Origin of the sequence: Paucimonas lemoignei, from assembly GCF_004342585.1 — a bacterium.
GTDB lineage: Bacteria > Pseudomonadota > Gammaproteobacteria > Burkholderiales > Burkholderiaceae_D > Paucimonas > Paucimonas lemoignei.
Map to the genome: position 1 here is coordinate 115344 of NZ_SLZQ01000001.1, position 112765 is coordinate 228108.

Annotated in this window: 107 protein-coding genes, 4 tRNA genes and 1 pseudogene (2 of these 112 only partly in view); 60 read left to right on the forward strand and 52 right to left on the reverse strand. The window is 59.2% G+C overall.

Features of this window, described 5'->3' with window-relative positions; genetic code table 11:
• From flhA to EDC30_RS00550, 10 genes and pseudogenes are all read left to right on the forward strand, one after another.
• A protein-coding gene (flhA, locus tag EDC30_RS00505; RefSeq protein WP_132256302.1) for a flagellar biosynthesis protein FlhA crosses the window boundary here: on the forward strand, window positions 1-91 show its 3' end. The gene continues 2012 nt to the left of window position 1, outside the view; only the last 91 of its 2103 coding nucleotides appear in the window; its start codon lies off the left edge, out of view; it ends in the stop codon at window positions 89-91.
• Window positions 92-333: 242 nt separating this feature from the next.
• Window positions 334-1719, forward strand: a pseudogene (flhF, locus tag EDC30_RS00510) (flagellar biosynthesis GTPase FlhF); the annotation flags it as partial.
• Between the two features lie 253 nt (window positions 1720-1972).
• A complete protein-coding gene (locus EDC30_RS00515; RefSeq protein WP_132256305.1) occupies window positions 1973-2569 on the forward strand; it encodes an antiactivator of flagellar biosynthesis FleN protein in 597 nt (198 codons plus the stop codon).
• A gap of 22 nt (window positions 2570-2591) precedes the next feature.
• Window positions 2592-3326 (forward strand): RNA polymerase sigma factor FliA, encoded by a 735-nt coding sequence (locus EDC30_RS00520; protein WP_132256307.1) that lies wholly within the window; start codon window positions 2592-2594, stop codon window positions 3324-3326.
• Complete coding sequence (locus EDC30_RS00525; RefSeq protein ID WP_132256309.1) at window positions 3308-4048, forward strand: flagellar motor protein; 741 nt, start codon at window positions 3308-3310, stop codon at window positions 4046-4048. Before EDC30_RS00520 ends, EDC30_RS00525 begins: the two co-directional genes overlap by 19 nt.
• A gap of 22 nt (window positions 4049-4070) precedes the next feature.
• On the forward strand, window positions 4071-4853 hold the full coding sequence (gene motD, locus EDC30_RS00530; protein WP_132256310.1) for a flagellar motor protein MotD: 783 nt from the start codon (window positions 4071-4073) through the stop codon (window positions 4851-4853).
• A gap of 203 nt (window positions 4854-5056) precedes the next feature.
• Window positions 5057-5791 (forward strand): molybdate ABC transporter substrate-binding protein, encoded by a 735-nt coding sequence (gene modA / locus EDC30_RS00535; protein ID WP_132257194.1) that lies wholly within the window; start codon window positions 5057-5059, stop codon window positions 5789-5791.
• A 39-nt stretch (window positions 5792-5830) separates the two neighbouring features.
• The gene (modB, locus tag EDC30_RS00540; protein ID WP_132257196.1) at window positions 5831-6511 is read left to right on the forward strand and encodes a molybdate ABC transporter permease subunit; all 681 of its coding nucleotides are present in this window, start codon (window positions 5831-5833) and stop codon (window positions 6509-6511) included.
• Between the two features lie 8 nt (window positions 6512-6519).
• On the forward strand, window positions 6520-7296 hold the full coding sequence (locus tag EDC30_RS00545; RefSeq protein WP_132256312.1) for an ATP-binding cassette domain-containing protein: 777 nt from the start codon (window positions 6520-6522) through the stop codon (window positions 7294-7296).
• On the forward strand, window positions 7286-8095 hold the full coding sequence (locus tag EDC30_RS00550; RefSeq protein WP_132256314.1) for a TOBE domain-containing protein: 810 nt from the start codon (window positions 7286-7288) through the stop codon (window positions 8093-8095). Before EDC30_RS00545 ends, EDC30_RS00550 begins: the two co-directional genes overlap by 11 nt.
• A gap of 73 nt (window positions 8096-8168) precedes the next feature.
• Here the strand turns inward: EDC30_RS00550 and EDC30_RS00555 are convergent, their stop codons facing one another.
• The 3 genes from EDC30_RS00555 to flgA all read right to left on the reverse strand — a co-directional run bounded on the left by EDC30_RS00555 (window position 8169) and on the right by flgA (window position 9801).
• Window positions 8169-8642 carry a flagella synthesis protein FlgN gene (locus tag EDC30_RS00555; RefSeq protein WP_132256316.1) on the reverse strand — a complete coding sequence of 158 codons (474 nt, stop codon included), beginning with the start codon at window positions 8640-8642 and terminating at the stop codon, window positions 8169-8171.
• Window positions 8643-8648: 6 nt separating this feature from the next.
• Entirely contained in the window at window positions 8649-8966 is a 318-nt protein-coding gene (flgM, locus tag EDC30_RS00560; RefSeq protein WP_132256317.1) for a flagellar biosynthesis anti-sigma factor FlgM, read from the reverse strand.
• Between the two features lie 127 nt (window positions 8967-9093).
• A complete protein-coding gene (gene flgA, locus EDC30_RS00565; RefSeq protein WP_132256319.1) occupies window positions 9094-9801 on the reverse strand; it encodes a flagellar basal body P-ring formation chaperone FlgA in 708 nt (235 codons plus the stop codon).
• Window positions 9802-9992: 191 nt separating this feature from the next.
• On the opposite strand from flgA, the gene flgB reads away from it, so the two are divergent.
• From flgB to EDC30_RS00625, 12 genes are all read left to right on the forward strand, one after another.
• The gene (gene flgB / locus EDC30_RS00570) at window positions 9993-10406 is read left to right on the forward strand and encodes a flagellar basal body rod protein FlgB (protein WP_132256321.1); all 414 of its coding nucleotides are present in this window, start codon (window positions 9993-9995) and stop codon (window positions 10404-10406) included.
• Between the two features lie 2 nt (window positions 10407-10408).
• The gene (flgC, locus tag EDC30_RS00575) at window positions 10409-10813 is read left to right on the forward strand and encodes a flagellar basal body rod protein FlgC (protein ID WP_132256323.1); all 405 of its coding nucleotides are present in this window, start codon (window positions 10409-10411) and stop codon (window positions 10811-10813) included.
• A 14-nt stretch (window positions 10814-10827) separates the two neighbouring features.
• Window positions 10828-11505, forward strand: coding sequence for a flagellar hook assembly protein FlgD (locus EDC30_RS00580; RefSeq protein WP_132256325.1), 678 nt, complete (start codon window positions 10828-10830; stop codon window positions 11503-11505).
• Between the two features lie 33 nt (window positions 11506-11538).
• Window positions 11539-12819, forward strand: a complete 1281-nt coding sequence (gene flgE, locus EDC30_RS00585) for a flagellar hook protein FlgE (RefSeq protein ID WP_132256327.1) — start codon at window positions 11539-11541, stop codon at window positions 12817-12819.
• 41 nt (window positions 12820-12860) lie between these two features.
• Window positions 12861-13601, forward strand: coding sequence for a flagellar basal-body rod protein FlgF (gene flgF / locus EDC30_RS00590; protein WP_132256328.1), 741 nt, complete (start codon window positions 12861-12863; stop codon window positions 13599-13601).
• Window positions 13602-13680: 79 nt separating this feature from the next.
• Window positions 13681-14463 carry a flagellar basal-body rod protein FlgG gene (flgG, locus tag EDC30_RS00595; protein WP_132256330.1) on the forward strand — a complete coding sequence of 261 codons (783 nt, stop codon included), beginning with the start codon at window positions 13681-13683 and terminating at the stop codon, window positions 14461-14463.
• A 24-nt stretch (window positions 14464-14487) separates the two neighbouring features.
• Window positions 14488-15159, forward strand: a complete 672-nt coding sequence (locus EDC30_RS00600; protein WP_132256332.1) for a flagellar basal body L-ring protein FlgH — start codon at window positions 14488-14490, stop codon at window positions 15157-15159.
• 29 nt (window positions 15160-15188) lie between these two features.
• Entirely contained in the window at window positions 15189-16313 is a 1125-nt protein-coding gene (locus EDC30_RS00605; RefSeq protein ID WP_132257198.1) for a flagellar basal body P-ring protein FlgI, read from the forward strand.
• Window positions 16314-16323: 10 nt separating this feature from the next.
• Complete coding sequence (flgJ, locus tag EDC30_RS00610; RefSeq protein WP_132256334.1) at window positions 16324-17358, forward strand: flagellar assembly peptidoglycan hydrolase FlgJ; 1035 nt, start codon at window positions 16324-16326, stop codon at window positions 17356-17358.
• 117 nt (window positions 17359-17475) lie between these two features.
• Entirely contained in the window at window positions 17476-19419 is a 1944-nt protein-coding gene (gene flgK, locus EDC30_RS00615) for a flagellar hook-associated protein FlgK (RefSeq protein WP_207907190.1), read from the forward strand.
• 11 nt (window positions 19420-19430) lie between these two features.
• The gene (flgL, locus tag EDC30_RS00620) at window positions 19431-20645 is read left to right on the forward strand and encodes a flagellar hook-associated protein FlgL (RefSeq protein WP_132256338.1); all 1215 of its coding nucleotides are present in this window, start codon (window positions 19431-19433) and stop codon (window positions 20643-20645) included.
• Window positions 20646-20883: 238 nt separating this feature from the next.
• Window positions 20884-22185 carry an HD-GYP domain-containing protein gene (locus tag EDC30_RS00625; protein WP_132256340.1) on the forward strand — a complete coding sequence of 434 codons (1302 nt, stop codon included), beginning with the start codon at window positions 20884-20886 and terminating at the stop codon, window positions 22183-22185.
• Between the two features lie 2 nt (window positions 22186-22187).
• Here the strand turns inward: EDC30_RS00625 and fliR are convergent, their stop codons facing one another.
• From fliR to fliF, 13 genes are all read right to left on the reverse strand, one after another.
• Window positions 22188-22964 carry a flagellar biosynthetic protein FliR gene (gene fliR / locus EDC30_RS00630; RefSeq protein ID WP_132256342.1) on the reverse strand — a complete coding sequence of 259 codons (777 nt, stop codon included), beginning with the start codon at window positions 22962-22964 and terminating at the stop codon, window positions 22188-22190.
• A gap of 19 nt (window positions 22965-22983) precedes the next feature.
• The gene (gene fliQ / locus EDC30_RS00635; protein WP_132256343.1) at window positions 22984-23253 is read right to left on the reverse strand and encodes a flagellar biosynthesis protein FliQ; all 270 of its coding nucleotides are present in this window, start codon (window positions 23251-23253) and stop codon (window positions 22984-22986) included.
• An 8-nt stretch (window positions 23254-23261) separates the two neighbouring features.
• A complete protein-coding gene (gene fliP / locus EDC30_RS00640) occupies window positions 23262-24044 on the reverse strand; it encodes a flagellar type III secretion system pore protein FliP (protein ID WP_132256345.1) in 783 nt (260 codons plus the stop codon).
• Window positions 24034-24507, reverse strand: coding sequence for a flagellar biosynthetic protein FliO (gene fliO / locus EDC30_RS00645; protein ID WP_243656593.1), 474 nt, complete (start codon window positions 24505-24507; stop codon window positions 24034-24036). Before fliO ends, fliP begins: the two co-directional genes overlap by 11 nt.
• Window positions 24504-24923, reverse strand: coding sequence for a flagellar motor switch protein FliN (gene fliN / locus EDC30_RS00650; protein ID WP_132256347.1), 420 nt, complete (start codon window positions 24921-24923; stop codon window positions 24504-24506). The genes fliO and fliN overlap by 4 nt, the downstream gene beginning before the upstream one ends.
• The gene (gene fliM / locus EDC30_RS00655) at window positions 24916-25914 is read right to left on the reverse strand and encodes a flagellar motor switch protein FliM (protein WP_132256349.1); all 999 of its coding nucleotides are present in this window, start codon (window positions 25912-25914) and stop codon (window positions 24916-24918) included. Before fliM ends, fliN begins: the two co-directional genes overlap by 8 nt.
• Window positions 25915-25921: 7 nt before the next feature.
• Window positions 25922-26446, reverse strand: a complete 525-nt coding sequence (fliL, locus tag EDC30_RS00660) for a flagellar basal body-associated protein FliL (RefSeq protein ID WP_132256351.1) — start codon at window positions 26444-26446, stop codon at window positions 25922-25924.
• A gap of 141 nt (window positions 26447-26587) precedes the next feature.
• Window positions 26588-27730 carry a flagellar hook-length control protein FliK gene (locus EDC30_RS00665; protein ID WP_132256353.1) on the reverse strand — a complete coding sequence of 381 codons (1143 nt, stop codon included), beginning with the start codon at window positions 27728-27730 and terminating at the stop codon, window positions 26588-26590.
• 53 nt (window positions 27731-27783) lie between these two features.
• A complete protein-coding gene (gene fliJ, locus EDC30_RS00670; RefSeq protein WP_132256355.1) occupies window positions 27784-28224 on the reverse strand; it encodes a flagellar export protein FliJ in 441 nt (146 codons plus the stop codon).
• Between the two features lie 33 nt (window positions 28225-28257).
• Window positions 28258-29661 (reverse strand): flagellar protein export ATPase FliI, encoded by a 1404-nt coding sequence (fliI, locus tag EDC30_RS00675; RefSeq protein WP_132256356.1) that lies wholly within the window; start codon window positions 29659-29661, stop codon window positions 28258-28260.
• Window positions 29661-30323, reverse strand: a complete 663-nt coding sequence (gene fliH / locus EDC30_RS00680) for a flagellar assembly protein FliH (protein ID WP_132256358.1) — start codon at window positions 30321-30323, stop codon at window positions 29661-29663. Before fliH ends, fliI begins: the two co-directional genes overlap by 1 nt.
• Window positions 30316-31311, reverse strand: coding sequence for a flagellar motor switch protein FliG (fliG, locus tag EDC30_RS00685; protein ID WP_132256360.1), 996 nt, complete (start codon window positions 31309-31311; stop codon window positions 30316-30318). The genes fliH and fliG overlap by 8 nt, the downstream gene beginning before the upstream one ends.
• Window positions 31304-32965 (reverse strand): flagellar basal-body MS-ring/collar protein FliF, encoded by a 1662-nt coding sequence (gene fliF, locus EDC30_RS00690; RefSeq protein ID WP_132256362.1) that lies wholly within the window; start codon window positions 32963-32965, stop codon window positions 31304-31306. Before fliF ends, fliG begins: the two co-directional genes overlap by 8 nt.
• Window positions 32966-33184: 219 nt before the next feature.
• On the opposite strand from fliF, the gene fliE reads away from it, so the two are divergent.
• Window positions 33185-33535, forward strand: coding sequence for a flagellar hook-basal body complex protein FliE (gene fliE / locus EDC30_RS00695; RefSeq protein WP_132256364.1), 351 nt, complete (start codon window positions 33185-33187; stop codon window positions 33533-33535).
• A gap of 27 nt (window positions 33536-33562) precedes the next feature.
• Here the strand turns inward: fliE and EDC30_RS00700 are convergent, their stop codons facing one another.
• From EDC30_RS00700 to EDC30_RS00760, 13 genes are all read right to left on the reverse strand, one after another.
• Window positions 33563-34333, reverse strand: coding sequence for a flagellar brake protein (locus EDC30_RS00700; protein WP_132256366.1), 771 nt, complete (start codon window positions 34331-34333; stop codon window positions 33563-33565).
• Window positions 34334-34409: 76 nt separating this feature from the next.
• Window positions 34410-34697, reverse strand: coding sequence for an EscU/YscU/HrcU family type III secretion system export apparatus switch protein (locus tag EDC30_RS00705; RefSeq protein WP_132256368.1), 288 nt, complete (start codon window positions 34695-34697; stop codon window positions 34410-34412).
• Window positions 34684-35787, reverse strand: coding sequence for a flagellar hook-length control protein FliK (gene fliK / locus EDC30_RS00710; RefSeq protein WP_132256369.1), 1104 nt, complete (start codon window positions 35785-35787; stop codon window positions 34684-34686). The genes EDC30_RS00705 and fliK overlap by 14 nt, the downstream gene beginning before the upstream one ends.
• A gap of 2 nt (window positions 35788-35789) precedes the next feature.
• Complete coding sequence (locus EDC30_RS00715) at window positions 35790-36125, reverse strand: flagellar protein FliT (RefSeq protein WP_424446886.1); 336 nt, start codon at window positions 36123-36125, stop codon at window positions 35790-35792.
• A gap of 7 nt (window positions 36126-36132) precedes the next feature.
• Complete coding sequence (gene fliS / locus EDC30_RS00720) at window positions 36133-36609, reverse strand: flagellar export chaperone FliS (protein ID WP_132256371.1); 477 nt, start codon at window positions 36607-36609, stop codon at window positions 36133-36135.
• Window positions 36610-36621: 12 nt separating this feature from the next.
• Entirely contained in the window at window positions 36622-38631 is a 2010-nt protein-coding gene (gene fliD, locus EDC30_RS00725) for a flagellar filament capping protein FliD (RefSeq protein WP_132256373.1), read from the reverse strand.
• 91 nt (window positions 38632-38722) lie between these two features.
• Window positions 38723-39088 carry a flagellar protein FlaG gene (locus EDC30_RS00730; protein ID WP_132256374.1) on the reverse strand — a complete coding sequence of 122 codons (366 nt, stop codon included), beginning with the start codon at window positions 39086-39088 and terminating at the stop codon, window positions 38723-38725.
• A gap of 72 nt (window positions 39089-39160) precedes the next feature.
• Window positions 39161-40585 carry a flagellin N-terminal helical domain-containing protein gene (locus tag EDC30_RS00735; protein ID WP_132256376.1) on the reverse strand — a complete coding sequence of 475 codons (1425 nt, stop codon included), beginning with the start codon at window positions 40583-40585 and terminating at the stop codon, window positions 39161-39163.
• A gap of 394 nt (window positions 40586-40979) precedes the next feature.
• On the reverse strand, window positions 40980-42608 hold the full coding sequence (locus EDC30_RS00740; protein WP_132256378.1) for a GGDEF domain-containing protein: 1629 nt from the start codon (window positions 42606-42608) through the stop codon (window positions 40980-40982).
• A 288-nt stretch (window positions 42609-42896) separates the two neighbouring features.
• Window positions 42897-43547: a response regulator gene (locus EDC30_RS00745; protein ID WP_132256380.1), complete on the reverse strand. Its 651-nt coding sequence runs from the start codon at window positions 43545-43547 to the stop codon at window positions 42897-42899.
• A 116-nt stretch (window positions 43548-43663) separates the two neighbouring features.
• A complete protein-coding gene (locus EDC30_RS00750; RefSeq protein ID WP_132256382.1) occupies window positions 43664-44749 on the reverse strand; it encodes a sensor histidine kinase in 1086 nt (361 codons plus the stop codon).
• 32 nt (window positions 44750-44781) lie between these two features.
• Window positions 44782-45273, reverse strand: coding sequence for an acyl-CoA thioesterase (locus EDC30_RS00755; protein WP_132256384.1), 492 nt, complete (start codon window positions 45271-45273; stop codon window positions 44782-44784).
• A 389-nt stretch (window positions 45274-45662) separates the two neighbouring features.
• Window positions 45663-45739, reverse strand: a tRNA-Arg gene (locus EDC30_RS00760).
• 230 nt (window positions 45740-45969) lie between these two features.
• On the opposite strand from EDC30_RS00760, the gene EDC30_RS00765 reads away from it, so the two are divergent.
• The 4 genes from EDC30_RS00765 (at window position 45970) to EDC30_RS00780 (ending at window position 51966) form a co-directional block, all read left to right on the forward strand.
• A complete protein-coding gene (locus tag EDC30_RS00765) occupies window positions 45970-48228 on the forward strand; it encodes an alpha,alpha-trehalose-phosphate synthase (UDP-forming) (protein ID WP_132256386.1) in 2259 nt (752 codons plus the stop codon).
• 2 nt (window positions 48229-48230) lie between these two features.
• Window positions 48231-49037, forward strand: coding sequence for a trehalose-phosphatase (otsB, locus tag EDC30_RS00770; RefSeq protein WP_132256388.1), 807 nt, complete (start codon window positions 48231-48233; stop codon window positions 49035-49037).
• Between the two features lie 75 nt (window positions 49038-49112).
• Window positions 49113-50975 (forward strand): glycoside hydrolase family 15 protein, encoded by a 1863-nt coding sequence (locus tag EDC30_RS00775; protein WP_132256390.1) that lies wholly within the window; start codon window positions 49113-49115, stop codon window positions 50973-50975.
• Window positions 50976-50979: 4 nt separating this feature from the next.
• A complete protein-coding gene (locus EDC30_RS00780) occupies window positions 50980-51966 on the forward strand; it encodes an ROK family protein (protein ID WP_243656594.1) in 987 nt (328 codons plus the stop codon).
• A gap of 4 nt (window positions 51967-51970) precedes the next feature.
• On the opposite strand, the gene EDC30_RS00785 is transcribed toward EDC30_RS00780, so the two are convergent.
• The gene (locus EDC30_RS00785) at window positions 51971-52633 is read right to left on the reverse strand and encodes a YiaD family glycine zipper/OmpA-like lipoprotein (RefSeq protein WP_132256393.1); all 663 of its coding nucleotides are present in this window, start codon (window positions 52631-52633) and stop codon (window positions 51971-51973) included.
• A 359-nt stretch (window positions 52634-52992) separates the two neighbouring features.
• Here EDC30_RS00785 and EDC30_RS00790 point away from each other — a divergent pair, with 359 nt between their 5' ends.
• A complete protein-coding gene (locus tag EDC30_RS00790) occupies window positions 52993-53517 on the forward strand; it encodes an ImmA/IrrE family metallo-endopeptidase (protein WP_132256395.1) in 525 nt (174 codons plus the stop codon).
• A gap of 82 nt (window positions 53518-53599) precedes the next feature.
• On the opposite strand, the gene EDC30_RS00795 is transcribed toward EDC30_RS00790, so the two are convergent.
• Entirely contained in the window at window positions 53600-54613 is a 1014-nt protein-coding gene (locus EDC30_RS00795; protein WP_132256397.1) for an AI-2E family transporter, read from the reverse strand.
• Between the two features lie 395 nt (window positions 54614-55008).
• Between EDC30_RS00795 and EDC30_RS00800 the strand changes: the two genes are divergently transcribed.
• Window positions 55009-56376, forward strand: coding sequence for a sensor domain-containing protein (locus tag EDC30_RS00800; protein ID WP_165973677.1), 1368 nt, complete (start codon window positions 55009-55011; stop codon window positions 56374-56376).
• Between the two features lie 117 nt (window positions 56377-56493).
• Complete coding sequence (locus EDC30_RS00805; RefSeq protein ID WP_132256400.1) at window positions 56494-56697, forward strand: cold-shock protein; 204 nt, start codon at window positions 56494-56496, stop codon at window positions 56695-56697.
• A 66-nt stretch (window positions 56698-56763) separates the two neighbouring features.
• Here the strand turns inward: EDC30_RS00805 and EDC30_RS00810 are convergent, their stop codons facing one another.
• The gene (locus tag EDC30_RS00810) at window positions 56764-57666 is read right to left on the reverse strand and encodes a LysR family transcriptional regulator (RefSeq protein ID WP_132256402.1); all 903 of its coding nucleotides are present in this window, start codon (window positions 57664-57666) and stop codon (window positions 56764-56766) included.
• A 138-nt stretch (window positions 57667-57804) separates the two neighbouring features.
• Here EDC30_RS00810 and EDC30_RS00815 point away from each other — a divergent pair, with 138 nt between their 5' ends.
• The 4 genes from EDC30_RS00815 (at window position 57805) to EDC30_RS00830 (ending at window position 61823) form a co-directional block, all read left to right on the forward strand.
• Entirely contained in the window at window positions 57805-58572 is a 768-nt protein-coding gene (locus EDC30_RS00815) for a sulfite exporter TauE/SafE family protein (protein WP_132256404.1), read from the forward strand.
• Window positions 58573-58625: 53 nt separating this feature from the next.
• Window positions 58626-60857: a malate synthase G gene (locus EDC30_RS00820; protein ID WP_132256406.1), complete on the forward strand. Its 2232-nt coding sequence runs from the start codon at window positions 58626-58628 to the stop codon at window positions 60855-60857.
• A gap of 307 nt (window positions 60858-61164) precedes the next feature.
• Window positions 61165-61413 (forward strand): AbrB/MazE/SpoVT family DNA-binding domain-containing protein, encoded by a 249-nt coding sequence (locus EDC30_RS00825; RefSeq protein WP_132256407.1) that lies wholly within the window; start codon window positions 61165-61167, stop codon window positions 61411-61413.
• On the forward strand, window positions 61410-61823 hold the full coding sequence (locus EDC30_RS00830; RefSeq protein ID WP_132256409.1) for a type II toxin-antitoxin system death-on-curing family toxin: 414 nt from the start codon (window positions 61410-61412) through the stop codon (window positions 61821-61823). The genes EDC30_RS00825 and EDC30_RS00830 overlap by 4 nt, the downstream gene beginning before the upstream one ends.
• A gap of 5 nt (window positions 61824-61828) precedes the next feature.
• On the opposite strand, the gene EDC30_RS00835 is transcribed toward EDC30_RS00830, so the two are convergent.
• From EDC30_RS00835 to EDC30_RS00850, 4 genes are all read right to left on the reverse strand, one after another.
• Window positions 61829-62704, reverse strand: a complete 876-nt coding sequence (locus tag EDC30_RS00835) for a DUF4123 domain-containing protein (RefSeq protein ID WP_132256411.1) — start codon at window positions 62702-62704, stop codon at window positions 61829-61831.
• A gap of 136 nt (window positions 62705-62840) precedes the next feature.
• Window positions 62841-63269, reverse strand: coding sequence for a thioredoxin family protein (locus EDC30_RS00840; protein ID WP_132256412.1), 429 nt, complete (start codon window positions 63267-63269; stop codon window positions 62841-62843).
• Window positions 63270-63291: 22 nt separating this feature from the next.
• Complete coding sequence (locus EDC30_RS00845; protein ID WP_132256414.1) at window positions 63292-64740, reverse strand: response regulator; 1449 nt, start codon at window positions 64738-64740, stop codon at window positions 63292-63294.
• A gap of 46 nt (window positions 64741-64786) precedes the next feature.
• Window positions 64787-65476, reverse strand: a complete 690-nt coding sequence (locus EDC30_RS00850; protein WP_132256416.1) for a sensor histidine kinase — start codon at window positions 65474-65476, stop codon at window positions 64787-64789.
• A gap of 171 nt (window positions 65477-65647) precedes the next feature.
• Between EDC30_RS00850 and tsaB the strand changes: the two genes are divergently transcribed.
• The 4 genes from tsaB to EDC30_RS00870 are packed head-to-tail and all read left to right on the forward strand — an operon-like array spanning window position 65648 to window position 68853.
• The gene (gene tsaB, locus EDC30_RS00855; protein ID WP_132256418.1) at window positions 65648-66358 is read left to right on the forward strand and encodes a tRNA (adenosine(37)-N6)-threonylcarbamoyltransferase complex dimerization subunit type 1 TsaB; all 711 of its coding nucleotides are present in this window, start codon (window positions 65648-65650) and stop codon (window positions 66356-66358) included.
• Window positions 66355-66840: a ribosomal protein S18-alanine N-acetyltransferase gene (rimI, locus tag EDC30_RS00860; RefSeq protein WP_243656596.1), complete on the forward strand. Its 486-nt coding sequence runs from the start codon at window positions 66355-66357 to the stop codon at window positions 66838-66840. Before tsaB ends, rimI begins: the two co-directional genes overlap by 4 nt.
• Window positions 66837-67895 (forward strand): uracil-DNA glycosylase, encoded by a 1059-nt coding sequence (locus tag EDC30_RS00865; protein WP_243656597.1) that lies wholly within the window; start codon window positions 66837-66839, stop codon window positions 67893-67895. Before rimI ends, EDC30_RS00865 begins: the two co-directional genes overlap by 4 nt.
• A complete protein-coding gene (locus tag EDC30_RS00870) occupies window positions 67876-68853 on the forward strand; it encodes a DUF1853 family protein (RefSeq protein WP_132256419.1) in 978 nt (325 codons plus the stop codon). Before EDC30_RS00865 ends, EDC30_RS00870 begins: the two co-directional genes overlap by 20 nt.
• 24 nt (window positions 68854-68877) lie before the next feature.
• Here the strand turns inward: EDC30_RS00870 and lplT are convergent, their stop codons facing one another.
• Window positions 68878-70158, reverse strand: coding sequence for a lysophospholipid transporter LplT (lplT, locus tag EDC30_RS00875; protein WP_132257207.1), 1281 nt, complete (start codon window positions 70156-70158; stop codon window positions 68878-68880).
• A gap of 149 nt (window positions 70159-70307) precedes the next feature.
• On the opposite strand from lplT, the gene alr reads away from it, so the two are divergent.
• The 3 genes from alr to thiD all read left to right on the forward strand — a co-directional run bounded on the left by alr (window position 70308) and on the right by thiD (window position 73788).
• Window positions 70308-71399, forward strand: a complete 1092-nt coding sequence (gene alr / locus EDC30_RS00880) for an alanine racemase (protein WP_132256421.1) — start codon at window positions 70308-70310, stop codon at window positions 71397-71399.
• Between the two features lie 59 nt (window positions 71400-71458).
• On the forward strand, window positions 71459-72832 hold the full coding sequence (gene radA, locus EDC30_RS00885) for a DNA repair protein RadA (RefSeq protein WP_132256422.1): 1374 nt from the start codon (window positions 71459-71461) through the stop codon (window positions 72830-72832).
• A 95-nt stretch (window positions 72833-72927) separates the two neighbouring features.
• Window positions 72928-73788, forward strand: coding sequence for a bifunctional hydroxymethylpyrimidine kinase/phosphomethylpyrimidine kinase (gene thiD / locus EDC30_RS00890; protein WP_132256424.1), 861 nt, complete (start codon window positions 72928-72930; stop codon window positions 73786-73788).
• Here thiD and hpnE read toward each other — a convergent pair.
• The 3 genes from hpnE to hpnC form a co-directional block, all read right to left on the reverse strand.
• The gene (gene hpnE, locus EDC30_RS00895; protein ID WP_132256426.1) at window positions 73775-75121 is read right to left on the reverse strand and encodes a hydroxysqualene dehydroxylase HpnE; all 1347 of its coding nucleotides are present in this window, start codon (window positions 75119-75121) and stop codon (window positions 73775-73777) included. The genes thiD and hpnE overlap by 14 nt on opposite strands.
• Window positions 75122-75133: 12 nt before the next feature.
• Window positions 75134-75967: a presqualene diphosphate synthase HpnD gene (hpnD, locus tag EDC30_RS00900; RefSeq protein WP_132256427.1), complete on the reverse strand. Its 834-nt coding sequence runs from the start codon at window positions 75965-75967 to the stop codon at window positions 75134-75136.
• Between the two features lie 90 nt (window positions 75968-76057).
• A complete protein-coding gene (hpnC, locus tag EDC30_RS00905; protein WP_132256429.1) occupies window positions 76058-76873 on the reverse strand; it encodes a squalene synthase HpnC in 816 nt (271 codons plus the stop codon).
• Between the two features lie 214 nt (window positions 76874-77087).
• On the opposite strand from hpnC, the gene EDC30_RS00910 reads away from it, so the two are divergent.
• From EDC30_RS00910 to EDC30_RS00965, 12 genes are all read left to right on the forward strand, one after another.
• On the forward strand, window positions 77088-78272 hold the full coding sequence (locus EDC30_RS00910; RefSeq protein ID WP_132257209.1) for an efflux RND transporter periplasmic adaptor subunit: 1185 nt from the start codon (window positions 77088-77090) through the stop codon (window positions 78270-78272).
• Window positions 78269-81352, forward strand: a complete 3084-nt coding sequence (locus tag EDC30_RS00915; RefSeq protein ID WP_132256431.1) for an efflux RND transporter permease subunit — start codon at window positions 78269-78271, stop codon at window positions 81350-81352. Before EDC30_RS00910 ends, EDC30_RS00915 begins: the two co-directional genes overlap by 4 nt.
• A 248-nt stretch (window positions 81353-81600) precedes the next feature.
• Window positions 81601-81687: transfer RNA gene (locus tag EDC30_RS00920), tRNA-Leu, on the forward strand.
• A gap of 30 nt (window positions 81688-81717) precedes the next feature.
• A complete protein-coding gene (gene tig, locus EDC30_RS00925) occupies window positions 81718-83067 on the forward strand; it encodes a trigger factor (protein ID WP_132256433.1) in 1350 nt (449 codons plus the stop codon).
• A gap of 31 nt (window positions 83068-83098) precedes the next feature.
• Window positions 83099-83725 carry an ATP-dependent Clp endopeptidase proteolytic subunit ClpP gene (gene clpP, locus EDC30_RS00930; RefSeq protein ID WP_132256435.1) on the forward strand — a complete coding sequence of 209 codons (627 nt, stop codon included), beginning with the start codon at window positions 83099-83101 and terminating at the stop codon, window positions 83723-83725.
• Window positions 83726-83893: 168 nt separating this feature from the next.
• Window positions 83894-85159, forward strand: a complete 1266-nt coding sequence (gene clpX / locus EDC30_RS00935) for an ATP-dependent Clp protease ATP-binding subunit ClpX (RefSeq protein ID WP_132256436.1) — start codon at window positions 83894-83896, stop codon at window positions 85157-85159.
• Window positions 85131-85310, forward strand: a complete 180-nt coding sequence (locus EDC30_RS00940) for a hypothetical protein (RefSeq protein WP_132256438.1) — start codon at window positions 85131-85133, stop codon at window positions 85308-85310. Before clpX ends, EDC30_RS00940 begins: the two co-directional genes overlap by 29 nt.
• Window positions 85311-85402: 92 nt before the next feature.
• Complete coding sequence (gene lon / locus EDC30_RS00945) at window positions 85403-87820, forward strand: endopeptidase La (protein WP_132256439.1); 2418 nt, start codon at window positions 85403-85405, stop codon at window positions 87818-87820.
• A 317-nt stretch (window positions 87821-88137) separates the two neighbouring features.
• Window positions 88138-88410, forward strand: a complete 273-nt coding sequence (locus tag EDC30_RS00950) for an HU family DNA-binding protein (RefSeq protein ID WP_132256441.1) — start codon at window positions 88138-88140, stop codon at window positions 88408-88410.
• 126 nt (window positions 88411-88536) lie between these two features.
• A tRNA-Val gene (locus tag EDC30_RS00955) sits at window positions 88537-88612 on the forward strand.
• Window positions 88613-88641: 29 nt separating this feature from the next.
• Window positions 88642-88718 (forward strand) — tRNA-Asp (locus EDC30_RS00960).
• 77 nt (window positions 88719-88795) lie between these two features.
• Entirely contained in the window at window positions 88796-90718 is a 1923-nt protein-coding gene (locus EDC30_RS00965) for a SurA N-terminal domain-containing protein (protein WP_132256443.1), read from the forward strand.
• Window positions 90719-90880: 162 nt separating this feature from the next.
• Here the strand turns inward: EDC30_RS00965 and mnmH are convergent, their stop codons facing one another.
• On the reverse strand, window positions 90881-91942 hold the full coding sequence (gene mnmH / locus EDC30_RS00970; RefSeq protein WP_132256445.1) for a tRNA 2-selenouridine(34) synthase MnmH: 1062 nt from the start codon (window positions 91940-91942) through the stop codon (window positions 90881-90883).
• 4 nt (window positions 91943-91946) lie between these two features.
• Window positions 91947-92609, reverse strand: coding sequence for an arylesterase (locus EDC30_RS00975; RefSeq protein ID WP_424446887.1), 663 nt, complete (start codon window positions 92607-92609; stop codon window positions 91947-91949).
• Between EDC30_RS00975 and EDC30_RS00980 the strand changes: the two genes are divergently transcribed.
• Window positions 92608-93294 (forward strand): ABC transporter ATP-binding protein, encoded by a 687-nt coding sequence (locus EDC30_RS00980; RefSeq protein ID WP_243656599.1) that lies wholly within the window; start codon window positions 92608-92610, stop codon window positions 93292-93294. The two genes, EDC30_RS00975 and EDC30_RS00980, sit on opposite strands and share 2 nt — an antisense overlap.
• On the opposite strand, the gene EDC30_RS00985 is transcribed toward EDC30_RS00980, so the two are convergent.
• A complete protein-coding gene (locus EDC30_RS00985) occupies window positions 93263-94819 on the reverse strand; it encodes an NAD(P)H-hydrate dehydratase (RefSeq protein WP_132256450.1) in 1557 nt (518 codons plus the stop codon). The genes EDC30_RS00980 and EDC30_RS00985 overlap by 32 nt on opposite strands.
• Window positions 94820-94849: 30 nt before the next feature.
• Window positions 94850-96115: a D-amino acid dehydrogenase gene (locus EDC30_RS00990; RefSeq protein ID WP_132256452.1), complete on the reverse strand. Its 1266-nt coding sequence runs from the start codon at window positions 96113-96115 to the stop codon at window positions 94850-94852.
• Between the two features lie 359 nt (window positions 96116-96474).
• On the opposite strand from EDC30_RS00990, the gene purL reads away from it, so the two are divergent.
• A complete protein-coding gene (purL, locus tag EDC30_RS00995; RefSeq protein WP_132256454.1) occupies window positions 96475-100485 on the forward strand; it encodes a phosphoribosylformylglycinamidine synthase in 4011 nt (1336 codons plus the stop codon).
• A gap of 145 nt (window positions 100486-100630) precedes the next feature.
• Here the strand turns inward: purL and EDC30_RS01000 are convergent, their stop codons facing one another.
• The 6 genes from EDC30_RS01000 to EDC30_RS01025 form a co-directional block, all read right to left on the reverse strand.
• Window positions 100631-101086, reverse strand: a complete 456-nt coding sequence (locus EDC30_RS01000) for a hemerythrin domain-containing protein (RefSeq protein WP_165973679.1) — start codon at window positions 101084-101086, stop codon at window positions 100631-100633.
• A 278-nt stretch (window positions 101087-101364) separates the two neighbouring features.
• Window positions 101365-102141 carry a peptidylprolyl isomerase gene (locus tag EDC30_RS01005; RefSeq protein ID WP_132256458.1) on the reverse strand — a complete coding sequence of 259 codons (777 nt, stop codon included), beginning with the start codon at window positions 102139-102141 and terminating at the stop codon, window positions 101365-101367.
• Between the two features lie 51 nt (window positions 102142-102192).
• Window positions 102193-102468, reverse strand: a complete 276-nt coding sequence (locus tag EDC30_RS01010; RefSeq protein ID WP_132256460.1) for a BolA family protein — start codon at window positions 102466-102468, stop codon at window positions 102193-102195.
• Window positions 102468-103097 carry a septation protein A gene (locus EDC30_RS01015; RefSeq protein WP_132256462.1) on the reverse strand — a complete coding sequence of 210 codons (630 nt, stop codon included), beginning with the start codon at window positions 103095-103097 and terminating at the stop codon, window positions 102468-102470. The genes EDC30_RS01010 and EDC30_RS01015 overlap by 1 nt, the downstream gene beginning before the upstream one ends.
• A complete protein-coding gene (gene msrB / locus EDC30_RS01020) occupies window positions 103094-103513 on the reverse strand; it encodes a peptide-methionine (R)-S-oxide reductase MsrB (protein WP_132256464.1) in 420 nt (139 codons plus the stop codon). Before msrB ends, EDC30_RS01015 begins: the two co-directional genes overlap by 4 nt.
• Window positions 103510-105021: a protein adenylyltransferase SelO gene (locus EDC30_RS01025; protein WP_132256465.1), complete on the reverse strand. Its 1512-nt coding sequence runs from the start codon at window positions 105019-105021 to the stop codon at window positions 103510-103512. The genes msrB and EDC30_RS01025 overlap by 4 nt, the downstream gene beginning before the upstream one ends.
• A 375-nt stretch (window positions 105022-105396) precedes the next feature.
• On the opposite strand from EDC30_RS01025, the gene EDC30_RS01030 reads away from it, so the two are divergent.
• From EDC30_RS01030 to EDC30_RS01050, 5 genes are all read left to right on the forward strand, one after another.
• Window positions 105397-106635 carry a branched-chain amino acid ABC transporter substrate-binding protein gene (locus tag EDC30_RS01030; RefSeq protein WP_132256467.1) on the forward strand — a complete coding sequence of 413 codons (1239 nt, stop codon included), beginning with the start codon at window positions 105397-105399 and terminating at the stop codon, window positions 106633-106635.
• A gap of 81 nt (window positions 106636-106716) precedes the next feature.
• Window positions 106717-107664 (forward strand): branched-chain amino acid ABC transporter permease, encoded by a 948-nt coding sequence (locus tag EDC30_RS01035; RefSeq protein ID WP_132256468.1) that lies wholly within the window; start codon window positions 106717-106719, stop codon window positions 107662-107664.
• A 4-nt stretch (window positions 107665-107668) separates the two neighbouring features.
• On the forward strand, window positions 107669-109024 hold the full coding sequence (locus EDC30_RS01040) for a branched-chain amino acid ABC transporter permease (RefSeq protein ID WP_243656600.1): 1356 nt from the start codon (window positions 107669-107671) through the stop codon (window positions 109022-109024).
• Window positions 109021-109785, forward strand: a complete 765-nt coding sequence (locus EDC30_RS01045) for an ABC transporter ATP-binding protein (RefSeq protein WP_132256470.1) — start codon at window positions 109021-109023, stop codon at window positions 109783-109785. The genes EDC30_RS01040 and EDC30_RS01045 overlap by 4 nt, the downstream gene beginning before the upstream one ends.
• Window positions 109782-110495 (forward strand): ABC transporter ATP-binding protein, encoded by a 714-nt coding sequence (locus EDC30_RS01050; RefSeq protein WP_132256472.1) that lies wholly within the window; start codon window positions 109782-109784, stop codon window positions 110493-110495. The genes EDC30_RS01045 and EDC30_RS01050 overlap by 4 nt, the downstream gene beginning before the upstream one ends.
• Before the next feature lie 8 nt (window positions 110496-110503).
• On the opposite strand, the gene EDC30_RS01055 is transcribed toward EDC30_RS01050, so the two are convergent.
• Together EDC30_RS01055 and EDC30_RS01060 are read right to left on the reverse strand one after the other, a co-directional pair.
• Window positions 110504-111301 carry a ferredoxin--NADP reductase gene (locus EDC30_RS01055; RefSeq protein WP_132256473.1) on the reverse strand — a complete coding sequence of 266 codons (798 nt, stop codon included), beginning with the start codon at window positions 111299-111301 and terminating at the stop codon, window positions 110504-110506.
• Window positions 111302-111425: 124 nt separating this feature from the next.
• Window positions 111426-112765 carry the 3' portion of a SpoVR family protein gene (locus tag EDC30_RS01060; RefSeq protein ID WP_132256475.1) on the reverse strand. Its footprint extends 67 nt past the window's final position, so 1340 of the gene's 1407 nt are visible here — the last part of the coding sequence; the start codon falls outside the window, past its right edge; its stop codon occupies window positions 111426-111428.

Sequence of the window (112765 nt, forward strand, 5' to 3'; positions counted from 1 at the left end):
CGCCATTCCGCAGCTGAAGGTGTTGTCGCATAACGAAGTACCCGAAACCAAGACGATCAAGGTCACCAGCCTGGTCGGCAACATGGCCTGATCCCGGGCGGCTTTTCTGGCCGCTCCTCCCTCCGATGGGTAAAACCCTGCAAATGATGATGCGGAATTGCAGGGGGTTTTCCCGGCTATTCCTTCGATGGCAAATCTTACTTCCAATCAATAATCCTATTAACGCGAAGTCCGGTAATTCATTCTTCATACCGGACGACCGAGAAATCGACGCAAGCGATTACTGGAACAAGCAGGCAGCACATTGAAGTGAAAGCCTAGTTGGAGGCAAGCATGAACGTAAAAAAATTCACCGGCGCTACATCACGCGAAGCATTGCGCAAGGTCCGCGATGCACTTGGCGCAGACGCCGTGATTTTGTCCAACCGCAGCGTGGATGGTGCAATCGAGATTCTCGCACTGGCGCCAGAGGACATGGCGGCACTGGCCGAGCCGGTTGTGGAAACCCGCGCCGCGGCTCCCGTTTCTGCTCCTGCCATCTCGCAATCGACATTGGCGGCACTGACGACTCGCCGCAAGGCTGAGTCCGCAGTCGAGACCCCGGCTCCTTCGCTGCAGCCTTCGATTTCCCAATCGACCCTGGCCGCGCTGGCGCCGCGCCATATGTCTGAAAACAATCAGGCTTCCCGCCTGGCTGAAACGCTGCATGCCGCACGTGAAGCCAATGCCGCTGCCGGGCAGTCCGCCACGGCTGAAATGTCCCGGATGATGGCCGAGATTCGCGCCATGCGCGGCATGCTGGAGTCGCAGCTGGCCGAGCTTTCCTTCAGCAGCCAGCAGCAGCGCGAGCCGGCCAAGTCGGCAGTGCTGCGCGAAATGCTGTCGGCCGGCTATTCCGCCAGCCTGGGCCGCTTCCTGACTGAAAAAATGCCATCGGGACTGACCGCTGAAGCCGGCATGGCCTGGATGCGTTCGATCCTGTCGCGCAACCTGACGACGCTGGATAATGAAAACGATATCCTCGACCGCGGCGGCGTGTATGCCCTGGTTGGCCCGACCGGCGTCGGCAAGACCACCACGACCGCCAAGCTGGCGGCGCGCTGCGTGATGCGTCATGGCGCCGGCAAGCTGGCGCTGATCACCACCGACGGTTACCGTATCGGCGGCTACGAACAGCTGCGCATCTACGGCAAGATCCTCGGCGTGATGGTGCACTCGGTGAAGGATGAAACCGACCTCAAGATCGCCCTGGCCGAACTCAAGAACAAGCACATGGTATTGATCGACACGGTCGGCATGAGCCAGCGCGACCAGATGGTGGGCGAACAGATCGCCATGCTGTCCGGCACCGATACCAAGGTGAATCGCCTGCTGTGCATGTCGGCGACGTCGAGCGGCGAAACCCTGAATGAAGTGGTGCGCGCCTATCAGGGCAGCGGCCTGGCAGGCTGCATCATGACCAAGCTGGACGAGGCCGCCACCATCGGCGGCGTGCTGGACGTGGCGATCCGTCAGAAGCTGAAGATGTATTACGTGGCTAACGGCCAGCGCGTGCCGGAAGACCTGCACGTCGCCAACAAGGATTACCTGGTCGACCGCTCCTTCAAGTTGAAGCGCGAAACCGCGCCGTTCCAGGTCCGCGATGCCGAGCTGCCGCTGGTGGTGGCCAACGCCGTGCGCGGCATGAACGACTCCAGCCTGCGCGAGGTGTCACTTGGCCAACTTCCGTACCGATCAGGCCGAAGGCCTGCGCCGCATGCTGGCAGGGCCGCGCCCGCGTATCTTCACCTTCCTCTCGGCGTTGCCAGACGAAGAAAAAAATGCGATGCTGGCGAACCTGGGCGCCTCGCTGGTGCGTTCCGGCAGCGACGTGCTGCTCGTGGATGCGCGCGGTGCGACCGGCAGCATCGCCGACCGCCTCGATGCGCCGCGCCGCGCCAGCCTGCTGGACGTGGCGCGCCAGGAAGGCAGGATGAGCGAACTGGTGCAAGCCATGCCGCAGGGGTTCGGCGTGGCGAGGCTGGTACATGCGACCACGCAGTCCCGCACGCGCCTGCAGGCGGCTGCTCAGGATGACTTGCTGATGCGCCGCCTGGACCAGGCTTTCACGGCGCTGGCGAAGGAGCACGATATCGTGCTGGTGGATGGCGAGCTGGGTGCGGATGACGAATTTTCGCTGCCCTTGCTGGCCAACGGCGAAGTCGTGGTGCAGGTGTCGAACAGCGCTGCGTCGATCAAGTCGGCGTATGCAATGATCAAGCGCCTGACGGCCAGCCAGGGGAGGCGGCCGGTCAGCGTGCTGGTCAGCGGCGTCAATGAGAAGGAAGCCAGGCTGGTGTACGACAATATCGCCCAGGCGGCCCGGCGCTACCTGGCGACCGAAGTCGATTTCCTCGGCTCGGTGCCCGCGGACGAACATGTGCGCCGCGCCGCCAAGCTGGGACGCAGCGTCGTGGAAGCCTTCCCGCTGGCGGGAGCGTCGCTGGCGTTCCGCAAGCTGGCTGGACGTTTCTCGATGGGCGAATTGGCCGGCGCGCAGACGCTGGGCGGAATGCGGATGGCGGGTTAATAATAAGGATAACGAAAGATAGATGTATACCGCGCATGGAAAATCGGACAAGAATCACCTGCTGCAGGAACATGCGCCGCTGGTGAAACGATTGGCGCACCAGATGAAGGCCAAGCTGCCGCACAGCGTCGAAGTGGATGACCTGGTGCAGGCGGGAATGATCGGCCTGCTGGACGCGGTCAATCGCTATGAGGATAACCATGGCGCCCAGTTTGAAACCTACGCGGTGCAGCGCATTCGCGGCGCCATGCTGGACGAGTTGCGCAACAGCGACTGGCTGCCGCGCAGCATCCGCCAGAACATGCGCAAGATCGAAGATGCCATGCAAAAGCTGCAGCAGCGTCTCGGGCGCCCTCCGCTCGAAACCGAAGTGGCCAAGCAGCTGAAGATGTCGCTGACCGAATACCAGGAGCTGCTCGGCGACAGCGGCGGCCACCAGCTGGTCTATTACGAGGATTTCCACGACAACGGCGAAGACGGCGAGCATTTCCTCGACCGTTATTGCACCGACCATGCGGACGATCCCTTGCAGGCGCTGATGAATACGGGTTTCAGGCAGGCGGTGATCGCTGCCATCGAAGCCTTGCCGGAGCGCGAAAAGATCCTCATGGGCCTATATTACGAACAGGAGATGAACCTGAAGGAAATCGGCGCGGTGATGAACGTATCGGAGTCGCGGGTATCCCAGCTGCATAGCCAGGCGATCGCGCGCCTGCGTACTTTCTTGAAGGAGCAGGCGTGGACTGGGCTAGCGTAGCCGGCATCGCACTGGCGCTGGGCGGGCTCCTGCTCGGCCAGTTGCTGGAAGGCGGCCACCTGGGTTCGCTGGTGCAGCCTGCAGCCTTCATCATCGTCGGCGTCGGCACGGTGGGCGCCGTGCTGCTGCAGAGCGGCCGGCAGGACTTCATGCGCGGCGTGCGCCTGGCCAAGACGGTATTCGTGCCGCGGCCCGACACCACCAATCTGATCGAGCAGCAGATCGTCACCTGGAGCACGCAGGCGCGGCGCGATGGTTTGCTCAGCCTGGAGCGCTACCTCGAAGGAGTGAAAGACCCGTTCCGCGCCAAGGGCTTGCGCATGCTGATCGACGGCATCGACCCTTTCAAGCTCAAGGATATTCTCGAAACCGATCTCGACAGTTACGAGCGCCATGAACGCCTGGCGATCAAGGTGTGGGATGCGGCGGGCGGTTATGCGCCTACCATCGGCATCATCGGCGCCGTGCTCGGGTTGATCCATGTGATGGAAAACCTGGCCAATCCCGCGCAGCTTGGCAGCGGAATCGCCGTGGCTTTCGTCGCCACCATCTACGGCGTCGGCCTGGCGAACCTGGTGTTTCTCCCGATCGGCAACAAGCTCAAATCGCTGCTGGCGCGCGAAGTGGCGCAGCGCGAAATGCTGATTGCCGCATTCTTCGGCATCGCGCTCGGCGACAACCCTCGCGTGATACAGGAGCGCATGAGCGCTCATCGGCGCTAGCCGCGGCCGTAAAGGGAAGGCCATGGCGCGCAAAAAACACGAAGAAGAACATGAAAATCATGAGCGCTGGCTGGTTTCGTATGCCGACTTCATCACGCTGCTGTTCGCGTTTTTCGTGGTGATGTACGCCATATCTTCCGTCAACGAAGGCAAGTATCGCGTGCTGTCGAATGCCCTGGGGAGCGCTTTCGGCACCGGGGCGTCGGTTTCGGTGGTCCAGGTATCGCCCGAGCGCCAGCAGGCGTTTCCATTGCGCCGGCAATCGACACAGGACAGGCAGCGCCTCGAAGCCATCAAGCGCGAGCGCGAAGTCATGGCAGGCATCGCCCGCCAGTTGCGCCAGTCGCTCGACCCGCTGATCAAGCGCGGCATCGTGCGCGTGACGCAAACCGGGCGCGGCGTGAAGGTGGAAATCAACGCCAGCATCCTCTTTGCGACAGGCGACGCCAATCTGACTGGCGAAGCCGGCGAGGTGCTGAGCACGATTGCGCGCATCATGAAAGATGATAGTCACGGTTTGCAGGTGGAGGGGCATACCGACAATGTGCCCATCAAAAATGCCGCTTTTCCCTCCAACTGGGAGTTGGCGAGCGCGCGCGCCAGCAGTGTGGTGCGCCTGCTTGCCGATAAGGGCGTGCCCCCGGTGCGCCTGAGCGCGGTCGGCCATGCCGACAACTTTCCGGTGGCGTCCAACGATACGGCGGAAGGACGCGCTCGCAATCGCCGCGTCGAAATCATGATCCTTTCCAGCCTTCCGGACATCGAGCCCGAACAGGCTGATGGACACGACGGCTCCGGTCACTGAGCAAACTTCAGGAACAATTGGAACGCTGATTCCAAGATCAGTCATCTCCCGTTTATTCATTCCGCTTGCCTCGAGTTAAACAGCGTTTATCGGGCATTCGCCTTGCGCGTTGCTTACGAATCAGTCTCGTAATATAGTTTGGTATATAGCGGCGGCAAGCTACCGGACTAAGGAGAACTGCAGTGCGCCTTTCGATATGCAACATGCTGGCAGCGGGATTATTCCTTGCCGCAGCCAGCCTGGCCCATGCGGGCGAGATCACGCTGTCTGCGGCTGCCAGCCTAACCAATGCCTTTCGCGAGATTGGCGCTGCCTATGAAGCGCGCCATCCGGGGAGCAAGGCATTGGTGAATTTCGGCGCATCCGGCGCACTGCTGCAGCAAATGGCTAAAGGCGCGCCGGTCGATGTGTTCGCTTCGGCGGACCAGGAAACCATGAATATGGCGATCAGCCAGAGACTGGTGAAATCGGCCGATCGCCGGGTGTTTGCGCGCAACTCGCTGGTGATGGTCGTGCCGCGCGACAGCAGGCTGAAGATCAAGATGTTGCCGGATCTGTCGCAGCCGGATGTGCATAAAGTCGCAATCGGCAATCCCGACAGCGTGCCGGTGGGGCGCTATGCCAGGGAGGCGTTGCAGGAAGCGCGGCTGTGGCCGCAACTGCAGTCAAAGACTATCCGTACGCAAAACGTGCGTCAATCGCTGGATTATGTGGCGCGAGGCGAAGTCGATGCCGCGTTTGTCTATGCCACGGATGCCGCGCTCATGCCGGATAAAGTGCGGATCGCCATGCAGGTGCCGCTGAACGAGCCGGTTCTTTATCCGATCGCCAAAACCGCAGACAGTGAAAATGCCATTGAAGCCAGCCGCTTCGTCGACTTTGTCATGTCACCGGCAGGCCAGGCTATTCTTGCCAAATACGGCTTTCTGAAGCCATAGGAATGGAGTAAGGCGTCAAGGATGAATATGGTTGCAGGAATGGATGCCGCATGGGTTGCCCTCGGTCTGTCGCTCAAGGTGGCTGGCCTGGCGACGGTAATCAACCTCGTGCTGGGTGTGGGCGTGGGTTATTTGCTGGCGCGCAGGAGCTTTCCCGGCCGCGACCTGCTGGATACGATGCTGACCTTGCCCCTGGTGTTGCCGCCCACCGTGCTCGGATACTACCTCCTCGTTCTGATCGGCCGGCGCGGCTGGATCGGCGCATGGCTGCATGACACCTTCGGCATCAACCTGATCTTTACCTGGCAGGGAGCGGTGATCGCCGCTTCCATCGTGGCCTTTCCGCTGGTATTCAAGCCGGCCAGGGCAGCGTTCGAGGCGGTCGACGGGCAGCTTGAAAACGCCGCAAGAGTGCTGGGCGTGCCGGAGCCGGCGATTTTTTTTCGCATCAGCCTGCCGCTTGCCTGGCGCGGCATCCTGGCGGGCGTGTTGCTCGGATTTGCGCGGGCGTTGGGCGAGTTCGGCGCGACGTTGATGGTGGCCGGCAGCATTCCCGGCAAAACACAAACCCTGTCGGTAGCCGTGTATGAGGCGGTGCAAGCCGGACAGGACGGTCTGGCCAATCTGCTCGTTCTGATTACCTCGCTGGTATGCGTGTCGGTGCTGCTTGCAGCAACCTGGCTGGCGCCGGATTACAAGCGCCGTCGTCGGCCTGTTTAGGAGCACGTGTGTTATTCGATATCGATATCGCCAAGGAGCTGCGTTCCGGAAGGCGCAAGTTTGAATTGCGGCTGCAGTTTCGCACCGATAGCCGGCGCGTCGTCATTCTCGGTCCTTCCGGCGCAGGCAAGAGTCTTTCGCTGCAGGCCATCGCCGGTTTGTTGCAGCCTGATTGCGGGTATATCCATATTGAGGGGCGCAAGCTGTTTGATTCCACAGACGGGATCGACCTCGCGCCGCAGGAACGGCAACTGGCCTACCTGTTCCAGGACTACGCGCTGTTTCCTCATCTGAATGTCCGGCAAAACATTGCCTTCGGGCTGACGCGCGGCTGGCGCAATCCACCGGCGGATGTCGGTGGCGCCGAGGTGGATTACTGGCTGGATGCGTTCGGCTTGCGCCGGGTTGCGCAGCAGATTCCTTCCGAGCTCTCCGGGGGCCAGCGTCAGCGCACGGCGCTGGCCCGGGCGCTGGCCGCAAAGCCGCGCGCCTTGCTGCTCGATGAACCGTTCGCGGCGCTGGACACGCCGCTGCGTGTCTCCTTGCGGCAGGAATTGGACCAGTTGCAGCGACGGCTGAATGTGCCGATGGTAATGATTACGCATGATATGGAAGATGCAGCAGTGTTCGGCGATGAAATCCTGCAGTTGAAGGATGGCGCGATCGTCGCTGCGGATGGCGATGCAGACGACGCGGTCATGCGGCGGGAGCCAGTGAATAACGCAAGCGGCGAAGGCAAAAGCGGAAACGGAAGCTGGGAAAACGGGAGTCGGGATGGAGAATGAGAAGGGCATCCAGCTGCAGGGTTCTGTCTGGCTGACCGTCGCCGGCGAAAAGTTCGGCGGGCATGCGCGCATCGCCCTGTTGTCGCAGATCGCGGCGTGCGGCTCGATCACCCAGGCGGCCAAGGCCGCCGGCATGAGTTACAAGGCGGCATGGGATGCTATCGATGAGATGAATAATCTTGCCGGCGAGCCGCTGGTCGAACGCGCTGCGGGAGGCAAAGGCGGCGGCGGCACGCGTCTGACACAGCGCGGCGCGCAACTGGTGGAAAATTTTGCAACGATCGAGCGCGAGCATCGCCATTTCATCGAACAGCTCGGTCGGCAGGCTCGCGGCATCGCCGACGATTACCTGATGTTCAGAAGGATGGGCATGAAAACCAGCGCACGCAATCAGTATTGGGGCAAGGTCGTCGAGGTGAGAACCGGAGCGGTCAATGACCAAGTCGTCCTGGAATTGCCAAGCGGCCACCCGATCGTCGCTGTCATCACGCATGAAAGCACGCTAGACCTTGGGCTGGCTCCCGGCGCCGAAGCGTTCGCGTTGATCAAGTCTTCCATGATCATCCTGGCAAAGGATGACGAACGCGCCCGGTTTTCCGCCCGAAACCGCCTGCGCGGCACGGTGACGCGCATCCAGGATGGCGCGGTGAATGCCGACGTGATCGTGGAGTTGTCGGATGGCGTGACGCTTGCGGCCATCGTCACGAACGAAAGCTGCCGGGAGCTCGCGCTTGCCGTCGGGGAGCAGGTGACGGCGATTTTCAAGGAATCCAGCGTTATCCTGGGCACACCGGCCTAGTCACGGCGTCGCGTCGCCGCAAAAAAAAACCGGCAGAGCCGGTTGAAGTACACCCTCGTAAATCTTTATCAGCCTAGCCGATCACCAGGCCGCGTCCTGCCGGGGTGACGGCCGATTGCCCATTGGGGCCGTACAGCGTCTGGCCTTGCGGGCCACCCTTGAGTACATTCAGCGCATTCTGGTTGCGCGCCAGGTGTTTGCCGATCAACATGCCATTGCTGCGATTGATTTCCTTGGCGGCTTGCGCGATTTCCAGCAATTCTTTCCAGGACTGGCGGGCAGTAGGCGGCTGCAGGCTGTCCAGCCAGGCTTGCATGCCTTGTTCCGTCGCCTCGAATCCGGCGGCAGTCAAGGCCGCGTGGCGTTCGGCAGCCAGTTCCGACATGCGCGCCACCAGCTGATTTTTTTCTTCCGTCAGCGCGGTGAGCGCGTCGACATCCGCGGCGACCAGCTGGGCTTGCTCTTTGTTCAAAATCTCGAGCAGCATGCGCGCAGTACGGTTTTCTTCGTGGAGCTTGTGCGCGGGGCCGGTGCCGGTCTGGTTCATGCGTATCTATGCCTTACGGGTATGTATCAAATCCTTGACGGAATCGAGCAAGCCGTTGGCGACCTTTTCAGGGTCGACCTTGAACTTGCCTTCGGCAATCGCTGCCTTGATTTCCGCCACCTTTTGCGTGTCGAACACGCCTTCGCTGCCTGCCAGGGCTTGCAGCTGCGATGAAATCTGAACGCCTTGCTGGGTCGAGCTGCTGGCGCTGGTCTTGGTCGCACTAGCTGCGCCGGCGGCCTTGTCTGCGCCTTTGCTGCCGCGCGCTTCGGTGGCGCCGACCGGCAGGCTGCCAGTTTTCTTGATCGAGTTATCGATTTTCACGATAGTTCCTTGTCTGTTTGGGGCGGATTACCCCTGTCCATGCCCATATAACGGCAGGCGCCGCCTAAACTTTAGGAACAAATTTAACATTAATTACGATAGTCGACCAGAATATTCTTCCATGTTTTCAATAAGTTACTTCCACTACGCCACCGATTCGCGCCACGCCGCTGACAATTTGTCCATTGGATGTCCTGGCCTGGACGACTTGTCCTTCGCCTGCGTTGTTCAAGGCCTTGGCTTCGGCCGAGATGCGAAATCCCGTGCCAACGGTTTGCAGGCGCACGGTCTGGCCCTGCTGGACTGCAGCCTGGGCGCGCAGGGCATCGTTGCGCAAGGGCGTTCCGGCCGGCAGCGACATGGCCAGCGTGCGGCCGAGCGCCTGCGAGGGATCGGTCAGGATGCCGGCCGGCAGATGCGTCAGGTCGCCGCGCGCCCTGGTCAGATGCTGGGGGCCGATCACCTGGCCCTGGGCAAGTGGCGCCGAAGTAGTCAGGTAATCGGCGACCACCTTGACGGTCGCCGGAATATAGACGGTCCAGGACACCGGCACGGTGCAGCGCACGCCGACCGTCGTGCGTCCCCATACCCGACTGCCGGGCGGCATGAATGCTTCCGGCGCGGCGCAGGCTATCAGGTTGGAGCGCGGATCGAGCGCGTTGGCGCTGATGCTGACCTGGCCGGGCAGGCCGGTGCTTTGCACTTTCAGGAAATGTTCGACGACCTTGCGGATGGCTTCCGGGTCTTGTCGCTGCGGCGCAGCTTGCTGTGCGGCCGCCGCGATGGCAAGCTGCATGAGCGCGATGAACAGGAGGGCCTTGGATAGCAGGTGCATGGTCTGGTGCGTATCGATTCTTTACGCTGACCATGATAACGAGGCCGCCAGGCTGCAAAGCGGGGAATAGGGCAGGATTTTATGCCCTTATCGATCGATCAAACGCGGCCTTGCCTGCCTAATATCGAGCCTGTACAAAACCATTATCGGCTGAAAGCGCAGTTTCTTTAGTCGGTGTTGAGGAGGAAGGCATGATAGGAAAGCTGGATGAATACCTGCGGTTCAACGAGACCGCATTGAATTTGCGGGCCCAGCGCCAGCAGCTGCTGGCATCGAATATCGCCAACGCCGACACGCCCAACTTCAAGGCTCGCGATATCGACTTCAACAAGGCCTTGCAAGGCGCATTGGCCAAGAGCGGGCCGCCGAATGCGCCGGAAATGGCCAGGACCGACACCGTACACCTGAGCAGCAAGAATGGCAATACGGTCGGCGGCGCGCCGCTGCTGTACCGCACGGAGCAGCAGGGCAATGTCGACGGCAATACGGTCAACATGGATGCCGAACGCAACCAGTTCACCGACAACGCCATTCGCTATGAAGCAGGCCTGACTCTCATTAACGCGCAGATCCGCAAGATGCTGAGCGCCATCCAGGGGCAATAATCATGTCGCTATTTAATATCTTCAATGTCGCCGGCTCGGCAATGAGCGCGCAATCGCAGCGCCTCAATGTCGTCGCTTCCAATATCGCCAATGCCGATAGCACCACCAGTTCCACCGGTGAGACTTATAAGGCCAAGCAGGTGGTTTTTCAGGCCGTGCCGCTGGCCACGCCGGAAGCGGCAGGCGTCAAGGTGCGGCAAGTGGTGGAAGACGCCTCGCCGCCGAAGATGGTGTTCGACCCCAAGCATCCGCAAGCCGACGAAAACGGTTACGTCGCCATGCCCAACGTGAATGTCATCGAAGAGATGGTGAACATGATTTCGGCGTCGCGCTCGTACCAGAATAACGTCGACACGATGAACGCGGCCAAGACGATGCTGATGAAAACCCTGGCGATCGGCCAGTAAGAAAGGAACCTAGCATGGCGACCATACAAAATACCAGCGGCGTTTCCGAGAGCCTGATGACCTCGATGAATGGGGCGAAATCGACCAAGGGAACCGACACCGTCACGGAAGCGCAGGACCGTTTCATGACCCTGCTGGTGACGCAGATGAAGAATCAGGATCCTCTGAACCCGATGGACAATGCACAGATGACCAGCCAGCTGGCGCAGCTGTCGACGGTCAGCGGCATCGAGAAAATGAACGTCGCGCTGCAATCGCTCATGGGCAGTTACCAGGCGAGCCAGACGCTGCAGGCGACCAGCATGATCGGCCACGGCGTGCTGGCGCCAGGAGACAGCCTGCAACTGGTCGAAGGCCAGGCATTGATGGGCATCGAACTGGAGGGGCCTGCCGACAAGGTCGATGTCACGATCCGCGACGCCAATGGCAAAGCGGTCCACTCCATCACCCTGGAAAAACAGCCGGCCGGTACCTATCCGCTTGCATGGGATGGCAAGATCGACGAGAACACGACTGCCAAGGATGGCGCCTACACCTTTGAAGTCAAGGCGACGACCGGCGGCGAGACGGTTAAGTCCACCGCGCTGAGTTTTGGCCAGGTCGCCAGCGTTTCCACCAACAGTCAGGGTATCAAGGTCAACGTGCCGGGCCTGGGCGCACTGAATTTTGCCGATATTCGCCAGATCCTGTGATCGCTGCGCGAGATAATTTAAAAGGGGAATAACATGAGTTTCCAGCAAGGTTTGAGCGGTTTGAATGCTGCATCGAAGAGCCTGGATGCGATCGGCAATAACGTCGCCAATGCCAATACCGTCGGCTTCAAGGCTTCGCAGGCGCAGTTCGCCGATGTGTATGCCAGCTCGCTGTCGGGCGGCGGCGCAGGCCAGGTCGGCATCGGCGTCAAGGTTGCCAACGTCGCCCAGCAATTCACGCAAGGGAACATCACGGGCTCGTCCAATCCGCTGGACGTGGCAATCAGCGGCAGCGGTTTCTTCCGCCTGAGCACCAACGGCACGATCACTTATTCGCGCAACGGCCAGTTCCAGCTGGACAAGAACGGCTACATCGTCAATCCCGATGGCGCGCGCCTGACCGGCTATGGCGTCAATGCTTCCGGCGTGCTGTCGCTGGGCGCCCCTGGCGACATCTATATCAACACCGCTGACCAGCCGCCGAGCGAATCATCGAAAGTGACTGCGCAGTTGAATCTGGATTCACGCAAGACCGCGATCGACCAGGCTGTCACGCCGTTCAATATCAATGACCCGGCGACTTACCATAACGCGACATCGGTCTCGGTGTTCGACAGCCTGGGCAATGCCCATGTGCTGCAAACCTATTTCGTGAAGACAGCGCCGCTGGCAGCCGATCCGCCGGGCACGCTCGCGACCTGGGACATTTATGGCGCAGTCGATGGCAACCTGTTGCCGGCGCCAGTAGGCGGCAATATCGGCTCGATCACCTTCAATTCGGATGGCACGATCAACACTGGCTTGACCACCATGCCGATCCCGAATATCCAGTTGCCTGTCTCCACTGGCGCAACCACGCCGATCGGCGGCGGCGCCGGCATCAGTGTCGACTTCACGGGAACCACCCAGTTCGGTTCGGCATTCAGCGTCAACGCGCTGACCCAGGATGGATTTGCCGCCGGCCGGCTGTCCGGTTTTAACATCGGCGACGACGGCGTGATCACCGGCCGCTACACCAACGGCAAATCGGCGACGCTGGGGCAGGTGGTGCTGGCAAATTTCGCCAATCCGAATGGCTTGCAACCGCTTGGCAACAATGTCTGGTCGGTGTCATCTGAATCGGGACCTGAACTGGTCGCCTCGCCTGGTTCCGGCAGCCTGGGCACCCTGCAGTCGATGGCAGTGGAAGACTCCAATGTCGACCTGACCGCCGAACTGGTCAACATGATCACCGCGCAGCGCTATTACCAAGCCAATGCCCAAACCATCAAGACGCAGGACCAGGTCATGCAGACCTTGGTCAACCTGAGGTAATGCCAAGCAGTGATTGATGCCGAGAGGCCGGGAGAGAAAACATGGACCGTCTGATTTACACCGCCATGACTGGCGCCAAGCACATCATGGAAAGGCAGGCCACGACTTCGCATAACCTGGCCAATGCCACGACCACGGGCTTTCGTGCCCAGATCGATTCATTCCGCGCCGTGCCGGTGCAGGGCGCCGAATTGCCGACCCGTGCTTTCGTGGTCGATTCCACGGTCGGCGCGGATTTTCGCGCGGGCTCCATTCAACAGACCGGGCGTGATCTGGACGTGGCTGTGCAGGGGCAGGGCTGGATCGCCGTGCAGCTGGAGGATGGCTCGGAAGCCTATACCCGCAACGGCAGCCTGAAGCTCAGCGAAAACGGCGTGCTGCAGACCCAGAACGGCTTGAATGTGCTGGGCGATGGCGGGCCGATCAGCGTGCCGCCGGATGTCGCCCTGGCTATCGCCAAGGATGGCACGGTGTCTGCCGTGTCCACCGCGACCCAGCCGGCAATCGGCACCGTGCTCGGTCGCATCAAGCTGGTCAATCCGGAACAGTCCGAACTGGTGCGCGGCGACGATGGCCTGTTCCGCCTGAAGAGCGGCGAGCCGGCCGACGCCGCCGAGAATGTCACGCTCATCGGCTCGGCCCTGGAAAGCAGCAATGTCAACGTCGTCGACGAGATGGTCAACATGATCAGCCTGGCGCGCCAGTTCGAGCTGCATATGAATTTGCTGAAGAATGCCGAGAATAACGCGGGCAAAGCCTCTCAACTCTTGGCTTTGAGCTAGCGTTGCCTGGTCCATAATGAAATCATGAGACGAGCCTGACAGGTGTCGTCAACGAACACAAAGCCAGCGGGAGAATGAAATGATACGTTCACTATGGATAGCCAAGACCGGTCTTGAAGCGCAGCAGACGCAGATGGACGTCATCTCCAACAACCTGGCTAACGTCGGCACCACGGGTTTCAAGAAATCCCGCGCGGTCTTCGAGGACCTGCTGTACCAGACCATTCGCCAGCCGGGCGCGCAATCGTCGCAACAGACACAATTGCCGTCGGGCCTGCAGCTCGGCACCGGTGTGCGCACGGTCGCAACCGAGCGCATTCACACCCAGGGCAACCTGCAGAACACCGGCAACAGCAAGGATGTCGCCATCCAGGGCGCCGGCTTTTTCCAGGTGCTGATGCCGGACGGTAGCGCCGCTTACACGCGCGATGGCTCCTTCCAGGTGGATAACCAGGGACAGCTGGTCACCTCCAGCGGTTTCGTGGTACAGCCGGCCATCACCATCCCCGACGCCGCGCAAAGCATCACCATCGGGCGCGATGGCACGGTGTCCGTGCAGGTGCAGGGATCCGCGGCGCCGACCGTCGTCGGCACCTTGCAGGTAACCACTTTCATCAATCCGGCCGGCCTGGAAAGCAAGGGTGAAAACCTGTATGCCGAAACCGCCGCATCCGGCACGCCGAATACCAACACCCCGGGCACCAATGGCGCCGGCGCCTTGTTGCAGAATTACACCGAAACTTCCAACGTCAACGTGGTGGAAGAACTGGTCAACATGATCCAGACTCAGCGCGCCTACGAGATCAACAGCAAGGCGATCAGCACGTCCGACCAGATGCTGCAGCGCCTGTCGCAACTGTAAGAGCGGCACGCAGGAGCTTAAGCCATGAATAAAGCGCTCAAACTGATTTGTTCGACTGCCGCCGCTGTCTACCTGACCGGTTGCGCGATGACACCGGATACGATCGTGCAGGGGCCGACCACGGCACGTCCGTTGCCGCCGCAGGCGCATCAGCCGGCCAATGGATCCATCTTCCAGGCAGCCACCTATCGGCCGATGTTCGAGGATCGCCGCGCGCGCTTTGTCGGCGATATCCTGACCATGACCATCAGCGAAAAGACCAGCGCAGCCAAGGCCGCCGGCAATTCCGGCAGCAAGAGCGGCAGTGCCGAGGGCGGCATCACCGCGCTGTTCGGCGCGCCGGCATCGCTCCTGGGACGCACCAGCGCCGGGGCTTCCAACTCCAGCGAATTCAGCGAAAAGGGCGCGACCAGCTCAAGCAATAACTTTACCGGCACCGTGGCCGTGACCGTGACGGAAGTGCTCCCCAACGGTAACCTGGTCGTCAGCGGCGAAAAGCAGGTGGCATTCGACAAGGGTACCGAGTTCATCCGTTTCTCCGGCGTCGTGAGCCCGGACCGTATCCTGCCTGGCAATAACATCATGTCCAGCCAGGTGGCCGATGCCCGCATCGAATACCGTACCAACAGCCATGTGGATGCCGTCGAAGTCATGGGTATCCTGACGCGCTTCTTCCTGAGCGTGTTGCCGCTGTGATGCGGCATCAATCGGAGCCGACCATGAAGATGTTTTTCTCAGTTCGCCAAGCTTTCCAGCGCAGCCTGTTGCTCGCGGCCTGCGCCTGCTGCCTGGCCGCCGCCCCCGCGCATGCCGAACGCCTGAAAGACCTGGCGAGCATCCAGGGCGTGCGTGAAAACCAGCTGCTCGGTTACGGCCTGGTCGTTGGTTTGGATGGCAGCGGCGACCAGACCACGCAAACCCCGTTTACCGTGCAAAGCGTGATGAGCATGCTGCAGCAAATGGGCGTGAGCCTGCCGCCGGCTTCGTCGCTGCAATTGAAGAATGTCGCGGCAGTCATGGTGACGACTTCGCTGCCGGCCTTCGCCCAGCCTGGTCAGACCCTGGATGTGACGGTGTCGTCGATGGGTAACGCCAAGAGCCTGCGCGGCGGCACGCTGCTGATGACCCCCCTGAAAGGCGCCGATGGCCAGATTTATGGCATCGCGCAAGGCAACCTGGTGGTGGGTGGCGCTGGCGCTGCCGCCAATGGCAGCAAGGCCCAAGTCAATCATTTGAGCGTCGGCCGCATTTCCAATGGCGCCACCGTCGAACGCGCCGTGCCGACATCGCTCGGCCAGGCCGATGCCGTGTTTGTCGAGCTGAAGGAAACCGATTTCTCCACTGCGGCCCGCGTGGTCGAAGCCGTCAACCGCGTGTTTGGCGCGAATACCGCCGCAGCCCAGGACGGCCGCGTCATCCGTGTCAGGGCTCCTGCCGATAACAGCCAGCGCGTGGCGTTTCTGGGCGCGCTGGAAAGCATCAATCTGACGCCGGCGCAGACTTACGCCAAAGTGATCCTGAATGCGCGCACCGGTTCCGTCGTCATGAACCAGGCCGTGACGCTGGAAAGCTGCGCGGTTTCGCACGGCAATCTGTCCATCGTCATCAATACGGAAAATACGGCCAGCCAGCCGGCGCCGATGTCCAACGGCCAGACCGTGGTGACCCAGAATTCGCAAATCGATATCCGCAAGGAGCCGGGCCAGGTCATGATGCTGAAAGGCGGTGCCTCGCTGGCGGAAGTCGTGAAGGCCCTGAACGCGATCGGCGCGACGCCGCAAGACTTGCTGGCTATCCTGCAAGCGATGAAGGCAGCCGGCTCGCTGCGTGCCGAACTGGAAATCATTTAATCAGAGCGCCATGAACCATTCCGTCGACATGACCGGCAAGCTGGCCCTGGATACCAAGGGCCTCGGCGCGCTGCGCGAGTCGGCGCGGCAGAATTCGCCGGAATCCATCAAGGCCGCGGCCAAGCAGTTTGAAGCCCTGTTCATGAACATGGTCATGAAGAGCATGCGTGAAGCCACGCCGCAGGAGGGCCTGTTCGATAACCAGCAAACCAAGATGTACACCTCGATGCTGGATCAGCAGATGAGCCAGACCCTGGCCAATCGCGGCGTAGGACTGGCCGATGTGCTGGTGCGGCAGTTGTCCGCCAACCGGGGCGTGCAGCCGGGCGACGCAGGCGAAGCCGGCGGCGCGGCAGGCGCGGGCGCTGCGGCGGACGGCGACAGCGCCGGCAAGCTTGGCGCGACGGGGCAACAACCGAATGCGCTGCGTCAGGCACAGATCGCTGCCTTCCAGGAACAAATGCGCCTGCAGAATGAAGAGGCGGGCGGCGGCGATGCCATGCTGTCCAACGTATGGAACCGCATGCCTGCTGGCGCCGCAGGTGCCGCCGACGCGGCCCAGCCGAGCAAGTCGACGGCACGTTACGCGCATGTGCGGGAATTCGAGGATCGCCTGTCTCATCATGCTGAAGCGGCCAGTCGCGTCACCGGCATCCCGGCCAAGTTCATGCTAGGCCAGGCCGCGCTGGAAACCGGCTGGGGCAAGCGTGAAATCCGCGGCGCCGACGGCAGCAACAGTTACAACCTGTTTGGCATCAAGGCCGGCGCAGGCTGGAAAGGCAAGGTTGTCGAGGTTGCCACGACCGAATACGTCAATGGCGTGCCGCAGCTGAAACGCGAAAAATTCCGCGCCTACGATTCCTATGCCGACAGTTTCCGCGATTACGCCAAGCTGCTGACCAATAATCCGCGTTATGAAAACGTCATCGCCAATGCCCAGGATGCCAGCAGTTTCGCACGTGGGCTGCAGCGGGCAGGTTATGCGACGGATCCGCAGTATGCCGCCAAGCTGACGCGCATTATTAAACATACCTTGTCCGCCTGAAGACCGGTCTTGAACGGCAGGGTGATATTGTAAAAAGAACAGGGCTGGCAGCCGGCGGATTAAAGTTTACCGATTGGCTGCCGAAAACCCTGGTAACGCGTTAATAGAAAGACCATCATGGCGAATATCCTCAGCATCGGCCAAACCGCATTGACCGCAGCCCAGGTGGGATTAACGACCGCAGGGCACAATATTTCCAATGCCAATACCGCCGGCTACAGTCGCCAGGTAGTCGTGCAGACCAATCGCCCGGGCCAGCAAAGCAGTTACGGCTTCACGGGCGCCGGTACCGAAGTATCGACGGTCAAGCGCATCTATAACGACTATCTCGCCAACCAGGTGCTGACGTCGCAGACATCGCAGAGTTCGCTGAACGCGTATTACACGCAGGTCAAGCAGATCAACAACATGTTCGCCGACGGAACGGTCGGCGTGTCGCCGGCGCTGCAGGAATTTTTCCAGGATGTGCAAAATCTCGCCTCTGCGCCGCCCGCCTCCTCGGGCGCTGCGCGGCAGACCATGTTATCGGCGGCACAAACCCTTGCCGGACAATTCCAGGATGTGAATAGCCGCTTGGCCGAATTGCGCGAGGGCGTCAATACCGATATCCGCACCAGCATCACCAGCATCAATTCGATATCGGGGCAGATCGCCAAGCTCAACCAGTCCATCGCGGTGGCGCAAGCCAGCAATGGCGGACAGCCGCCGAACGATCTGCTGGACCAGCGCGACAAGCTGGTGTCGGATCTCAGCAAGGAAGTCAAGGTTACCGTCGTCAAGCAGGGGACTGACTACAATATTTCTGTCGGCAATGGACAATCGCTGATTGTCGGCGGCCAGTCATTCGAGCTGACGCCGGTGGCATCCGCTACCGACCCCGAGCGGCTGCAGGTCGGATATGTATCCAACGGCAAGATCATCTCGCTGGCTGAATCCTCGCTCACCGGCGGCAACCTCGGCGGCCTGCTCGAATTCCGCTCGCAAACGCTGGACCGGGTTCAGAATGAGCTGGGGCGCATCGCCATGTCGCTGGCAAGCGAGTTCAATGCCCAGCATCACCTTGGACTGGACCTGAACGCCACGGCGGGCGGCGACTTTTTCAGCACCGGCAAGCCGCAGGTCAACGCCAGCACGCTCAATACCGGTACAGCCGTCGCTACGGCAAGCATTACCAATACCGCTGCGCTGACTGCCAGCGATTACCGTTTCGAATACGTCGGGCCGGGCAATTATCGGGTCACGCGTCTGAATGACGGCGCCATCACCTCGTCTCCCACCATCCCCATGTCGGTGGATGGCGTGAATTTCGAGATCAGCTCGGGAACCCTGGCGGCAGGCGACGTCTTCCTGGTCAAGCCGACCATTAATGGCGCGGCCAGTTTCAACGTGGTGTTGAGCGATCCGAACAAGATCGCCGCCGCTTCGCCCGTCCTGACGAATGCTCCGACGGCCAATTTGGGCTCCGGCAAGATCAGCCCCGGGGCGGTTTCCACGGGGTTTTCGCCTGCCACGGTCACGCCGGCCATCATGCTCGGTTTCAATGACACCACCGGCATGCTCAGCGGTTTTCCGGCGGTGCCGGTGACTGTCACGAGCAACGGCACATCCACTACGTACGCGGCCGGTGCGCCGGTGCCGTACACCGAAGGCGCTACGATCAGTTTTGCGAACATCAGTTTTTCGATCACCGGTTCGCCCAAGACTGGCGACACCTTCACCATCGGCCACAATACCGATGGCAAGGGCGACAACCGTAACGCGGTGCAGCTCGGCGCGCTTCAAACGTCGAAGGTGATGAACGGCGGGACCGCCACCCTGCAGGGGGCTTTCGGCCAGATGGTCAACCTGGTGGGTAACAAGACGCATGAAATTGACGTCAACATGGCGGCAGAAACCGCCTCGCTGGCACAGGCCGTAGCGGCACAGCAAGCGGAATCGGGCGTCAATCTCGACGAGGAAGCCGCCAACCTGTTGCGTTACCAGCAGGCTTACCAGGCCGCCGGCAAGGTCATGCAGATAGCCAGCAAGCTGTTCGATACCTTGCTCTCACTCGGCCAATAAGGACTGTCATCATGCGCATCAGCACCAATACCCTGTATGAGTCCGGCACATCGAGACTGAGCGACCTGCAAGCCCGCATGATGCAGACGCAGCAGCAGATTGCCACCGGTCGCCGTATCCAGACCCCGGCCGATGATCCGGTTGCTTCGGCGCGCGCCTATGAAATCAACCAAGCCAAGGCAGTCAACAGCCAGTACGCCACCAACCGCGCCACCATCAAGGACTCGCTCAACCTGGAAGAAAACGCGCTGCAGAATGTGACGTCGCTGCTGCAGGATGTGAAAACCATGCTGGTATCGGCAGGTAACGCCAGCTACAGCGACACCGAGCGCAAATTTCTTGCCACCGAACTCAGGCAGCGTTTCGATGAAATGCTGTCGCTGGCTAACTCCAGCGATGGCGTGGGCGGCTATCTTTTCGCCGGCTTTCGCAGTGATACCCAGCCATTCTCCAAGTCCTCCGCAGGCGCCATTTATAACGGCGACCAGGGTGAGCGCATGCTGCAGGTTTCCGCATCGCGCCAGCTTGCCTTCGGCGACAATGGCAGCGCCGTGTTTGAACAAATCAGAACCGGCAATGGCACATTCAGCATCAGCGCGGCGTCGGCCAATGCCGGCGGCGGGGTGTTTTCGTCAGGTATCGTGACCAATGCGGCCGCGGTGACCGGCAATGAATACAGCATCAATTTTTCGGTAACGGGCGGCGTCACCACCTACACGGTAACCAACGTGACTACCGGCGCTGCCGTGGTACCCGCGCCGGGTAATCCCTATACCAGCGGCGAAGCAATCGGCTTTGACGGCATCCAGTTTGAAATTAGTGGCGCGCCGGCTGATGGCGACAATTTTTCCGTCAAGCCAAGCGTCAACCAGAGTCTCTTCACCACCTTGCAAAATCTGATCGGTGCGCTGGAAGCCTCCGGCACAGGCGAAGCTGGGCAAGCGCGCCTGAATAACCAGCTGACGATCGCGCATGGCAATCTCGACAATGCGCTCAACAGTGTTCTGACGGTTCGAGCCAACATCGGCACCCGTCTGAAGGAAATAGACTCGATGGACAATTCGGGCAGCGACATGGATCTGCAATACGCAGAAACCCTGTCCAATCTGCAGGATCTGGACTATGCCAAGGCCATCTCCAGTCTCGTCCAGCAACAGACCACCCTGCAGGCGGCTCAGCAGTCGTTCGTCAAGATGTCAGGTCTTTCGCTGTTCAATTTCATCTGATATCGCTCCCGAGCGTCATGTAAAAGCCCATGCAAAGTCATGGGCTTTTGATTTTTCGAGTCACGCTTTTGCAACAGGACGGCGGCTTGTCGCACATATACCGCGTCAGCGCGCGCATTCTGTATAAAAATCCTTCGAATCATGTTAATGTTTCGTTAAGGCAATAACTAAAATTACAAATCCCATCCATCCGCCAAGACCAGTAGCCAATACTGGAATTCAAAGAACTACCAAACTCATGACGGAAGAAGTCTCAATCAATGAAGTCAACAAGCATTACCTGGACAAGGTAATGACTCTGTCCGAAGAAAGAGATGTCGAGGCGACAGAAGACATTTTTGACGCGCGCGGCATGAAGCTTGTGGCGAAGGGTGCACGCATCTCGCGTGACCTGCAGGAGCGACTGATCCTGCACAAGCTGCAAAAGCCGCTCGAATCCAGTATTGCGGTGGCCAATGGCGTCAACAGCGAGATCGTGGTGAACGCCGCCCGACAGTTGATGGATACTTTGGCGCCTGTGGGCGTGATGCAAAAGGCGACCGCCAACAAGGGGCCGTCGCCGCTGGATGTCATGAAACAGGCGAAGTTCGGCAATTCCATGAGCCTGATGCTGACGATCACCGAACGCGGCGGCGAAACCGCGCTGTCGCATAGCGTCATGGTCAGCCTGGTATCGGTTTGCCTGGCGAAGAAGATGGGGCTCGGCGAGAATGTCCAGAGCACGGTGGCGCTGTCCGGCCTGCTGCATGATATCGGCGAGCTGTATATCGAGCCCGAATACCTCGACAGCAAGCGGCGGCTGCGTCCGCATGAATGGCGACATGTCGTCGTGCATCCGCGTATCGGCGAAATGCTGATCAATGAGCTGGAGAACTTTCCGCCGTCAGTCGCGCAAGCCGTATCCGAACACCACGAGCGTTTCGACGGCGGCGGCTATCCCCGCCGTCTGAGCGGCAAGAACATCAGCATCGCAGGGCAGATCCTGTCGGTCGCCGAAATGATTTCCGGCGTGCTGATGCGCCAGGACCGTCCGCTCGAGCGCGCCGAGCTGGCGTTGAAAATCATTCCGGGCGAGCATGCCCATGAACTGGTGTCGGCGGTGTCGAGCGTGCTGCGCCTGTGCGGCGAGGAGCAGCAGGCCGCGGTCCAGGATAGCACCCAACATCAGATGGTCTATGACAGGGTGCAGATGCTGTCAGGCTGCATTGACGCGGCCCTGCAACATTGCCAGACGCTGGCGGATACGCCCGCGCTTAAGTCCCGCGCCGGCAAGGATTCCCTGGCCAAGGGCATACAGCAGATTTTTGCCGTCAAGCGCGCTTTCAACAGCACGGGACTGGAAATCTGCAAGAACGAGAATATCGAGGAATTCCTGGCGCATGACAAGGAAATCCAGTTCGAAGTGGCGGTCGCCGGCCGGGAAATACAATGGCGGCTGCATGATATCGCCCGCAACCTGGCGCTGCATTGCGCTACCCTGGATGCGGAAGAGGCGCAAATCCTCCAGCCGCTTATCGACCTGCTTGACGGCGCCGGCTAGGGTCAGCGCGGGGTCGCGACGGTGGCCGCCATATTGATGCCTTCCTGTAGCAGCCGTTCGATTGGCGTGGCCAGGTAAGGCAGGGTCAGCGCGATCATGATGAAGCCCACCCCGATGGCGATCGGGAAGCCGATGCCGAAAATGTTCAATTGCGGCGCGGCGCGGGTCAGCACCCCTAGCGCGATATTATTGATCAGAAGGGCGGCGACGATCGGCAGCGACAGTTGCACGCCGGCGCTGAAGATGCGCGTGCCCCACGATACCAGCAACTCCATGCTTGGTCCGATATTCCCCGCGCCGACCGGCATGGTGGCAAAGCTGTCCACCAGCGCGGAAATGAGCATCAGGTGAAAATTGGCGGCCAGGTAGAACATCAGCATGAGCAGGGCCAGGAACTGGCTGATGGCGGAGGAATGTCCTGACGATTGCGGGTCATAGAAAGTGGCGAAGCCCAGGCCCATGGTCATGCCGATGAGTTCGCCAGCCATTTCTACCGCGGCAAATACGATGCGCATCGACATGCCCATGGCCAGCCCGATCACTATTTGCTGCGCCAGGATCAGCAGGCCGGCAAGCGACATGGGGTCCACAGCCGGGACGGTAGGCACCGCCGGCGCCACGATCAGCGCCAGCAGCATGCCGATGCCGGCCTTGCTGCGCGCCGGGATATTCCTGCTGTTGAATAGGGGCGCCGTCGCCATCAAGCCGAGAATGCGGGAAAGCGGCCACAGCAGGCCGGCGATCCAGGCATTGAGCGCAGCGCTGGAAATGGAAATCATGTGATGCGATGCGGCGCCGTTATCCGATCATTCCCGGGATGCCGCTGAAAATCTGGCGCATGTAATCGAGCATGACCGACAGCATCCATGGTCCGGCGACGATCAGGGCGATGAAGATGCCGACCAGCTTGGGAATGAATGACAGGGTGGCTTCGTTGATCTGCGTGGCGGCCTGGAAGATACTGACTGCAAGGCCGACTATCAGGGCCACCAGCAGCATGGGGGCGGCGATCATCAGGGTGATTTCCATGGCTTGACGGCCCATGGTCATGACGGTTTCGGGAGTCATGGCGGATCCTAGTAAAAGCTTTGCGCCAGCGAGCCGATCAGCAGCTGCCAGCCATCAACCAGCACGAACAGCATCAGCTTGAAGGGCAGGGCGACGATTGCCGGCGACACCATCATCATACCCATTGACATCAGCACGCTGGCCACCACCATGTCGATGATCAGGAAGGGAATGAAGATGGCGAAACTGATCTGGAAGGCCGTCTTCAGCTCGCTGGTGATGAAGGCCGGCACCAGTACACGCAGCGGCACCTGTTCCGGACCCTGCACGGCAGGGCTGCCGGAAATCTTCAGGTACAGGGCAAGATCGGACTGGCGGGTCTGCTTCATCATGAATTCCTTGAGCGGCGCGGCGCCCCTGTCCAGCGCCTGCTGCATGGTGATCTTGTTTTCTGAAAGCGGCTGGTAGGCGTCGGTGTAGACCTTGTCCAGCACCGGCCCCATCACGAACAGCGTCAGAAACAGCGATAGACCGATCAGCACCTGGTTGGGCGGCGCGGACGGCGTGCCGAGCGCCTGGCGCAGCAGCGACAGGACGATGACGATGCGGGTGAAGCTGGTCATCATCAGCAGCAGCGCCGGCAGTACCGAAAGCGCGGTCAGCAGGATCAGCGTCTGCAGACTCAGGGTATAGGTTTGTCCGCCGCCGGGAGCCGGGGTGCTGGTCAGGGCGGGCAAGCCGGCTTGCTGCGCAGCCGCCAGCAAAGGCACGCCAAGCAGCAACAATACGCTCGCGCGGCATGCCAGCGAGCGGAAACGGTTGCAGCGTGCGGAGGAAGTCTTATTGGGCATTGCGTCTATCAATCTTTTGCTTGAGCCAGGCGCTGAAGTTGTCAACCTGCTGTGGAGTTGCCTGCTCCGGTGAAGGTGCATTTTCGGGGCGCGGCATGGTCGAGAGCGCATTGACCTGTCCGGGAGCGACGCCGACGACAATCCACTGGCCGGCGACTTCGACGACGACGACCCGCTCACGGTTACCGACCGAAACGCCGCCGACGATTTTAACCGGCGCATTGCCGGTCAGGCGGGATATGTTGAAGCGCTTGAGCATCCAGGCGATTGCCGCCAGCAGGCCCAGCACGATGACCAGTCCCATCAGGACCTGGAAGAATCCGCTTGCCGAAGCGGCAGCACTTTGCGGCGCCGCCGTGGCCGCGGTCTGTGCGGCAGCATTTTGCGCGGTGAACAGCAGCGCCGGCAATGCGGTGCAAACGCCGTGCTGCGCCCAATGGCGGAAGCGGAAAATGCCCATCATTTATTCAGCTTGCGGATGCGTTCTGACGGGGAAATGATGTCCGTCAGGCGGATACCGAACTTGTCATTGACCACCACCACCTCGCCTTGGGCGATCAGGCAGCCGTTCACCAGAACGTCCATCGGTTCGCCCGCCAGTCCGTCCAGTTCAACCACGGAACCCTGCGCCAGCTGAAGCAGGTTCTTGATGGCGATCTTGGTGCGGCCCAGCTCCACCGTCAGCTGCACCGGGATATCGAGGATGAACTCGATATCGTTGTGCGTGGATGTCTTGGAACCTGCGGCGAAATCCTGGAAAACCGGCGCGGCTGCGGCCGGCTGAGGCGCAGCTGTCGCTGCCTCGCTTTGGGTTTGTTCGGCGATCGCCGCAGCCCAATCGTCTTCGATACTGGCCTGGTTGTCGTTTTCGTCAGCCATTTTCTTCTCCTTGCGCAAATTCGCCACCATGGGTCAGCAATTTTTCAACCCGTAGCGCGTACTGACCGTTGAATTTTCCGTAACTGCATTCCATCACCGGCACGCTGTCGACTTCTGCAGCGATGGTCGATGGGACTGTGATTGGAATGATGTCACCGGCTTTCATGTTCAAAATATCGCCGAAGGTGACACGGGCGGTTCCCATGTTGGCCACCAGTTCCACTTCGGCGGATTGGATCTGCTGCGTCATCAGGCGCACCCAGCGCTTATCCATTTCCAGGGTTTCGCCCTGCATGCTGGAGGTCAGCAGATCGCGAATCGGTTCGATCATCGAATACGGCGTGCAGAAATGCATTTCGCCGGAGACCGGGCCCAATTCAATCGTGAAAGTGGTGGACACCACCACTTCGTTCGGCGTCGCGATATTGGCGAACTGCGTGTTCATCTCGGAACGGATGTACTCGAATTCGACCGGATACACCGGTTCCCATGACTTCGCATAATTCTCGAAAACGATTTCCAGCACGCGCTGGATGATGCGCTGCTCGGTCTGGGTGAAGTCGCGACCTTCGACACGGGTATGGAAGCGGCCATCGCCGCCGAACAGGTTATCGACCAGCAGGAACACCAGGTTCGGATCGAATACGATCAGCGCAGTGCCGCGCAGCGGCTTGATATGAACCAGGTTGAGGTTGGTGGGGACTACCAGGTTGCGGATGAATTCGCTGTACTTCGATACCCGTACCGGGCCGATCGACACTTCGGCGGTGCGCCGCAGGAAATTGAACAGGCCGATGCGCAGCAGGCGGGCAAAGCGTTCGTTGATGATTTCCAGCGTCGGCATGCGGCCGCGGACGATGCGCTCCTGCGTCGCCAGGTTATAGGGACGCACTCCTGACACATCTTCAGGCGCCGGGGAGTCGTCCAGGTCGCCATTGACGCCGCGTAGAAGGGCGTCAACTTCTTCTTGTGAAAGGAAATTTTCAGACATGGCAGTCTTACTGAATCACGAACGAGGTAAAAAACACATTGGACATTTCCTGCTCCTCGCCGCCCGGCGAAAACGGCTGCTTGGAGAGGTTAAGTATTTCCTCTGCCAGCTTATTCTTGCCCTCGACGGTGGAAATCTCGGAAGCTTTCTTGCCCGATAAAAGCAGTAATAACCGGCTGCGGAGCTGCGGCAGGTAAGGCTTCAAATGTTCCAGTTGCTTTTCGTCGCCAACCTGCAGCGAGAACGCCACCTGGAGATACTGGTCGCCCATGCCGTCGGGCTGCAGGTTGACGGTGAAAGGTTCCATGGCCAGCAATACGGGCGGCTTTCCCGGATCGACTTTCTTCTTTTCTGCCTTGTGCGGAGTGGCCGGCTTCTGTCCCAGAAAATACCAGGTGCCACCGCCGGCCGCGGCTGCGCCAAGCACCAGCGCGACCAGGATCACCGGGAGCTTGCTTTTGGATTTCGCAGTCTCCGCCCCTTCGGCGCCTTTGGCGGGCGCTTTTGTTCCGGCTTTAGGAGAAGTCGCCATGTACGTATCCTTGCGTTCTACTTATTCGAATAAGGTAATTATTGAAAAAAATCCGTTGGCTGCATACCTCGAACAGAGCGGGGAAGCAACCGCATATCGGCGCTATTGTTTTGCCGCTCCTGTGTCGAAATGGCCGCGCGTTTAAACAAAGGTATCGACCAGTCCCTGTCCCTGCGTAATCTGGGTAACGCGTGTCACGGCCGGCTGCGAGGCGTCATTGCCGGCCATGCCAGCCGAACCGCCATTTCCTTGCGACGCCGAACGCTCGCCCGGCTGGTCATGCCGCTCCGGCATGCCGGCGCTGACCGATGCCTGGCCAAGCTGCACGCCTGCCTCGCTCATCATGTCGCGCAGTTTCGGCAGGGCGGCTTCCAGGGCTTGCCTGACTTCGGGCTGGGCCGCATAAAAGCTTGCATCGGCCTGGCCATTGTTGACGTTAAGGACGATCTGCATGGGGCCGAGATCCGGCGGATTCAGGCTGAGCGAAGCCGACTGCTGGGCACCGCCGACCATCCAGACGACTTTTTGTCCCAGGGCCTGATCCCAGTTTGGCGTGCCGACCCGCGGCGCCAGGTGGTCCGTGACCTTGCCGGCTGCCAGTTGAGCCAGTTCCTGCGCGCCTTGCATATGCGCGGCAGGGATAGCCAGGGCCGGTGTTTCCTGCGCCTTCGCCGACGCAAGCTCTGTCAGCTTATCGAGTGATTTGCCTCGTGCGGAGTCGGTTGCCGCATTCGCATCGGTGGCATCCCGCAGCGACGCCATAAAGTCGGCGTTGCCGTCGGCACGCTTATCCGCGCCGTCGCCGACAGCCAGCAAATCGGCTTTGCCTGCGCGCTTGGCGCCATCGGCTGCGACATCGCGGATTCCCGCGCCGGCCTGGCTATCCGCCGCGCCTGCGCCATCGTTTGCTCTTTGCTGCAGCAACAGGGCGCCGGCCGCCTCGGCCAACAGTTGGGTTGCGGTCGGCTGGGCATTGCCGGCATCGGCGGATTCCTCGGTGCGATCCTGTTCCTGGTCGCCGCTACCCTTGCTGGCTTCGGTCTTGTTGCCTTGTGTGGAGTCAGTCTTGTTCGCTGTTTGCGCTGCAGGACGGGCTTCCGGCGTCTTGTTGTTTGCCGGCGATGGCGTCGGTGTCTGCGTGCGCGGCTGAGCGCTATCGCGCCGGTCGGCAATCTGCTGCGACAGCATCTGGTTGAAGGCGCTATTGGAAACGTTTCCAGCCGATTTGGTCGTAGCCGTGCCCGCAGCAGGGTTGGAAATATTCAGTATCGCTGGAGTCTGCATGATGTCGTCACCGTTGTTTCGTTGATCTTGTCGCGTTCTGTTCTTGTGGCCTGTCAGCGCTTGAACATGGCGCTGCGCGAGGCGTATTCATCCATCTGTTTCTGTTCCCGCTTGTTTTCCTTGAGCTGCCTTGCGCTTTCCGCCCTGGTCGCGAGAGTGTCGTAGGACATGCGTTTTTTTTCGCATTCCTGCCACTTCCTGCGCTCGTTCTCGATGCGGTTCTTCGCATTTTGCACGACGGCCTGCTGGCTGGCGATCGCGGTATCGAGCTTGCCGATGAATACCTGAAAGTTCCGATATTCCACCGCCGAGATGCCCGTCGCCTGATTGCTCTGGAAGCGCGCCGCGTATTCGTCGCGATAACCCACCAGCAGATTCAGCTTCTTCTCCGTTTCCTCGGCTGCGCGAATGGCTTCGCCAAGGCGCGTGGCCGCTTCGTCGCTATCCTTGGAAGCGAGGTCGATCAGTGTATGCAGTGCAGAGGGATTGGCCATGTTGTCATCTTAAACGATTCGGCCCGGTTTCAATCAAGGGAATAGAGAGGCAAGTTGCTGCAAACTCTCGGTTATGCCAGCGCGTTCGCTGATATCTTGTTGCAAATATTTCTCTATTTGCGGGAAGAGGGCGATCGCCTGGTCCAGCACCGGGTCGCTGCCATGGGCATAGGCGCCGACGCTGATCAGGTCGCGGTTGCGCTGGTAGCGGGACGTCAGTTGCTTCAGACGCCGCGCCAGTTGCTGATGGCCGCTCTCGGTAATATTGTGCATCGCCCGGCTGATCGATTGTTCGATATCGATGGCCGGGTAGTGGCCTGCTTCGGCCAGGCTACGGTTGAGCACGATATGGCCGTCCAGGATCGCGCGGGCGGAATCGGCGATCGGGTCCTGCTGATCGTCGCCTTCGGTCAATACGGTGTAGAAGGCGGTGATCGAACCGCCGCCGGGCTTGCCATTGCCGGCACGCTCGACCAGCGCCGGCAGCTTCGCGAACACCGAAGGCGGATAACCCTTGGTGGCCGGCGGCTCGCCGATCGCCAGCGCGATTTCACGCTGCGCCATGGCGTAGCGGGTCAGGGAATCCATGATCAACAAGACATGCTTGCCTTCGTCGCGGAAATGCTCGGCTATCGCCGTGGTATAGGAAGCGCCCTGCAAGCGCATCAGCGGCGGCGTATCGGCCGGCGCGGCGACGACCACCGAACGGGCCAAGCCTTCCGGGCCGAGGATCTGTTCGATGAATTCCTTGACCTCGCGTCCGCGTTCGCCGATCAGGCCCACCACGATCACGTCGGCAGTGGTATAGCGCGCCATCATGCCGAGCAGGACCGACTTGCCGACGCCCGAACCGGCAAACAGGCCCATGCGCTGGCCGCGGCCGACCGTCAGCATGCTGTTGATGGCCCGCACGCCCACGTCGAGAATATGCGAAATCGGCTCGCGCCCAAGCGGGTTGGCGGCGCGCACGTTCAGCGGCGCGGCATGCCGGGCATGCAGCGGGCCCAGGTTGTCGAGCGGGCGGCCGGCGGCATCCAGCACGCGGCCCAGCAATTCGTCGCCGACCGGAAGATGGCGGCCGCGGTCGCTCGGGCGGCGGCGGGGATGATTGACGGTACCGGGTGCCGGCAGCGACTGCACCGGCTCCACCGGAAAAACCCGGCTGCCGGGCACGACGCCTTCGACATCGCTTTGCGGCATTAAAAACAGCTTGTCTTCGTTGAAACCGACTACCTCGGCCTCGATCTTTGTCCCGTTCGGCAGCGGAATGGTGCAGGCGCTGCCGACGGCAAGTTTCAGTCCGACCGCTTCCATGACCAGCCCCGCCACACGCGTCACGCGTCCCGACACCTGCATCGGTTCGGCGATCGCCGTCAATTCGCGGCAGTCGCGCAAATAGGCTTGCCAGCGTTCGGTGTGGGAGGCGAGGGTGCTCATTATTTAAGCCAATCCGACTGTTGGCCGAGCGTCTCGGCCAAGCGCTGCCAGCGCGTTTCGATGGTGGCGTCGATCTGGTTGGTCGCCGTGTCGATGCGGCAGCCGCCACGCTGGATATGCTCGTCCTCGACGATGCGCCAGCCGGCCTTGTCCAGCTCGTCGTGCATCTGCGCCTTGACCAGCGCTGCATCGGCGGGGTTCAGCATCAGCAGGGCGGGCTGCTGCAGGCTCGGCAGATAGCGGATCGCTTCGCTGACGATCGGCATCATCAGTTCGGGCCGCACCGCCAGCGCGGTTTTCAGCATGGCTTTCGCCAGATCCAAAGCGAGATGCAGGACATCGCTGGCGATGGCCTGGTCAGCCTTGGCAATTTCGCTGCCAAGCTGGGCGGTGATCTCGTGCAGATGGGCGACTTCCCTGGCCGCATCGGCGCGTCCCTGCTCGATGCCTTCCGCATAGCCCTCGGCGCGTCCTTCCGCCAGTCCCTCGGCGAGGCCTTCGGCATGACCTTTGGCGCGGGCTTCCTCGCGGATAGCGGCGATTTCCTCGATCGTGACCTTCGGCGCAGCCGGCTGCGGTGCCGGCCTGGGCGGGTCGAACGAATTCAGTTCCCAGCGCTGGAACGCGGTTTGCAATTCCTTCGGCAAAATCGTGTCAGACATACGCATCCTCGCCCTTGGCGCCCAGTATGATCTGGCCTTCGTCGGCCAGGCGGCGGATGATCTGCAGGATTTCCTTCTGCTGAGCCTCGACTTCCGAAAGCCGCACCGGACCTTTCGATTCGAGATCGTCGCGCATCATTTCGGCGGCGCGCGATGACATGTTCTTGAAGAATTTTTCACGCAGTTCCTGGCTGGCGCCTTTCAATGCGACGATCAGCGATTCCGACTGAACCTCGCGCAGCAGGATCTGGATGCCGCGGTCTTCGATATCGAGGACGTTATCGAACACGAACATTTCGTCCATGATCCTTTGCGCCATGTCGGCATCGTAGTTTTTCAGGTTCGACAATACCGATTGCTCGGTTTCGCTCGATAGGAAGTTCATGATTTCGGCCGCGGCGCGGATGCCGCCCATCGGTTTTTTCTTGATGCTTTCGTTACCCGACAGGAGCTTGGTCAGCACATCGTTCAGTTCGCGCAAGGCGCCCGGCTGCACGCCATCGAGCGTGGCGATGCGCATGATGACATCGTTGCGCAGGCGCTCGGTGAAATGGTCCAGCACTTCACAGGCATGGTAGCGCTCCAGGTGCACCAGGATGGTGGCGATGATCTGCGGATGCTCGTTGCGGATCAGTTCCGCCACCGATTGCGCATCCATCCACTTCAGGCTTTCAATGCCGGAAGCGTCGCGCGAACCGAGGATGCGGTTAAGCAGAGAGGCGGCCTTGTCGTCGCCCAGCGCCTTGGTCAGCACCTGGCGGATGTATTCGTCCGAATCGACGCCCAGCGCCGATGCCTGTTCGGTCTCCTTGCGGAACTCGTTCAGCACCTCATCCAGCCGCGAATTGGCCACGCCTTTCATGGTGGCCATGGCTGCGCCCAGCTTTTGCACTTCGCGCGGACCAAGGTATTTCATGACTTCCGCAGCTTCGTCTTCGCCCAGCGCGAGCATCAGGATCGCGCCTTTTTCAACGCCGACATCACTCATTTGTACCCACCCATGTCTTGACTATGTTGGCAACCAGCTTCGGATCGTCGCGCGCCAGCTGCTTGGCCCTTTCAAGGTTGCTGACGTAGGCGCGCGATTCGATCTCGACGACGTCCTCGACTTCGTCGTCGTCTTCTTCAGCGTGCTCGATCTGCGGCGGTGGCGCCGGATTGAGCTTTTCGTCGACACGATTCCAGATCGGCTTGAACACCTTGAAATACACCATCATCATGATCAGCAGCGCCACCGGATAACGCCAGTAATCCTTGGCGAGCTGCAGCATGTCGTCCGGGCGTTCCCAGATCGGCGGCAGCTTGAGATTCTGCGTATCGTTGCCGGCAAACGGGCTGTTGACCACGTTGAGGCTGTCGCCACGGTCGCGATTGTAGCCCATCGCTTCCTTGACCAGGTCGGTGATCTGCGCCTTTTCCGCATCGCTGAGCGGCTTCATGGTGACCTTGCCATCCTTGCCGACTTCGCGTTTGTAGTTGACCACCACGGCGACCGACAGGCGCTTGACGCCGCCCATCGGCTGCTGCACGTAGCGCACGGTCTTGTCGACTTCATAGTTCACCGTGACTTCCTTCTGCACGCTGGCGCCCGGATTGGCGGCGGCGCCATTTTGCGCGCCGTTTGCCGGCGGCGCAGTCAGAGGCGCGGTGGCTGGCGCCGGCGGCTGGTTGGTCAGCGCGCCCGGCACGCCGGATGCGGCGTTCTGCGCGCCATTGACGGATTCGCTGGATTGCTGGCTGCGCACCGTGCCGCTGTTCGGCTCCTGGTTGGGCTTGTAGATTTCGGCGGCCTGCTCGGTATGGCTGAAATCGACATCGGCGGTCGCTTCGGCGCGCACGTTATCGGGACCGACGATCGGGCTGATGATCGATTCGATGCGCTTGACGATGCTCTGTTGCAGTTCCTGCACGTACTTCAGCTGGGTCGGATCGAGGCCGTTGGCATCGCGCTGCTTGTCGTTCTGCGACAGCAGGTTGCCATTCTGGTCAATCACGCTCACGTTCTTGGGTGGCAGGTCCGGCACGCTGCTGGCTACCAGGTGCACCACGGCGTTGACCTGTTGCTGGTCGAGCGAGCGGCCCGGCTGCAGATTGATCAGGACCGAAGCGGTCGGCTTTTGCTGATCGCGCACAAAGACCGATGCCTTCGGCAAGGCCAGGTGCACGCGCGCGGCGGCGACCTGGGCGATCGACTGGATGGAGCGTGCCAGTTCGCCTTCCAGCGCGCGCTGGAAATTGACCTGTTCATGGAATTGCGACACGCCCAGCTTCTGGTTTTCCATCAGCTCGAAGCCGACATTACCCCCTTTGGGCAAGCCTTGCGAGGCCAGCTTCAGGCGGGCGTCATGCACCTTGTCGGCCGGGACCAGGATTGCTCCGCCGCCGTCGGCATACTTGTAGGGGATATTCATCTGTTGCAGCGAAGCGACGATCGCTCCGCCGTCACGGTCTGAAAAATTGGAAAACAGCACGCGGTAATCCGGCTGCTGGCTCCACATCCAGACGCCAGCCATGACGGCGACGGCCAGCGCGGCGCCCACCATCATGACGATGTTGCGGCCGGCCGGCGAGCGGGCGAAATTCATCACGCCTGGAGCGACGGCGCCTTCACCAACAATTGCGCCTTCACCAGCTACTGCCATGATGTGCCTCCATGAACATTGTTATTGTCGATTTCGATCGTTTGGTTCACGTCTATCCTCAAATGCCTATCCCTTTTCGGGTTTTCGCTCATTGTCCGCGCTGCGGGAAAATTCAATCCTTGGAATAAAGCAATATTTCCACAGCTTATCAGAGCGTCGCATTTTTGCGTGGCTGTTAAGGTAGCGGGGTGAAAAAGCTTTACCTATGAGGAGTCGGGCATGAAAACCCAGTTGATCGATACCAGCCGCATTGAAGCGATGATGGCGCAATTGAAGTCGGCAGCCACCCGGCCGCAGGGAGGCGTGAATCCGGTCGCCACCGATGCCGGAACCACGTCGACCAAGAAGGTGGGATTCGGCGAAGCCTTGAAAGCGTCGCTCGATCAGGTCAATCAGACACAGCAGAAGTCCGAGCAGCTTGGCCAGGCATTCATGATGGGCGACGACAAGGTCAGCCTGTCCGATGTCATGATTTCAATGCAAAAGGCGAACATCAATTTCCAGGCCACGGTCCAGGTGCGCAACAAGCTGGTATCGGCTTATCACGACATCATGAACATGCAGGTGTAAAGCCGAAGATCGAAGCGAGCCGGCCGCTCAAGTCATCATGCCGGCACGCTTGGCATTCTGCTCACGCTCGAGCTTGGTGATGTAGCGCTGGATCGCCGACAGCATGGCCGGCGGCAATTCGATGAAGAGACAGCCGATGCGGCGCACCGATTTCCCTGTTGGCAGGGTGATATCCTGGCAGTTTCGCACCTGAAGCGCCGTGACTACCACCGTATTGCCAGGCAAATGGATCTTGCAATCACGGTAAACCGTCCCGAAAGTCGGATCCAGGGACTTTTTCTCGTCGACCAGCGCGATACCACCGCCACTGACGTTCTGCAGGATCAGGGTAACGGTTTCGGTGCCCAGTTCATGCTGGATCGGGATGGTGCAGCGAACCGGGTTGGTGATCGGGGTCGGTACGCGGTAATGTTCGCGCCGCTGCAGGCGAATGATGAATTCGGGGATCGGCACGGCCAGCGCCGGATGTTCGCCGTAAGTGCATTGCTTGGCCTCGCCGGCAAAAAACATGATCCGGATACGATCGAGCACGGTCTCGAACGACAGGTTTTCGCTTTCCGTAACACGGCGGTTCATCGCCGGATCGGTCGCACAGTCGATGTACAGCGTGCCGGTATCTTCATCCACGCCGACCACGGAAGTGATGACCGCTTCCGCGCTGCCGTTCACCGTCAGCGTGATGAGCTGGCGCTGCTGTTCGAGCGAGCGCAGCAGGGCGAGAATCTCCCGGCGCGAATGCACCTTGAATGGGCTTAATTCCTCTTCCCTCGGACTGTCCGGATTAATAATGGTCTGCATCTGGATATTGATTTATCGGATGAGCTGGGTATTGCTGCCGTCTCCTGGCAGTGCTCGTGTGCGCGATGATCGCACATCATACCTCGTCGTTATTGTGTTGCCCAGAGTTAAGATGATAAAGCCACGCCAGCAGTTCTGCAACGGCGCGGTACAGCGCCGGCGGAATGTGGCTGTCAAGGTCGACTTGCATGAGCAAGGCCACCAGTTCCTTGGATTCATGCACGAATACGCCATTTTCGCGGGCGCGGCGGATGATTTCCTCGGCAATCAGGCCACGGCCCTTGGCCAGCACCTTCGGCGCCGGCTCGCCGGCGAGATAGGCCAGCGCCACGGCATTCTGCGGGCGGTAATCAGGCTTGGTCATCTTGGTTCACAATCAAGGCCTCCAGCGGAGAACCCGCCGCTTCCAGCGCCAGCGCCAGCTCGGGGCCATGCGCGCGCAGCAGCGCCGCGCTGTCGGCCGTGCCGGCGCGCACCAGGATGCTGACCTTGTTTCCCTTTAAATGAATCGTGGCGGAGACTTCGCCTAGCGCCGGCAATTCAAGCCTGACCGCGCTTTGCCAGTTTTCCTGCGGTTCCTGCTTGCCTTGCTGAGCGCCATGCTCATCCCGCTCGACTTCCCACTCCAGCTTCTGGCCGGGCCACAGCTCGCCTTGCCAAACGAATCGCTGGGTTTCCAGGCTGTTAAGCTGAGCATGAATCAGTTGTGCCGCCTGGGAGTTCAACGCGCCATTCTCCATGCCAGGCTGCAGGACATTGCCGGCACGCGCATGCAGCTCCGACGCCAGTTCCGAAAGTGAACGGCCATTGCCGATCCATTGACCGGCCAGATGACGTAACAGCGCCGCATCCGTGGCGCCGTCGGCCTTGGCGGTGCCATTCTGGGCAGCCTGCGGCTCGCGCAGGACCGACGCCAGTGAACGGTTGCCTGCCGCCCACTGGGCCAGATGGGATTCATAGAAGATGCCGCTGCCATCCGCCGCATCCTGCAGCGACGCGGCCAGCTGGCCGGCATCCATGGCGGACGAGGGGAGGAGAGGCGTTCTGCCGATGGCGGCCGTCGCCGCGCCATTCCGTTGCGCCGCTTGCAGCAGGCTGTCGATGAGGCGCGCGGCCTGACTCAGGGTGGCAGGCGCATCTCCGGCCAGGCTTGCCGCGCCGCCGCCAAGCAGGAAGGTCGGGCGGGGCTGCCGCTCCACCAGCGTCATGGAAAGGTCGTCGCCGACCTTGGCGCCGACCGGCAAGGACATGCGCGCGGAAGCGTCGGCCACACGCACCAGAAACGTGCCGTCCGGCAGCCGTTCCAGAACCTTGGCCGGAACCTGCTGGCCAAGCGCGATCTGGTTCAGCCGGTGGTAAGACTCCTGGCGCGCATCGGTGCTCGAGCCGACCGGCGCCGGCGCCTCGACGTAGGCAAGGGGCCGTGATCCGAGACTATCGGCCCGCGGCAGCATGCTCAGCCCTGGCTGGCGCCGTAGGCTTGGGAGAGCTTGCGCTCGGTGCCGGCGCTATTCATCATTTGCGACAGCTGCAACATCCAGGGCTCGGTCAGGTTGCGGATCTCGCGGTCGTCGGCAAGGATCTTGTTGATGATCTGGACCTTGCGCAGGCGCGATTCGCCGGTGAGGGCGACCGGTGCTTCTCCCTGGCGCAGCGTCGCGACATGGCTGGCGCAGCGCGTTTCCAGTTCAACCAGGCGGTCCCAGTCGCCTTCGCGCGCGGCTGACAGCATCTGATCCGTAATGACGGCGACGGTTTCGTACAGGGAAATGACTTCTTGGCTATTCATCATGATGCGATCAGGCCTTTACCAATCGGGCAGTATGAGGGGCGAGCGGGTCGTTTTGCAGCACTGGCGTTGGGGCAGCTGGCTGCGGCTGTGCGGGTGTTTCGCCGATCGCTTCCCATGAAGCCTTGAGATCTTTCAGTAAACCGCTCACTTCGTCCAGCAGTTGCGGCTGGTTGTGCAGGTTCGCCTGCAACAGGCGATTGCTCATGTACTCATATAGTGAGTCGAGGTTGGCGGCAATGCTGCCGCCTGCGCTCTTGTCGAGACTGGCGCGCAGGCCGCTGTCAATGATGGAGATCGCTTTGGAAATCGATTTGCCTTTGCCTGCGATGTCGCCGAACTTCATTTGCGCGTTTGCGTTAGCGATCGCCGCCAAAGCGCCGTCAAACAGCATGACGATCAATTTGTGCGGACTGGCGGCAGCAACGCCGGTTTCTACGCTGACTTTAGCGTAGGCATTAGCCCCGCTGTTGAGTGTTCCAAACATTAGGTGTCCCCCTTATTCAAACTTGGGAAGGTTGGCGAGTTGTTGTGCCAGGTAGTTGCTGGTTTGACTCATGCTGGCGATGGCTACGTCCAGTGCTGTGAATTGCGCGCGGTAGCGTTTTTCGATATCGATTAGACGGTCGCTGATACGCTCCTTTTGGTCGGACAGGCTTTTGAGCGTTGCATTCAGGCCATCGGTGCGAGAAGTTAGAGGGCCTTTTGTGTCGAGTAATGACGTGAGGAGCGAATCAAACTTGCTGGCATAGCCTCTGGAAAGATTGATCGTGCCCCGGTCCCCGAGTGCTCCGCCAGTGATTGTCAGCTTGAGGCCTTCTGTTGGCGAACCTTTGGCGCCGGTAAGCGTCTGGCCTGCACCAGTTGCGGCGACACCGTTCAGTGTTCCCGCCACATCCAGTCCGGTAGTGGCGGTTTGCCCTCCGCCCAACAAATTGGCCAAGCCGTTACCCGAGACGATTTCAACATTGGAAGCGGAGCCGTAGCGATCCGATACGATGGAAAGGATACCGCCTGCTGAACTAACTTTGACTGTCGCGCCCGCCGCTGAGAATTCGGACGCGCCATTGATTTTTCCTTGAATCTCTGCTGCCAGCGCTGTTGCATTGGCATACGTCGCCTGTGACAGCTTGATGGTGGTGGTGACGCCATCAAGCTTCACTTCCAGTGTGTCGTTGCTGGCGTCGATCGTGAGGCCGGCTGCGCCCTGGCCAACGGTGCGGCCTTGCGTTGCCAACTGCGTAATATTTATAGAATAAGAGCCAGCACCCGTCTTGGATGTGGAGCCAGTGTAGGAGATCAGGCTGTCACTAGCCTTTCCTGTGGCGGCGAACAGGTCGGCGATGTCGGAAAAATTCTTCTCCATCGCCTTTTGCAGCTTGGCGTTGTCCAGCGCCAAGGTCCCATCCTTGTTCAAGGCTACGCCGATATCGGACAAGCGGTTAAATGCGCCGCTGTTATTCTCGACGGCAGTGCCTAGCACGCCACGGATCTGGGTCTGGATGGAGCGCAAGGTGGCATCGCCATTTAACACGGCGGCGGTCTTGGTTTCAGGATCGTAGGCAGAAAGCTGGTTCAGCGTGGCATTAATTTTATTGTACGCGGCAACGAACTGGCCGACCGCACCGCTGACCGCAGAAGTGTCGCGTGCCACAGTGATGTTCGTGGGGCTGCCGGCATTCGTCTTGTATAGGCTGAGGGTGACGCCTTGAATAACGTCATTCACGCTATTGCCAGGTTTGCTGATAGATACGCCATCAACCTTGAATTCCGCATTCTGGGCTGTCACTGTCTCAGTGAACGCCTGGCTGGCAGGCTCTGCCGCCGGATCATGGTTCAGCAGGGCCTGCAGGCCGGCGTCGCCTGTCACCGAGATCTTCATGCTGTTGGCCTGGCCGGTGGCGGCATTGCTCAGCACCAGGCGGTAGGGCGACGTGCCGCCGTCGTTGACGATGTTGGCGGTGACGCCGATGCCGGCCTTGTTGATCGCATCGCGGATGCCGGCAAGCGAATTGTCGCCACTGCCGATGGTGATAGTCTTGCTGCCGGCGCCATTGCTGGCGAAACTCGCTCCGGTGTATTTACCGGTGACGCTGTCGAAGCTGCCCCCGCTGATGGTGCCAAAGTCGATAGTAATGGTGCCGGTGCCGATTGCTGCGCTGGTGCTGCTCTGTCCGGCAGAGGCAAGCTTCTGTGCCTGCGCCAGCTTGGCTACCTCAAGGGCATACGTGCCCGGCGTGGCGCTGCCGCTGCCGGTGGCGCTGGCCACTGCTGTATCCCCGGCCGTCACCTTGGTCGCTTGAAATTTGCTGATGTCAGAGAGCCCGTTGACCGCGGTCTGAAATGAGGAAAGTGCGCTTTTAATCGAACCAATCGCAGAAAGCTTGGCCTGATAGCTGGCTTCCTGCTTGGCGATCTTGGTTAAAGGCTGTTGTTCAATCATCATCAACTGCGAGACGATGCTGTTGATGTCGAGATTGGAACCTATGCCCGGTGAAGAGAGTGCCATTTGCGCCTCCTGCGGAAAACCACAATATACTTGGTTATCGGCAAGTTTAAAGCGGACTTTAGACGGTAGTTTCCCCGTCTGTTTTGGCGTATCAGGCTTTTTGCCTGATCAGCAATCCGATCGACCGGTCCAGCGCCTTGGCAATCTCCAGTGCTTCCTGGCTTGGAATCTGGCGCAGCACTTCCTTGGTGGACTGGTCGACTACCTTGACGACGGTATGGTTGGTATCGGCATCGATCGAGAATTCGAGGCTTTGATCCTGTTCACGCATCGCTTTGTTGAGATTTTTCACGGCTTGCGCCAGCTCTGCTGCCTCGGGTGCCGGGGCGGTCTGGCGCACGGCGAGCGTGGTCTCGACGGGAGCCGGGTTGGCGGCGGCCGGCGCTTCGGTGGCGATGCCGGGCTTTGCCGCACTGGCTGCGACGACGGGGGTATTGCCGGTTGAGTGGATTTCCATATCGACCTCCCTTAACGGAATAAAACCCGGCCGATGATCTGGCCGGGTTTTTTACGCTATATGCGCTTCAGATTAGCCGCGCAGCAGGGACAACACGCCGTTAGGCAGCGAGTTGGCCTGTGCCAGCATTGCAGTGCCTGCTTGCTGCAGGATCTGACCGCGGGTCAGTTGCGCGGTTTCTGCGGCAAAGTCGGCGTCCATGATACGGCTACGTGCGGCGCTGAGATTTTCAGAGGTGGTGCTCAAGCTGGCGATCGTCGACTGGAAGCGGTTTTGCAAGGCACCCATGGCGGCGCGGTTGGAGTTCACCGAACCCAAGGCAGCGTCAAGTCGCTTGATGGCCGTTTGCGCACCGGCAGCAGTCGAGATGTCGATGCTGTCGACACCCAGTGCATCCTTGGCGATCGAGGCGTTAAGGCCGAGGTTGGCCACCGTGCCGCCAATAGCGATGGTGTCAGTGGCGGAAACCGACAGGGTGCCGCGCAAAGTGCCATCGAAATCGCCGCCGGTGACAGAAAGACCATCTGTGCCTGCGGTGAAGCCGGTGCCGGATTCGGTGACAACGATGTTCCGGCCGTCAGCTGCGGTGAGCGTCAGGTCGCCGCCGTTCAGGCTGGCGATCACGCCGGTCTGGCTGGAATTGGCGTTGATCGTGTCGCGCAGGGTGGCATTGGACATTGCGGTAGCAACGTCGGTGTTGGTGAAGATCGCCACGCCGTTGATCGACAGGTTATAGGTGTCACCTGCGGTGCCGCCGATGGCACCGACGGTCTGGGTGCCGGTAGTCGAAGCGGTGACCGACAGGCCGGCGATGCCGGCATCGTTGATCGCAGCCGCCTTGGCGTAGGCCGAAGTGGCATCCTGATAAGTATTGCCAGTGTAGCCAGCGCTGGAATTGATCGTTTGCGCTGCGCCGCCACCGATTGCGATGGTGATGTCTGCCGCTGCTGCCGCGCCGACTTCCGTGCCGGTCGACGATGCGATGCCGCCGATGCTGGAGCCTTTGAGGCTGCTGATCGAGAAGTTGATGGTCTGGTTGGCATTGGCGCCGACCTGGAAAGAAGCGCCGGTGAAGGAGCCGTCGAGGATGCGCTGGCCATTGAATTCGGTCGTCTGGGCGACGCGATTCAGTTCGGATTGCAGGCTAGCCACTTCTTCTTGCAACGCCTTGCGGTCGCCCGAGCTATTAGTCGAGTTGGCCGACTGGATCGACAGTTCACGCATACGCTGCAGGATGTTGGTGCTCTCAGCCATGGCGCCCTCGGCCACCTGGGTCAGCGAGATGCCGTCGTTGGCATTGCGGGAAGCCTGGTTCAGGCCGCGGATTTGCGAAGTCATGCGCTCGGAAATCGCTAGGCCGGCAGCGTCGTCCTTGGCGCTGTTGATGCGCAGGCCGGAAGACAGACGTTGCAGAGAGGTAGCTAGGGAGGACTGCGAAGTGGTCAGGTTGCGCTGAGCATTTAGGGATGCGATGTTGGTGTTGATGATTGCAGCCATGTTAATTCTCCTTTAAGTGTCGGATATTTCCGGCTCGGATTCCTTCAATTCGGTTTGCGTTCGTTTGCTTCGCGAATCAAACCGTGTTGAATGCTTTATCGGGCAGTACTGGAAAAACTTTAGGCTCTGTTGAGGTCTTTATTTTTCCAGTCTCGCTCGAATGCGAGCCAGACAATTCATTGACGGAGCGTGAGAAAATTTCTTTAAGGTAATTTCGCCGTTTTCCGAGAAATATATTTTTGCGAAAAGGCCTCAAGATTTCCTTAAAACGGCCGAATGGAGACCGAATTCGTGCATTGGAAGTTAGTTTAATTGCAACTTATCGGGCATTAAAAAACCCGCTCGGAAGCGGGTCATCAGGCAAGGAGAAGGAGGCTGGAAAGCCTGTGCCGTCTCATTCCGCCGCCACCACCCGGTTCTTGCCCGCATGCTTGGCTTTATACAGCGCATCGTCCGCGCGCTTGAGCAATTTCTCCTGATCTTCGCCGTCCTTGCGCAGCGCCACGCCGGCGGAAAAGGTCACGAGAATGCGGGTGTGCTTGTACATGAAAATTCGCTTGGTCAGCTCGCGCTGAACGCGAGTCACCGTCTGCATGGCCGCCTCGATTGGTGTATCCGGCAAGACCAGCATGAATTCCTCGCCGCCGAATCGGCCGATCACATCCATGGTGCGCAGCGTGTCCTTGACTACTCTGACCAGATGGATCAGCGCTTCATCGCCGGCCTGGTGACCATAGGTGTCGTTGAGCCGCTTGAAATCGTCCAGGTCGAGCAGGGCGATGCAAAGCGGTGCCCTGCGGCGGTCGGCGCGCGCCACTTCGCGCTCGAAAACGTCGTCCAGCCCGCGCCGGTTCAAACTGCCGGTCAACTGGTCTTCGCGCACCAGTTCGCTCACCTGTTCAAGTTCGGCCTGCAGCTGCAGTATGCGGCTTTCCGCTTCCTGGACTTTCTGCTGCGCCGCCAGCATTTCCTCGCGCGAGCGCAAGGCTTCCAGTTGCGCGGTACGGGTGTCACGCATGACGTCGCCGAGTATCTTGTTCAGGGCCATGATATCGGTCGTCTTGCTGATCTTTTCCGAATACGCAGTCATCTTCTCATGATAGTCGCCGGTAGTGGTGGCGACGGCGCTGAGGCGATCGATAAAGGTAATCATCATGTTCTTCACCGTGAGTTTGGCTTCGGCAAGGCTATGCTTGAGCATGCTTTGCTTGTAGATCACTTCCTTCATGCTGCGCGTGGCGTCGTGCAGGGCAGCCTGGCTGATCGGGCCGTCCAGCAGGTTTTGCACACCGGCGACCTGGCCGCGCAGCCAGCTGTCGTCTTCCAGCAGTTCACCGATGTTTTCCAATAAAAGCTTGAACAACTGCAGCAGCAGGGCCTGCTGTTCGCCGAGATCGCCGGCCTTGATTTCGATCTTGAAGTACAGCTGTTTCAGGCGGGCGCCGACCTGCTCGATCGCGCCGATATTGCTTGCCTCTTTCACGGCTTGCGCCAGGTGTTCCGTTTCCGCGCTCAGTTCCGGGTCGTTCTGCAGCAGCGACAACACGGCAAAGCTCAGCGTACGCGCCAGCATGTCGCGCAGCGTCTCGATCTGCGCATCGGCGGCGAGCAAGCGCGGCGACATGCTCGTGGCCGCGGGCGCAGGCGGCGTTGGTGCTAGCGGTGCCGGCATCTGCGCTGCAGGGGCTCGCGCAGGCAAGGCAGGCGCGGCGACTTCAGGTTTCAAGATTTTCTCGCTCAACAGCACCAGCTGCCGGCCATATTCATCCCAGTCATTTGCTGCCGCCGCGCGCCGCAACTGGTGCCCGGCATCGGTGAGCGCCGGTGTCACGATCAGGCTTTCGGCAAATGCCGCGAGCATGTCGACCGGATTCGGTTTCCCCGCTGTCCCGGCGATTTCCTCATAGATTTCACGGTAGGCCTCCGGTGTCGGCGCCATTCGCCGCAGCGCCAGCTGACGGATCGTCTCGCGGGCGACTTCCGCGGGATTTTGCGCTGTCGGCTTGTCGGTGGTCTGGGGCATTGCTGGGTTCGCTGAGACGGGCCGGTTTTTCATGTATTTTTTTCCAATTTTAGTTATGTCGCCGGCCCCCTGATGAGCTGAATAGAGGGCAAATGCCGGTTTAATTCGCAGCTTGTTGCTAGGTCACGGAAGGGTTTTCAGGATTCCATCATGGCGATGGCGAAAGATCCCGCGCAGCTCCTGCCAAACATCTTTTGCGCAAAGTCGCAAATTGACAAGTTTGCCAGAGCTGCAGGGCTAATGGGAGAGGGGAGAAGGCGGTAAGGAAAAGAAGAATGCCCGGTGTGGTTATTCTTCCACCAGGCGATGCTTGATCGCGTAATGCGTCAGCTCGGCATTGTGACGCAGCTTCATTTTCTGCAGGAGGCGCGCGCGATACATGCTGATGGTTTTCACGGACAGTACCAGTTCCTTGGCGATATCGCTGACGGTCTTGCCCGATGCGATCATGGTCAGCGTCTGGAATTCCCGGTCGGAGAGGGTTTCGTGCAGCGGCACTTCGCGTTCTTCGTTGACCTGGTTGGCCAGTTCCTGCGCGAGGGCAGGGCTGACATACTTCCGTCCGGCCGCCACCATGCGGATGGCGTTGACCAGTTCGGCTGGCGCGCTTTGCTTGTTGAGATAACCGGCGGCGCCTGCCTTGAGGGAGCGGATGGCGTACTGGTCTTCGCGGTGCATCGTCAAAATCAACACCGCCAGGCCTGGTTCTTCCTTGCGCACCTGTTTCAGCACCTCGATGCCGCTGCGGTCGGGCATCGAGATATCCAGCAGCAGCACATCGCCTTTCCCCTGGCGCACCAGCTTGATCGCGTCGAGCCCGTCCTCCGCTTCACCGGCGACAGCGATATCGCGCGTGTCGGCCAGGATCTGCTTCAATCCCTCGCGCACGATCGCATGGTCATCGGCGATCAAGACCTTGATAGTGTTCTTGTTGCTCATGTTGTTACAGGGGAGGTCGTTCGCAGGAAAGGCTGCGGGCACACTTGCCGCAGACAGAAGCAAAGGCCAGGTCTCCGTTCTTAGTGTCGACCATTATTGCCGATTGGCAGCATACGTCAAGGGATTGACAGGGGAATTCGGATACATACAACACACCCGCCGGTTGCGGCATTCTGCAATTGCAATTCGCCGCCCATCGCATGGGCCCGTTCGGTCATGCCGCGGATGCCGAAAGATTGCGGCTTGCCGCGGTCGGCCGCGCCGATGCCCTTGCCATTGTCGGCGACTTCGAGACACAGCTTGCCATCCTGGCAGGCCAGTCTGACGTCGACGCGGGTGGCGCCGGCATGCTTGCTGATGTTGGTGAGGGTTTCCTGGAAAATGCGAAACAGGGCAGTGGCCTGGTCCGCCGGCAGTTCGATATCGCTGTGATCGATGACGAGGCTGCAGGGAATGCCGGTCTGTTTTTCGAATTCTTGCGTCTGCCATTCGATCGCGGCGGCGATGCCGAAGTCAAGCACGCCGGGACGCAGGTCGCCGGCGATCCGGTGGACCGATTCGATGGTGCGGTCGACCAAGGTATCGAGATAGCGGGCCTTGTCGACGGCTTCCGGCGCCAACGTCGGCAGGCGCTTGACCAGCAGCGCCAGCGCCATCTTGATGGCCGTGAGGTTGCCGCCGACATCATCATGGATTTCGCGCGCGATGCGCATGCGCTCCTGCTCCTTGACCTTTTCCACGTGCGCCGACAGTTCCGCCAGTTGCGCGCGCGAGCGCTTGATCTCCGCTTCTTCCAGCTTGCTCTGCGTGATATTGGACATGATGCCGTCCCACAGCGTATCGCCGTCGTCAGAGCGACGCGGCGTGCAGCGCAGATTGATCCACTTGATGTCGTTCCATTGCGCCACGCTGATGCGCCCTTCCCAGTTCCAGGCCTTGCCGCCGGCGGCGGAAGCCAACATCGATTCGCGGAACGAGTCGCGGTCTTCCGGCAGGAGCAGATCAAGAAAGCGTTCCGGCGCGGCGTGCAAGGCCTGCGGATCGAGGCCGAGCAGGGCATGGCAGCCTTCGCTCAGGTAGGGAAATTCAAGCGAGCCGTCCGCACGCAGCAGGCACTGGAATACCAGGCCCGGCGTGTTCGAGACGATTGCCTGGAACCGGGATTCCCAGTCGTCGACAGGCTGCTTGCGTTTGCGGGGCATGGTGGCGGCTGGTCAGGCAGGTGCAAGCGACGTTACGCTGAAACCGGCTGCGCCACGATGTCCTGATTCGGTTGCCGCTGTTCGAATTCGGCGAGGAATTTCTCGCGCACTTCCGGCGGCATGGGGGAAGGCTTCAGGGTCTTCAGGTCAACCCAGACAGCGGTCAGGTCGGCGCTGGCGATCAGGCCATCGCGCTCGATCGTGTGCGCCCAGACCATTTTCGAGCGGCCAAGCGACTTGACGCTGATGGATACCTTGAGTACGTCATCCAGGTAAGCTGGGCTGTAGCAATCCAGGTGGAGGTCGCGCGCCACGAAGAAAGCGCGGTAATTGCGCTCGACATGCCGCTGGCTCAAACCCAGGTGATGGAACCACTCGGTGCGCGCGCGTTCAAGAAAATTCATGTAATTGCCGACGTAAACCATCCGTCCTGCATCGATATCCTGGTTATAGACCCGTAAGACGACTGAAAATTTTCCGGGAGTCGGTGTGACGTTGATGTTGGTGAGCACAGTGTTTTGCATGATCCTTCTACGAGCGACGATGATTTCCGAGGCGGATAAAAGCAGGTAGGCAGCTGTGGCTTTGCTAATCTGCTGCGATCGATCGATTATAGTCGGACAGGCTAAGCCGTTGCCTTATGGAACATGAATTTGAGTCATTTCGAGGTGAATTTGCAACATGGCAACTTCCGCTGGGCTTGCGGTGACATTAGCCGATTAGATCGAGAATGCAGAAACGGTGTTTGGCATCTCCCTGTTTGGGACAGTTCAGCTCGAGGAATACAGGTGAACAAAGATCTGCAGCTTAAAGCCGAGTAACGCGAATCGGCAGGGGGGAAATGGAAACAGAAGGGAAAATGAAAAACGGGCTAGTGCTTGTGGCACTAACCCGTTCCTTGAAGCTTTAAAACTGGTGCGGCTGGCAGGAATCGAACCCACGACCCCTTGGTTCGTAGCCAAGTACTCTATCCAGCTGAGCTACAGCCGCGTTGAAGACGAAATTATAGCCGTGTTTTCCAGAATTTGGAAGAGCTTTATTTCCATGAAAGAAAAATGCTTGGGAAATGAGAAAAGTTCGGGAATTGAATGCGTTAAAGCAAGATCAATTTTTCAGGGAATGAATAACGTATTGCCATTGTCTATCTTGATAAGAACAGTCTGAGCATAGGCCTGTTCCATGCATGTCTGCATGCATTAACTTAACCAAAGTAAATAATCATGCAATCAGGTGCCTTACGTCTTTCCTTCCGATTCATCCTTCCCGTGGCACTGGTTTGGGCGCTGCTGGCTTACGCAGTCGTTCCTTCAGTGGACAATCTTACCTTGCGCTGGTTCGTGCGCGACCTCGACGCCCGCTCGCAAATGCTCGCGTCCGCGCTGCAAGAGCCCGTGCAGGAATACCTCGGGCAAAAATCCCCGAAAAGAATTGCCGACCTGTTCGATCGCACCGTGCAAGACCAGCGGTTGTTTGCCATTGCCTTCTGCGATGTCAACGGCAAGCTCCTGTACAAGACACGCACTTATCCCGAGTCGCTGGATTGTATGGAGTCGGGATGGCAACAAACTCTGAGGCAAGGGATGGTTTCGCTGCCGCAAGGGTCAGTGCATGTCACCGAAAGTCCGTTGCAGGCAGGGGGCAAGTACGAAGGCAAGCTGATCCTGGTCCACGACACCAGTTTTATCGAGCGCCGCTCGGCAGACGCGCGCAAGTACGTGATCGCGCTGTTTGCCGTTCTGGCGCTGATCATGTCGCTTCTAACCATCCTGATTGCCCATTTCAGCCTGCGCGGCGTGCTCGATGCACTCAAGGACGTATTGGTTGGAGATGCGAAGCATCCTGCCCGTCATGGAAAGCCGGACTCCGGCAGCATGCAGCCGCTGGCCGGAGACCTGCGCGCGCTGTTGTATGAATATAGCGTGGACAAGCGCGCCGGGGATGACAGTTCGCGCCAATGGACGCCGGAGAAGCTGAGGGTGCTGCTGCGCGAGGAACTGGCCGGCGACGAAGTACTCGTCGTCTCCAATCGCGAGCCCTACATACATGCCCAGACTGCCACCGGCTTGCAGGTCAACCGTCCGGCAAGCGGCCTGGTTACGGCGGTCGAACCTGTCATGCGCGCCTGTTCCGGCACCTGGATCGCGCACGGCAGCGGTTCCGGCGACCGTGCAGCGGTGGACCGCAACGACCGCGTCAAGGTGCCGCCGGCGCGCCCAAGTTATACCTTGCGCCGGGTCTGGCTGACCAAGGAAGAGGAGCAGGGCTTTTACTACGGCTTCGCCAACGAGGGCTTGTGGCCGCTGTGCCATATCGCCCATGTGCGTCCGGTATTCCGCTCCACCGACTGGGAAAAGTATGTCGAGGTCAATCAGCGCTTTGCCGACGCCGTGGTGCAGGAGGCGCGCACGGACGACCCGGTGGTGCTGGTGCAGGATTACCATTTCGCGCTGTTGCCGCGCATGGTGCGCGAAGCCTTGCCGAAGGCGACCATCATCACCTTCTGGCATATTCCCTGGCCGAATCCGGAATCCTTCGGCATTTGCCCGTGGCGAGAGGAAATTATCGAAGGCCTGCTGGGCAGCACCATCCTGGGCTTCCATACCAGCTACCACTGCAAGAATTTCCTCGAGACTGTCGATCGCTACCTCGAAGCGCGTATCGAGCACGATACGTCCACCATTTCCTATGGCGGCAAGCTGACTCAGGTGGAAAGCTATCCGATCTCGATCGCCTGGCCGGATGCGGATCAGGCACAGCCTGACATCGTTACCTGCCGCCAGCAGGTGCGCCAGGAGCTGGCGCTGCCGGAAAACCACCTGCTCGGACTGGGCGTCGACCGTCTCGATTACACCAAGGGCATCATCGAGCGCTTCCAGGCAGTCGAGCGCATGCTGGAGCAGTATCCCAACCTGGTCGGCAAGTTCTCGCTGCTGCAGATCGCTGCGCCGAGCCGCTCGTCGCTGGATGAATACCAGAACTTCGAGGCGCGGGTGCGCAATCTCGCCCAGCGCATCAACAAGCGTTTCGGCAGCGGCGTGTATGCGCCGATCCTGCTGCGGGTGGAGCATCACAATGCCGAGCAGGTCAACCGTCTGTACCGCGCCGCCGATGTCTGCGTGGTGACGAGCCTGCATGACGGCATGAACCTGGTGGCCAAGGAATTCATTGCCGCGCGCGACGACGAGCGCGGCGTGCTGGTGCTGTCGCAATTCACCGGGGCGGCGCGCGAATTGCACGAAGCCCTGATCGTCAACCCCTACCATATCGAGCAGAGCGCCGATGCCCTGTACCGCGCCCTGACGATGCCGGAAATCGAGCAGCGCGAACGGATGCGCAGCATGCGTTCTCTCGTCAAGGATTTCAACGTCTATCGTTGGGCAGGGCGCATGCTGCTGGATGCTGCGCGCCTGCGCCAGCGCGAACGCATCATGACGAAAATCCGCTCGCATAGCCGCAGCTCATTGCGGCGGGTGGTGTAAGGATGCGGGCGCTGTTTTCCGAACACGGGCAAGCCAGGCTGCGTGAACTCATGCGACCGGGCGTGTTATGCGCCTTCGACTTCGACGGCACGCTGGCGCCGATCACCAGCGATCCTGCGGGCGCCTTCCTGACGCCGGAAGTGCTGGAGCGGCTCCTGCGCCTGACTGCGGTGACGCCGATTGCCGTGCTGACCGGGCGTTCCCTGGCCGATATCCGCGGACGGCTCGGCTTCGAACCGACGTATGTCGTGGGTAATCACGGCGTCGAAGGCATGTCCGAGGCCGCCGAGCTGGAACGGCATGCCGCCATATCCCAGACCTGGCGCCAGCAACTGGCAGTTTTGCTTGGCGGGCAGCCGGACATTGCCAAGGATATCCTTACCGAAGACAAGCGCTATTCCCTGTCGCTGCATTACCGCGCCGCCGCCGATCAGGCCAAGGCAGCGGCGATCCTGCGTGACCTGATCGGCCAGCTTGCGCCGGCGCCGCGGCTAGTGACGGGCAAATGCGTGTTTAATCTGTTGCCGCCCGATTCCTACGACAAGGGCCGCGCCCTGGTGGAGTTGATGAAACGCAGCGGCGCTGCAAGCGCAGTCTATGTCGGCGATGACGTCACCGATGAGGATGTGTTCCGCCTGCGCCGCCACGATGTCCTGTCGGTGCGCGTGGAATACATGAGCAACAGCGCCGCCGACTTCTATATTCCGGACCATGCCGATATCGCACGACTGCTGGATGAACTGATCGAGCGCCTGTCATCTCGGAAGGGAAATGCGGCTTCGCCAGCAGCCGGGCCGGAAAGTGGGTGAGGCCGCCCGACACGAGGCATCGATGCCGTTCATGCCGGTGTCGATGACGGCATCGCAATGAAGGAAAGGATGCGCATGGGTACCCTCGATATGGGACTGATCGGCAATTGCCGCACCAGTGCGCTGGTGGACCGCAATGCCAATATCGTATGGTGGTGCTACCCATACTTCGATAGCGATCCGCTTTGCAGCGCCTTGCTGGAGCCACGTGGCCAACTGGACGAAACGGAACATGCCGAAATGGCGCATGCATACCGTGCAGAGCAAAATGCCGGCGCCTTTGCAGGCAGGGAAGGACCGCAGGGAATGATCGGCATCGTACTGGAAGGCGGCCAGCCGGTTGAACAACGCTACGAGCGCAATTCAGCAGTGCTGCTGACGCGTATCGCGGATGGTCAGGGCAATGCCATCGAAATCATCGATTTTGCGCCGCGCTTTTACATGTTCGGGCGGATGTTTTCGCCGGCCATGCTGGTGCGCATCATCCGCAAAGTCGCCGGCAGGCCGCGCATCGCATTGCAGATCCGTCCCACGGCTGATTACGGCAAGCGACGCGCCGAGGCACGCTGCGGCGCGCACCATATTTCCTTTGCCGGCGGTTCCCAGTCCATGCGCCTGACGACCGATGCCTCGGTGTCGGCGGTCATCGATGAAAGCCCTTTTTACCTGCACGACAGCATCACGCTGCTGATGGGGCCGGATGAAACGCTCGAGGGCGTACCGCACGAGGTCGGCCGCTCCTTCTACGAGAATACGCGCAAGTACTGGGCGGACTGGGTCCGCAGCCTGGCCATTCCCTTTGAGTGGCAGGACGTGGTGATCCGTTCCGCCATCACGCTCAAGCTCAATGTGTTCGAAGATACCGGCGCGGTGATCGCCGCCGTCACCACGTCGATACCGGAAGCGCCGCATACCGTGCGCAACTGGGATTACCGCTATTGCTGGCTGCGCGACGCCTATTTCGTGGTGCACGTGCTCAATCGACTTGGCGCCACGCGCACCATGGAGCGCTATCTCGGTTTTATCCTGAATATCGTCGCCGACTCGCGCGACGCGCCCATGCAGCCCTGTTATGGCATTCGCCGCCAGGCGGTTCTGGAGGAAAATATTGCCCCTGGGCTGGCCGGCTATCGGGGCATGGGGCCGGTCCGTATCGGCAACCAGGCCTATCGCCAGATCCAGAACGATGTATTCGGCTCAGCCATTCTCGCCACCAACCAATCGTTTTTTGATGCCCGCCTGGAGCGGCCGGCCGACCAGGCGATTTTCCAGGACATGGAGCGGCTGGGTGAACAGGCGATCCGCTACTACAAGGAACCGGACGCGGGCATCTGGGAGCTGCGCGGCAGCCAGCGCGTGCATACCTTCTCCAGCATCATGTGCTGGGCCGCCTGTGACCGGCTGGCATCCATCGCCCGCCGCCTGGGCTTGCCAGAGCGCGCCGCCTACTGGCAGGAGCATGCCGAAATCATCCACCGCGAAATTTGCGACAAGGCGTGGAATGCGGAAATGAATACCTTTGTCTCGACCTTCGGCGGCGACCGGCTCGATGCCAGCCTGCTGCTGATGGGTGAATTCAATTTCCTGAAATCCGACGACCCGCGCTTCGTCGGCACCGTGGCAGCTGTCGAAAAGCACTTGCGGCGCGGTGACTTTCTCTTGCGCTACGACGAAGAAGACGATTTCGGCTTGCCCGAGACCGCTTTCCTGGTATGTACCCTGTGGTGGATTCTGGCGCTGGCGCAGATCGGCCAGAAGGCGAGGGCACGCGAGCTGTTCGAGAAGGTGCTGGCGCACCGCAACCATCTCGGGCTGCTGTCGGAGGATGTGGCGCCGGAGACTGGCGAATTATGGGGTAACTTCCCTCAGACATACAGCATGGTCGGACTGATCCAGTGCGCCATGCGCTTGAGTATTCACTGGGATGCAGCATACTGACAACATGGATACCTTTACTTATCTAGGTGCGCTCGATATCGGCGGCACCAAGCTTGCCGCCACCGTCGCCGATGCCTCCGGGCCGCTGGCACGGGTGGCGGCGCCGACTGCGCGCAGCGGCAGCGAAAGGGCGGTCGGCGAACAGGCGATCGAATTGCTGGAACAGGCTTGCGCCGTAGCGCATATCGATCCGGGCCGGATCGGCAAGGTCGGCGTCAGTTCCTGCGGCCCGTTCATCAAGGATGAAAGCGGCATTGTGCTGGTCACGCCGAATTTGTGCGGCGGCCTCGTCGGCGGTTCGGATCTGCCCAATGACTGGACCCGCATTCCGCTGGAAGCGGTGCTGCGCGAACGCTTTGCCGATGTCGTCATCCGTAACGATTGCGTCGCCGCCCTGATCGGCGAGCGCAGCTTCGGCGCCCTGCAGGGCGAGGACGATTGCGTCTATGTCACCTGGAGCACGGGGATCGGTTTCGGGTTGTGCGTGAATGGCCACGTCCTGCTCGGCAAGCATGGCAATGCCGGACATGCCGGTCACATGCTGCTCGATCCATCATCCGATGCGCAATGCGGTTGCGGCAATTTCGGCGATGTCGAAGCTTTGACTTCCGGGCGTAATATCGGGCGCGGGAGCGGGCAGAATGCCGCGACGATTTTTACCGCGGCACGTCAGGGAGAGGGTGCCGAGCGTGCCCTGGTGCAGCAGGCCGCGCAATGGTTCGGCAGGGCGCTGTACAACCTTGCCGCCACGCTCGATACCCGCGCATTCGCCATTGGCGGCAGCGTGTGGCTGCATCATGGCGACTGGCTCAAACCGCTGGCGCAAAAGGAAATCGAATCGCGCCTGCCGGCCGTGACATCCGGCGTGACAATCAAGACTGCCGCGCTAGGGTCGTTCGTGGCGGATATCGGCGCGCTTTGCCTGGTGCTGCCGCCTGAATGGCGGCATGCCTGGCACCAGAGCCGGCCCTGGCAAGCTCTGGCGAGTTAGAAAATCAGCGCGTTGCAGGTTGTGGAGCCGGCTCGGCCACAAAGATTTCCACCCGGCGGTTCTGCGCGCGACCGGCCGCGGTATCGTTGGCCACGAGCGGTTCATGCGAACCTCGTCCATCGACCGTGAACCGTGCCGGCGATATGCCGCGCGCGGTCAGGTAATCGCGCGTATTGATGGCACGATTGCGCGACAGCGGATCGTTGATGGCGTCGCTGCCGGTATTGTCGGTATGACCGATGATCGTCACATTCGTGTTCGGGTTGTCTTTCAGGCTGGTGGCGAAGCGGTCCAGCACCGGGCGGAAATTGGGCTTGATGTCGGCACGGTTGGTATCGAAGGAAATGTCGCTCGGGATTTCCAGCTTCAGCCTGTTGTCCGCCGTCTGCGTGACCTGCACGCCAGTGCCCTGGGTTGCCTGTTCCATCTCGCGCTTTTGCATTTCCATGCGCGACGACCAGATATTGCCTGCCAGTGCGCCAGCGGCAGCGCCAATCGCGGCGCCGGTTGCAGCAGTCCTGCTATTGCCCGTCATGGCGCCGATAACCGCGCCGCCGACGGCGCCGAGTCCTGCTCCCTGTGCCGTTCCGCGCTGGGTAGGCGACATGTCGGCACAGCCCGTAACGGCCAATGCGGAAGCGACGGCAAGAATCGTCAATTTTTTCATATTTAATGTCCTTTTTATGCAGTAAGTGGATCGGCAACCCTGTCGTTGCTGATCGCGCATATCGTGCGCAAGGCTGTAAGTGCAAGCCTTTGCCAAAACGAGTTGCGGTTTATAGACAGCAAAAAACGCACGAAAGTTTCCAGAATGCTCATGTTGCCGATAAAAAATTTTGTGACATATTCTTTTTGATAACGTTACAAAGCGGTTCGGGATTGTAATCTCCGACCCAGTTTCTGGGTAAGTCAAACATTGTGCATATTCACATTGACACAAAGAAATATATTTCCTAGGATGTTGACACCGAGAAACTTTTTGACCTGCCACCTTGTCGATGCAAGTAAGCGGAGGAGAAAAAGCGAATGAATGACACTTCTATCCAACTGGATGCTAAAAAATCGGCTTACCAGGTGCTGGACCAGGTCTGGCGCGGCCAGAGCTTTCCGGTTAACCCTGCCGCAATCGCTGGCGAAATGGGAATGACGGTACTCGAAGCCGAGCTGCCGGAGACGATTCTCGGAGGCTTGATCAAGGATGCGGGCCGGGACGCGGTGATCATGCTGAACCTGTGCGACACCGAAGAGCACAAGCGATTCAATTGCGCGCAAAAGCTGGGATATTACGTCGAACGCTTGAAGCAGCATGACGAGTGCTTCAAGTACGTTGAATTCCGCGTTCGTGCCGCCAGCGCGGGCAGTAGCGTTTCGGAAAGTTTCGCGGATGCATTCGCGGCATCGTTGCTGATGCCGGAACTGGCGATACGCCAGCTGGCCAGGAAAGGCATGGCGCTCAGCGGCATGGCGCGTCATTTCGGCGTAACCGCCGATGCGCTCGAATATCGCCTGAAACAACTGGGCATCGATCTGGAGCAGATCGTCGCCGCCTAAAATTTTGTCTGAAGTAGTGTAGTCTCCTTGGGGGGTAATGTAGTACTTCACGGGTTGGTGCTCAAGCACCAACCCATTTTTTTTAGATGAGCCCCCGCGCCGCCAGCTCACGCTTGATATAGGCATAAAACACCGGAGCCGCCACGACGCCCGGCAAGCCGTACGCCGCTTCCATCACCAGCATGGCTATCAACAGCTCCCAGGGCCGTGCCTGGATCTGGTTACCGATGATTTTCGCGTTCAGAAAATACTCCAGCTTGTGGATGAGGATCATGAATGTCAGCGACGCGACCGCGACTTGCAGCGAATGCGAAAGCGCGGCAATTACCAGCACCGTGTTTGATATGAGGTTGCCCACCACAGGAAGCAGGCCGACGAAGAATGTCACGGCGACGATACTCTTGGCTAATGGCAGTTTCACGCCGCTTAGCGGCAGGATGATGAAGATATACCCCGCTGTCAGCACGGCATTGATGGCGGCGATCCTGACCTGGGCGAAGACGATCTGCCTGAAGGCGACGCTCAAGGCCATGGCACGTTCACGCAGCGCCAGCGCCAGCGGTTGCGTCGCATGCGCAGCCGTAGCATCGTGCAGCGCGACCATGGCGCCGATGATCATCCCAAGCAGCACGTGGGCGGCGGTACGTCCTGCTTCCTGTCCCAGCAATCTGGCTTCGCTGGCATGCTGGCGCAGCCAGTTCGTGATCATCTCGCGCAAGGCATGGGCATTATCCGGCAAATGCGCGGCCACCCATGGCGGTATCTGATCGCGCGAAGCTTCGAGAATGTCCGCCATTTTCTGCAGCAAGTGTTCGATATTGCCGGCGTCGCTGTTGAAAAATACGACCGCTCCCCAGATGGCGATACTCAATACGCCGACAGTCAGGATGGATAATCCCGCGACCGCCAGCAGCCTGGCTCCGCCACTGCTGAATTTCTTGGAGAGCAGGGGAGTAAGCAGGTGCACCAGGGCATACATCAGGAGGCCGGAAAACAAGGCGGCCAGCAAGCCCAGATGCATGACAAACCAGAGCGTCAGACCTGACAGCAAGTAGGAGGCGATTGTTACTGCCTGGGAGTTTCGCGTCTGTAACATGAGAGTTCAGGAATAAAATGTTGCAATAATGCTAAATACATTTTTCTAATATTTAATTTTAGAAAGAAATGTTGCTTTTGTTGAGCTTAATCAAAATGTTGCAGAGCGTAACACGAAGACTATCGATAGTTTCCTGATTTGATAATACGCAGATTGACCAAATTTCCCTGTCCGATAATGAACTTTCTTTATGGGATGCATTCGTGTGAATTTTTACGTTAATGCAAGCAACTCCCTCGTTTGACATCTCGCACGACAGTGGCGCTGCTCTTTGCCAGCCGGAACCGTTGAATAAGGATCCGTTGGAAGGTCAGGGCCGTGTCGCCCAACGGAATTTACCAGGCTCTGGATTTATGCTCATTGATGGACGCTTTAATTTGCTGTCTGGAATAAGCATGAAATCCCTGGGCGTCGGGTTTCTTGGCATTTTTGCATTAATCTCCTCTTCCGTACAGGCTGCCCTGGCCAACATGCAGGTCAAAACCGGATTGCGGACAAAGCAGGCGCAACTGAAGGCGGTCAACGATGCATCCCCCCTCGGACTGGTCTATACCAATGTCGGCGGCGAATGCAGTTACGTCAACCGCACCATGGAGCAAATGGTCTCGCGTCCGCTTGAGCGCTTGCACGGCAGGCGCTGGCGTCGTTGTCTGCATCCTTTCGATCGCAGCCGGGTCCTGGCCGAGCTCGCTCACTGGGATGCATTGAATGACCCGCCCTATACCACCGTCTGCCGTCTCGGACGTAACAACGACCCGGTGCTATGGGTATCGCTCAAGGTGGTGCCTGTGCTGGTGGCAGGCAAGCTTACCGGTTATGTCGGCAGCCTCGACGACATCACTTCCCGGAGATCGAACGAGCTCGCGTTGATCAAGAGCGAGCAAAAACTTCGCCTTATCACTGACAATATTCCCGCCTTGGTCGCCTATGTCACGGGCGATGAGCGGATTGCCTTTGCCAATCGTCGCTACGAGGAAGCCTACGGCATTCTTCATGAGGAAATCGCCGGCATGTCCGCCTGCGAAGTACTCGGTCCCGATGTCTATGCGCAAAGCCGCGATTACATCCGCCAGGCCCTGGCCGGCACGCCGGCACTTTTCGAGCGGTGCGTGAAGTGCGAGCATGGCCTGCGCTATGAGCGTGTCAGCTACATTCCGGATATCGACCAGCAAGGCGCCGTGACTGGTTATTTCGGTCTGGTCGAGGACATTACCGCACTCAAGCAGGTCGAGGCTCAATTGCGCCAGCTGGTGCGGGTCGATCCGCTTACCGGCATCGCCAACCGGCTCCAGTTCGACGAGCGATTGATCGATGCGATTCGCTACAGCCGCCGCTACGAAACCGGTATGGCACTGTTGTTCCTGGACGTCGACAACTTCAAGGAAATCAACGATAGCTATGGGCATCAGGGTGGCGATCAAGTCTTGCGCGAATTTGCGCAACGTCTGCAGTCGTGCGTGCGCGACACCGATACCGTCGCGCGCATCGCAGGCGACGAATTCGTCATCATTCTCGAGGGGCTGACAGAAGCGCCCGAAGAAGCGCAGGGCGTGGCACGCAAGATCATTGCCGCCATGCAGACCCCCTTTGAAATTTGTGGCAGGCAGCGCATCGTCACGACCAGTATCGGCGTGGCTGTCAGGCGGCCTGAGGAGGAAGACGCGAAAGTTTTGCTGGGCCGTGCCGATGAAGCGCTTTACCGGGCTAAATCGGCAGGACGCAATACGTTTGAAACAAACCCGGATTCGATGGATGTTTTTTGAGTATAATGCGCCGGTCGTTCCGATTCGAGGTAGTGGTGCAGTATCAGTCTGTCATTCCTTCTTGCTTCAAACGATGTAACCGGGCGTACGCCCAATTTATTTGTAAAAGGAAATGAAATGGCAACTGGTACCGTAAAATGGTTTAACGATGCAAAAGGTTTTGGTTTTATCACCCCGGACGAAGGCGGCGAAGATCTGTTCGCTCACTTCTCCGCAATTCAGGGTAACGGCTTCAAGACCCTGAAAGAAAACCAGCGCGTGAGCTTCGAAGTCACCACTGGCCCGAAGGGCAAGCAGGCATCGAACATCCAGGCTATCTAAGCAATTCGATAGTTCTTGGCAGCCGCAAGGCTGAATCAGTGAAATCCCCGGCGATGCCGGGGATTTTTATTTGCGCCAGTAATCCGGAGCGGCATAAGCGCGCCGCAAAAAATCGACAAAGGCGCGGATGCGCAATGGCAAATGCCGTCGTTGCGCAAAGACCGCATAAATATCGTTTCCCGGGGCGGCAAATTCATCGAGCACCGAGACGAGCTTTCCTGATCCGATCTCGGCGCCGACTTCCCACATCGAGCGCCATGCCAGGCCTTTCCCATCCAGCGCCCAATGATGCAGGACTTCGCCATCGTTGCATTCCATGTTGCCGGAAACTTTCAGCGTCACTGCCTTGCCTCCCTGATGAAAGGTCCATCCGCGCTGGCTGCCATCACTGCTGATGGCCAGGCAGTTGTGTCTCGCCAGGTCATCCAAGGTGCGTGGCGTGCCATGTCGCCGCAGATACTCAGGCGACGCCACTACCACGCGCCGATTGTCGGCGAGCTTGACGCCGACCAGGCTTGAATCGTTCATGGCTGCAATGCGAATGGCGACGTCGATGCCTTCACCGATCAGGTCCACGACGCGGTCATTCAGGCTCAGGTTGACTGTCAGTTCGCGGTGTTCCGCCAGGAAGGATGGAAGCAGGGGCGCCACGTGCCAGCGGCCGAATCCGGCCGGTGCAGATACCGTCAGGCGCCCGGTGGCGCGTGCGCTGCGTTCCGATACCGCGCTTTCGGCATTTTCCAGGTCCGCCAGGATGCGCTGACAATCTTCCAGAAATGCCGTGCCTTCGTCGGTAAGGGCAAGCCGGCGGGTTGAGCGCTGCAGCAGCTTGACGCCTAGCCGTTCCTCCAGCGCGTCAAGCCGCCTGCTGATCATTGCCGGCGCTACTCCTTCGGCGCGCGCCGCCGCCGACAGGCTGCCCTTGGTAATGACGTCGACAAATGTGGAAATCTGCTTGAACTGGTCCATGTCAGCTATGAAGGCCGGAATAATCTATCTTTAACTTAAATGCAAAAATAAAGTGATTATTCTAATTGGTTATATGCATTAAAAGTGAATATACTTAGGCCTTCATATAGCAAGAAAGCGCTTTGGCGCGGATAAAAAATGGAATTGTGGCAAGTCGCCCTGGTGGGAACGGCAGCATTTTTTGCCGGTGCAATGAATTCGGTCGCCGGTGGCGGCACGTTTTTTTCGTTTCCGGCCTTACTGGCGGCGGGTGTGCCGCCGGTGGTGGCAAACGCCAGCAATTCCGTCGCCTTGTGGCCGGCAAGCCTTTCCGGCGCCTGGGCTTACCGCGAAGAGTTGTCGCGTTATAAGCGCTATCTTGTGCCGTTGGGTTTTGTATCGCTGCTAGGCGGCGTGGCGGGTGGCTTGCTGCTGTTGAGTATCAAGGATGCGACTTTCTCGCGCCTGATTCCCTGGCTGCTGCTGTTTGCGACCTTGCTGTTCACGTTTTCCGGCAGGATCTCGGGCTGGCTGCGCGGCGCGCAGGCCGGGGAGCCGCGCAACAGTAGCGGCGCACTGGCCGGACATGCGGTCGTATCGGTCTATGGCGGCTTTTTCGGCGCCGGCATGGGTATCCTGATGCTCGCCAGCCTGGCAATCGCGGGACATAAGGATGTCCACGAGATCAACGCCATCAAGAACCTGCTTTCGGCAGTGATATACAGCGTCAGCGTATGCACCTTCGTAATCGCCGGCGCGATCAGCTGGCCCTATACCTTGCTGATGGCAGCCACGGCGATCCTGGGCGGCTATCTCGGCGCGCGCTTTGCCCGTAAGATCCCGGCGCAATGGCTGCGCAGTTTCATCATCGTGGTTGGCTTCGTCCTGAGCGGGATTTATTTTTACAAGACCTACCAGGCAGCGTAATCAGTTTTCATCGAATCGAAATTTAGCAACTCATTTTTCTGGAGAACATAGTCATGACAGAACGTATTGCTTGTCATCGCCTTCAAGTCGCGCAAGGCCTGCATCGCTTTATTGAAGACAAGGTATTGCCTGGTACCGGGATCGATAGCGCCACTTTCTGGAAAGGCTTCGATGCCATCGCCCATGACCTGGCTCCGAAGAATGCCGCTCTGCTGGCTGAGCGCGATCGCCTGCAGACCGAGCTGGATCAATGGCACCGCGCCAATCCTGGCCCGATCAGCAACATGCAGGCTTACCAGGAATTCCTGAAGTCCATCGGCTACCTGGTCGATCAGCCGCAAGACGTGAAGGTGACTACCTCGAACGTCGATGCGGAACTTGCCTTGCAGGCCGGCCCACAACTGGTCGTGCCGGTGCTGAATGCCCGCTATGCGCTGAATGCCGCCAATGCGCGTTGGGGCTCGCTCTATGATGCGCTGTATGGCACCGACGCCATCCCCGAAACCGATGGCGCCACCAAGCAGGGCGCCAATGGCGAAGGCTACAATCCAGTCCGTGGCGCAAAAGTGGTTGCTTTCGCCCGCAACTTCCTCGACCAGTCCGCTCCGCTGGCCAAGGCTTCGCACCGGGATGCAACCGGCTACCGCGTAGTCGACGGCAAGCTGGCGGTCTCCCTGCAGGACGGCAGCACGACCGGCCTGGCCGATGAATCGAAATTTGTCGGTTACCAAGGACAAGCCGAAGCGCCAACCGCAGTCCTGTTGCGCAATAACGGTCTGCACATCGAAATCCAGATCAATCGCGCGACGGCGATCGGCAAAGAGGATGCCGCCGGCGTTTCCGACGTGGTGATCGAAGCCGCGTTGTCGACCATTCTCGACCTGGAAGACTCCGTCGCCGCCGTGGATGCGCAGGACAAGGTAATGGCCTATGCCAACTGGCTGGGCATTCTGCAGGCCACGCTGGTGGAAAACGTCGCCAAGGGCGGCAAGACCTTCGTTCGCACGCTGAATGCAGACAGAAAATACACCGCCGGCTGCGGCGCGGTGGATGCCAAGGATGGCGTGGTCACGCTGCATGGCCGCTCGCTGCTGTTCCTGCGCAACGTCGGTCACCTGATGACCAATCCGGCCGTGCTGCTGGAAGGCGGCAAGGAAATCCCGGAAGGCATCATGGATGCAATCGTGACCGTCACCATCGCTCTGCATGACCTGAAGCGCAAGCAAGGCCAGGAAATCGGCAATACCCGCACCGGCTCGGTCTACATCGTCAAGCCGAAGATGCACGGTCCCGCGGAAGTGGCGTTTGCCTGCGAATTGTTCGGTCGTGTCGAGGCCTTGCTGGGCTTGCCTGCCAACACCGTCAAGCTCGGGATCATGGATGAGGAACGCCGCACCAGTGTCAACCTCAAGGCTTGCATCAAGGAAGCGGCCGCGCGCGTTGCCTTCATCAATACCGGCTTCCTCGATCGCACCGGCGATGAAATGCACACCGCCATGCATGCCGGTCCGATGCTGCGCAAGGGCGACATGAAGACCAGCCCCTGGCTGGCCGCCTATGAGCGTCGCAATGTCCTGATCGGCCTGGCCTGCGGTTTGCGCGGCCGCGCCCAGATCGGCAAGGGCATGTGGGCCATGCCAGACTTGATGGCAGCCATGCTGGAACAGAAAATCGTGCATCCGAAATCGGGCGCCAATACCGCCTGGGTGCCATCGCCCACGGCTGCGACCCTGCACGCCTTGCACTATCACCAAGTGAACGTGGCGGAAATTCAGAAGGAACTGGAAAAGACCGATGCCAACGGCGAAGCCGAACGCCTCCTTGCCAACCTGCTGCAGATTCCGGTCTCGCCCAACAAGAATTGGTCTGCTCAGGAAATCCAGCAGGAACTGGATAACAATGCCCAGGGCATCCTCGGTTACGTAGTGCGCTGGATCGACCAGGGCGTGGGCTGCTCCAAGGTGCCGGATATTCACAATGTCGGCCTGATGGAAGACCGCGCGACGCTGCGCATCTCGAGCCAGCATATCGCCAACTGGCTGCATCATGGCGTGGTAACCCAGGAACAGGTGAACGAAACCCTGCAGCGCATGGCCAAGGTGGTGGATGAGCAGAACGCCGGCGATCCTTTCTACAAGCCGATGGCGCCTAATTTCGATGCATCTTATGCTTACCGCGCGGCTTGCGATCTGGTCTTCAAGGGCCTGGAGCAGCCAAGTGGTTATACCGAGCCATTGCTGCATGCCTGGCGCTTGAAGGTCAAGGCAAGTGGCGTGACGAAGTAATCCTCCGGTAACAAGCCGGCAAGGCAATCTTGGGGAGCCGGGTCCGTTCCTGTCATGGGAACAGACCCGGCTCCCTTTATTTTTTCCTGACGTAGAGAATCACTGTCCATGCCGCCGTGCGAAAAAAGGGATGAGATGATCTGCTGTGCCGCAAATCCCGCTTCAGGCGAATTTCTGCCAAGACGGATTTGTTTTTCAGACTAGAGGAGGATCAGTATCGACAAGCTGCCAGGGTTGAATCTGCTCTAGGCATTTGCCTGCATCTTGGTTAGGATTACTCGTACATCATTCATCGCAGGATCGGCATATGCATGCGCTCAAGCTAACGCAAATCGGTTCGCAGCTGGCTATTATGGTGCCGCCGGAAATCGGCGGGCAGTATGGCCTGAAGAACGGAGACACCATCTATCTGAACGGTACGCCCGGCGCGGCAAACTTGGCGGCTGCGCCGCTTGAAGCGCCGATCTCAGGCGATCCTGCGACCGTGGAGCAACTCTACGCCGGCCAGGAGTTCATGCGCGACTTCCATGCGGCTTTTCGCTGCCTCGCACGATGATTTGCCAGTCCATCGATTCTGCAGTGCTCGTGCTGCTGCATCACGAAAGCTTGAAGGCCTATGGCGGCGCGCCGGGGATTCGCGATCCGCAATTGCTGGATGCCGCGCTTTGCTGGCCGATGCTGATTGCCGCCGAACGGGGCATGGAAGTCCGGTGCGACTGGTCCGGAGCGGATGGCGAGATGGATGTGGCGGATCTGGCCGCCTGTTATGCCTTCGGCGTGCTCCGCAATTTACCTTTTGTCGATGGTAACGAACGGGCGGCCTTGCTCGCGATGGGCCTGTTTCTGTATCTGAATGGTTGGCAGCTGGACGCGGCGCCACTGGACGCGGCACAGGTTATCCAGGCGGCGGCATCTGGCGCGCTGGACGAGGCCAGGCTGGCGCAATGGATTCGCGGGCACCTCTGATCGGTTCAGGCGCTTTGGAAGGCGGAGTAGGCGCCAGGACGGCTGACTTCGCATGCCGCGCCGCCGAATTTGCGCAATACCTGCGCGACCGGCAGCAATTTGTCGAAGTTGCGTCCGATGCCGAGGGCGAGCGAGCAAAACAGTACCAGTTCTTGCGTTGATACGATGCCATATTGCGACGTCGCTTTATTAACCTGGTCGGCGACAAATGCATACCGCTGGGCACGCGGCATGGCGGCGAGATCGGCATTGCCATTCTGTTCGAGCTGTTCCAGAACGATATCCGGCAGGGCAGCTGCCAAAAGGCGCTTCTCTTGGTCCGCGGTCAGCTTCAACATGGCTGTTACCCGGATCTCCGGGTTGGCCTGGCCGAACAGGGTGCACGGCATGCCATCGCGGTCGAGGTAAGTCCACGAAGTGATTGGTCCAAGCACGCACGCCTCCTGGCTGGCGTCGAGCATCTGATACCAGGCTGACAGGATGCGCGTGTCGTAATAACGGATATCGTAGCTGGCGCCATCGTTGGCTTCCACGCGCATGAGCTTGCGTAAATGGTCAGCGAGGTCCGACAGGCTGAGCGGCGATTCAATCCAGCTCAGGCAATGCATATCCTTCGTATGTTCGAGAAACCAGGCCAGCGTCCGGGTCTGGTTGGTGGCGGCATGGACGAGGATCGGCGCAGATGTGGCTTGATTGTCGAATGCCAGGGAAACCCAGGGCAGGCGGCGAAAGCGGTACTGCAGGATGCGCCATACGCCCGGGTATTGGGCGGCATCAATCAGTAGGAATATGCCGCCGGCACTAGTCTGGGCGGATATCTCGGTGCTTGAATCCAGGTGCGTCATGGCCACTTCGTCTCTCTCGAATTGCCAGTAGTGCATGAGGATTGCACTACTAGATTATTATCTTATTGTTAATGCTCGAAAGATAATAGAGTATTGGCCGAATTGCAATTAAATTCGTGGTAAAAATTGTAAGTTTTAGTAAGGTGCGCCTAATGGCTGTTGCGCTTTTACATTACTGCGAATCTTCGAACAAGCGCTGACGCAGGTTACATTCGTCTTGCCAGGTTTGCCGTTCCGGACTCCCTGTGTTTTCAGCCTGTATTTCCGCCTGGGACTTGGCGGCATAGGACGCGACGAGGCGCTTGGCGATGCCGATGTCGGGCTGCACGGCACCAAAAAACGCCACGTCCTTGCCCCGCTGTAATAACAAGGTAGGGAAATTTTCAATATCAAGATCGCCAACCAGGTCTGACTGATCTTCGATATCTATCCAAATAAACTGTTTGTCAGGATGCTGGGCCGCCAGGTTATCGAAACTGGCACGATAAGCCTTGCAGACATCGCACCAGGCCGCGCACAGGCAGGCAACGATCCAGGAGTCCTCCTGAAGACTCTGTAGTATGCGGCTACGGTTATCTTGTTCCAGGGTAATTGCGTTCATGCGGCTATTGTAGGCGTTTCCTTTAATGGCGTCCTGTGGCCATCTGTTCTAATTCGGAAAGCAGTTCCATCGTTCGCGGAATTTGCGGAGCAATCTTGTCGGCGCGGCGCAAGACCGCCCGAACTTCTTCCGCTGAAACCAGATTGTAGCCATTGGTTTTCATGTATTGCATCAAGACTTGTGCGCGCTGGTGCAATGCCTGTGCCTGGGCAGGAATGGCTGGTGCCATGACTGCGCCGGGCACGGCGCCGGTTATCACATTGCTTTGTTCGGTGGAGGGTTTGACTACGGCATCTGGCGCAAAAGGCTCGTTAACTTTACCTCCTGGTGTCGCTGAGATGTCTGCCGGGCGGGCTTGTTCTGGCGAAGGGATGGGTTTTGCCGGCGGCAGGACGATTGTTCCCGTGAGCTGCTGCTCAAGGTCAGCAGCGCGCGAGATGATTTGTTCACTTGGAAAGCATTGGCGGACCGTGTTCAGCAAGGCTTGTGCATCCGGAATACGGTCGATCTTGCCGTAGAGTTTCGCCAGGCCGAGATAGGCATCCGCAGACTTCATGATGGAATATTCGCCCACGGCGATGCTGGTCAGGTAGGCTTCTTCGGCGATATCGAATTTACCGAGCAGAGCGGCGACATCCCCCAGGTTCTTCTGGCGCACGACCGAGTATGGAGACAGGCGGGCAGCCTGTTCCAGCACTTCGAGCGCCTGGACATATTCTCCAAGCTGCTGCAGGACTTGCGCCAGTTGGTCGTAGGCATCCAGGAATGATGGATGGTCATGGACGATTTCCGTCAGCCGTCTTTTCGCTTCCGCGTGCCGGCCTTCCAGGCTGTCGAGACGGGCCAGTCCCGCCTTGGCCCAGACCTGTTCGCGCAGTTCCAGCGCGATTTCGTACACCTTGCGCGCGGCTTGCAACTGGCCGGCTTTGAGGAGCAGGGTGGCCTTCATGCGCAGCAGGTCCATGGCATGCAGGGGCGCTTTGGCCAGCGCCTCATCACAAAGGTTCGCGGCCAGCAGGAAATTGCGCGCGGCATAGGCCCGCTCGATGGCGGTAAATGCCTGCTTGCGGTCCCAGGCGCGATTCAGCCGCGCCAGCAGCAGCGATTCCGTCAGCGGTTTCAGAATATAGCCGTCGGGCGCCTGTTCTGCTGCTCCCATGACGGTTTCGACAGCTTTCTCCGAGCTGACCATGATCCAGATGCAGGTCAGGCCGATCAGTTCGCGATGGCGGGCTTCCTCAAGAATTTGCTGGCCGTTGGGACCTTCGGAGAAGTTGTAGTCGCATAACACGACATCGTACTGCTTCAGGCGCAGCAGCGAGATCGCGTCGGCGCCGTTTTTCACGGTATCGATCGCTTTCGCGCCGAGCTTGCGAAGCATGTCGCGCATCATGCGGTGGACAATCGAGAAATCGTCGATCACCAGGTAGGATTTGCTTGACCAGTCTGGGTAGGCGGAATTGGTAATCATGTCAGGTGTGTCGCAAGATTTGTGCAGCGGATGGGCGCATGAAAGCTCAGGGCAATTCGAGGACAAAGCAGCCGCCGCCAAGTGCACCGCCGTTTTCCAGCCTCAGAGTTCCGGCTCGGTCGCGATGCCGGTGCAGGCTGGCGACCTCGCGGGCAAAATGCAGGCCGAGTCCCGTGCTGCCGCTGCGGAAATTGACGCCTTGCGCCGTGGCCGGCGAGTCCAGCAATGATTGCGGATAGCCCGCGCCATTATCTTCCACGCGGATCTCGAGAATGCCGTCTCGTGTGGCGAATACCAGGCGGATCTTGTCATGGGTATAGCGGATGGCGTTGTTGAGCGCATGGTTCAGGACGCCATTGATCAGGTCTTCGTCAAGATGCCAGACCAGTTCGGGCGGGTATTCCATGTACAGCTTGATGCCGCGCGAATCGAGCAAGGCGCGATTCTGCGATTCCAATTCGAGTGCGCATTGGGCTATCGAGCATGCCTGCGGATCGAAGGGATACATGTGCTGGCCCAGCTTGTACAAGGTCAGGAGTTGGGTCAGGTTGCCATTGACGCGCTGGACTTCGAACAGCATGTGCGCCATTTCCTGGTAAGACGCAAAGGTTTGCGGATCCAGTTCGCCGAGCATTTTTTCCAGTGAGGCGGATAGCATGCCCACCGAATTTTTCATGTCATGGACGGAGGATGCAAGAAAAAGAGGAAGGAGCGTTTCCTTCGGATTGTGGTCCATGGCTGTCCTGGTTGTATGTACGTGTTGAAGCGGTTGTTTATTTACTGGACGTCAGGCCGGAGGCTGAGTGATGGGTAACATGTTAACAGAACTCACTTCAGTCACCAATCATAGCGCTGGATGCGCATTTGCCACAGCGCCATCTGGTGACGGGCGCGGTAAAATACCGCCATGTCTACGATTCTTGCTATTGAAACTTCCACCGAGCTTGCTTCGGCAGCCTTGCTGTTGGAAGACAGGCTGTATGTGCGCGATACCGACGGGGTCAAAACCCATTCGGATGCGGTCTTGCCGATGGTGCAGCAATTGCTGGCAGAGGCAGGGATTCGCCTGGAGCAGTGCGATGCGCTGGCGTTCGGCAGCGGGCCCGGTTCGTTCACCGGCGTGCGCACGGCTGCCGGCGTGGTGCAGGGTTTGGCATTCGGCAGCGGACGCCCGGTCATTCCGGTGGTAACGCTGCTGGCCATGGCCGAGGCTTGCCGCGAACAGACCGGCGCCAACGATATCGTCCCCATTCTCGACGCCCGCATGGGTGAAGTGTACTGGGCGCAGTACCGGTTCGGTCCGGATGGATGGCGGGAAGTGAGCGCGCCAGCCCTGGCGCAGCCAGTCGGCGTGGCGCCGAAAGGCGAAGTGCTGGCGTGCGGGAATGGATTGCAAGCTTATGCTGAAGCCTTTGCCGGCGCATCTTTTGCTGCCGCTGGTTTGCCTGCCGTGATGCCGCATGCGCGGCATATCGCCCGGCTTGCGCGTCTTGCCTTTGCCCGTGGCGAGACGCTGCCGGCGCAAGAGGCGCAGCCTCTTTACCTGCGTAACAAGGTGGCGCTCACTACGAGTGAGCGCATGGCGAAGGCAGGTGTGGCGGAGGGAAGGGAAACATGACCCCTGCCGGACAGGGAAAGCCGCTTGATTTGCGGTCGCTGATCGTCGAAACCATGCAGGCTGCCGATATCGAGCAGGTAATGGTGATCGAGAACAGCGTGTATCCTCATCCCTGGACACGCGGTAATTTTACGGATTCCCTTGATAGCGGATACGAAGCATGGGTTGCGCGGGAGCCGAACTTTCAGCTGGCGGGCTATTTTCTGGCGATGCCCGTGGTCGATGAACTGCATTTGTTGAACATTAGCGTGCGCGCCGACCTGCAGGGGCAGGGCCTGGGATTGATGCTGCTGGACCGTGTCACTCAACTGGCACGCAAGCTCGGCATGCTGTCGATCCTGCTGGAGGTGCGGCCTTCGAACCAGCGGGCGCTGGCCGTCTATGAGCGTTACGGCTTTGTGCGGATCGGCTTGCGCAAGGCATATTATCCGGCTGCCGGACATACCCGCGAGGATGCGATCGTAATGAGGTTGTGCTTATGACATTTCAGGATTCCCGGCGCACGCGCTTTTTGCAGGAAATGGGGATCGACCCGGTGTGGCGCCTTCGCGAACGTGCTGTGCCGGAGGCTGGTTCGGCGATGATGGCTAATGAGGAGGCGAATGTCGTCGACCATGCTGCCGTTTCATCGGATGAGGGTTTATCCACCGCCACGGCATCGGTGTCGCCAACTGTTTTGACGACGCAGTCATGGAATGAGGAAGCTGCGCCGGCAACGGAATCGCGCATTATTGAGCCGGTTTCGATGGAACGCAGTGACCGTGAAATCGTACTGCATGCCGCTGCCCCCGTTGCCCAGCCGGCCATTCAGAACAAGTCCTCTGCATGGGAAGATGACGTCCCAGCCTGGGTTACCGAGGATGCGCCGGCCGACGAGAGCATTCCTTTTGATCTTGAAGATTCTGTCACCGCCGAGTCAATTCCGGGCAAGCCGTCGGTTGCCGAGATTGCGCGGATGGATTGGCATGCGCTGGAGTCGGCGGTGTCGATCTGCACCAAATGCCGCTTGTGCGAGACCCGGACGCGGACGGTTTTTGGCACCGGCGACCGGCACGCCAAGTGGCTGTTTGTCGGTGAAGGCCCGGGATATAACGAGGATTTGCAGGGCGAACCCTTTGTCGGGCCGGCCGGTAAGCTGCTCGACAATATGTTGGCTGCGATGGGCTTGCGGCGTGGCGAGAATGCCTATATTGCCAATGTCGTCAAATGCCGGCCCACCGGCGACAATGGGAAGGATCGGCCGCCGGCGGCGGATGAAGCGGCGGCATGCCTGCCGTATCTGCAGCGGCAAATTGCCCTGATCCAGCCGGATGTCATCGTCGCGCTCGGCAAGAGCGCCGCGCTGGCGCTGCTCGGTGCGGCGCCCGACACCCCGGTATCCAGATTGCGCGGCCAGGTGCATCGTTATGCCGACGTGCCGCTGGTCGTGACTTACCATCCCGCCTATCTGCTGCGCTCTCCCGAAGAAAAGGGCAAGGCATGGCGCGACCTCTGCCTTGCGATGGCTACCCGTGCCGATGCCGCCGCGGCCCGCTGAAGCTCAGCCTGGCGAAACTTGTCAGCAGCGCTTCTGGCGAAACTGGGGGCACTTGCTCGATTCGCATGTCCGCGATCTGGCATGGTTGCTGGATTCGGCCGATTTGCTGGACCCGGCCGCGCCCCAGTGGGCCGGACAGATCGCCACGATTGCAAAGCCTTTGCCTCCGGCGACCCTTGCGTGGCTGGCTGCGCTGGACCAGGCGCCGCAGCCATTGCATGAGTATCTGGCCATTCATCCATTTACCCGACTGGGGCGGTACGCCGAGCAATTGATGGCGTATTACCTGGAGTGGCAAGACATATTGCGCGGCCATGGCGTACAGGTACGCAACGATGCCGGCGGCACTATCGGCGAGTTCGACTTCCTGGTGCGGCAAGGCGACGAGCTAGTGCATTGGGAATTTGCCACGAAACTGTATCTGCTCGAGCCGAGCGGCGATGGGCAGGCGGCTGATTATTTCGTCGGCCCGAATCTTGCCGATACCCTGGGCGCCAAGATGAGCAAGGTATTTTCGCGCCAATTGAAACTATCTCATCATCCTGCGGCGCAGCGCTATCTGCCGCAACCGGTGGCAAGGGCGCAAGCCTTGCTGAAGGGGTGGCTTTTTTATCACGGACAGAAGCACTATGCCGTCGAGGCTTCAGGGGTCAACAAGGCGCATTGCCGCGGATTCTGGTGTGAGATGGCGGAAATCGACCAGCTCGATATGCAATATGCCGCCATTTTGCCAAGACTGAGCTGGCTGGCGCCGGTTCGAGTGAGGCTGGACGCAGTGTTGGATCGCCAAACTTTACGGGCGGCGCTTGTCGAACACTTCGCGCATGACAGCATGCCAATTCTTGTGGCGCTGCTGGAAAAGAATGGGGAAGAAGCCTTCGAAGTCAGGCGCGGCTTTATCGTGCCGGATGATTGGCGCACCCGCGCCGGCCAGCGCCGCCGCCCGCAAATCAGTTAATGCATTGCCGTTGGCTTGTCAGGTTCAGTGGCTTTCCTCGCCAAGCGGCTTGTGCTCGCCGATCAAGGCAAGCGAATCGTGCTCGCGCTGGTTCGCTGCGTGACGGCGCATGATCATCAGCATGATGCTGGCGACAAAACTGCCGAACAGGATAATGACCACATTGATGTTGAAGTTTGCCTTGATCATGAGGGCATACAATATCAGCATGCTCAGAACGGAAAGATTTTCATTGAAATTCTGCACGGCGATCGAGTGGCCGGCGCTCATCAGGATATGGCCACGGTGCTGCAGCAGCGCGTTCATCGGCACGACGAAATAGCCGGCCAGGGCGCCAACGAGGATTAGCAGGGGATAGGCAAGCCATACCGATTGCACAAGCGTCATGGTCATGACGGTAATGCCCATGGCAACCCCGAGCGGCATCACGCTCAGCGATTTTTTCAGCGGAACGAAACGGGCTGCGGCAACCGCGCCCACTGCCACCCCGCCGGCAAAAACCCCTTGCATGGTTGCCGCTTTGTCCAGCGGCATATTCAACGAATGTTCCGCCCATTTCAGGACGATGAACTGCAACGTGGCGCCGGCGCCCCAGAACAGCGTGGTAACGGCCAGCGAAATCTGGCCGAGACGATCTTTCCAAAGCGTGGTGCAGCAAGTGGAGAAATCGGACAATAGACGGATCGGATTGCGCTGCTGTGCCTTATAGCGGGCGCCGGTGTCGGGAATGCGAAAATTGAAAAGAGATGCAGCGAGGTAGAACACCATGATCACCGCCAGCGCAGATTCCGCCAGCGTGTCGATGCCCGTGCTAATGAAAGGGAAGTCGAAGGCAAGCAGATAACTGGAGACATGCGGATTGACGAGCGCGCCACCCAGCACGGTGCCAAGGATGATCGACGATACGGTCAAACCTTCGATCCAGCCGTTGGCGGCCACCAGCTTTTCCGGCGGCAGCAGTTCCGTCAGGATGCCGTACTTCGCCGGAGAATACGCGGCGGCGCCGAGGCCCACCACGCCATAGGCCACCAGCGGATGGACATTGACGAACATAAGTCCGCAACCGAATATCTTGACCAGATTGGTAACCAGCATGACACGGCCTTTGGGCATCGAGTCAGCAAAGGCGCCGACGAAGGCTGCCAGCACGACGTAAGACAGGACGAAAAACAGTTTCAGGAGTGGGGTCATCCACTCCGGCGCATTCATGAGTGTCAATACTGCAATGGCTACGATCAGGAGGGCATTGTCGGCAAGCGAGGAAAAAAACTGCGCCGCCATGATGGTGTAAAACCCGCGATTCATTCGCATGTCAAAATTCTGCAATGTGTCTACCGCTGGGTTTATACCATGAAAAGCGGCCTATATCCCCAATTTGATGCGTACCCGATTTTCCCAGTCCGGTAAAATGGAGGGCGCTTCTTCATTCCTTTGCCTGTTTTTTATCTGCTTCCATGTCCCGTCCGCTGCTTGCCACCATCGATATTTCTGCGTTAAGACATAATCTGACTGTGGCGAAGCGATGCGCGCCGCAATCGAAAGCATGGGCAGTGGTCAAGGCCAATGCCTATGGACATGGACTGGCGCGCGGCATGCGCGGATTCGCCGATGCGGACGGACTTGCCCTGATCGAAATTGAAGGCGCCGTGCGCCTGCGCGAATGGGGTTGGCAAAAGCCCATCCTCTTGCTCGAAGGCGTGTTCGAGTTGGCTGACATGCAAGTCGTCGCGGAATACGGCCTGGATATCGCCGTTCATTGCGATGACCAGATTCGCATGCTCGAAGAGTCGCGCCCGGCGAAACCGATTGATGTCCACATCAAGCTCAACACCGGGATGAACCGGCTGGGTTTCAAGCCTGATGTGATTCGTGCCGTTTATGAACGTCTGCGCGCCATCCCGGGCATTGGACAAATCGGCATGATGACCCATTTTGCCAATGCAGAGGACGCCGATAATCCCGGCATGCCGCTGGCCGAGCAGGTGGCACGCTTCAGTCGCGCCACCGAGGGACTGGCGGGGCCGCGCAGTTTATCGAACTCGGCGGGCACCCTGATGCATCCGGAAGTGCAGGCGATTGCCGACTGGATCCGGCCGGGCATCATGTTGTATGGCGCCACTCCCGGCGCGCGCAGCGCCGAACAATTCGACTTGCGCCCGGCGATGAGTCTGACCAGCCGCATCATCGGTGTTCAACATATTACTGCCGGCGATGCTGTCGGATACGGCAGCCGTTTCACCGCCAGCGGTCCGATGACGGCCGGTGTAGTGGCCTGCGGCTATGCCGACGGTTACCCCCGCCATGCCCCGAGCGGCACGCCTGTACTGGTGAATGGCGTACGCACCCGTCTGCTTGGAACTGTGTCGATGGATATGATCAGCGTCGACCTGACGGGCATTCCGGGTGCCGGCATCGGCAGCGAGGTCACGCTCTGGGGCGAGGGCTTGCCGATCGATGAAGTGGCCAATGCCGCCGGCACGGTGGGTTATGAATTGATGTGCGCGCTGGCGCAACGGGTACGCGTGGTTGAGCGCGATGACGGCTAGGCGCAAGTGATCGCAGCTGAAGAATAGCGCGGTTGTCGAATTGATAGCGGATTGTTGACATGGCCAAGGCAAAGACCAATTACACCTGTACCGAATGTGGTGGCGTGACCGCCAAGTGGGCCGGACAATGTCCGAATTGCGGCCAGTGGAATACGCTGGTCGAGACCGTGGTGGAATCCGGCGTCAACCGGTTCTCGTCGCAGCCGCAGGGCCTGGCGCAGGCGACGCCTGTTTTGACACTTGCCGATATCGAAGCGGCGGATGTGCCGCGTTTTTCCACTGGCATCGAGGAATTCGACCGCGTGCTCGGCGGCGGACTGGTGGCGGGCGGCGTGGTGCTGATCGGCGGTGATCCGGGCATCGGCAAGTCCACGCTATTGCTGCAGGCGCTGGCCAATCTGTCGCGTGTCAAGAAGGTGCTGTACGTCAGCGGCGAAGAGTCCGGCGCGCAGATTGCGCTGCGCGCCAAGCGCCTGGCCGTTGAGGCGCAGGAGCTCAAGCTGCAGGCTGAGATCCAGCTCGAAAAGATTCTTGCCACTTTGGCTGAGCATAAACCGCAAGTGGCGGTGATCGATTCGATCCAGACGCTGTATTCGGATGCGCTGACATCGGCGCCGGGCTCGGTGGCGCAGGTGCGCGAATGCGCGGCGCAGTTGACGCGCGTGGCCAAGCAATCCGGCATCACCATCATCATGGTCGGCCATGTCACCAAGGAAGGCGCGCTGGCCGGGCCACGCGTGCTCGAACATATCGTCGACACGGTGCTGTACTTCGAGGGCGATACCCATTCCAGCTTCCGCCTGGTGCGCGCGTTCAAGAACCGCTTCGGCGCGGTGAATGAGCTGGGTGTTTTCGCGATGACGGAAAAAGGCTTGAAGGGTGTGTCCAACCCTTCGGCGCTGTTTTTGTCCCAGCACGACAACCAGGTGGCGGGCTCGTGCGTGATGGTGACGCAGGAAGGCACGCGTCCCTTGCTGGTGGAAATCCAGGCTTTGGTCGATACCTCACACGTGCCCAACGCGCGCCGGCTGTCGGTCGGCCTGGAACAGAACCGCCTGGCGATGCTCTTGGCGGTATTGCATCGTCATGCCGGCGTGGCGGCTTTCGACCAGGATGTGTTCATCAATGCAGTGGGCGGCGTCAAGATCACCGAGCCTGCAGCCGACCTTGCTGTCTTGCTGGCGATTCAATCCTCGATGCGCAACAAGCCCTTGCCGCGCGGCCTGGCAGTATTCGGCGAGGTGGGCCTGGCCGGCGAGATTCGCCCGGCGCCGCGTGGCCAGGAAAGGTTGAAGGAAGCCGCCAAGCTCGGATTTTCCATTGCCATGATTCCCAAGGCGAACGCGCCGAAACAGAAAATCGAAGGCTTGACCATTATTGGCGTCGAGCGTATCGACGAGGCGCTCGACAAGATTCGCAATACTGATCTATAGACGCGCGCCATATGGATAGGCTCAATGTCACTTGAGAGCATCGCCATATGAAGCCGACAAATCATGCAAAAGAATAAACGGTGAAACAGCACGACATGCTGAATAAAGAAGAGCTCCCGAAGCAATCCTTGCGTTACGCGCGCCTATTGAGCATTGCCGGCTCCGACAGTGGCGGCGGCGCCGGCATTCAGGCCGATCTGAAAACCTTTGCCGCGCTCGGTTGCTATGGCATGACCGCGATTACCGCCATCACTGCGCAAAACACTTGCGGCGTCCATGACATCCACGCTATCCCGCCTGCCATGCTGGCGGCGCAGATCGATGCGGTCGCTACCGATATCGGCGTCGATGCCGTCAAGATCGGCATGCTGCACGACCCCGAAGTGGTTGAGGTAGTGGCTGATGCGATCCGACGCTATGAGTGGCAACACGTGGTGCTGGATCCGGTGATGGTGGCAATCAATGGTGACCGCCTGATCACGCCGGAAACGGTAGGTGTGCTGGTACGCCAGCTCTTCCCCCTGGTTACGGTGATTACGCCTAATCTGGACGAGGCGGCCCTGTTGCTGGGCAGACCGTTGCAAGGCAGGGATGAACTGGACTCGGCTGCAATCGATCTGTTGGCGCTCGGCGCGTCAGCCGTGTTGCTGAAGGGCGGACACCTGCCGGGTGAGGAAGTGATGGATGTACTACTACAGCGCGGTCAACCGCATCTGCGCTTGTCGCACCGGCGTATCGCCAGCTTCAATACCCACGGCACCGGTTGCACATTGTCCTCTGCAATCGCCTGTCATCTGGCACTGGGGCATAATCTGCCCAAGGCGGTGAAGCTGGCGCATCGTTACATCCTGCAGGCGATTGCGGAAGGCGCGGATGTGCAAACCGGGCAGGGGCACGGCCCCTTGAATCACGGTTGGAGCGCGTCGGCGACGAAGAAAATTCCTATCGGGTCTTGATCAGCTTGGCTGCCGCTACGCCACTCTGCACCGCAGATTCGAGCGTGGCAGGATAATCGCTCGCCACATAATCGCCCGCCAAAAACAGATTGCTTAAACCTGTCTCGATCGCTGGCCGTGTCAGCGCCGGCGTGCAGACAAAGGTTGCGCGCTTTTCCGAAATCACCTTGCTCCAATGTGGCTTCAGCAATTCAGGCTGCCGCAAGGTTTCGGCCAGCTGCCGTGCCACCGCTGCACTCAAGTTCTCCTGTTCCGATGCGACCGCCAGCGCCGAGGTGCTGACCACTACCGCCAGCAAACCGGCCTGGTTTGCCACCAGCTGGCCGCGATCGAACACGAATTGTCCCCAGTTGCCGCTTTCTGCATCATCAATCAGCGCCAGGAAGGGCTGTGACAGTCGGAGGCTCGCATCGTATTGCAGGTAACAGGTGGTGATGGGTTCATGTTCGAAAGCGGGCAGGGGCGGCGCACCGGGAAGTGCTGCCAGCAGTTCGGCGGCGCGCCCGGGGTCGGTGGCGATAATCACTGCATCAAAATGCTGCGTTGATGCGGCACCGCCACCGCCATTGGTCTGCAGCGTCCAGCCGGCCTCGGCAGCTTCGCCGGCCGGGGAAATGGCATTCACCGTGCAGCCAGTGTAGACGCTGCCACCGGCCTTTTCCACATGGGCAGCCGCATGTTGCGGGAACATCGAGGTGAGATCGACGCGCGGCAGCAGCATATCGGAAGCCGCGCGGCGCGCGCCCAGGCTGTCGCGCAAGACATTCAGGAAAACCTGCGCCGAGGCCCGTTGCGGCGGCGTATTGAGTGCGGCAATGCACAGCGGGTTCCACATCAGGCGGACCAGGCGGTCGGTCTGGTCGAAACGTTCCAGCAATTCCGCCACGGTGCAGTCGGTATGGAGTTGCCAGCCCATCCATCGCGCCGTGCTGGAAAAGCGCGCCAGCGCCAGCTTGTCTTCACGAGCAAGGCCCTTGGCACGCAGCAGCGCCGCCAGCAAGTGCAGCGGCGCCGGCAGGCGCGGTGCGAGGAAATCCATGCCGCCGGAATCCGGCGCATAGCGCATCTGCAGCGGCAGGCGCAGGAATGCATCCGTAGCCTTGATGCCGACGGTTTGCATCAGTCGCAGCGTTTCCCGATAGGCGCCCAGCAGGATGTGCTGGCCATTGTCGAGCAGCATACCGTTCAGTTCGACCGCGCGAGCGCGTCCACCCAGAGTGCGGGCGCGTTCGAATAGCGTGACTTGATGGCCGCGGCGGCTGGCTTCGACCGCTGCCGCACAACCGGCCCAGCCGGCGCCGATCACGGCAACTTTTCGCGCTGAAGACTTCATGCGTGCGTTTGCCTAACCTCGCACATAGGTCTTCCAGGCGAGCCACAGCTTGCGGATCGGCGTGAGAGAGATGCGCTGATTCAGCACATGAAAGCCATCACGCTCGATTTCATCGAGCAGGGTACGGTAAATCGACGCCATGATCAGCCCTGGGCGCTGGGCCCGGCGATCCGCATCCGGAAGCAGGGCGAAGGCTTCATCGTAAACCTTCTGGGCCCGCTCCACCTGGAAGCGCATGAGATTTTCAAAACGATCGCTATGGCGCGCATTCAGGATATCGGCAGCCGTCACATTGAACTGCTGCAGTTCATTCACGGGCAAGTAAATGCGTCCCTTTCTGGCATCTTCACCGACGTCGCGGATGATATTCGTCAGCTGGAATGCCAGCCCCAGTTTTTCTGCATACTGCAGCGTCTGCGGCTGGGTATGACCGAAAATGCTGGCCGACAGGATGCCAACGACACCGGCCACGTGCCAGCAATAGCGTTGCAAGCCGGGATAATCCAGATAGCGGGTCTGGTCCAGGTCCATCTCCATGCCATCGATGATCGCCAGTAGATGTTTGCCGTCCAGGGAAAACGTCGCCATGTGCGGCTGCAATGCCTTGGTGACCGGATGAGTCGGACTGCCATTCAGCATCGCCGTCACTTCCTTGCGCCACCAGATCAGCTTGTTGCGCGCGACGCTCGCATCGGTGCACTCGTCTACCGTGTCGTCGACTTCGCGGCAAAACGCGTACAGCGCGGTGATCGCACGGCGACGATCCGGTGGCAGGAACAGGAAGCTGTAATAAAAGCTCGATCCGCTCTTGGCGGCTTTTTCTTGGCAATAATCGTCAGGCGACATGAATGAATAATGAAGTAGGCTGCTAGACAAAGGCGCTATGCTAGCCGAATTGGATGCGGGCGGCCAAATTGATTTTGGAAAGGTGCGCCATTACGTCCGCATGCGGAGACTGCGCCACGCCATGATGAGCCAGTCTTTTTTTCCCAGTTTCGGCCGACGGCGATATACGTCATATTGATTGGCTTCTATGCGTTCGAGTATGCGCAAGCCGCCCTGGACCACGAGTCGCAATTCCCAGCCGATGCGTCCCGGCAGTCGTAGTGCCAGCGGTGCGCCGGCCAGCATCATGGTGCGGGCGCGCTCGACTTCGAATGTCATCAAACTCCGCCATGCCGGCGTATCGAGTCCGGCGGCAATATCGTCTTCCGTCACGCCATGGCGCTTCAAATCCTCCTGCGGCAGGTAGATTCGCTCCTTGGTCCAGTCGATCGCCACGTCCTGCCAGAAGTTAATCAGCTGCAGGGCGCTGCAGATCGCATCGGACTGCGCAATATTGCGGGCATCGGCAGCGCCGTAGAGATGCAGCATGAGCACGCCGACAGGGTTGGCCGAGCGCCGGCAGTAATCCAGCAGACTGCCGAAGTCCGCATACCGCTTCATCACCACGTCTTGCTGAAAGGCGGAAATCAGGTCGCGAAACGGTTGCAAGGGAAGGCGATATTCCTCCACGACTTTTGCCAGCGCGGCAAACATCGGGTCTTCCATTCGCTCCTTGCGTTCGATGCGATCCAGTGCCTTGACATAGGTGGCGAGGGCGTCTAGCCGTTCTTGGGGTGTGACTTCTCCCTCGTCGGCCAGGTCGTCCGCGCTGCGGGCAAAGGCATAGATCGCCGCGACGGCAGGGCGCAGCCTTTGGGGCAGCAAGACGGAGGCGACGGGAAAATTTTCGTAATGATTGACAGGCATGCAGACAATATTTTCGTAACTGACTAAAAAGTCATATACAAGCAAAGTAGGCGACTTTATAATTATTAATAACTTACAAGTCAGTAATTAAGATTGGCTCCAGAAGTGATGCGATTAATGGCCTTGGTGCAAAGAGGCCCGTCTCGATCTGCGTCACCATTAATTTTTGTATATCGTTTCCAGCCCGCATGGTAAAGGAAAAATCGTGATCAAGATGATCCGTTCACCGATCCTGGCGTCTTCTTCGCTCAAACTTTCATTTTTCAGCCGTAAAGAGATATCGATAGTCGCATCGATGCTGGCCACCGCACTGGCATTGTCGCTGGCAGGTTGCTCCAAGCCGGCGCCCAAGGTGGAAGAAGTACGCCCAGTGCGGGTCATTCGCACCGCGGCCAAGCCGGTCGATGTGATTGCCGAATTCCCGGGTGAAGTCAGGCCGCGCGTGGAGTCGAGGCTTGGTTTTCGGGTCGGCGGCAAGATCATCTCGCGCAAGGTCGATGTCGGCGCGACGGTGAAGCGCGGGCAAGTGCTGATGCAGCTGGATCCGCAGGACTTGCAACTGGCACAGGCGCAGGCCAACGCCGGCCTGAAGGCGGCGGAAAGCAATTATCAGTTGGCCAAAGCAGAACTGGCGCGTTATCAGGAATTACGGGAAAAGAATTTCGTCAGCCAGGCTGTACTGGACAGCAAAAACACAGCCTATCTTGCCGCCCGGGCCAGTTACGACCAGGCCGTGGCGGCCTATCGCAGCCAGTCCAATATGGCTGGCTATGCCACGCTGGTCGCGGACGCGGATGGTGTAGTCGCGGGCATCGATGCCGAAGTCGGGCAGGTGGTCGCAGCGGGTACGCCCGTGCTGCGCCTGGCCCAAGCCGGTGAGAAGGAGATTGTCATCGGCATCCCGGAAGACAAGGTCGATGCATTGCGCCGAATTAGCGATGTCAAGGTAAGGATCTGGGCCATGCCTGACGCCGTCTTCAAAGGCAAGATCCGCGAAATCGCGCCAATGGCCGATCCGGCCACGCGGACTTATACCGCCCGGGTCGCCATTCCTGATGCACCAGCCGGCGTCAAGCTGGGCATGACGGCCTATGTGACATTTGCCTCCGCAAGTCCGCAAGCGATGCTCAGGTTGCCGCTGACTGCCATATTCCAGGATAAAAACGGCTCCGCCGTGTGGGTCGTGGAAAATGGCGCGGTCAAACCGGTGCCGGTGCAACTGGCCGGCCCTGCAGGCAACGATGTGCTGATTGCGGGCGGAATTGCGCCGGGACAGAGCGTGGTGACAGCCGGGGTCAACCTCTTGAAACCCGGGCAAAAAGTCAAAATTCTCGATGAAGAGAATGCTGGAACGTCGGTGGCTACCTCGTCTGGCAATGGCGCTGGAGCCGGCAAATGAAAGGTGGTTTCAACCTCTCGCGCTGGGCGCTTGAACACATTCCGCTGACGCGTTACCTGATCGTCGTCCTGATCTTGGGCGGCGTGCTCGGCTATAGCAAGCTGGGCCAGGATGAAGACCCGCCGTTCACCTTCCGCGCCATGGTCGTGCGGGCTTACTGGCCGGGCGCCAGCGCCTTGCAAATGGCTGACCAGGTGACGGACAAGCTGGAAAAGAAGCTGCAGGAAACGCCGTATATCGACAAGATCCGCAGCTATTCCAAGCCGGGCGAGACGCTCATCATCCTGCAGCTTCGAGAATCGACCCCGCCCAAGGAAACGCCGGGCGCTTGGTATCAGGTGCGCAAGAAGATCGGCGATATCCGCAATACCCTGCCGTCCGGAGTTGTCGGCCCATTCTTCAACGATGAATTCGGCGACACCTTCGGCACCATCTTTGCGTTGTCCGGCGATGGCTTTTCTTATGCGGAAGTCAAGGACTATGCCGACTTCGTGCGCCAGCAATTGCTGAAGGTGCCCTCGGTCTCCAAGGTCGAGTTGTATGGCGTGCAGGATGAAAAAATCAACATCGAGTTCTCGCACAAGAAGTTCGCGCAACTGGGCATTCCCTTCGATGCCATCGTGTCGCAGTTGAACACGCAAAACGCGGTGGAAGCCAGCGGCGTACTGGCCACGCCGACGGATAATCTGCAGATACGCGTCAGCGGCGCCCTGCAAACCGTCAAGGACCTGGAAAACCTGGAGCTGCGCGCCAATGGCACGACTTTCCGCCTGGGAGACTTCGCCACCATCAGGCGCGAATACAAGGATCCTCCGCAAGACAAGATGCGCTTCAATGGCAAGGAAGTCATCGGCCTCGGCGTATCGATGGAAAAGGGCGGCGACATCATCCGTCTCGGCAAGAACCTCGAAGCCACGGCCAACGAGCTCAAGGCCAAACTGCCGGTGGGTATCGAACTGGAGCGGGTATCGAACCAGCCGGAAATCGTGGCGTCTTCGGTGAATGAGTTCTTGAAAGTCCTGGCCGAGGCTGTCTTCATCGTGCTGGCGGTCAGCTTCATTGCACTCGGTCTGCATACCAAGCCACTGCGCCTCGATGTGCGCCCCGGGTTGGTGGTGGCGTTGACCATCCCGCTGGTGCTGGCGGTGACTTTCCTGTTCATGCATATCTTCAGCATCGACCTGCACAAGATTTCGCTGGGCGCGCTGATCATTGCGCTGGGCTTGCTGGTGGATGACGCGATCATTGCCGTCGAAATGATGGTGCGGAAAATGGAGGAGGGGCTGTCACGCTTCGATGCCGCGACCTTTGCCTACACGTCCACGGCCATGCCCATGCTGACCGGTACGCTGATTACCGCCGCAGGCTTTTTGCCGATCGGCCTGGCCAAGTCGGCGGCTGGCGAATACACCTTCTCCATGTTTTCGGTGAATGCGCTGGCGCTCCTGATTTCCTGGTTCGTTGCCGTGCTGTTTACGCCGTACATCGGCTACATCCTGTTGAAGGTGAAGCCCGCTGCGGGCGCGGATGGGCATCACGAATTGTTCGACACGCCGTTTTACACGCGCTTCCGCGCCCTGGTGAACTGGTGCGTCGAATGGCGCAAGACGACCATCGTCCTGACGCTGGCGATCTTCGCCCTGGGCGTATTCGGTTTCAAATTCATCGAGCAGCAATTCTTCCCGGATTCCAGCCGCCCCGAATTGCTGGTCGAAATGTGGCTGCCGGAAGGCTCGTCATTCCAGGCAACCGAAGCCCAAGCCAAGAAATTCGAGGCATTCATGCTGCGCCAGGAAGGCGTCAAGAGCGTCACGGCCTATGTCGGCACCGGCAGCCCGCGTTTTTATCTGCCGCTGGACCAGATCTTCCCGCAGACGAACGTCTCGCAATTCGTCATCCTGCCGAAGGACCTGGCAGCTCGTGCAGCCTTGCGGGATAAGATCGTCGAGGTGTTCAAGGAAGACTTTCCCGAAGTGCGCGGCCGCGTGAAGCTGCTGCCTAACGGTCCGCCTGTACCATACCCCGTGCAATTCCGCGTTAGCGGTGACAATGTGGAGAAGGTGCGCGCCATTGCGGACCAGGTCAAGGAAATCATGCGCGCCAATCCGAATACGGTGGGCGTAAACGATAACTGGAACGAATCGATCAAGGTATTGCGCCTGGACCTGGACCAGGACCGCATGCGTGCACTGGGCGTCAGTTCCCAGGCCGTCATGCGCGCAGCCAATACGATCCTGTCGGGCAGCACCATCGGGCAGTTCCGCGAGGGCGATAAGCTGATCGATATCGTGGCGCGCCAGCCCGTCGAGGAGCGGGCCACCATCAGTGCATTCAATGAAGCGAACATGCAGACTGCCAGTGGCAGGACCGTGCCGCTGTCGCAACTGGCGCGAGCTCACTTCGTGTGGGAGCCGGGTGTGGTGTGGCGCGAGGGCAGGGAATGGGCAGTGACCGTGCAATCCGATGTCATCGACGGCATTCAGGGGCCGACGGTCTCCAGCCAGATCGAGCCGCAGCTGGCAGATTTGCGCGCGGAATTGCCAGCCGGCTTCCGCATCGAACTGGCCGGTGCTGCTGCCGATAGCGGCAAGGCGCAGGAATCGATTGCCGCCAATGTGCCGCTGGTGATCTTTATTATCTTTACGCTGCTCATGCTCCAGTTGCACAGCTTTTCGCGCTCCGTGCTGGTATTCCTGACTGGCCCGCTTGGCGTGGCGGGCGCGGCGCTTGCCTTGCTGCTGCTGCAACGTCCGTTCGGCTTCGTGGCCCAACTGGGCGTGATTGCCCTGTTCGGCATGATCATCCGTAATTCCGTGATCCTGATCGATCAGATCGAGCACGACATTGCTGCAGGCAGTCCGCCTTGGATTGCGATCGTCGAATCGGCGGTGCGGCGCTTCCGTCCGATCATCCTGACGGCTGCGGCCGCCGTGTTGGCGATGATTCCGCTGTCGCGTTCGGTGTTCTGGGGGCCGATGGCAGTGGCGATCATGGGTGGTCTGATCATCGCGACCGGCCTGACGCTGTTGTTCCTGCCGGCCTTGTATGCGGCGTGGTTCCGGGTTAAGAAACCGCGGTAAACGATACGCCCGCCAATCGTGCAAGTGACGAAGCAACTCGCTTATTGTCGTTGCGATAAAGCGCAGTGAGCGCGCGTATGTCAAAAAACAGGCAATTGGAGAAAAAATCCAGTAAAATGCCGGGTTGAAGTTGAAGAGCCAATAACAACGGCTTCGAGACTGCGGCATTTGTCCCAGGCTCCGACGGGGCGACCAGGGTTCACTTCAGGGTCGCCCCTTGTTATTTGGCTCAGCTCACAGATCATCCCGCGAGGATGGCGAAATTGGTAGACGCACCAGGTTTAGGTCCTGACGCCAGCAATGGTGTGGGGGTTCGAGTCCCCCTCCTCGCACCACAGTATTAATTCATTTATTGGACGATTCACATGGCAACTGCAGTTGAAACCCTGGAAAAGCTCGAGCGCCGCATCACCCTGACCGTTCCTGTCGAGGAAGTCAAACAGGAAGTGGAAAAACGCCTGAAGGTGCGTGCGCGCACTGCCAAGGCTCCTGGTTTCCGTCCGGGCAAAGTGCCGATGAAAATGGTCGCCCAACAATATGGCTACCAGGTTGAATCCGAAGTCCTGAACGACAAGATTGGCCGCGCCTTCAATGAAGCAACCAATGCCAACAACCTGCGTGTTGCCGGCTTCCCGAAGATCGAGCCGAAAGGCAGCGAAGGCGCGCCGGAAGGCATGATCGCTTTCGACGCGACTTTCGAAGTCTATCCGGAAGTGAAGCTTGGCGACCTGTCCGCTGCCGAAGTGGAAAAGGTTTCCTCGCCGGTGAGCGATGCTGAAATCGACAAGACTATCGACATCCTGCGCAAGCAGCGCGTGCACTACCACGTCAAGGGCGAGCAAGGCGCGCACGGCGACGGCGGTCCGGACCAGACTGCCCAGAACGGCGACCGCGTGACTGTCGACTTCGTCGGCAAGATCGATGGCGTGGAATTCGCCGGCGGCAAGGCTGAAGACTATCCGTTCGTGCTCGGCGAAGGCCGCATGCTGCCGGAATTCGAAGCCGCCACTATCGGCCTGAAGGTCGGTGAGTCCAAGACTTTCCCGCTGTCCTTCCCGGAGGATTATCACGGCAAGGATGTGGCTGGCAAAACCGCCGAATTCACCATTACCCTGAAGAAGCTCGAGTGGGCTCACCTGCCGGAAGTCGATGCCGAATTCGCCAAGTCTTTGGGCATCGCCGATGGCGACCTGGCCAAGATGCGCGCCGACATCAAGGCCAACCTGGAGCGTGAAGTCAACAACCGCGCCAAGGCCAAGACCAAGGATAGCGTGATGGATGCGCTGATCAAAGCATCCGAACTGGAAGTGCCGAACGCACTGCTGGACCAGGAAGTCGAGCGCATATCCGAGATGACACGTCAGGATATGGCACAGCGCGGCATGAATGTCGGTAACGTGCCGTTCCCGCCGGAGCTGTTCAAGCCGCAAGCCGAACGTCGCGTGCGCCTGGGTTTGATCCTGGCCGAACTGGTCAAGGCTAATAACTTGCAGGCAACCCCCGAACAGGTCAAGGCACAAGTCGAGGAATTCGCGCAAAGTTACGAAGACCCGCAGCAAGTGGTGAAGTATTATTTTGGTGACCGTCGTCGCCTGGCTGAAGTTGAGGCCCTTGTTTTGGAAGAAAACGTCGTCAACTATGTCCTGGGCAAAGCCAAGGTGACCGACAAGACGGTCGAGTTTGATGAATTGATGGGCAATAACGCGCAGGCCTAAAGCGCGGATTGCTCTCCATAAAGGAAGCTAGATGACACGCATGACTGGAAACTCCGCACTCGACACCGAAATGCTCGGCATGGTGCCGATGGTGATCGAGCAAAGCGGGCGCGGTGAGCGCGCCTATGATATTTACTCGCGCCTGCTGAAGGAACGCGTGATTTTCCTGGTCGGCCCGGTCAACGACCATACGGCCAACCTGATCGTGGCGCAGATGCTGTTCCTGGAGAGCGAAAACCCGGACAAGGATATCTCCCTGTACATCAACTCTCCCGGAGGCTCGGTTTCGGCCGGCCTCGCAATTTTCGATACGATGCAGTTCATCAAGCCTGACGTATCGACCTTGTGCACCGGTTTGGCAGCGTCCATGGGCGCATTCCTGCTGGCTGCCGGCGCCAAGGGCAAGCGCTTCTCGCTGCCGAATTCGCGTATCATGATTCACCAGCCGCTGGGCGGCGCCCAGGGGCAGGCTACCGATATCGAGATTCAGGCGCGCGAGATTCTGTATCTGCGTGATCGTCTGAATCATATCCTGTCGGAAAAAACTGGTCAGCCGATCGAGAAAATTCGCGCAGATACCGAGCGTGATAACTTCATGTCGGCCGATCAGGCAGTCGACTACGGCATGATCGACAAGGTTCTGACCAGCCGAGCGTAAGCCATTTCGTTTCTGGTAAGCCACAAACGCCCGGACGATGTACGATTCGGGCGTTTTTGCTTTACTATCCTATATAGGCGCACGCACCTGTCGGTTTTTTGCGCTGTCTCGTGATGGATTTTTCATTCACGGGTAATATCGAATCACCATATCCATCCATTTAGTCTTATGTCTGACAAAAAATCTTCCAGCGGCGAGAAACTCCTGTATTGCTCGTTTTGCGGTAAGAGCCAACACGAGGTGAAGAAGCTTATCGCCGGACCTTCGGTCTTTATCTGCGACGAGTGTATCGACCTGTGCAATGACATCATCCGTGATGAGGCAGCCAGCGTGGAGTCCGTCGGTGACCAGAAGTCCGATCTGCCGACACCGCAGGAAATCTGCGACATGCTGGATCAGTACGTCATCGGCCAGGAGGCAGCAAAACGCATCCTGTCGGTAGCGGTGTACAACCATTACAAGCGTCTGAAGCACTTCGGCAAGAAAGATGAAGTCGAGCTGGCGAAGAGCAATATCCTGCTGGTTGGCCCGACCGGTTCCGGCAAGACCTTGCTGGCGCAGACGTTGGCTCGCATGCTGAATGTTCCCTTCGTTATTGCGGATGCCACCACGCTGACGGAAGCCGGCTATGTCGGTGAAGATGTCGAGAACATCATCCAGAAGCTTTTGCAGAACTGCAATTACGAAGTCGAGAAGGCGCAGAAAGGCATTGTCTATATCGATGAGATCGACAAGATTTCGCGTAAGTCGGATAACCCTTCCATCACGCGCGACGTTTCAGGTGAAGGCGTGCAGCAAGCCTTGCTGAAGCTGATCGAAGGCACCATGGCTTCGGTGCCGCCGCAAGGTGGCCGCAAGCATCCGAACCAGGATTTCGTGCAGATCGATACCACCAATATCATGTTCATCTGCGGTGGCGCATTTGACGGTCTTGCCAAGATTATCTCCAACCGTTCCGAAAAGAGCGGAATCGGCTTCGGCGCCAGCGTCAAGAGTCAGAGCGAGCGTGATGCCAGCGCTATGCTGATGGATACGGAGCCGGAAGACCTGATCAAGTTCGGTTTGATCCCGGAATTGGTGGGGCGTTTGCCGGTTGTTGCGACTTTGAGTGAACTCAATGAAGAAGCGCTGATCCAAATATTGCTTGAACCCAAGAATGCCTTGATCAAGCAGTATGCGAAGTTGCTGGAAATGGAAGGTGCGGAACTGGAAGTGCGCCCGGCTGCCTTACATGCCATAGCCAGGAAGGCATTGGCTCGCAAGACTGGCGCGCGGGGTTTGCGTTCTATCCTGGAGCATGCCTTGCTAGATGTGATGTATGAATTGCCAAGTCAGCAGAATGTTGCCAAGGTAGTGATTGATGAAAATACGATTACTAACGGCGCAAAACCATTAATGATTTACCATGAACAACCTAAAGTTTCCGGCGCATAATGAGGCAATAATTTCAAAAACCTTGAAAAAATACGGTTTTCAAACCTTTTTTGCTCAAAAGCAGTACAATTTGCCGAAACAACAAACATTTGGGCTTCCATCGCAAAGCCACCCGTGGGTAACCTCGCGTGTGGCTTTTTTTATTGATTAGTTTCCAACTTTAAATGGACGAATATTGATGCAGGGCCTTGTGTTTTTTCAGATCGTGCCAACATCAACTACATCTTCTTGATAAGGCTCGCCATGACGACAACCAATCAAACCGAACATACCCAATTGCCGCTTTTGCCTTTGCGGGACGTCGTAGTTTTTCCGCACATGGTTATCCCGCTCTTCGTCGGTCGCCCAAAATCCATCAAGGCGCTCGAAGCTGCCATGGAGCAGGGCAAGAGCATCATGCTGGCAGCGCAGAAAGCCGCCGCCAAGGATGAGCCATCGGCTGATGACATTTATGAAATCGGCTGCATTGCCAATATTTTGCAAATGCTGAAGCTGCCGGACGGTACGGTCAAAGTGCTGGTCGAAGGCGCGCAGCGTGCCCGTATTCACCAGATCCGCGACACCGAAAGCCACTTCATTGCTGAGCTCTCTCCGGTCGAATCGGAAATCGGCGATGAATCCGAAGTCGAGGCGATGCGCCGCGCGATCGTTCAGCAGTTCGACCAGTATGTCAAACTGAACAAGAAGATCCCGCCTGAAATTCTGACGTCGCTGGCAGGCATCGACGATGCAGGCCGCCTGGCCGACACCATCGCCGCGCATCTGCCGCTCAAGCTCGAACAGAAGCAGGTCATCCTGGAAATCTTCAACATCGCCAAGCGCTATGAGCATCTGCTCGGCCAGCTCGAAGGCGAACTGGATATCCTGCAGGTGGAAAAGCGCATCCGTGGCCGCGTCAAGCGCCAGATGGAAAAATCGCAGCGCGAGTATTACCTGAACGAGCAAGTCAAGGCCATCCAGAAGGAACTGGGCGAAGGCGAGGAGGGTGCAGATCTCGAAGAACTCGAGAAAAAGATCATCGCCGCCAAGATGCCCAAGGAAGCCCGCGACAAGGCCCAGAGCGAACTCAAGAAGCTGAAAATGATGTCGCCGATGTCGGCCGAAGCCACCGTCGTGCGCAACTACATCGAGACGATCGCCAACCTGCCATGGAAGAAAAAATCCAAGGTCAACAACGATCTCGCCAATGCCGAGAAGGTGCTGGAAGACGAGCACTATGGCCTGGAGAAGGTCAAGGAACGCATTCTCGAGTATCTCGCCGTGCAGCAGCGCGTCGACAAACTGAAGGCGCCGATTTTGTGCTTCGTCGGTCCTCCGGGCGTCGGTAAGACTTCGCTGGGCCAGTCGATCGCGCGCGCGACCAACCGCAAATACGTGCGCATGGCGCTCGGCGGCGTGCGTGACGAAGCTGAGATCCGCGGTCATCGCCGCACCTATATCGGTTCGATGCCGGGCAAGATCCTGCAGAGCCTGACCAAGGTCGGCGTGCGCAATCCGCTGTTCCTGCTTGACGAGATCGACAAGCTGGGCATGGACTTCCGCGGCGATCCGTCGTCGGCCTTGCTGGAAGTGCTGGATCCCGAGCAGAACCATACCTTCTCGGACCATTACATCGAAGTCGATTTCGACTTGTCGGATGTGATGTTCGTGGCGACCTCGAACTCGTTCAATATTCCGCCGGCCCTGCTGGACCGCATGGAAGTCATCCGCCTGTCCGGTTATACGGAAGACGAGAAGACCAGCATAGCCCAGCGTTACCTGTTGCCCAAGCAGATCAGGACCAACGGCTTGAAGGAAGACGAGATCAGCGTGTCCGAAGCCGCGATCCGCGACGTCATCCGTTACTACACGCGTGAAGCTGGCGTGCGTTCGCTTGAACGCGAAATCTCCAAGATCTGCCGCAAGGTGGTGAAGATGCTGCTGCTGAAAAAGCAGGAGAAGGAGAAGAAGATCACCGTCACGCCGAAAAATCTGGACAAGTTTCTGGGTGTGCGCCGATTCGATTTCGGCGTGGCCGAGAAGGAAAACCAGATCGGTCAGGTGGTCGGCCTGGCCTGGACCGAAGTGGGCGGCGAGCTGCTGACCATCGAGGCGATGAGCATGCCAGGTAAAGGCAACGTGATTCGCACCGGTACCCTCGGCGACGTGATGAAGGAATCGATCGAGGCAGCACGCACTGTCGTGCGCAGTCGCGCCAAGTCGCTCGGCATCAAGAGCGATGTGTTCGACAAGAGCGATATCCACATCCACGTGCCCGAAGGAGCAACGCCAAAGGATGGACCTTCTGCGGGTATCGCCATGACCACGGCGCTGGTATCGGTGTTCACCGGCATCCCGGTGCGTTGCGACGTGGCGATGACTGGCGAGATCACGCTTCGCGGCGAGGTGCTACCGATCGGCGGTCTGAAAGAAAAGCTGCTGGCGGCGCATCGCGGCGGCATCAAGACCGCGCTGATCCCCGAGCAGAACGTCAAGGATCTCGCGGATATTCCGGACAACGTCAAGAACAAGCTTGAAATTGTCCCGGTGCGCTGGATCGACAAGGTGCTGGAAATTGCGCTGGAGCGTCAACCGGCTCCGTTGCCGGATGAGGAACCGGCCGTCGAGGCGGCTGCTGCCAAGACTGGCGAGTCGTCTGACACTACAGTCGTCAAGCACTGATCGGATCGGCTTGAAAAAAAGCGCTCTTCGGAGCGCTTTTTTATTGCGCGTCTAATCTGCGCGTGCCCATCGAGAGGTCGCATCATGCTCGATATGCTGCCAAGCTATTGAGCGATGATCTACTTTGTAGAACACGATAATCGCGAAAAAGCCCAAAAAATCGCGCTCCCAGAGTGTTGCAGATTGTAAATCTCTTGACACAAAACCTAGCGACTTGTTTAATACGTGCTTCTGTTTTCCGTGCTCTGCGGCAAGTGCAAGACCATATTGAGTGGCTAACACCTGCAGAGAAATTTAATCTAGCGAGGGGGGCGTAAATGAATAAATCCGAACTGATCGATCACATTGCTGAATCTGCCGATCTGTCCAAGGCTGACGCAGGCCGTGCACTGGATGCAATGGTCAGCGCTGTAAAAACCACTCTGAAGAAAAACGGCACCGTGACCCTGGTTGGTTTCGGTACTTTCTCGGTTGGCAAGCGCGCTGCACGTACCGGCCGCAACCCGCAAACCGGCGCAGCGATCAAGATCAAGGCAGCCAAGGTTCCGAAGTTCAAGCCGGGCAAGGGCTTGAAAGACGCCATCAACTAATTCATTGATCTGGCGAGTGGTAAAAAACGAAATTTACCAGTAGCAGGATTTGGAAGATCGTGTATAATTACGTCTTCCTCGCGGCGCGGTGACTAGCGCTGCAGTTTGGCTGGTTAAGCAGGTGTCGGGTGCTTAGCTCAGTTGGTAGAGCGGCGCCCTTACAAGGCGTAGGTCGGGAGTTCGAGCCTCTCAGCACCCACCAAATACAGTCAAACAAATGAGCAGGATTTTGGAGCGGTAGTTCAGTTGGTTAGAATACCGGCCTGTCACGCCGGGGGTCGCGGGTTCGAGCCCCGTCCGCTCCGCCAAACACAAAAAGGCGAACGCAAGTTCGCCTTTTTTCATATGCGATGCGGTTACGCAATCTGTACGGGATAGGTTGAACATGTTTGATTTTGTCCGCACCCACCAACGGCTGATGCAGTTTCTTCTGCTGTTGTTCATTTTTCCTTCCTTCGCTTTCTTTGGCCTGGAAAGTTACACGCGTTTTCAGCAGGGCGAAGACGCCGTTGCAAAAGTCGCCGGCCAGAAAATCACTCAGGCAGAATTCGACGAAGCCATGCGCCGGCAGATGGATCAATACCGCCAGATGCTTGGCACGCAGTTCGATCCGAAAATGTTCGACACGCCCGAACAGCGCAAGAACCTGCTCGACAGCCTGATCTCGCAGCGCGCGCTGGCTGCCGAAGCCGCGCGCAACAACCTGGCGCCATCCGACCAGGCTGTGCAGCAAACCATTCTGGGCATGGAAGGCCTGACCACACCGGATGGCAAGTTCGATAACGACCGTTACAAGTCGCTGCTTGCCATGCAAGGCATGACGCCGGTTTCCTTTGAGGCGCGTCTGCGCCACGATCTGGCCGTGCAGCAGCTCACAGCGGCGGTGCAGGACAGCGCATTCGCACCGCAATCGGTCTCGGCGCGCGTGTCGGATATCGCGCAGCAGGAACGCGAAGTGCAGCAAATGCTGTTCAAGCCTGCCGATTATGTTTCACAGGTCAAGGTCACCGATCAACAGCTGCAGGATTACTACAATAAGAACGCCAGCCAGTTTGCCATTCCCGAGCAGGCGAATATTGAATATGTGGTCCTGAATCAGGCCGCCGCCGAAGCGCAGATCAAGGTGTCTGATGACGACATCAAGTCGTATTACGAGCAAAACAAGAAGCGCTATTCGGTGGACGAGCAGCGCCGCGCCAGCCATATCCTCATCGGCGTGAAGAAGGATGCGTCGGAAGCGGACAAGCAGGCCGCGCGTGCCAAGGCTGAAAAAGTGCTGGCCCAACTCAAACAGAATCCGAATGACTTTGCCAAGCTCGCCAAGGAAAATTCGGATGATCCGGGCTCGGCGGAAAAGGGCGGCGATCTCGGATTCTTTGGTCCGGGCATGATGGTCAAGCCTTTCGAAGATGCTGCATACAAGCTGAAGGAAGGTGAAATCAGCGGCCTGGTGCAATCCGATTTCGGCTACCACATCATCAAGGTAACCGGCATCAAGCCGGGCTCGGTCAAGCCGCTTGAAGAGGTCAAGGGAGAGATCGCTGCGGATATCAAGAAGCAGCAATCGACGAAGAAGTTTTCCGAGATGGCGGAGACCTTCCGGGATACCGTGTACGAGCAAGCCGATAGCCTGAAGCCGGCTGCCGACAAGCTCGGATTGAAGGTCGAGACGGCTGCAAACGTAACGCGCCAGGCAGATCCGGCGGTTGGTCAGAAAGCGCCATTCAACAACCAGAAATTCCTGACCGCCTTGTTCTCGGACGACGTCGTCAAGAACAAGCGCAATTCGGAAGCGATCGAGGTTGCGCCGAATACGCTGATTGCCGGCCGTATCGTTTCGCACAAGCCGGCTTCCAAGCGTCCGTTCGATGAGGTCAAGGCTGGCATTCGCGAGCGTGTGATCCAGGAAGAGGCGGCGAAGCTCGCGCAGCAGGCCGGTGAAGCCAAGCTGGCGGCCCTGAAGGCCAAGGATGATGCGTCGGGCTTTGGTCCTGCCAAGGTAGTGTCGCGCAATAAGCGCGAAGACCTGGATGCAACGTCGCTGCAGGCGATCATGAAGGCTGATTCCAGCAAGCTGCCAAGCTATGCCGGCGCCGAATTGCCGCAACAGGGATACGCCGTGTATCGCATCACCAAAGTCATGCAGCCGGCAGCAGCGGATGCCGCACGTCGCCAGGCTGAAGCGCAGCAGATTTCCGGTATCGTGGCGCAACAGGAAACTGCGGCGTATGTGCAGGCGCTCAAGCAACGGGCCAAGGTGAAGTTGCTCAAGCCCGTTGAGCAGGCCAAAACCGATACGGCAGAATAATTTGTATGCCAAATAAAAAACCGCTCTTGAGGAGCGGTTTTTTTACGCCTGGCGGGCGGCTTATCATGGCTGTCCTTCTCTTAATGTCGCTATACGGATGGAATGCAATATTCGACATTCAGGCAATCATTTGCAGAATGGCGAGTCAGTCAATATTGACCATCACTCCTGCGTCATTAATTCGCGCGCAGCGGCGACAAAGCTCTTCGGTGAAATATCCGGCAGACTGATGTCGCGCGCTTCTGTATAACGCGCGAAATTCCTGCTGATGGAACGAAGATAGGCGGGATCGTAATGCCGTACCAGCAATTCTTCCACCAGTGGCTGCATGGCGCCAGATTTGGCCATCTCGTGCCAGCGTTGCAGGTTGTCTCGTCCATGCAGCGGCAGCAGGCAGTCCAGCTGCCGGTTCAGGGCATCGGGGTCCGCCACGAAATGCACGTATTCGCGCATGAGCAGCGCCACGCGGTCAGTCATGGACAGAGAAACCGCGATGCAGGGTGACGCACGTATGCATTCCATCAGCGCTTCCGGCACGCGTACGCTGCCGACCTTCTTGCTTTCCGATTCCACGAATATGGGACGAGCCGGGTCGAAGCGGCGAAGCGCATGCCAGATGGCGCTTTCGAATGACTTTTGCGTCGGCTGGGGCTGACTCGGAATACTTCCCAGCACCGAACCACGGTGTGACGCCATTTTTTCGAGGTCGAGCACTTGCGCGCCTTCCTGTTCTAGCGTGCGCAGCAACTCGCTCTTGCCGCTGCCGGTCGGACCCGCGATCACGCGGAAGTCAAACTGCCGAGGCATTACTTCCAGCGCCGCGACGACATGCCGCCGATATTCCTTGTAGCCGCCATCCAGTTGTATGGCGGGCCAGCCGATTTTTGCAAGGATATGCGCCATCGAACCGCTGCGGTTGCCGCCTCGCCAACAATACACCAGCGGTTTCCAGTCGCGCGGCTTGTCGGCGAAATGGGTTTCGAGATGCGACGAGATGTTACGCGCCACGATCGCGGCGCCGACGCGTTTGGCTTCGAAGGAGCCTACCTGCTTGTACAGCGTGCCGACGCGTGCGCGTTCCTCGTTGTTGAGTACCGGGCAGTTGATCGCGCCGGGGATATGATCTTCGGCAAATTCGCCTTCGCTGCGGGCATCGATGATGGTATCGAATTGGTCAAGTTGCGGCAGGAGGTCATCGAAGGGCAGCAGAGCTGGGTATTTCATGAACTTACTTTTTCAACAGAAGCGGCTTCAGGACAGGCCAGACATTGTCCAGCATGATGGGGTGAGCGGCAGCGAGTGGGTGAATGCGGTCAGGCTGGAACATGTCTTCGCGCGTCGCGATGCCCTCCAGGAAAAACGGCACGAGCGCAGTCTTGTTTTCCCGCGCAAGCTTGCCATACATCGCATGGAAATTTTCAGCATAGCTGGGGCCATAGTTCGGCGGAATACGCATGCCGAGCAAGATGACTTTCGCGTTGATCGCTTGTCCTGCCTTGATCATGCTGCGCAGGTTGGCTTCGGTAGCAGCAACCGGCAAACCGCGCAGGGCGTCGTTGGCGCCCAGTTCGATGATAAGAATATCCGGCCGGTGTGTCTTCAACAGGGCGGGCAGCCGTGCCGCGCCGCCACTGGTGGTGTCGCCGCTGATGCTGGCATTGATGATCCTGGCATCGATTTTCTCGGCGCGCAGGCGTTCCTGCAAAAGATTGACCCATCCCTTACCACGTGCGAGTCCATACTCGGCGGATAGACTATCCCCAAGCACAAGCACGGTTTTTGATGCAGAATAGGCATGCGAGGCAAGCAGCGCCAAGGTCAACAACAACAGTGCTCGCAACCACTGCCGCCACTTCGGGTACGGTAATCCAATTAATCCTTCAAAGCGCATGACTGAACCTTTCAATTTGCGATCCGCTATCGAAGTCACGCATCTGTGCAAGCGCGTCTCCGACGCCACCGGTGAACTGACGATCCTCAACGATATCCATTTTACCGTGCAAGCCGGCTCGACGCTTGCGATTGTCGGGGCATCCGGCTCGGGAAAGTCCACCTTGCTGGGATTGCTGGCGGGACTGGATACACCGACTTCCGGCACTGTTCTGGTCGACGGCATCGATATCTATGCGCTGGACGAGGATGGTCGCGCGCAGCTGCGCAAGGAAAAGCTAGGCTTCGTGTTCCAGTCTTTTCAACTGGTGGCGCACATGAATGCGCTGGAAAACGTAATGCTACCGCTGGAATTGCGCGGCGATCGCGAAGCGCGCCCGAAGGCTGAAGCCATGCTCGAACGCGTCGGCCTGTCGTCAAGACTGAAGCATTATCCGAAGTACCTGTCGGGTGGCGAGCAGCAGCGCGTGGCGCTCGCGCGCGCCTTCGTCACCGAGCCGCCACTGCTGCTGGCCGACGAACCGACCGGCAGCCTGGATGCGGCTACAGGCGAAGCAGTGATCCAGTTGATGTTCGAACTGAACAAGGAGCGCGGCTCGACACTGGTGCTGGTGACGCACGATCCATCGATCGCGGCGCGTTGTGCCCGTACGATTACGATTGCTGCTGGACGGCTCGTGCAGTGATCGGCGCGGCATCCTGTCGCGCATTCTTAATGGTTCGATTGAGCGCGGTCCGGATTGCCGGAATCAATTCACCCGCAGTCAAACCTACCGGGCCGATGCCGGCATCGACCAGTTCATCGGCGGCATGACCATGCAGCCAGACCGCGGCCAGGGCGGCTTCCCATACTGGCAGACCTTGTGAGAGCAGGGCGCCGCACAGGCCGGCCAGCACATCGCCGGTGCCAGCCGTGGCAAGCGCCGGATTGCCGGTCGGGTTGACTGCCACCATCCCATCCGGGCGGGCAATCACGCTGCCAGATCCCTTGAGAACGACAATCGCGTTGAAGCGTGCCGCGAGCTGGCGCGCTGCAGCCAGGCGGTCCGCCTGCACCATGCCGGCGGATACGCCCAAGAGGCGCGCGGCTTCCAGCGGATGGGGCGTCATGATGGCTGGAGAATTTCGATTGGACAGTCGCTGCTGCAGGATGTTGTCGCCGGCGAGGATATTGAGCGCATCCGCATCCAGCACCAGCGGCATGACCGTGCCGAGGGCCGTTTCCAGCAAATGTCTGGCTTTCGGAGTATTTCCTGCACCAGGCCCTGCTACAACCGTGGCATTCGTAAAATCGAATTCGAGGGCAGGGCGGCACATGATTTCCGGCTGCAACGGATCGAATGCGGAAACTTCATCGATGAAACAGGCATAGACGCGCCCCGCGCCGCAATGGAGGGCCGCACGCGCGCTCAGCAATGCCGCGCCGTGCATGCCATGCGCGCCGCCCAGCACGGCAACGTCGCCGAAGCTGCCTTTGTGGGTATTCTGCCGACGAGGTTGCAAGGCATCTGAAAAGATCGTTGGGTCATTGAGCGATGCTTGTGCCGATGGAAAAAACGCGTCGTCGATATCCAGGGAGGCGACGCTGACTTGTCCCGCATAATCGCGCCCGTGGCAGGTATGCAAGCCAGGTTTGTCACCGATGAAAGTGATGGTGTGGCTGGCTTGCACCGCGATGCCGTCGGGACCTACGATGTCACCGGTATCCGCGTCCAGTCCGCTGGGCACGTCCAGCGCCAGCACGGGACAGTTCAAGGTATTGACATATTCCGCCACGACGCGCATGTCGCCGGTGATCGGGCGCATGAGGCCGATGCCGAACAGGCCGTCAATTACCAGTTGCCAGGATTGAGTGTGCAGGCTGATGATGCTGCCCGCATCCTGCGGAGTGAGCAATTTCATCAGGCTGGAGCGGGCTCTTGCCAATGCCGCGCCAGCTTCCGGCGATGGACTCTTGGGGGCGGCAAACAGGATGACAGTGACGTCGCTGCCGGCTTCAGCCAGTTCAGCCGCGACTTCGAGGGCATCACCGCCATTATTGCCAGGCCCGGCGAGCACCAGCACGCGGGCACGCATGGCGGTGCCAAGCAAATCAAGCGCAAGCGCCGTTGCGTCTGCGCCGGCACGCTGCATCAATGTGCCGGTGGGCAGTGTGGATAAGGCCGCCTGTTCGATGCGGCGGATTTCCTCGACGGTATAGAGTGCATTCATGGCATCCGCTGGAGCAATACGAAGCGGATATTATGGCATGCGGGCGTAGCGGGACAGGGTGAGGCCTTCCAGATCAATGTCAGGCTTTCGGCCGGAAATGATATCCGCAAGCAGCAAACCGCAGCCTGCCGCCATGGCCCAGCCGGTCGAACCATGTCCGACGTTCAAGTAGAGGTTGCGGATCGGCGTGGCGCCAAGTACGGGCGGGCCATCGGGCAGCATCGGGCGGATACCGCTCCAGTAACTGGCCGTGCTGTAGTTGGCGGCATCCGGGAACCAGTCCTCGCCAACCTTGGCGAGGGTGCGCAGGGCGGTTTCGTGCAGGTCTGTATTGGTCGAGCCGAGTTCCGCCATGCCGGCGATGCGAATGCGCCCGCCCATGCGGGTAATCGCCACCTTGTACGATTCATCCATCAATGCCGCTTGCGGCGCATCGTCATAGTTGCGGATGGTGGCGGTGGCGGAATAACCCTTGATGGGATACAAGGGCAAGCGGATGCCGAGCGGCTCCAGCAGGCGGGCACTGTCGATGCCTGCGGCGATGACCACGGAATCGGCATGAAACGTGCGGTCTCGGACACGCAGACTGATACCCTTGCCATGCGGGTCGATGGCGCTGACGGCACTGCCAAATAGGAATTCGACGCCCATCTCCTGGGCGATATTTTTCAACTGCTTGGTGAAAAGCGGGCAATTGCCGGCTTCATCATCCGGCAAATACAGGCCGCCGGCCAGCGCTGTCTTGGTCGATAATGCCGGTTCGATCGCACGGGCCTGTTCCGGGTCGACGACCTGGTGGGCGACGCCTTGCTCGGCCAGCAGTTCAAGCGCAGGCTTCGCCATTTCAATGTCGTGCTCGCTGCGAAACAGCTGCAGATAACCACGGGTTTGTTCGTAATCGAGACGGTGATGTTCGCGCAGCTGTTGCAGCACCAAGCGGCTGTAGCCCGCTACCCGCTGCATGCGCTCCTTGTTGATGCGGAAACGGTCCAGTTCGCATTCGGCCAGCCACTGCCTGACCCAGCGCCACATGGCGCGATCAAACGTGGGTTTGAGCAGCACCGGGCCGTCGCTTCTCAGCAGGGAGGCAAGAATCTTTTTCGGCATGCCGGGCATCGCCCAGGGCGTAACATAGCCCGGAGCCACCACGCCGGCGTTACCGTAACTGGCTTTCTCGGCCACGTGGCTGAGCCTTTCAATGACGACGACCTGGTGGCCCGCATGCGCCAGAAAATAGGCGGTGCACACGCCAATGACGCCGCCTCCGATAACCGCAATCTGCTGTTGATGTGACATGAATGGACTGATGATGCGCGCGGCAGATTGCCGCCCGAAAAGAGCAGCGAATATAGCACGGCGCCGGCCTTATTTTGTGACGTTGAACCGCTAAAATCTTGCACTACGGCTTCAGCTACGACTTGGCGTGGTTTTTATGCCAGTGTCCTGCCAATCCCGGAATGTTTCATTGACCATTGGAAGCATCAACAGTTCCCAAGGGCAAGTGCAGGGCGTGTGAATTATTGGTCATTGGAAAAGTTTCATGAGCCTGGGAACGGCAGGACAGGGCTGCATCAAGGTATAATCTCATTTTCCAGTTCAACACGCGGTTATTTCAGTTCAAATAGACTGGAATCCGCCTCAACTTTGCTCTCGCCATGCTGATTTTGCCGGGCTCGAACGCCCTGTCTGCCTTCCGTAGCCAAAGACTGTTATCCAAACTGCAAGACATCGAGCCCGCCATTGTTGGCGTTTGTGGCCGCTATCTGCATTTCATCGATTCGGCGGTCGCTCCTTCGCAAGACGAGGTCGGCCGCTTGCAGGCCATGCTGACTTATGGCGATGTGTTCGAAGGCCGCGAAGATGGCGATCGCTTCGTCGTGATCCCGCGCTTCGGCACCATTTCCCCGTGGGCCAGCAAGGCGACGGATATCGCGCACAACTGCGGCATGACGGAGATTCACCGCATCGAGCGCGGTGTCGTGTATTACGTGCAGCTGAAATCCGGCTTGCTGGGCGGTGCCAAGAAACTGGCCAATCCGGATGCGGTGGCAGCGCTGCTGCATGACCGCATGACTGAGAGTGTCTTGCGCAATCCGGAAGATGCCGTCGGTTTGTTCCAGGAGTTGCAAGCCAAGCCCTTGGCCTTCGTCGATGTGCTGGGCGGCGGCAAGGCCGCGCTGCAGCAAGCCAATGCCGATCTTGGCCTGGCCATGTCGGACGACGAGATCGATTACCTGGTGAATGCCTTCACCCAGGCCAAGCGCAACCCGACCGATGTCGAGCTGATGATGTTCGCCCAAGCCAATAGCGAACACTGCCGCCACAAGATTTTCAATGCCGAATGGACCATCGATGGCGTCAAGCAGGACAAGTCGCTGTTCCAGATGATCAAGAATACGCACCAGCTGCAGCCGAAGGGCACGGTGGTGGCGTACAGCGATAATTCCTCCGTCATCGAAGGCGCGACCATTCCGCGCTTCTATCCGCGCGGCGCGGAAGCAGGCAATGAATACAAGGCCACGGATGAGCTGACGCACATCCTCATGAAGGTGGAGACGCACAACCATCCGACGGCGATTTCGCCATTCCCGGGCGCGTCTACCGGCGCCGGCGGCGAGATCCGCGACGAAGGCGCGACCGGTCGTGGCGCCAAGCCTAAGGCTGGCTTGACCGGCTTCACCGTCTCGAACCTGATGATCACCCATGCGGTGCAGCCGTGGGAAAATGCCCGCGATGTGACTGAGCCGGTGCATGAGCGCAAGCCGGGCGAGGCCACCATTTACGGCAAGCCCGACCGCATCGCTTCGCCCTTGCAGATCATGATCGACGGGCCGCTCGGCGGCGCCGCGTTCAACAATGAATTCGGCCGGCCGAATCTCGGCGGCTACTTCCGCACCTACGAGCAGAATGTCGGCGGCATGGTCGCCGGTTATCACAAGCCCATCATGATCGCCGGCGGCATGGGCAATATCTCGGCCCTGCACACCAAGAAGAACGATCTGCCGGTGGGCAGCCTGCTGATTCAATTAGGTGGGCCCGGCATGCGCATCGGCATGGGCGGCAGCGCTGCCTCATCGATGGCGACCGGCACCAATACCGCCGACCTGGATTTCGATTCGGTCCAGCGCGGTAATCCGGAAATGCAGCGTCGCGCGCAGGAAGTCATTTCTGCCTGCTGGGCGCTGGGTGAAAAGAATCCCATCCTGTCGATTCATGACGTCGGTGCCGGCGGTCTCTCCAACGCTTTCCCGGAAATTACCAATGACGCCAAGCGCGGTGCGATATTCGACTTGAGCCGCGTGCCGCTGGAGGAATCCGGCATGGCGCCCAAGGAAATCTGGAGCAACGAATCGCAGGAGCGCTACGTGCTGGCGATCGCACCGGATTCGCTGCCGTTGTTCGATTACCTGTGCAAGCGCGAGCGCTGCCCGTTCGCCGTGGTCGGCACCGCCACCGAAGAGCGTCAACTGAAAGTGGTCGATCCGGAACACGACAACAACCCGGTCGACATGCCGATGGAAGTCTTGCTCGGCAAGCCGCCCAAGATGCATCGCGACGTCACGCATGTACAGCGCGAATTGCCGCGCCTGGACCTGACCGGCATCGACTTGCTGGAAGCGTCGCTGCGTGTATTGCGTCTGCCGACCGTGGCGGATAAATCCTTCCTCATCACGATCGGTGACCGTACCGTCGGCGCGATGACCGTGCGTGACCAGATGGTCGGCCCCTGGCAAGTGCCGGTGGCGGATTGCGCGGTAACGGCGATGACCTACGAGGGTTACCTCGGCGAAGCGATGGCGATGGGCGAACGTACGCCGCTGGCGGTGATCAATGCGCCGGCATCGGGCCGCATGGCGGTGGGCGAGGCGATCACCAACATCGCTGCAGCGCCGATCACCGATATTTCCGACATCAAGCTGTCGGCCAACTGGATGGCCGCCTGTGGTCAACCTGGCCAGGATGCCGCGCTGTTCGATACCGTCAAGGCGGTGGGCATGGAACTGTGTCCGGCGCTGGGCGTGTCCATCCCGGTCGGCAAGGATTCGCTGTCCATGCGTACCACCTGGAGCGACGAGGAGGGCGCCAAGTCGGTGACTGCGCCGGTGTCGCTGATCGTGTCATCCTTTGCGCCGGTAACGGATATCCGTCGGGTGCTGACGCCGCAGATCCGCAAGGATGTAGGCGATACCGTGCTGATCGCCATCGACCTTGGCCGCGGCAAGAGCCGCCTGGGTGCTTCGGCTTTTGCGCAGGTCATGCAGCAGATCGGCAACGATGCGCCGGATGTCGATAGCCCGGAAGATTTGAAAGCCTTCTTCAATGCGATTCAGCAGCTCAACCGAGAAGGCAAGCTGCTGGCTTACCATGATCGTTCCGATGGCGGCCTGTTTGCCGCGCTGTGCGAGATGGCCTTTGCCGGCCGCACCGGCCTGTCGCTCAACATCGATATCCTCGCCATGGATGCCGGGCATGCCGCCGACAGCGGCGAAGCCAAGAACTGGACGACGCAAGTCGGCGAGCGCCGCAACGAGTTGACGCTGCGCGCGCTGTTCAACGAAGAGCTGGGCGCAGTGATCCAGGTAAAGGCTGAGCAGAAGTCGGAAGTAATGGATGTGCTGCGTTCCTATAACCTGGGCGCCTGCAGCCATATCATCGGCAAACCGAACGATACCGATGTCATCGAGATCATGCGCGATGCCAAGACCATCTACAGCCAGCAGCGCAGCGAACTGCAGCGTGCCTGGAGCGAGGCGTCCTGGCGCATCGCCCGCCTGCGCGACAATCCGGCTTGCGCCGATTCTGAATACGACCGCATTCTCGATACGCAGGATCCGGGCATGACGCCCAAGCTGTCGTTCGACCCGCAGGAAGATATCGTTGCGCCGTTCATTGCAAGCGGCGTGCGGCCGAAAGTGGCGATCCTGCGCGAGCAGGGCGTCAATTCCCAGGTCGAGACCGCCTATGTGATGCACAAGGCGGGATTCACCGCCATCGACGTGCACATGAGTGACCTGATCGCTGGACGCGCGAAGCTCGACGACTTCAAGGGCATGATCGCGGTGGGCGGGTTCTCGTACGGCGACGTGCTGGGCGCCGGTGAAGGCTGGGCCAAGACCATCCTGTTCAATGCGCAGCTGGCCGAGCAGTTTGCCGCCTTCTTCAATCGTGACGATACCTTCAGCCTGGGTATCTGCAATGGCTGCCAGATGATGAGCAACCTGAAGTCCATCATCCCGGGTGCGCACGACTGGCCGAAGTTCACGCGCAACAAGTCGGAGCAGTTCGAGGCGCGCTTCTCGATGGTCGAGCTGACCGATTCGCCATCGATTTTCTTTGACGGCATGGCCGGCACGCAAACGCCGATCGCGGTGGCGCATGGAGAAGGCTTCGCCGACTTCTCGCAAACAGGCGATATCGACCGCGCCATCGTCGCCATGCGTTACGTCGACAATCGTGGCCAGGTGACGGAAACCTACCCGTTCAATCCGAACGGTTCGCCCAACGGCATTACGGCGGTGACCACGCCCGACGGTCGCTTCACCGTCATGATGCCGCATGCCGAGCGCGCATTCCGCACGGTGATCAATTCCTGGCACCCGGAGTCCTGGGGCGAGGATGCGCCGTGGATGCGGATGTTCCGCAATGCCCGCAAGTGGGTGGGGTAATGTAACTGGCAAGAAGAACGGCGCTCCTCGGAGCGCCGTTTTCATTTGATGGGCCGGGCACTGTCGTTTCAAATGGCGACCAGGCGCCTTCACGGATTCTTATAGCTTTCACGGTGCTGGGATGAATGGAATCGCCGCTAAATTTTCAGGCGGCGGTATGGGAATCGATTGCCTTGCGCAAGGCACAAACGATGTCTTCCGTATTGCCAGACAGGACACGATCAAGCAGGGGATAGAGCATTTTTTCTTCCTTCTGGCTGTGCTGCTGCATCAGCAGAGTGAGGGTTTCCGCATGCAAGAGAAAATCGGCGGGCTCCCGGCGATGTAAGGCATCCTGCAGGCGCGTGACAATTCCCTTGATGCGTTGATGCTCGGTGCACAGGATCTTGATCGGTAGAGCGGCTTCGGAAAAGATTTCCCCAAACGCGGGAAATACAATGCTTTCTTCGCCTTCGAGGTGCGCGATGAATGCGGCATGGAAGTGCTGGAATTCGATTTCCGCCTGCTGCCACTCGTGTTTTGCGATGCTGGTTTCCACCTTGTCGAACAAGTCGTCGCAGCACTTGTGGTCGTATTCCAGGTATTCGCAAATGGTTTGCATGGCTGAATCTCCAAAGAAGCAATGCGGCATTGTCAACCCGATGGAGCCGACAATTCCTTAATCTAGATTAAGGAATTCAATATGAATATGTGCATTTGGAAATTAAATCAGCGCTGGAGCTTTGAAGTGGGAGCGACAAATTGGAGTGCAGGCCGATGCGGCAAGCTTTGCAGTCAAACCAGGCGGGCAATGTAAAGCAAGTTTAAAAAAACAGGTCTGGAAACTCATAAAAAAACGGCGCTCCGTCGTGGAGCGCCGTTTTCCGTAATCTTGCTGACTTACTTGACCGAAGCCTTGGACTTCAACTCTTGCTGGAAAGCCTGCAGCTTCTTCTGCTGGATCGACTCGGCGATCTGCGGCTTGACTTCTTCCAGCGCCGGGATCTTGGCGGCGCGGACATCATCCAGCTTGATCACGTGGTAACCGAACTGGGTCTTGACCGGCGTGTCGGTGAACTGGCCTTTTTGCAGGCCGGTCATGGCGTCAGAGAAAGGCTTGACGAAAGCCGAAGGCGAAGCCCAGTCGAGGCTGCCGCCGTTAGCTGCGGAACCCGGATCCTTGGATTGCTTGGCCAGCTCTTCGAACTTGGCGCCGCTCTTCAGCTTGGCGATGATGGCCTTGGCATCTTCTTCCTTTTCCACCAGGATGTGGCGGGCCAGGTATTCCTTGTCGCCAGCCTGTGCCTTGAACTTGTCGTATTCAGCCTTGACTTCGGCGTCCGAAACCGGGTTCTTCTTCAGGAAGTCGCCGATCAGAGCGCGGATCACGATTGCCTGGCGAGCGATGTCCAGCTGGTTCTTGACGTCGGGGCTGTTGGAAAGACCACGCTTGTCGGCTTCCTGCATGAGGATTTCGCGGTTGATCAATTCTTCCTTGATCATGGCGCGCAGTTCCGGGGTGTCCTTCTGGCCCTGGGAGGACATCTGCTTGGCCATGGTGTCGACGCGCGAAGATGGGATCGGCTTGCCGTTGACGACAGCAACGTTTTGCGCCAGCACGGGCAGCGCGACGGCTGCGAGAAGCGTAACCAGCAAGCGGGCGGGTTTCAATGTCATTCTTTTTTCCTAACAGGGAAGTTAAAAAACGTTCAATTATACACTTGGCGTCTATTGTTGAATTTCTGACGGCGCCAGAGCGGTGATGTTGAGCGCGTGTATTTCCGTCTGCATCAAATCACGGAGGCAATCATACACCAGTCGGTGGCGAGTAATGCGATTTTGACCTTCGAAGCGGGTCGATACCAGGCGCAACCGATAATGGCCCGCGCCGGACGCCGCGCCGGCATGGCCGGCATGTTTGGAGGAATCGTCTTCAAGTCGGCATTCGAGAGGAGAAAATGCCTGGCTGACGAGCGACAGGATACGTTCTTCGCGCGGGCTCATTACGCTTCCTCCTTGATATATTTCGACAGGAACAGGCTTTGGCCCACGGCGAAGATGATCATCAGAGCGGTAAAGCCGAACATTTTGAAATTGACCCATGCCGCTTCCGACAATCCAAAGGCGAAGGCGACGCACAGGTTAATGATGCCCATGACGACGAAGAAGACCGCCCAGGAGAGGTTCAGCTTGAACCACACAGGTTCCGGCAGGGTGATCTGCTTGCCCAGCATGCTTTTGATGAGGTTCTTGCGGAACGCGAACTGCCCGATCAGCAGAGCTGCGCCAAAGCACCAGTACAGGATGGTCGGCTTCCACTTGATGAAGTTCGGGTTGTTGAAATAAATGGTCGCGCCGCCGAAGACAGTGATGATGGCCAGGGAAAGCCACAGCATGGCATCGATTTTCTTGCGGCGGACCAGCATGTAGCCGATCTGGGTGAAGCTGGCCAAGATGGCGACCGCGGTCGCCAGCAGAATGGGGGCATGGCTGCCCGCCAGCGTGCCGCCGGCCATGAAACCGGACAGGTATTGCGTCAGCAGCGCCTGGGCAGCCTCGGGATTGCCTTGTCCCCATTTGAAGATGACGAAAAACAGGATGACGGGAAATAGGTCGAACAGGAATTTCTTCATGGTTGATTCTGGTTGTTTTCAGGCAGCGGTTCAAATCGCAGCGAAGCGGAGTTGATGCAATAGCGCAGGCCGGTCGGCGGCGGACCGTCGGGGAAGACATGTCCGAGATGGGCATCGCAAACCTTGCAGATGATTTCGGTGCGGATCATGCCATGGGATCGGTCGACTTTTTCCTCGACCTTGTCCGGGTCGAGCGGGCGGAAATAGCTGGGCCAGCCGCAGCCGGATTCGAACTTGGCATCGGATTCGAACAGCGGCGTGCCGCAGCAAACGCAGCGGTAAATGCCATGTTCATGGTGATCCCAGTAGCGGCCGGTAAAGGCGCGCTCGGTGGCGGCGTGACGCGTGACTTCATACTCGAGCGGATCGAGCGTGGCGCGCCATTCGGCATCGGTTTTACGTACTTTGTCTGTCATGATGAACAACTCACTTCCAGGTGGCTGGCCCAGTCCGGCGGCAGCGCGGCATAGGCTTCGTTTTCGGGTTGATCGTCAAAGGGACGTTCCAGTACCTTCTGCAATCGGGCGATTTCCGAAAAATCCTTGTTTTGCGCCTTGTCGATGGCAACCTGCGCCAGGTAGTTACGCAAGACATATTTCGGATTGACGGCATGCATGGCAGCGCGACGTACTGCATCGCTGCTGCTGCCGTTATCAATTTCGCGGCCTAATCTTAGCCTATATTGGCTAGCCCAGGCGTCAAAGGCGGCACGGTCGATGAACAGGTCGCGCAGCGGTGCGTCGGCAGCAGGATTATCCCGCTGCAGGTCGCCCAGCCTGCGGAAAAACAGCGTGAAATCGACGTGATTGTCCTGCATGAGCTTGAACGTCGCGTTGATCAGCTCGTCATCTTCATCCTGGTCGGTTTGCAGGCCCAGCTTTGCGTGCAGCAGCACATCGATTTTTTCCTGGTAAGCGGAAGCAAAGCCGGCCAGCGCGGCATGTACATCGTCGACTTCACCGATCAATGGCAGGAGCGCCTGGCCCAGCGCATAGCAATTCCAGTGGCAGATCTTCGGCTGCATCGAGTAGGCATAGCGGCCCTGGGTATCGCTGTGGTTGCAGATGTGGTTGGCATCGAAGGCTTCCATGAAACCGAACGGGCCGTAATCGATGGTAATGCCGAGGATCGACATGTTGTCGGTATTAAGAACGCCATGCATGAAGCCGACTGCCTGCCAGTGCGCCACCAGTTCGGCGGTGCGGCGCGTCACTTCGGTCAGCAAGGCCTGATATGGCTTGTCCGCATCGCGTAGCTCGGGGTAGAACCTGGCAATCACATAATCGGCCAAGGTTTTGAGCTGGTCCGGCTGATCGCGGTAATACCAGTGTTCGAATGAGCCGAAGCGGATGAAGCTGGGCGCCAGGCGCGTGGCGACCGCGGCCGTTTCCGGGCGTTCGCGCATGACCAGTTCGTCGGAGCCGACTACGCACAGCGCGCGCGAGGTCGGAATGCCGAGTGCGGCCATCGCTTCCGAACACAGGTATTCTCGAATCGACGAGCGCAGCACGGCGCGGCCATCACCCATGCGGGAATAGGGCGTCAATCCGGCGCCCTTGAGCTGGATTTCCAGCATGCCGCCGCTTGCATCGGCAGGTACTTCACCCAGCAGGATGGCGCGTCCGTCGCCCAGTTGCCCGGCCCATACGCCGAACTGGTGGCCGGAATACACGGCCGACAGCGGCTGGGTGCCGGCAGGGATGCGGTTGCCGGCAAAGGCGGAGATGAATTCCGGCTGGGCGAATTCCGCCGGATCCAGGCCGATCAGTTCGGCGACAGCCGGGCTCGCGCAAACCAGATAGGGATTCGGCAACGGGGTGGGCTGAAGGCGCGTATAGAACGCCGGCGGCAGCGCAGCATACGAATGGCTGAACGGCAGCTGGTCCACGCTGTGACGTGCCGGCGCAAAACCGGGAGCATTCATGGGAAATTCCTCGGGCTGGTGGAGCTTGCCTTGGTAAAAGTCAGGTAAGTTAAGTGCATTCCCTATTTTGACAGAATCGGTTCAAACGTACCGGCGGCACTGCCTTTCAAGATGGCTACATGTAAATCGGTGGGCATGGATTTCGCCTAATCTTTCTGTTGGGCACAGATACCAAGAGCAATAGGCAGGTATTGCGCAGGTGTTTCTCGTTACCTGACTGGCTCAGGATCTATGCCTTGCAATGATCCGAAGTCAACCAAAATGAGATAACCAATGTAACCAGTAGTTACTTTCTAATGCCTTGGGCCTTTACAGTTATTGTTACTCTAGTTATGCTCAAGAAAAACTAGCATAAAAGCAGGGGAGAGATTTTTCATGTTGACCATTCGGGCGTGTAGCGCTGCCATAGGATTGGGCGCTGCGCTGGCGTGTCCGGCCGTCCTGGCCGAGCAAGTCAAGATCGCCTTTATCGAATCCTTGTCCGGCCCATTCGCACCTGTCGGGCAAAACCTGCTGAGGAGTTGGGAAAGCATGGCGGAGCTGGCTAACGCTGGCAAGTGGGCGGGCGATCATCAATTCAGCATTGCCGGGTTCGATAACAAGGGCAGTCCGCAGGAGTCGCTCAACCAGTTGCGCACCGCTATCGACCAGGGATACCGCTATATCGCCCAGGGCAGCAGTTCCGGCGTCGGCCTGGCGCTGATCGAGGCGATCAATAAGCATAACCAGCGCAATCCGGGCAGGGAAGTGATCTACCTGAATTACGGCGCCAGCGACCCGGACATGACCAATTCGCGTTGCAGCTTCTGGCATTTCCGTTTCGACGCCAATTCGGACATGAAGCTCGAAGCACTGACGACCTACATCGCGGCGCAAAAGGATGTCAAAAAGGTCTACGTGATCGGCCAGAACTACAGCTTTGGCCATCAGGTTTCGCGGGCGGTGAAGGATTACCTCAAGCGCAAGCGCCCGCAAGTGCAGATCGTCGGCGATGACTTGCACCCGATCGGCCAAGTCAAGGACTTCTCGCCCTACATTTCCAAGATCAAGGCTTCCGGCGCCGATTCCGTCGTGACCGGCAACTGGGGTGCGGATCTCGCGCTGCTGATCAAGGCTGCCAAGGATGCAGATCTGAAGGCGAATTTTTACACGCTGTATGCCGGCACCACCGGCGTGCCGACTGCGATCGGCGCGGCGGGCGCGGGACGGATGAAGATGGTCGCCTACTGGCACCCGAACAATGAAGCGTTTTCCGGCAGCGAAATCGTCACTGCCTTCAAGGAAAAATACAACGACGATTTCTATGGCATGGCGACTTATACCGCCACGGCCATGCTGTCCAAGGCGATTCGTGAAAGCGGCTCGACCGATCCGGTGAAGGTGGCGATGCGCATGTCCGGCATGAAAATCAAAAGCCTGAACGGCGATGTCGAAATGCGTAAGACGGACCACCAGTTGCAGCAGCCGCTGTATGTCGTCAGCTGGACCAGGACGGATGGCAAGCAGGTAAAGTTTGACCAGGAAAATACGGGCTATGGCTGGAAAACCGAGAAAAAAATCGATACCTGGGTCGCGAGCCAGCCGACATCCTGCCAGATGAAGCGGCCGGGCTAAGCCATATTCAGGCATCGTCAGGGCGGTTTCCGCTAGAATACGCGCTTCTCCGGACCAGGCTTCTATCTAAACGCGTAGCACGTGGAATTCATCCTCATCACCCTGTTGAATGGCTTGAGCTATGGCTTGCTGCTCTTCATGCTGTCGGCGGGCCTGACGCTTATCTACAGCATGATGGGGGTGCTCAATTTTGCGCATGCCAGCTTTTACATGCTGGGCGCCTATCTTGCCTATACAGTCACCAGCCACATCGGTTATTGGCCTGCTCTGATCGTAGCGCCGCTGGCGATCGGCGTGCTGGGCGCCCTGGTCGAGCGCCATGCTCTGCGCGCGGTTCGCCGGCACGGGCATCTGGCGGAATTATTGTTCACTTTCGGTCTGGCGTACGTGCTGGTTGAAGTGGTGCAATTGATCTGGGGACGCGCCGCCGTCCCCTATCGCGTGCCGCCGATTCTGGACCAGCCACTGTTTACTCTGTATTCCACCACGTTTCCCGCCTATCGCGGCTTCATGATGCTGATTGCGGTATTGATGATGCTGGCGATTCACCTGCTGTTCAGCAGAACCCGCATCGGGCTAGTGATCCGTGCCGCGCTCACTCATCCGCAGATGGTGCAATCGCTTGGGCATGATGTTCCGCGCGTGACGATGCTCGTATTCGGCGGCGGATGCGCGCTGGCCGCACTGGCCGGCGTCATCGGCGGCAATGCATTCGTGACCGAACCGGCCATGGCTGGCGCGGTCGGCAGCATTATCTTTGTCGTAGTGGTCGTAGGCGGGCTCGGCTCGCTGGCGGGAGCATTCCTCGCGTCGCTGCTCATCGGGATCGTGCAGACCCTTGCGGTGACGCTGGATTATTCGCTGCTGGGCTTGCTGAAAACGATCGGCATCGCGCCGGAATCGCGGATAGCCGGGAATGCGCTTCTCAATTTGACGATCGCGCAAGTCGCGCCGATTCTTCCTTATCTCCTGCTGATCGTGGTCATGCTGTTGCGGCCGCGCGGCTTGCTCGGCGTGCGAGGAGATTAAGGCGATGAACGCAATGCTACGCCAGCAGAATTCTCGCGCTTCATGGCTGATATGGGGGACCTATGCGACGGCTCTCCTGCTGGCTCCCGTCCTGTTTCCCGAGCCGGCGTCCCTGTCCGTGTTGTCGCAGACGGGCACGGCGATGCTGCTGGCGCTGTCGTACAACATGCTGCTGGGACAAGGCGGCATGATGAGTTTCGGGCATGCCGTCTATTCCGGTCTCGGCGGCTATGTCGCGATCCATGCATTGAACCTGGCGGCGCAGGATATCTTGCCCTTGCCGGTATCGCTGGTGCCGCTTGCCGGCGGCCTGGGCGGCATGTTTTTCGGCGCCGTGTTCGGTTACATCTCGACCCGGAAAGCCGGCACGGGTTTTGCCATGATCACGCTCGGCATGGTGGAGTTGGTGTTTGCCAGCGCCTTGATGTTTCCGGATTTCTTTGGCGGCGAAGGCGGGGTCAGCGGCAATCGCGTCATCGGCGAACCTTTTCTCGGTATCACGTTCGGTCCGCAGATCGAAGTGTATTACCTCATTGCAGCCTGGCTTTTCATATCGACCGCTGCCATGTACTTCTTCACGCGCACGCCGCTCGGCCGCATCCTGAACGCGGTGCGCGACAACGCCGAACGTGTCGAATTCGTCGGCTATGATCCGCGGCGGGTACGTTACCTGTCTGTCGTGCTGTCGGCGTTCTTTGCGGGTGTGGCAGGCGGCCTAGCTGCGCTCAATTTTGAAATCGTCAGCGCCGAGAATGTCAGCGTCGCCCGCTCGGCCGGCATTTTGCTGACCACTTTCATTGGGGGCATTGGCTACTTTTTCGGGCCTTTGCTGGGGGCGATTGCCGGCGTTTTCATGACCGTGGTGCTGTCATCCTATACCAAGGCGTGGCAACTCTATCTGGGCAGCCTGTTCATCCTGATCGTGATGTTTGCGCCAGGCGGCTTGGCCGGCATTTGCATGAGCCTGTTGAAGATGGCGCAGGATTTGTGCCGCGCGGGTGTGAGCGGAATTTGGAAGTTGTTGCCGAGGCTGGCCGGTCTTGTCCTGTCGGCGTGTCTCGCTTGCGTCGGTCTTGTCATCCTGGTCGAGATGGCCTATCGGCGTGGCCTGGAATCGGCGGATAGAAGCATCATTGCTTTGCCTGGCATCAGTTTCGATACCGGCATGCCAACGCACTGGCTACTGGCCGCTGTATTGGCGGTGGCTGGCATTGCTGGCTTCGCCTGGCTTCGGCGAGGTTTCCCCGATTTTTACGAAGCGACTGATTCCGGATTGCCGAGTCTTGGTCCCGGCGGCGAATCCGTTCGTGCTGCAGGCGATTCTCCTGCCCATGTTCGAGCTCCGCGAGGCCAGGCATGAAACCGGTGGCTCTCGAATTGCAGAACGTCTGTAAGCGCTTCGGCAAGCTGGAAATCATCCGCGGAGTCGACCTGCGCGTGGAGCAGGGCGAGCGCGTGGTGCTGATCGGCCCGAATGGCGCAGGAAAGTCTAGCCTGTTCAATCTGATCTCAGGGCGGGAACGAGCCGATGCCGGAGCCATCGTCCTGCATGGCTCGCCGATTACCGGCTGCAAACCGTACGAAATCAATCGGCGCGGCTTGTCGCGCAGCTTCCAGGTTTCCAGCATTTTCCCCAAATTGTCTGTCTTTGAGAATGTGCGCTGCGCCTTGCTGTGGTCGCTGGGCTATCGGTATTCGTTCTGGCAGCGTCTAAACGGATTGCCCAAGCTAAGGGCACGCGCCGATGCGGTGCTCGAAGCCATCGGCTTGCAGGCGTGCCGCGATACCTTGGCAGGCCGATTGAGCTATGCCGAACAACGCGCGTTGGAAATCGGCATCACGATTGCCGGCGATGCCGATGTGATTCTGCTCGATGAGCCGACATCCGGGATGAGCCGCTCTGAATCGGATGCGGCGGCGGAATTGATTCGCAGAGTCACAGCCGGCAAGACCTTGTTGATGGTGGAGCACGACATGGAAGTGGCATTTCGCCTGGCGGACCGTATTGCCGTATTGGTAGGGGGACAGATCATTGCCTGCGATATCCCTGAACGGGTGCGCGCCAATGAGGCGGTGCAGCGCGCCTATCTCGGCAATCGCGCTTTTGCGGAGGTGACATGAGCCGGCTGCTTGAACTGCAGGGCGTGCATGCCTTCTATGGCAAGAGCCATATTTTGCGCGGCGTGGATTTGCAGGTCGCGCCGGGAGAAATCGTCAGTCTCCTGGGACGCAATGGCGCCGGCCGTTCGACCTTGCTGAAAGCGGTCATGGGTCTGGTCGAGACCAGCGGAGAGATTCGCTTTGGTTCAGAAAACATCCAGGGCCTTCAGCCATTTCAGGTAGCCCGCAAGGGCGTGGGCTATGTTCCGGAAAACCGCGATATTTTTCCGATACTGACTGTCGAACAAAACCTCGTGTTGGGCCAGAAGCCTGGCAATGAACGGCATGAGGGAAAATCCTGGACGCTCGATGACATGTACCGCATGTTTCCCCGACTGCAGGAGAGGGCGTCAATGCAGGCCGGCGTGCTGTCAGGCGGCGAGCAGCAGATGCTCGCGCTGAGTCGTACCATGATGGGCAATCCGCGCCTGGTGCTGGTGGATGAACCGGCCGAGGGATTGGCACCGCAGATCGTGGAGCTGGTTGCGCAATTTTTGCTGGCCTTGCAGCGGCAAGGAGTGGCCGTTTTACTTGTCGAGCAAAAGCTTGCGATTGCGCTGGAAATTTCGCAACGGGTATACGTGCTCGGACACGGCAGCGTGGTTTTCGAGGGCAGCCCAGCCGACTTGCGCGCCAATGAGGCGGTGCGACGCGAGTGGCTGGAAGTCTGACGACAGCTTCACCAATAATTTTCCGCTACATACTGTCCCGGATTGTCGCGCCTGACGGGACGCATGCCGCGCTCCTTGAGGATGTCCCGCATCGCGTCGATCATTGCGGGATTCCCGCACAACATTACGCGGGAATGCTCGGGACTCAATGATAGTCCGACGTTCCGTTCCAGTTCTCCGTTTAGAACCAGGGTCGTGATTCGTTCACAGTGGCGGCCTTCGTTGCCATTTTGCTGAACGCGGGTGCATGTTTGCACGATGTGCAGGGCAGCGCCTTTTTGCTCTCCCAAAGGCGATTTGTTTTGCATCTCCCTTAGCTCTTCGGCATAGGCAAACTCATTGGGCTGGCGCACCGAATGCACCACGATCAAATTTCGGAACCGTTGCCAAACGGTCGGTTCGCGCAGAATGGAAATGAACGGACCCAACCCGGTTCCGGTGGCAAGCATCCATAAGTCATCGCCATCGACGAATCGTTCCGGCAACATCACACCGAAGCTTTGCCTGTCGAGCAGGATGGGCGCACCCGGTTCGAGCTGGCGCAACATCGAGGTAAAGCAGCCGCCAGGCACATCGACGACATAATATTCCAGCTCGTTTTCCATGCTGGAGGAGACGATCGAATAGGCCCGCCAGATCAGGTTGCCGTGCTCGTTCGGCAAGCCCAGCCTGGCGTATTGGCCGGCGGTGAAACGATATTCGGGTGGACGGGTCGTCCTGAACGAGTAGAGACCGGGCGTCCAATGGCGGAATGCCGTAATGGTTTCTACGCTGGCGCGCTCGCTGGGTTGAAAGGCCGATTGCATGGGAGGCCTGCCTTCTTGAAAGGATGAATAGCAATTCTGCCATAAGCCCGGTTTGCGGGCAGCGCTCGCGCCGTGGCGCGAGGCGTGGTTTTGATTTTCATCCTTTGACTTTCATCCGCCTACCCTAGTGGCTCTTGCTTGAAATGTCGCGCGCATACCCGCGCTCATCCACCGTGTGCAGTACGACAGGGCGGCGCCATACCTGCGCAATATAGTCGACGACACGGTCGGCGCGGCTCATATCCAGGCCGCGGCCATCGCTGCGATGGTCATGGGTCAATTCCAGGCTGCCGTCCTGGCCGATTCCCGTAGCGGCGATCCGTGGCGCGCCGAAGTTGAATTTCGGCGCCAGGATCGTTTCGCGAATGACATGGATATCCCGGCTGGCGACCCGGATGTCGCCATCCGCATGGGTTTCATAAACAAACAGATCGAGCTTTTCGGCCAGCCTTTCGTCCAGATAATTGCGGATAAAGCCGAAGTCGTCTTCTTCGCGGCAGATTTTGCGCGCCGTCTCGATCCCGTATTTGTCGATGATGTTTTCCCACATCGAAAAGCCGAGATGGTAGGGATTGATTGCCAGGGCAAGCTGCCGCTCGCCGGCGAAGGGACGCACGACATCGGAATGCGCCTTGATGGCGGAGAGGTACAAATCCTGCGGCAGGAAATCGGCTTCGCGCAGCAACCGCGCATGCCAGTAAGATGCCCAGCCTTCGTTCATGATCTGGCAGGCGAATACCGGATAAAAATAAAACGATTCTTCGCGCACAGCCAGGAAGATATCGCGCTCCCAGCCGGCCATGTCGGGCGCGTGATTGGCAATGAACCAGAGCAGGTCGTATTCTTCCAGCGTCGGGCCGCGCGCCGGTTCCATCGGCTCCAGCGACAATTGCATGCCTTCTCCAGGCAGCTGTTGATAGCGGCGGCGGAAATCCTCGCGCATCGATAGCTGGGCGGCGCTGGGCGCGCGCGACATGCCCGCCGGTGCAGGAAACACCGGTGACGATTTATCGCGATGCAATTCCTTCGTGACATCGATATGCGGCTCCAGTGCCAGCGCTGCATCCAGGACCGATTCCACGCGCTCCTGCCCATGTTGTTCGAGCGCCCGTTCGATGGAGTGCGCCCGTGCCGCCGCCTGTTCCAGGATATGGCCGCCCGCCATTTCCATGAACTTGCGGAACAGGTGGTTATTCTTGGCGAAGTCGGCATGCCCGAGGACGTGCGCCACGACCAGCGTGTTTTCCGGCAGTGAATTGTCCTTGACGAGATAGGCATGGCAGGGGTCGCCCGGGAACATCACCTCGAAGATGCGGGAGTATCCCATGCCCTGCTGGATCAGCTGATGGATATAGCGGATGCCGAAGGACCAGTGCGGCATCCGCACGGGCAAGCCATACACCGCGATCTCGGTCATGAAGTTATTCGGAACGAGCTCGAAATCCACCGGGTAGAAATCCAGGC

What these genes read in the sequence shown, in the direction of transcription:
- EDC30_RS00515 (WP_132256305.1), top strand. Translation starts at nt 1,973, where the DNA reads ATGAGCGAACTGGTGCAAGCCATGCCGCAGGGGTTCGGCGTGGCGAGG.
- EDC30_RS00520 (WP_132256307.1), top strand. Translation starts at nt 2,592, where the DNA reads ATGTATACCGCGCATGGAAAATCGGACAAGAATCACCTGCTGCAGGAA.
- motD (WP_132256310.1), top strand. Translation starts at nt 4,071, where the DNA reads ATGGCGCGCAAAAAACACGAAGAAGAACATGAAAATCATGAGCGCTGG.
- modA (WP_132257194.1), top strand. Translation starts at nt 5,057, where the DNA reads ATGCTGGCAGCGGGATTATTCCTTGCCGCAGCCAGCCTGGCCCATGCG.
- modB (WP_132257196.1), top strand. Translation starts at nt 5,831, where the DNA reads ATGGATGCCGCATGGGTTGCCCTCGGTCTGTCGCTCAAGGTGGCTGGC.
- EDC30_RS00550 (WP_132256314.1), top strand. Translation starts at nt 7,286, where the DNA reads ATGGAGAATGAGAAGGGCATCCAGCTGCAGGGTTCTGTCTGGCTGACC.
- EDC30_RS00555 (WP_132256316.1), bottom strand. Translation starts at nt 8,642, where the DNA reads ATGAACCAGACCGGCACCGGCCCCGCGCACAAGCTCCACGAAGAAAAC.
- flgA (WP_132256319.1), bottom strand. Translation starts at nt 9,801, where the DNA reads ATGCACCTGCTATCCAAGGCCCTCCTGTTCATCGCGCTCATGCAGCTT.
- flgB (WP_132256321.1), top strand. Translation starts at nt 9,993, where the DNA reads ATGATAGGAAAGCTGGATGAATACCTGCGGTTCAACGAGACCGCATTG.
- flgC (WP_132256323.1), top strand. Translation starts at nt 10,409, where the DNA reads ATGTCGCTATTTAATATCTTCAATGTCGCCGGCTCGGCAATGAGCGCG.
- EDC30_RS00580 (WP_132256325.1), top strand. Translation starts at nt 10,828, where the DNA reads ATGGCGACCATACAAAATACCAGCGGCGTTTCCGAGAGCCTGATGACC.
- flgE (WP_132256327.1), top strand. Translation starts at nt 11,539, where the DNA reads ATGAGTTTCCAGCAAGGTTTGAGCGGTTTGAATGCTGCATCGAAGAGC.
- flgF (WP_132256328.1), top strand. Translation starts at nt 12,861, where the DNA reads ATGGACCGTCTGATTTACACCGCCATGACTGGCGCCAAGCACATCATG.
- flgG (WP_132256330.1), top strand. Translation starts at nt 13,681, where the DNA reads ATGATACGTTCACTATGGATAGCCAAGACCGGTCTTGAAGCGCAGCAG.
- EDC30_RS00600 (WP_132256332.1), top strand. Translation starts at nt 14,488, where the DNA reads ATGAATAAAGCGCTCAAACTGATTTGTTCGACTGCCGCCGCTGTCTAC.
- EDC30_RS00605 (WP_132257198.1), top strand. Translation starts at nt 15,189, where the DNA reads ATGTTTTTCTCAGTTCGCCAAGCTTTCCAGCGCAGCCTGTTGCTCGCG.
- flgJ (WP_132256334.1), top strand. Translation starts at nt 16,324, where the DNA reads ATGAACCATTCCGTCGACATGACCGGCAAGCTGGCCCTGGATACCAAG.
- flgK (WP_207907190.1), top strand. Translation starts at nt 17,476, where the DNA reads ATGGCGAATATCCTCAGCATCGGCCAAACCGCATTGACCGCAGCCCAG.
- flgL (WP_132256338.1), top strand. Translation starts at nt 19,431, where the DNA reads ATGCGCATCAGCACCAATACCCTGTATGAGTCCGGCACATCGAGACTG.
- EDC30_RS00625 (WP_132256340.1), top strand. Translation starts at nt 20,884, where the DNA reads ATGACGGAAGAAGTCTCAATCAATGAAGTCAACAAGCATTACCTGGAC.
- fliR (WP_132256342.1), bottom strand. Translation starts at nt 22,964, where the DNA reads ATGATTTCCATTTCCAGCGCTGCGCTCAATGCCTGGATCGCCGGCCTG.
- fliQ (WP_132256343.1), bottom strand. Translation starts at nt 23,253, where the DNA reads ATGACTCCCGAAACCGTCATGACCATGGGCCGTCAAGCCATGGAAATC.
- fliP (WP_132256345.1), bottom strand. Translation starts at nt 24,044, where the DNA reads ATGCCCAATAAGACTTCCTCCGCACGCTGCAACCGTTTCCGCTCGCTG.
- fliO (WP_243656593.1), bottom strand. Translation starts at nt 24,507, where the DNA reads ATGATGGGCATTTTCCGCTTCCGCCATTGGGCGCAGCACGGCGTTTGC.
- fliN (WP_132256347.1), bottom strand. Translation starts at nt 24,923, where the DNA reads ATGGCTGACGAAAACGACAACCAGGCCAGTATCGAAGACGATTGGGCT.
- fliM (WP_132256349.1), bottom strand. Translation starts at nt 25,914, where the DNA reads ATGTCTGAAAATTTCCTTTCACAAGAAGAAGTTGACGCCCTTCTACGC.
- fliL (WP_132256351.1), bottom strand. Translation starts at nt 26,446, where the DNA reads ATGGCGACTTCTCCTAAAGCCGGAACAAAAGCGCCCGCCAAAGGCGCC.
- EDC30_RS00665 (WP_132256353.1), bottom strand. Translation starts at nt 27,730, where the DNA reads ATGCAGACTCCAGCGATACTGAATATTTCCAACCCTGCTGCGGGCACG.
- fliJ (WP_132256355.1), bottom strand. Translation starts at nt 28,224, where the DNA reads ATGGCCAATCCCTCTGCACTGCATACACTGATCGACCTCGCTTCCAAG.
- fliI (WP_132256356.1), bottom strand. Translation starts at nt 29,661, where the DNA reads ATGAGCACCCTCGCCTCCCACACCGAACGCTGGCAAGCCTATTTGCGC.
- fliH (WP_132256358.1), bottom strand. Translation starts at nt 30,323, where the DNA reads ATGTCTGACACGATTTTGCCGAAGGAATTGCAAACCGCGTTCCAGCGC.
- fliG (WP_132256360.1), bottom strand. Translation starts at nt 31,311, where the DNA reads ATGAGTGATGTCGGCGTTGAAAAAGGCGCGATCCTGATGCTCGCGCTG.
- fliF (WP_132256362.1), bottom strand. Translation starts at nt 32,965, where the DNA reads ATGGCAGTAGCTGGTGAAGGCGCAATTGTTGGTGAAGGCGCCGTCGCT.
- fliE (WP_132256364.1), top strand. Translation starts at nt 33,185, where the DNA reads ATGAAAACCCAGTTGATCGATACCAGCCGCATTGAAGCGATGATGGCG.
- EDC30_RS00700 (WP_132256366.1), bottom strand. Translation starts at nt 34,333, where the DNA reads ATGCAGACCATTATTAATCCGGACAGTCCGAGGGAAGAGGAATTAAGC.
- EDC30_RS00705 (WP_132256368.1), bottom strand. Translation starts at nt 34,697, where the DNA reads ATGACCAAGCCTGATTACCGCCCGCAGAATGCCGTGGCGCTGGCCTAT.
- fliK (WP_132256369.1), bottom strand. Translation starts at nt 35,787, where the DNA reads ATGCTGCCGCGGGCCGATAGTCTCGGATCACGGCCCCTTGCCTACGTC.
- EDC30_RS00715 (WP_424446886.1), bottom strand. Translation starts at nt 36,125, where the DNA reads ATGATGAATAGCCAAGAAGTCATTTCCCTGTACGAAACCGTCGCCGTC.
- fliS (WP_132256371.1), bottom strand. Translation starts at nt 36,609, where the DNA reads ATGTTTGGAACACTCAACAGCGGGGCTAATGCCTACGCTAAAGTCAGC.
- fliD (WP_132256373.1), bottom strand. Translation starts at nt 38,631, where the DNA reads ATGGCACTCTCTTCACCGGGCATAGGTTCCAATCTCGACATCAACAGC.
- EDC30_RS00730 (WP_132256374.1), bottom strand. Translation starts at nt 39,088, where the DNA reads ATGGAAATCCACTCAACCGGCAATACCCCCGTCGTCGCAGCCAGTGCG.
- EDC30_RS00735 (WP_132256376.1), bottom strand. Translation starts at nt 40,585, where the DNA reads ATGGCTGCAATCATCAACACCAACATCGCATCCCTAAATGCTCAGCGC.
- EDC30_RS00740 (WP_132256378.1), bottom strand. Translation starts at nt 42,608, where the DNA reads ATGCCCCAGACCACCGACAAGCCGACAGCGCAAAATCCCGCGGAAGTC.
- EDC30_RS00745 (WP_132256380.1), bottom strand. Translation starts at nt 43,547, where the DNA reads ATGAGCAACAAGAACACTATCAAGGTCTTGATCGCCGATGACCATGCG.
- EDC30_RS00750 (WP_132256382.1), bottom strand. Translation starts at nt 44,749, where the DNA reads ATGCCCCGCAAACGCAAGCAGCCTGTCGACGACTGGGAATCCCGGTTC.
- EDC30_RS00755 (WP_132256384.1), bottom strand. Translation starts at nt 45,273, where the DNA reads ATGCAAAACACTGTGCTCACCAACATCAACGTCACACCGACTCCCGGA.
- EDC30_RS00765 (WP_132256386.1), top strand. Translation starts at nt 45,970, where the DNA reads ATGCAATCAGGTGCCTTACGTCTTTCCTTCCGATTCATCCTTCCCGTG.
- otsB (WP_132256388.1), top strand. Translation starts at nt 48,231, where the DNA reads ATGCGGGCGCTGTTTTCCGAACACGGGCAAGCCAGGCTGCGTGAACTC.
- EDC30_RS00775 (WP_132256390.1), top strand. Translation starts at nt 49,113, where the DNA reads ATGGGTACCCTCGATATGGGACTGATCGGCAATTGCCGCACCAGTGCG.
- EDC30_RS00780 (WP_243656594.1), top strand. Translation starts at nt 50,980, where the DNA reads ATGGATACCTTTACTTATCTAGGTGCGCTCGATATCGGCGGCACCAAG.
- EDC30_RS00785 (WP_132256393.1), bottom strand. Translation starts at nt 52,633, where the DNA reads ATGAAAAAATTGACGATTCTTGCCGTCGCTTCCGCATTGGCCGTTACG.
- EDC30_RS00790 (WP_132256395.1), top strand. Translation starts at nt 52,993, where the DNA reads ATGAATGACACTTCTATCCAACTGGATGCTAAAAAATCGGCTTACCAG.
- EDC30_RS00795 (WP_132256397.1), bottom strand. Translation starts at nt 54,613, where the DNA reads ATGTTACAGACGCGAAACTCCCAGGCAGTAACAATCGCCTCCTACTTG.
- EDC30_RS00800 (WP_165973677.1), top strand. Translation starts at nt 55,009, where the DNA reads ATGAAATCCCTGGGCGTCGGGTTTCTTGGCATTTTTGCATTAATCTCC.
- EDC30_RS00805 (WP_132256400.1), top strand. Translation starts at nt 56,494, where the DNA reads ATGGCAACTGGTACCGTAAAATGGTTTAACGATGCAAAAGGTTTTGGT.
- EDC30_RS00810 (WP_132256402.1), bottom strand. Translation starts at nt 57,666, where the DNA reads ATGGACCAGTTCAAGCAGATTTCCACATTTGTCGACGTCATTACCAAG.
- EDC30_RS00815 (WP_132256404.1), top strand. Translation starts at nt 57,805, where the DNA reads ATGGAATTGTGGCAAGTCGCCCTGGTGGGAACGGCAGCATTTTTTGCC.
- EDC30_RS00820 (WP_132256406.1), top strand. Translation starts at nt 58,626, where the DNA reads ATGACAGAACGTATTGCTTGTCATCGCCTTCAAGTCGCGCAAGGCCTG.
- EDC30_RS00825 (WP_132256407.1), top strand. Translation starts at nt 61,165, where the DNA reads ATGCATGCGCTCAAGCTAACGCAAATCGGTTCGCAGCTGGCTATTATG.
- EDC30_RS00830 (WP_132256409.1), top strand. Translation starts at nt 61,410, where the DNA reads ATGATTTGCCAGTCCATCGATTCTGCAGTGCTCGTGCTGCTGCATCAC.
- EDC30_RS00835 (WP_132256411.1), bottom strand. Translation starts at nt 62,704, where the DNA reads ATGCACTACTGGCAATTCGAGAGAGACGAAGTGGCCATGACGCACCTG.
- EDC30_RS00840 (WP_132256412.1), bottom strand. Translation starts at nt 63,269, where the DNA reads ATGAACGCAATTACCCTGGAACAAGATAACCGTAGCCGCATACTACAG.
- EDC30_RS00845 (WP_132256414.1), bottom strand. Translation starts at nt 64,740, where the DNA reads ATGATTACCAATTCCGCCTACCCAGACTGGTCAAGCAAATCCTACCTG.
- EDC30_RS00850 (WP_132256416.1), bottom strand. Translation starts at nt 65,476, where the DNA reads ATGGACCACAATCCGAAGGAAACGCTCCTTCCTCTTTTTCTTGCATCC.
- tsaB (WP_132256418.1), top strand. Translation starts at nt 65,648, where the DNA reads ATGTCTACGATTCTTGCTATTGAAACTTCCACCGAGCTTGCTTCGGCA.
- rimI (WP_243656596.1), top strand. Translation starts at nt 66,355, where the DNA reads ATGACCCCTGCCGGACAGGGAAAGCCGCTTGATTTGCGGTCGCTGATC.
- EDC30_RS00865 (WP_243656597.1), top strand. Translation starts at nt 66,837, where the DNA reads ATGACATTTCAGGATTCCCGGCGCACGCGCTTTTTGCAGGAAATGGGG.
- EDC30_RS00870 (WP_132256419.1), top strand. Translation starts at nt 67,876, where the DNA reads ATGCCGCCGCGGCCCGCTGAAGCTCAGCCTGGCGAAACTTGTCAGCAG.
- lplT (WP_132257207.1), bottom strand. Translation starts at nt 70,158, where the DNA reads ATGAATCGCGGGTTTTACACCATCATGGCGGCGCAGTTTTTTTCCTCG.
- alr (WP_132256421.1), top strand. Translation starts at nt 70,308, where the DNA reads ATGTCCCGTCCGCTGCTTGCCACCATCGATATTTCTGCGTTAAGACAT.
- radA (WP_132256422.1), top strand. Translation starts at nt 71,459, where the DNA reads ATGGCCAAGGCAAAGACCAATTACACCTGTACCGAATGTGGTGGCGTG.
- thiD (WP_132256424.1), top strand. Translation starts at nt 72,928, where the DNA reads ATGCTGAATAAAGAAGAGCTCCCGAAGCAATCCTTGCGTTACGCGCGC.
- hpnE (WP_132256426.1), bottom strand. Translation starts at nt 75,121, where the DNA reads ATGAAGTCTTCAGCGCGAAAAGTTGCCGTGATCGGCGCCGGCTGGGCC.
- hpnD (WP_132256427.1), bottom strand. Translation starts at nt 75,967, where the DNA reads ATGTCGCCTGACGATTATTGCCAAGAAAAAGCCGCCAAGAGCGGATCG.
- hpnC (WP_132256429.1), bottom strand. Translation starts at nt 76,873, where the DNA reads ATGCCTGTCAATCATTACGAAAATTTTCCCGTCGCCTCCGTCTTGCTG.
- EDC30_RS00910 (WP_132257209.1), top strand. Translation starts at nt 77,088, where the DNA reads ATGATCCGTTCACCGATCCTGGCGTCTTCTTCGCTCAAACTTTCATTT.
- EDC30_RS00915 (WP_132256431.1), top strand. Translation starts at nt 78,269, where the DNA reads ATGAAAGGTGGTTTCAACCTCTCGCGCTGGGCGCTTGAACACATTCCG.
- tig (WP_132256433.1), top strand. Translation starts at nt 81,718, where the DNA reads ATGGCAACTGCAGTTGAAACCCTGGAAAAGCTCGAGCGCCGCATCACC.
- clpP (WP_132256435.1), top strand. Translation starts at nt 83,099, where the DNA reads ATGACACGCATGACTGGAAACTCCGCACTCGACACCGAAATGCTCGGC.
- clpX (WP_132256436.1), top strand. Translation starts at nt 83,894, where the DNA reads ATGTCTGACAAAAAATCTTCCAGCGGCGAGAAACTCCTGTATTGCTCG.
- EDC30_RS00940 (WP_132256438.1), top strand. Translation starts at nt 85,131, where the DNA reads ATGAACAACCTAAAGTTTCCGGCGCATAATGAGGCAATAATTTCAAAA.
- lon (WP_132256439.1), top strand. Translation starts at nt 85,403, where the DNA reads ATGACGACAACCAATCAAACCGAACATACCCAATTGCCGCTTTTGCCT.
- EDC30_RS00950 (WP_132256441.1), top strand. Translation starts at nt 88,138, where the DNA reads ATGAATAAATCCGAACTGATCGATCACATTGCTGAATCTGCCGATCTG.
- EDC30_RS00965 (WP_132256443.1), top strand. Translation starts at nt 88,796, where the DNA reads ATGTTTGATTTTGTCCGCACCCACCAACGGCTGATGCAGTTTCTTCTG.
- mnmH (WP_132256445.1), bottom strand. Translation starts at nt 91,942, where the DNA reads ATGAAATACCCAGCTCTGCTGCCCTTCGATGACCTCCTGCCGCAACTT.
- EDC30_RS00980 (WP_243656599.1), top strand. Translation starts at nt 92,608, where the DNA reads ATGACTGAACCTTTCAATTTGCGATCCGCTATCGAAGTCACGCATCTG.
- EDC30_RS00975 (WP_424446887.1), bottom strand. Translation starts at nt 92,609, where the DNA reads ATGCGCTTTGAAGGATTAATTGGATTACCGTACCCGAAGTGGCGGCAG.
- EDC30_RS00985 (WP_132256450.1), bottom strand. Translation starts at nt 94,819, where the DNA reads ATGAATGCACTCTATACCGTCGAGGAAATCCGCCGCATCGAACAGGCG.
- EDC30_RS00990 (WP_132256452.1), bottom strand. Translation starts at nt 96,115, where the DNA reads ATGTCACATCAACAGCAGATTGCGGTTATCGGAGGCGGCGTCATTGGC.
- purL (WP_132256454.1), top strand. Translation starts at nt 96,475, where the DNA reads ATGCTGATTTTGCCGGGCTCGAACGCCCTGTCTGCCTTCCGTAGCCAA.
- EDC30_RS01000 (WP_165973679.1), bottom strand. Translation starts at nt 101,086, where the DNA reads ATGCAAACCATTTGCGAATACCTGGAATACGACCACAAGTGCTGCGAC.
- EDC30_RS01005 (WP_132256458.1), bottom strand. Translation starts at nt 102,141, where the DNA reads ATGACATTGAAACCCGCCCGCTTGCTGGTTACGCTTCTCGCAGCCGTC.
- EDC30_RS01010 (WP_132256460.1), bottom strand. Translation starts at nt 102,468, where the DNA reads ATGAGCCCGCGCGAAGAACGTATCCTGTCGCTCGTCAGCCAGGCATTT.
- EDC30_RS01015 (WP_132256462.1), bottom strand. Translation starts at nt 103,097, where the DNA reads ATGAAGAAATTCCTGTTCGACCTATTTCCCGTCATCCTGTTTTTCGTC.
- msrB (WP_132256464.1), bottom strand. Translation starts at nt 103,513, where the DNA reads ATGACAGACAAAGTACGTAAAACCGATGCCGAATGGCGCGCCACGCTC.
- EDC30_RS01025 (WP_132256465.1), bottom strand. Translation starts at nt 105,021, where the DNA reads ATGAATGCTCCCGGTTTTGCGCCGGCACGTCACAGCGTGGACCAGCTG.
- EDC30_RS01030 (WP_132256467.1), top strand. Translation starts at nt 105,397, where the DNA reads ATGTTGACCATTCGGGCGTGTAGCGCTGCCATAGGATTGGGCGCTGCG.
- EDC30_RS01040 (WP_243656600.1), top strand. Translation starts at nt 107,669, where the DNA reads ATGAACGCAATGCTACGCCAGCAGAATTCTCGCGCTTCATGGCTGATA.
- EDC30_RS01045 (WP_132256470.1), top strand. Translation starts at nt 109,021, where the DNA reads ATGAAACCGGTGGCTCTCGAATTGCAGAACGTCTGTAAGCGCTTCGGC.
- EDC30_RS01050 (WP_132256472.1), top strand. Translation starts at nt 109,782, where the DNA reads ATGAGCCGGCTGCTTGAACTGCAGGGCGTGCATGCCTTCTATGGCAAG.
- EDC30_RS01055 (WP_132256473.1), bottom strand. Translation starts at nt 111,301, where the DNA reads ATGCAATCGGCCTTTCAACCCAGCGAGCGCGCCAGCGTAGAAACCATT.